Origin of the sequence: Paenibacillus cellulosilyticus (assembly GCF_003182255.1) — a bacterium.
GTDB classification, from domain to species: Bacteria; Bacillota; Bacilli; order Paenibacillales; family Paenibacillaceae; genus Paenibacillus_T; species Paenibacillus_T cellulosilyticus.
In genome coordinates this window covers 57,672-173,014 of sequence record NZ_QGTQ01000011.1, presented here as the reverse complement: position 1 = coordinate 173,014, position 115,343 = coordinate 57,672, and the positions used below count along the sequence as shown (strand labels likewise).

Here is a 115,343-nt window from a genome sequence, read left to right as displayed (position 1 = left end):
TCCAATTGTTGATCATCTAAGTAGGCGGATGGTTCAGCGCACGCACAGCACGATACAGAAGGTGCTCCATCACATTCAACAACATTACGATACGGACTTGTCTCAGCCGCAGCTTGCCGCACTGGTCTCCATGCCGGTGTCCCAATTCAGTCATTTGTTCAAAGGCGAGACGGGCATGACCTTCTCGGATTATATGATTGCGTTTCGTATGGAGAAGGCGAAGCAGCTGCTCGAGACGACCGATACGAAGATAGCCGATATTGCGGAGATGCTTCGGTACAATAACTCTCAAAACTTCATCCGCGTCTTTAAGAAAATGCATGGCCTCACACCTGGAGAATACCGGCTTCGCTGTACGAAAGGCCAGCTGGCAGTGGTACAGCAGTAATGCCTAGTAATCATCTGATGTGATTATTTTCCAAAGCGACCTACAGGTGATACGTTTAGCACCGTCAGCAGCATGAGCTTGCTGGAGCGACTAAAGTGTCTAAATAGGGGAGGATTATGCAAGATGAAGAACAAAGTTTTGCCGGTTGTAATGACGACCTTCTTGGCTGCGGGTTTGATCGCTGGATGTTCGGACAAAGACAGCGGCAGCGGCAGCGGAACATCAACGAACGCAAGCACGACGGAAGCGGGTGGTAAGACGGATACGGCAGGAGGCGAGGAAGCAGCGCTGACTTCGATTCCGCTGCCGATTACGACAGAGCCGATCACGATTGATTATTGGCGTGCGAACGATGCGAAGCTGACGGCTTCTCTGCAAAACTTCGGCGAGATGGCAGCTTACAAGAAGAAGGAAGAACTGACCGGTATAAAGGTCAATTGGACACATCCGCCGCTCGGTCAGCAGGGTGACCAATTCAATCTGCTCGTATCGACGAACGATATGCCGGATGTCATTTATTATAACTGGGCATCTGCCGTTGGCGGACCAGAGAAGATGCTGGCGGACGGACGAATCATTCGGCTGAACGAATACATCGATAAGTATGCGCCTAACCTGAAGAAGCTTATTGATTCCGATCCGGATATTAAGAAGCAGATATCGTTGGATGACGGGACGATCTATATGTTCCCTTACATTCGTTCCGATGCCAGGAAGCTGAACGGAACTTCAGGACTTGTGCTCCGCAAGGATTGGCTGGATAAGCTGAACCTGTCGGTACCGAAGACGATTGACGATTGGTATAACGTGTTGAAGGCATTCCGGGAGAAGGATCCGAACGGCAACGGGAAGAAGGATGAGCTGCCACTGACGGGCAAGGATGGTGCGGGCACATTGAACCGGTTGAATGATTTTGCTCCGGCATTCGGTGTTCTCGGAGGCTTCCAATTTAAAGACGGCGCAATCGTGTACGGTCCGCTTCAGCCCGAGTATAAGCAGTTCATCGAAACGATGACCAAATGGTACGCGGAAGAGCTGGTTGATCCCGAAATTATAACCAACGATGGCAAAGCGTTCGATTATAAAATAACGAGCAACCTCGTTGGTGCATATAGCGGCGGCGTGTTCAGCGGGATGGGCAAATATTACAACCTGATGAAGGAAGCGAATCCGTCTTTTAGTCTCGCGGGTGCAGCTTGGCCGATTGGACCTGCAGGGAAGTCGTATGCGACCTTCAATCTGGGCGGCAAGGTGCTTACTTATGGAGAGGCGATTACCTCATCCGCCGATAAGGATAAAATCAAATATATCGTGCAGTGGATGGACTTCAACTATAGTCCGCAAGGGCATGATTTGTTCAACTTCGGCATTGAAGGGGAGAGTTATACGAAGGAAGGCGATACGATCAAATTCACGGATCAAATTATGAACAATCCGAAATTGACGTATGACCAAGCGCTTGCCGCTTATGCGCTCTCCATTATGGACGGTCCGATGGATCAAGATAGCCGCTATCTGGATGCGCTGCTTGCTTATCCGGAACAGAAGGAAGCGAATACGATCTGGATGGGGGCGGACGACTCGCTTACGCTGCCGGGTCTGCGATTCACGGAGGACGAGTCCAGGCTGAATGCTTCTGTCATGACGCCGATCAGCACCTATGTATCCGAGATGGTTACGAAATTCATTACGGGCAAAACGCCGATCACGGAGTACGATAAATTCACGAAGACGATTCAATCGATGGGGATCGACCAAATTACGAAAATCTATGAGGATTCCTATAAACGTTATCAATCCCGCTAAACCTATTCCAAAGGAAGCTGCGCATTCATGCGCAGCTTTTTTCTTTGATTTAACGGTGATAATCATATCATTTGATTATTTTCCAGCCTATTTTCGGGGTGTTAATCTGGGTCCAGCAAGACGTGGAGTCCATATGACGGTAGTAGGAGGCTTGAACGGTGGAATTAATAAGACAAGAACGGGCTGCGGACAGCGCTGCGGTCCCGAGGGGGAGAATCACCTTTCTCAGGCGAGAATTGGTTCGGAACAAGTATTTGTATCTCATGCTGGTGCCGGTGTTAGCGTACTATTTGATCTTTCATTACGGACCGATGTACGGACTTATGATGGCGTTCCAGAAAAGCTACAGCCCGGTGAAAGGGATCTTCGCCGGCACTTGGGTAGGGCTCGATAACTTTACGACGTTTTTCAACAGCTATTATTTCTGGCGGCTGCTGCGCAATACGCTGGTGCTTAGCTTCTATAGTATTGTTCTCGGTTTCCCGGCGCCGATCATTCTAGCTTTACTTCTGCATGAGGTGCGGAGCAAAGCATTCAAGCGGACGGTGCAGACGGTCAGCTATCTGCCGCACTTTATTTCGGTCGTCGTCATCGTTGGCATGCTCAGTACGTTCTCGGCGCTTGATGGCGGCTTGTTCAACGTTATCCGTTCCTTATTCGGATATGAACCGATGATGTTCTTCACGGAACAGAATATGTTCCGGCCGATGTACATTTTATCGAATATTTGGCAGGGAGCGGGCTGGTCCTCGATTATTTTCTTGGCGGCGCTGGCCAACATCGATTCCCAGCTGTATGAGGCAGCGAAGATCGATGGCGCAGGCAGGTGGAAGCAGCTTCTGCACGTTACGCTTCCAGGTATTATGCCTACGATGATCGTCATGCTCATTCTGCGTCTCGGCGCTGTGATGAATGCGGATGTTCAGAAAATACTGCTCATGCAGACCGCCTCGACCTATGAGGTATCGGATGTGATATCAACGTTCGTCTACCGCTCCGGCGTACTGGAGGCGAACTATACGTATTCAACAGCGATCGGCTTATTAAACGGCGTTGTTAACTTTACGTTACTGGTCGTTGCCAACGCGATCAGCCGCAAAGCCAACTCGTCGAGTTTGTGGTAGGAGTGAGAACATGAAACAGTCATTTGGTGAACGTCTATTCGATGGGATGAACTACTTATTTTTGTCGCTCGTTATTGTCGTATCCGCTTATCCAATGCTATATATTTTCAATTCATCTGTCAGTGACCCTAACGAGCTGCTGCATAGCAGATCATTTATGTTCTGGCCAGAAGGCTTCCAGCTGGATGCTTATAAGCAGGTATTCCACAATCCTAAGATTTACTCCGGTTACATGAACACCTTGTTCTACGTCGTCTTCGGAACAGCGTTCAATCTGCTCATGACGGCGCTTGCGGCTTATGCTTTGTCGAGGAGCGATTTATATGGCCGTAGATTCATGATGAAGCTGATTACCTTTACGATGTTTTTTGGTGGAGGCATGATTCCTACGTTCCTGCTGGTGCAGAATCTGGGACTAGTCAACAACCGACTAGCCTTAATTTTGCCGGCAGCGATTAGCACCTTTTATTTCATTATCATGAAGACGAATTTCGAAAGCATCCCCGGCGAGATGCTCGAATCCGCCAAGTTGGACGGCGCTAATGATTTCATTATTCTGTTCCGTATTGTACTGCCTGTCTCGAAGGCGATCTTAGCTGTCATGACGCTGTATTATGCGGTTGATCATTGGAACGACTATATGGGCCCTCTCTTGTATTTGCGTCATCAGGATTTATACCCGATTCAAATTATCCTCAGGGATATCCTGCTCAGTAACAGTATGGAGGCGATGGGGCCAGGTGCGGATACGGGCTTTGCGATCGGGGAGAACATCAAATATGCGACAATCATCATCTCGACGATTCCGATCATGCTGGTATACCCGTTCATCCAGAAGTATTTTGTGCAAGGCGCGCTTATTGGAGCCGTGAAGCAGTAGTTGTGCCGCACTTATCAATACTGTCAGTCTCTATCAAAAATGATCATCTGAACGGCATTCGCATAATCATTTCAGCTGATTATGTTGGAGCAGAAGCGGGGCGTGATAGTCTGAACTAGAAATCAAGCGACAGGGAGTTCCGCTAGCAACATCAAGTCCAGGGTGATTGATTGCCTTGGAAGGATAACGCCTAGGTGGAGAGACGCCTCGCTGGGAAGGGAGGACATGCGTAAGGCTTTTTGTACATGATTGCGTTACTTCATGTCATTTCGAACGAAATCGCATCTAGAGATGAGGGAGCTTATACAGCAGGATTAGCCGAAGAGGGTCAGGATTGGACGATTTAAAGTACGTGTTCAACCTTTTAAAGGGAGTGAGTGTATTGGGTACAAGAGCGGTATCCCGAAGCAAATCGATTGTCGCATTTGTGATGTCATTCATGCTGGTGTTTTCACTACTCGTCTTTCCATCTCCAGGGCGCGCGCAGGCATCTGACGATGTGCAGCTGCGTCAGGCAGAATATCTTAACCGCGGCTTAGTTGCGATTCTAGTTGATAACGGCGTATTTCTGAGCTGGCGTTATTTAAATATGGATCCAAATGAAATCGCTTTCAACGTATATAAGAACGGCTATAAGGTAAACGCACAGCCGATCAGCGATGTGACTAACTATACGGACACGACAGGCGCTGATAGTTCGGAGTATCAGATTTCCACCATTATCGCTGGCAAGGAAGAGATGCAGCCGGAGGCTGTCTCGGTCTGGCATAACAATTATTTGCCTATACCGTTGGATAAACCGGCAGACGGCAGAACGAAGGACGGCGGCACCTACTCCTACATTGCTAGCGATGCTTCTGTAGGCGATGTGGATGGCGACGGCGAGTATGAAATTGTGTTTCTATGGAATCCAAGCAATATGAAGGACAATTCCGCTAGCGGCTATACCGGCAATGTCTATCTCGATGCCATTGAACTGGACGGCAGCAAACTATGGCGAATTGATCTAGGCAAAAACATCCGAGCCGGCGCGCATTATACGCCATTTATGGTGTATGACATGGATGGCAACGGCAAAGCAGAAGTGGTCGTTAAGACTGCGGATGGAACGGTAGACGGCAAAGGCATCGTAATCGGCGATGGCACGAAGGATTATCGCAACGAAAGCGGATATATCCTGTCGGGGCCGGAATTTCTGACGTTGTTTGACGGCGCGACAGGCGCAGCCGTATCCACCGTTGATTACGATCCCCCAAGAGGCAATGTGGGTGATTGGGGCGATACATACGGCAACCGTGTGGACCGCTTCTTGGCAACGATTGCTTACTTGGATGGCGTAACACCAAGCGTTATTATGGCCCGCGGCTACTATACGCGCACGGTATTGGCCGCTTACGACTATGTTGGAGGCCAGTTGGTGAAACGTTGGACGTTCGACACGAATGTGGCTGGCAGTCAGTACGAGGGACAAGGGAATCACGGGCTGAGCGTACTCGATGCCGATGGTGACGGCAAAGACGAGATTATGTACGGTGCGCTGGCGATTGACGATGATGGAAGCGTGTTGTACAGCACGGGGCTTGGCCATGGCGACGCCATGCACGCAGGCAAGCTGGATCCGACACGTGATGGCTACCAAGTTGTAGGCGTACATGAACATACAGGCGCTGATTATGGTTTGGAGATGCACGATGCTGCAACTGGCGAGATCATCTGGGGAGAGCATACCGGCATCGATACAGGACGCGGCATGTCGGCCGACATCGACCCGAATTATCCAGGCTACGAATCGTGGGCAACTACGATTGTCGATGGGATGATGGTACCGGTAACGAGCACACATGCGGCCAATGGCGATGTCATTTATGACGTGGATGAAACGCCGAAGAGCGCCGACTTCTCGATTCAATGGGATGGCGACCTTCAAAGCGAGCTGTTCGACCATATTTGGGATAACAGCTCGGGCAAAGGGATTCCGGTCATTTATGATTGGGATTACACGAACAAGAAATTGAATGAAATCTTCCGAGGAACAGGCACGCTGACTAACAACTCCACCAAAGGCAATCCGTCCCTCCAAGCGGATATTCTGGGGGACTGGCGGGAGGAGCTGCTGCTGCGCAGCGAAGACAGCACGGAATTTAGATTGTACAGCACAACGATTCCTACTTCGTATCGGATTACAACGTTGATGCAGGACCCTGTATACCGTTTAGGTGTGGCTTGGCAGAATGCAGGCTACAATCAGCCGCCTCATACGGGATTCTATATTGGCTCGGAAGCGACGGAATTCCCGAAAGCAGACGTAAGGATCGTAGGTGGACCGCAAGCGACTGAGTCGGTCTATCACTTTGATTTTGGTACAGAGCCGGAGGCAGGTACAACCGCTGTGCAGGATACACCGTACACGGCTGATCAAGGCTATGGGTTCGAGTCGACAAGCGGCATTGCCGTAGGAACGAATCAGGTTACCCTGCCGGAAAATGCGAAGTTCGCGGTCGATCTGCCGAATGCAAACTATAAGGTAACGCTTAAGCTTGGCGACGATGCGCAGGATTCGAACGTCGGCGTGAAATCCGAGTATGTTCAGAAGCTGGCTGTCACCAATGTGAAGCAAGGCGAGCCATTAACCTATTCCTATGACATCGCACTGGTAGACGGTCAGCTGGAATTCAACTTCACTGGCAGTGCGATTCACGTACAGGAAATCATTATTGAGAAGTACCCTGCGCAGACAGCAGGTGCTTCCACGACGATCTATATGGCTGGCGATTCGACCATGCAGTCTTACAGTGCCGCACAAGCACCGCAAGAAGGCTGGGGACAAGAGTTCGGCCGCTACTTCTCGCAGGGAGTAGTCGTAGACAACCACTCGATCGGCGGCAGAAGCAGTAAGTCGTTCCTCGTAGACGGTCGTCTCGATACGATTCTGCGCGAGATCAAGCCAGGGGATTTCTTCTTTATCTCCTTCGGTCATAATGATGCAAGCGTTGGTATTCCAGAACGCTATGCGTCTCCGGCAGATTACAAAATGTATCTGACCCGTTATGTGAACGGTGCTCGGCAGCGCGGCGCGACGCCAGTACTGCTGACGCCAGTAGGGCGCAGAGATTTCAATACGATCACCCAAGAGTTTAACGTAAGCTTCCCAGAATACGTTCAAGCGGCCAAAGAAGTGGCGCAAGAGCTTGACGTGCAGTTGATTGATTTGAGCCAATTAAGCATCGCTAAGTACAATCAGGTTGGCTTGGCCGCTACGGAGAAAATATTCCTGTATGCGAATCCAGGCGAATATCCGAAATATCCGGACGGAGTAGGCGATAATACGCACTTCAGCACCTATGGCGCGCAAGTCATTGCTGGCTTGGTTGCTGGAGCTGTTAAGGACATGAGTTTAAGCATCTCGCCGTTCGTTATTGACCCAGACATTGCTGAACCAGAGCCAGAGCCGGAAATTCAACGATATTTTGAAGACTTCGAAGGCGATCCTGCTGACGTTCAATATGCGATGGTTAACTCCACTGGTATAGCAGGGACGCTGACTGGATCTGTGGTGGAGCAGAATGGCAGCAATGTGCTGTCCGTTACGGGCGGTGGGTCCGGTAACCGTGCCAAGACGTTCCGTTTGTTCGATGCGGTGAACGGGGATATCGTGCATGTGAACTTCGATTGGCATTCAGGCAATGTGACGGCGAGTCCTTCGGAAGGACATCTGTCGCTGCAAGATGCTAACGAGAATTTGATTCTAACGTTATTTACGAATACGAGCAGCACGAACAAGTCTATTGGTTATTATGCAGGGCAGTATACGCCTGACTACGGTACTGGTACCACGACGATACCGGATGGCGGCCAATTAACAACGATTGCAAGGAACCAGTGGGTGAATGTGGATGTTACGATTAACTTCGCTGATAAGCTGATCGATCTGACATTGACGAGCCTGACGGACCCAACGGTTACGCAGACCATTGAGGATATTCCGATGAGCGCAGGTACGAGCTATGCCGATAACGTTAGAGCGATTCGCTTCCTTGGTACGAGAAAAGGCGGCGGCGGTACGTTGAGCTGGACGACTATGATTGACAACGTGCTGATCGAAGGCACGGAGCTTCCTCCGGCAGCTGGTGATCAGACCGCATTGATTGCGCTGCTTGCAGAGGTCAAAGCGATAGATCTGTCGGGCTATACCGATCCATCCATAGCGGTATTGAACACAGCTGTAGCAGCTGCTGAAGCAATCATTGGAACGGAGGCAACGCAAGCGCAAGTGGACCATATCGTGAATATGCTCACGGTCGCGAGAGATTCCTTAACCCGTGAGCCAGCAGGCGATATCAGTAAATATCAATTCGACTTCGGCTCCGGCAGCACAGCCGAAGGTTATCTGAAAGTAGACAGCAAGCGTGCCTACGTGGAAGGTAACGGATACGGCTTCGCGGATACGAATCTTGTCGTGGACGAGAACCGTAACACGGGCGATGCGCTGACGGAAGATTTCACCCGCGTCAACGGCACCTCCTTCTTAGTCGAGATGAAGCCGGCGAATTATCGCGTCACGATGACGATCGGCGATTCAGAGGAATCGACTAACGGCGGCGTTACGATGGAGCAAATGCCGAAGCTGCCGGTTACAACGGTAAACAAAGGCGAATTCCAGCAATTCACGTACGACATTGCGCTGATCGACGGCGTATTCAACTTCGACTTCGCAGGCAACACGCCGAAAATTAACGCACTGACGATTGAGCGTCTGCCGGATAACGGCACGGGCGAGAAACCGGTTATTTATTTGGCGAGTGATTCCACGGTAGCGAATTACGCAGAAAGCTATCGTCCGCAAGCGGGATGGGGCGAACCGCTCGGCAACTATTTTGACCAGGATCAGATCAGCATTGATAACCGTGCAGTGGGTGGATTGAGCAGTAAAACGTTCTTGGTGGGCGGCTATCTGAATGACCTTCTGCTGGACATTCATGAAGGCGACTATCTGTTCATGCAATGGTCGCATAACGATTCCACGCCATCACGCCCAGAACGTTATCTGACGCCTGAGCAATTCAAGGTTTACCTGAAGGAATACATCGATGGTGCTCGTCAGAGAGGGGCAACGCCGGTGCTGGTTACGCCAGTGAATAGACGTGACTTCACAGGTGAGACATTGAATAAGAGCTTCCCGGAATACGTACAGGCGATGAAAGAAACAGCAGAAGAAACCGGAACGTTGTTAATTGACCTGAACCAGGCCAGCTGGGAGTACTTCCAAGAGCTTGGCCCAGAAGGCACCAAAGATATCTTCTTGTGGGTCAACACAACGGAGGACAACACGCACTTACAGATGAACGGCGCGATTAAAGTAGCCGAGATGGTAGCAAGACTGGTGAAGGAATTAGACATTCCGCTGTCTGCGCTTGTTACAGTGGACGGAGAATTAAGTGCTTCCTTGTCCGGCAGTCCAGATACGGTAGTGGGCGGCTCCGCGTTCTCGATGGATTATAAGATTCGTAATGTCGAGGAAGGCATCTATGCACAGGATATTATCGTGAGCTATGATGCGGACAAACTTGAGTTTGTCTCGGCGGAATCATTGGTGGAAGGCTTCCAGCTGTTGAGTGTGAATACAGACACGCCAGGCAGCGTGCATATTATTGCGGCATCCGCAGGGGAAGCCAATGTAATTGATGAGGATACGACGCTCTTCAGACTGAACTGGAAGGCGAAGGTGCTGGGAGAGACGGCATCAACTGCGATCTCGGTTACGAACACAGCAGCCACGGGTACTGGTGCAGAAATGCAAGTTGGTGCAGCAACCAAAGCGGTTCAGATTTGGGTCGAAGCGGATAAAACAGCACTCGCTTCGCTGCTCGCTAGCGCGCAAGCACAATACGATTCGGCGAAGGTCGGCGTTAAACCTGGCCAGTATGCGCAGCAAGACAAGGATGCATTCGGTGCGGCGATTGCGACAGCTTCGGCGGTGGCAGCAGACGAATCGGCTACGACGGCGCAAGTTGCACAAGCTGTTGAAGATCTGACTGCAGCGATGAATGCCTTCGCAGCTTCGGTCATTGTTGCTCAGCCAGGCGATACGAATGGAGACGGCGCATATACGATTGGCGACCTTGGTATTGTCGCTGCAGCATATGGCAAAACATCCGACGATCCACAGTGGAACACCGTTTACAAAAATTATGACTTTAACGGCGACAATGTCATTGGTCTGGAAGACCTTGTTGTTGTGGCTCAAGGAATTCTATCGACGAAATAATGATTGCACCAGGAATGCAGTAAGTTGAGGTTCTACTAAAGGCAGCAAGTGTATGTTGATGAGGAGGGGGCTGCAAGGCCTCCTCCTTCTTCTCAAATTTGGACAATGGAAAGGGGCGTCCTGCTGCATGTTCAGCATCAAATACAGATACGGCCAAGTAGGTTTGATCGGAATCGTACTTCTCCTATTGTTGACTATAACGATGAATCCATTGACAGCGATGGCAGCACAGCCCTCTTTTTCTCTAAAAGTAAGTTCGCAGACATCCCCAGAGGGGCAGCAGGTAAGTGTGACAGTCATCGGCACGAATCTGACGGATGTATATGGATACGAATTACAGCTGACATTCGATAATAAGCTTTTGAGCTATGTGAAGACTGTTAGCGCCATATCCGGCTTCTCCATTCCCCCGAAGGATACAACGGGTGGCAAGCTCTTGTTCGCTCATACCAAGATTGGGGATACGGATGGTTTAAGCGGAACAGTGGAGCTGGCGACCATTACCTTTATAGCGTCTAGCGATTCGTCCGGCAATGCGAATATTACGCTCAACAATGTGAAGCTCGTTACAAGCGATCGGAAGACGGAGGAAGCAGCGCCTGAGGTGAATGTAAGCATTCCGGTTGCTCCTATTGATGAAGTGAAACCAATAACTTTCTCGGATCTAGACGGGCATTGGGCCAAGGATGCGATTGAGCGGGCCGCAGCACTCGGTATCGTAAGCGGTTATCCGGATGGAACGTTCCGTCCTAAAAATAACGTGACCCGTGCTGAGTTCACAACGATGATCACCCGCACCTTTGCATTACAATCGGCAACAGGCGTAACGCCTGACTTCGCTGACGCGGCGAAGCTGCCGAACTGGGCGAAGACAGCAATTGCTGAAGCAGCTGCGGCGGGTGTTGTTACGGGCTATGCGGATGGAACGTTCCGTCCGAACCAACTCATTACGAGGACGGAGATGACGGCTATTCTCGTACGCGTGCTTGGCCTGCAGCTGAACGCGCAAGAGAAGCCAACCTTCGCTGATACGGACCAAATCGCAGCATGGGCACAACCTTCGATCGCGGCCGCTGTAAACGCGGGTATCGTTAAAGGGAGCGGCGGCAACAAATTCTCGCCGGCGAGCAACGCGAGTCGGGCAGAGTCCGTAACGATTATTATGACTGCGTTGGACTATAAGCTGGGGCATAAGAGCATGAATTAAGCAATGACAATATGTCTCCTGGCGAGCGGCGACCGTGCGTGCTAGATCATGAAAAGTACTCTGCCGACCGCGTAAGCGGTCAGGAGATAAAGTTTGGACAAGAGCGAAGACAGCGGTATAATAATGCCGCTGTCTTTGTTATGTTTCTACTGATCATCCAATAAGAAAGGATTGTGATAGCGATGACAACTTATACAATCGGCGTGCTGCATGGAGACGGCATTGGTCCTGAGATAACGAAAGCAACAATTGAAGTATTGGAAGCGGCCGCTGCACGTGCTGGCGGTGTAAATTTCGAATTCGTGAAGCTTCCGATGGGATGGGAAGCCATTGATCAATATAACGATCCTATTCCGCAAGTCACGAAGGATGCGTTGAAAGATATGCACGGCTGGATTATGGGGCCTCACGACTCTGCGGCATACCCGGAACAACATAAGGAGAACCGTAATCCTAGCGGAGAGCTGCGTCACAGCTTTGATCTGTACGCGAACGTTCGTCCTGCCAAGACGATGGAAGGGATCAAAAGCGTTGTAGGCCAAGCGAATCTCGTTATTTATCGCGAGAATACGGAGGGCTACTACTGCGACCGAAATATGTATATTGGCGTAGGTGAATGGCAGATCACGCCGGATGTCGTGGTATCCGCAGGCGTATTCACTAGGCGAGCCGTTGAACGTATTGCACATGCCGCTTTCCAGATGGCGATGCAGCGCCGCAAGAAAGTAACGATCGTACATAAAGCGAATGTTATCAAGCTTGGATCAGGTCTCTTCCTCAAGGTGTGCCGTGAAGTAGGCGAGCATTATCCTGAGGTGGAAGTGGATGATTTCCATATTGACGAAATGACCGCGCATCTGGTGCGCCGCGCTCATTTCTTCGATGTCATCGTAACCGAGAATATGTTTGGCGATATCCTATCTGATCTAGCCGGTGAACTGGTAGGCAGCCTGGGATTGGCCCCTTCGATTAATACGAACGAGAATCAAGCGATGGCACAAGCTGCTCATGGCTCGGCACCTGATATTGCAGGGCAAAACATTGCAAACCCAGTTGGTCTGATGCTCTCAACTGTCATGTTCCTTGAATGGCTCGCCAGTCGTCATAGCGATGAGAGCTTGCTGAGTGTAGCTCGCACGATGGAATCCGGAATTACCGCAACCATCTCATCCGGTGTTACAACGAAGGATCTGGGCGGCAGCGTATCAACGACAGCATTCACGGCAGCGATTGTGGAACATATTGCTCGCTAGTTAGCATACTGGAAGGAAAACCGTTTGGCTATGCCGAACATCGTCTGCGAGAGATTAGACTTTAAGCAGCTTCAGAATAGAGAGGAGCACATCACTATGAAGCCATCTATATGTATCGATTCCGTCTGCAGAGACATGGAACTGACGGAGGCGCTGTCATTAGTAAAATCGAGCGGTTATGACGCATTCGAGTTTTGGAATTGGAGTAACAAGGACATCCAGCTGATGGAGAACGCAATGAAGCGGCTGGGTCTGTCTGTCGCGACATTCTGTACGCAAGGCGGCAGCTTGGTGGATAGCGAGACACATCAAGCCTTCCTGGATGGTCTGTCGGAAACGGTCAAGGTTGCGCAGCGCCTAGGCTGCGGCACGTTGATTGTAACTGCGGGGAACGAGCTTCCTGAGGTATCCCGCGAAGCTCAGATCGAGAATATCGTAATTGGACTTCGTTCTGCGGTTCCGATTCTAGAAGCTACAGGCATCACGCTGACGCTGGAGCCGCTGAATACGGCCGTCGATCATCCGGGATATATTCTAGCACGCTCGGATGAGGCATTCGACATTATCGATCAAGTCGGCAGCGAGCATGTAAAGGTGTTATACGATATCTATCACCAGCAGATTACCGAAGGCAATCTAATGGCTACGATGCTGGGTCGCCTCTCAAGCATTGGTCATACCCATGCGGCCGGCTGTCCGGGTCGTCATGAGCTGCATACGGGTGAGATCCATTATGCGAACGTGTTTCATGCATTGCAGTCGGCGGGTTACGCCCATTACGTCGGATTGGAGTATTTCCCTTCCCAGGATGTCGTCAGCGGATTGGAGAAGACGAGGGAATTGTTTAATAGATAAGAAGAAGGCCCTCGGTTCACGTTCTACCTCTCATTTGTTCATTGTTCGTTGAATTGTTCACTATTTTTCCCGTTGGCGGTGTGATATACCTATTGTCGAAAGGGCAAGCAGTCAGCAGAACTTAGTCTCGTTCAGACGAAGGTTGAGGGAGGAACTGAGCAATGGATTATCGATTTGGTGAACAACCTCGCTTGCAAGGATGCAGGCAGGAGGATTCTTTTATCCGATTCAACGAAGAAGGCGGCGGACTTTATTATCCTTTGGAAGGCAAGCAGTTGGAAGGATACTCATACCTGCTAGTTGATGTAGAGAACAAGGAAGATTATGCGGTTTGTTTGAATATGAGCTTCTGGGAAGACCATGTGGATAAGAACTGCGACTTATTCGTTGCAGTTGGCGTGCTGCCGCGGTTTACGACGACCATCTGCGTGCCTTTGCAGTTTCTGGATGGACAAACGTTGTTTGGTCCCCGTCAGCCGGGCATCCTGAAGACGGTGGTCAAGGGCAACCGAATCAATCCGGACCGCCTGACGGCCTTTGGCATTGTGCTGCCTCCTTCTCATGCGCAAACCGCTCTTGTCGTAAGCAATGTCCGTCTCTCTCAGGAGAAGCCGGAGCTGAATATGGAATTGGACTCCCACGTTGATGAGCTTGGACAGTACACCGGTAGAGACTGGCTGGGCAAAACAGCAAGTGCGGAGGCGAGCAACCGCTACCTGGCGGAATTGAGAGAGGAGGCCCTGCAGTTTCTGGATAGCCATGCGGACGGCTATTATGGAGCGCCGGATATGAAGTTCGAAGCCACTGGTTATTTTCGGTTGGAGCAGGAGGGGGAGCGGCATTGGCTGGTCACCCCTGACGGACACGGCTTCTTCAGCAGCGGACTCGACTGTGTGAATCCCCACTCAACGGAACCGGTGGATCATGCTGGGGTCAGACGTGATTTTCCGGTCGATAATATGAAGCGGGCTTTCGGCGAGGAATGGCGTGACGCTTGGAACGAAATCACCAAGTACCGTCTGATCCAATGGGGGATTAATACGATTGCCGCCTGGAGCGATATGGAATTCGCGCGCAGCTCGAACATTCCTTATGTAGCGATGCTGAGGGATTATCCAACGACGACAGCGACTATTTACCGCGATTTCCCCGACGTGTTCTCGGAAGAATATGCGCAGCGGTCGCGTGAATTCGCCCAGCAGCTGCTTGCTTATCAGGACGATAGCTATCTGATTGGTTATTTTATGTCCAATGAGCCGAACTGGGCTTTTGTAGACCGCTTGAATTTGGGCTATGAGCTGCTGCGTTGTCCGGGGGAATTGGCATCCAAGCAGGCGTTGATCGAATTCCTGAAGGAGCGTTACTCCGATTTGACAGCGCTTAACCACAGCTGGGAAACGGCGGCAGCCTCATATGAAGAGCTGTTCAAACTGGGGGATTTCCCGAAAGTGTCCGAAGTGGCAATGGCCGATCTGGCGGCCTTCTCACGCGTGTTGATCAGCGAATATATCCGAGTTCCTGCGCAAGCGCTGAAGGAAGCCGATCCGCATCATTTGAATCTCGGTATCCGCTATGCCTATATTTCAAGCCCGGATCTGTACAGCGGCAGCGAGTACTTTGATATTTTCTCTATCAACTGTTATGAGAAAGTATGCAATGCTGCGGTAGAAGAGGTGTACGCCAATGTGCGCATGCCAGTGATGGTGGGTGAGTTCCACTTCGGTTCCATTGATCGAGGACTGCCGGCTACCGGCATCCGGGGTGCGAGAGACCAAGAAAACCGCGGCAAGGCTGTTCGCCATTACGTGGAACAAGCTGCAGCGCTGCCTTATTGCTTGGGCGTTCATCATTTCCAGTTGAACGATCAGCCCTATTTGGGGCGGTTCGATGGCGAGAATTACAACATCGGCCTGGTTGATGTCTGTAATCGAGAATATGTGGAGGTCACTGGACCTCTGGCTGAGGCTAATAAGCGGCTTTACTTGCTTCGGCAGGGAGTTGAGAAGCCAATCTCAGAGGCAATTGATTATATTCCGGCTATCTTCTATTAAATAGGACGAAGAGGGCGGTTCCCCGCCCTCTTCGTCATTCGAATACGGAGTCAGAATTGCAAGGACCCCTTCTGATCTTCAATCGGCATCGACACTGGTTTGTCAGAACCATGGAGCCGTTCATCCTCGCCTTGTGCACGTCTTACGTATTTGCGCTGCTTCCAGCGAATGAACACGAGTATTCCGCGCGTGTATTCGTCAGCGATCATGCAGCAGTAGATAGCCGTAAGTCCCCACCCGTAATGCACCCCCAGCACATACGACAAGCCCGTCGCGATCAGCCACATGGAGAAAATAGAAGTCACCATCGAATAGCGAGTATCGCCGACCCCGTTGAGCGCTGCGTTAAAGCCCATATTGAGCATTTTGCCAGGCTGTAGAATCATGTTGAGCACGAGCAAGGCAATTCCGATCTGCTGGATTTCGGGATCATCGGTGAAGAACGATAAGAAATGTTTCCCGAAGACGGCTAGAATGGTTGCATTCACCAATACGATCGCAAGTCCGATATAGAGAGCTCTGTAGGCGCTCGAATAGGCTTGTTTAAATTGTTTCGCTCCGAATTGATGGGCGATTTGAATTTGTACGCTTAGGGCGATCGAATACCCAAGAACGAAGCAATACGACTCCAAGGTGCTTAGATAAGTTCGCGCGGCGAGATCCTTGGCACCAAGCATGGCTAAGAACATGAAGATCACCATTTGCGATAGAGACCAACAAGAGCTGTTCACGCCAAGCGGCCAACCGATTCGAAGGATCTCTCTGAATAGCTTGCGATCCCGAATGCGAAGATCCCGCAATCCGATTCTGCGTTCGAATGAGCCAACAAACATAATGGCTAAGATGATGAACTGTACAATTCGTGAGAGCAGATTGGACACGGCAACCCCGGTAAGCCCCCACTCCGGAAAACCAAATGCTCCGAAGATAAAGGCGTAATTAAGCGCAACATGCAGAACGTTGATGCTGACCGCAGTAACCATGGGTCCCTTCGTATTGCCGCTGCTGCGAATGGCCGTACTGAAGGCAGAGGACATGGCATTGAAAGCAAGTCCGCCGCCAACAATCGCAAGGTAGTCTCTCGATAAGGGAATTAATGAAGCAGGCATCTGGATAATTCTAGCGATTGGTTCAGGGAACAGGTACAAAACGATGCCCAATAAGATCCCGATCAAGCCGGTTACTTTCATTGTAATGATGGCAACAGTTCGCGCCTCCTCATTCAGCCGGGCGCCTAGCTTCTGAGCGATGATAATGCCGGCTCCCCCTGTGAGGACGGAGAAGACCGTGCTTACGGATCCAAACAGTTGATTCGATAATCCAGTTACTGCGACGGCATCGTCCGAGATTCGGCTGACCATTAACGTATCTACCGTTCCAAGCATGATCATTAACATCAGCTCGATAAAGATCGGCCACGCGAGTGACCATAAAGAAAATGACCGTTCCTTCGTATTGTCGGACAAGCTTGCTTTCATTCCGCTAGTAACCTCCTGGGGGTCGAAAGGTGCATCATTGTAAGCACTTCGACGGATGTTATCCCAGATTATAGACGGATTTAACGAACCTATGTATGATGTAAGCAACTAAAACTTTCAAAATCTAAACCTGTAGATAGCCGCGAAGAAAGGGGGGCGACAATGAGCGTATTGCAATTTACGATTCCGCCGCTGCCTCATTATATGATGGGGGGAATGTCCCGTCTTGATCCAGGCGGCAAGCATGTAAGCAGGCAAAATATCGGGGTTTTCGATTTGCTGTTCGTACGAGAGGGCTGTCTCTATATTGGAGAGGAAGAGCGTCATTACGAAGTGAGGCAGGGTGATGCGTTAATTCTAAGACCGGACAGCTACCATTATGCCATCCAAGAATGCGACGCGATGACTTCGTATTATTGGCTGCATTTTCAGACGACCGGCAGTTGGTCCACTTACGATGCGAAGCTTCCGGCTCTTGCTTCGGAACAGCAGCCGGAAGCGAACCCTTACGCGGTATGGTCTTATTCGACGTACACCAGCCAAATTCTTATTCCATCCTTCATTCGGGTCTTTGACCGCAATCGAACGGAGGAGTTATTCGACCAGCTCGTGAAGTTAAATGAGAGCTTCTATTCAAGCGGAGCCAATTGGCAGCAGCAGCTGATTTTTCAACAAATATTGCGTGAGCTTTCGACCTCCATTGAGAAGGAGGAATCCACCTCACCGGTGCTTACATGCGCGAATCGCGCAGCCGCTTATATTCGCATGAACTACAAGGAAAGAATTACATTGCAGACACTTGGCGAGGAGCTGAACTTTCATCCCGTGTATATCGCCAGATGCATGCGCAAAGTGTTTGGGGTTACGCCGATGGAATACGTATTATCGCAGCGAATCGAGCAAGCGAAGCTATTGCTTCTTCAGACCGATTATACGGTCGCGCGGATTGCGGAGGATGTCGGGTTTAATCAAGCCGCTTATTTCACGGCTTGTTTCTCTCGGGCGGAGGGGATATCGCCTCGCAATTACCGGCTTCGTTATGCTTTTGGATAATGGACCGAAATCGCTCTTTTGTTCAGTGATGCTCGAATCGTTCACTGTTCTGCTGGCACGCAGCAATTTACAATGAGGAAGATGCACTATACATTCAGGATGACACCGCACAGGAGGAACGCATATGAGAAGCAGTAGAAAGAAAGGGATAGGGCTCTTACTTGCAATCGTGATGATGTTATCCCTCCTTTCCGCATGCAGCAATAGCAATGGAGGAACCAATAAGAGCGATACGGCAGACACTAATCTTGCAGAAGGCTCTTCGAAACCGACCGAAATCCAGTTCTATATGCTCGGGAATGCGCCGAAGGATCTGCCGACCATTGAAGCTGAGATCAATAAGATGGCACTGGAAGATTTGAACGTAAAGGTCAAGTTCAATTACACGACGTGGACGGACTGGGACCAGAAGTACAAGCTGCTGTTATCGACGGGCAGGGCGGTCGATTTGATCTTTACAGCGGACTGGGTACAATATCAGCAATATGCCAAGAAAGGCGCATTTACTGCGCTCGATGAGCTGCTGCCACTGGCGGCGCCGGAGCTGCAATCGTTTGTACCTCAAGAGATGTGGGATGCCGTTCGAGTCGATGGCAAAATCTATACGATACCTTCAACATATAAAGAGTATGTAACGGGCGGGTTTGTGTGGCGAGAGGATCTGCGCAAGAAGTACGATCTGCCGACGCCAGTCGATATTCCGACGTTCGAAGCGTATCTCGCGGGAATTAAGCAGCACGAGCCTACTATTCAACCGGTTGCTTTTGGCGCTAGCGTCGAGAATTCCATCCAGTATGCCTATTTGGAGTTCCAGCGTAAGGAAGTAGGGGCGATGCCGTATGGTATGTTCGCTTCCTATGCTAATCCGCGCGCCATCGTATCGTATTGGGGTTCGGCTGAACATCTGGAGGATCTGAAGAAATATAGGAGCTGGGCAGAACTAGGTTACTTCTCCAAGAATGAGTTGAATGACCCGGAGTCCATACAGGAACGAATCATTAACGGCTCGGCGGCGTCGCTGCTAAGCGATAATCCAACGCGTTATAATGCAATGTTGAGCAGCATGCAGTCGCAGCATCCGGATTGGGATCTTGGTTACACGCCGTTCGGCCGAACGAACGGATATGCGACGCCGGTTCATCCGATTCATAACGGATTCGCCATTCCAGCGGGAAGCCAACACCCTGAGCAGGCACTTGCATTCTATGAGAAGCTGGTTACGGACAAACGTTATAATCTGCTGACCCAATATGGCATTGAAGGCGTCAATTATACGGTTGAGAACGGCTACTACAAACAGGTCGGCGACGTGAGCTCCAACGGATTTCCCCGGGAAGCGATGAGCGGATGGGCGTGGCGTAATCCGGCGTACATGCTGTTCGAACCAACCTATGATCGCGTGCAGCAGATTTTCAATGAACTGGACAAGGTTCAGAAGCCTGATATTTATACCGGCTTTATCGAGGATTATTCCGAATACCAAGCGGAACGGGCAGCGCTCGAGCAAGTCGTGAAGCAGTATTTGTACCCACTATTAGCAGGCCAGATCGATGACGTGCAAGCCGGACTCTCGCTCTTCATGGAGAAGGCGCAGCAGGCAGGGCTTGATAAAATTCAACAGTCTTACAAGAAGCAGTGGGTAGCATATCTTGAGAAAAAAGGAATTCAGTAAGCAAAATGACGAACGCAGTCGGCGAATTCAGCAGCCGGCTGCGTTTTTTTGCGCTGCTATCGAGGTGAACGAAACTGCGGTCTATGAACGATTGAAGCAATCGACACGAAATTAGGGCAATCTGCGCGAGTTGAGCGTACGAGACTAGCTTCATAGTAGGACATAAGGGCTGCAATTCAATCGAATTGCAGCCCTTTCTAGTGGAAATTCAGCAGATCACTCGTTATGAAGCTGCTGCTATAAGTGCTCCAGAGGGACATAATTGGGCCGAAATGCTTCTTTTATGTAGAAAAGTCACAATCGTTCACTGTCCAAACGCTGGTTTTGTCAGGAGTGATCGATCATTTCACTATTCGACAAGATTGGCATCCCCTATAGTTGGACACATCAGCTATTCCACTATAGTCGGACTCATCCCCGGGAAGAACACAATCCAATCAACTACAAATTTAAAGGAGGGAGACGAAACGTGCTCAAGAAAAAAGGTATCCTGCGCGAGCTTTACACGAACAAAATTTTGTTCTTCATGTTACTGCCGACCATGCTGTACTTCTTTATTAACAACTACTTGCCGATGGTCGGAATCTATTACGCGTTCGTCGAGTTTGACTTCAATAAGAGTTTGTTCCATATGAATTTCGTCGGACTGAAAAATTTCGAGTTTCTATGGAAGTCGGGCAAGCTTGTTGAGCTTACGTTAAACACGATCGGCTACAATGTCGTCTTCATTCTGCTGGGCAATGTGCTCTCGATAACGGTAGCGATCTTGATCAGCGAGATCAAAGGCAAGGTGTTCAAGAAGGTTACGCAATCGATTCTGTTCCTGCCTTACTTCGTTTCCTTCGTTATTCTGAGCGTTATTGTCTTCAATCTATTCAACTATGAGCAAGGCGTATTGAACTCGGTATTGCAGCAGCTGGGCTTTGATCCGGTGGACGTATACAGCAAGCCGAAGCTGTGGATCTTCTTCATTATTATATTTTACCTATGGAAGAACTTCGGCTACAGCATGGTTATCTATTTGGCTGCGATCACAGGCATTGGCGAGGATTATTACGAGGCTGCCAAGATCGACGGGGCTAACGCCTTTCAGCGGGCATGGCATATTACGGTTCCGATGCTGAAGAATACGTTCGTCATTCTGCTCTTGTTCGCGCTTGGCAGCATTATGAAGGGACAATTCGATCTCTTCTATCAAATGGTAGGCAACAACGGTCTCCTGTACAGCACGACAGACATTCTCGACACGTATGTATACCGCTCGCTGCGCGTTACGTTCGACATGGGGATGGCAACGGCGGCCGGTGTGTATCAATCGCTGTTCGGCTTCACGCTCATTATGGTGGTCAACGCGATTATTCGAAAAATCAACAAGGACTATGCGCTGTTCTAGAGGAGGGTCAATCGCTTGAAAATTAAAGAAGACAGCTCGACGAAATGGTTTCGATTGATCGCTTATATCGTGGTCCTTGCTGGAAGTATCATGTGCCTCTTGCCCTTCCTATTAATTCTGTCGGCGTCATTGTCCAGCAATGCGTCCATTATGACGGATGGTTATCGATTAATTCCGAAGGAATTCTCGCTCGAAGGCTACAAGGTTATTTTTCAAATTCCGGACGAAGTGCTGCGGGCGTACGGCGTTACGGCGTTCGTAACCGTGGTCGGAACGTTGATCGGCTTGCTGTTCATGACGATGGCCGGCTACGTACTCCAACGCAAAGATTTCAAATACCGCAATTTCTTCGCTTTCGTGATCTACTTCACGACACTGTTCGGCGGCGGCTTGGTTCCATACTACATGCTGATCAATAACTATCTGAAGTTCTCCAATTCGATGTACGCCCTCATCTGGCCGGGGCTGATGACGCCGTTCCTTATCATTCTGATGAGAAGCTTCATCACTTCTGCGGTGCCCGATGAGGTTGTCGAGTCCTCGAAGATCGATGGAGCTAACGACTTCGTTATCTATTATCGGATTGTGCTTCCGCTGGCAGTGCCCGGGCTTGCGACGATCGGTCTATTCCTGGCGCTTCATTACTGGAATGACTGGTTCTCATCGGCGATGTACATCTCGGACGCGTCCAAATACCAGCTTCAATTCTATTTGTACAACATCATCAACACCTCTAATTTCTTGAACAGCATCGGTGCTGGGGCTGGCGTCACGCTGTCGGAGGGCGTTCCTTCCGAGACGATGAAGATGTCGATGGCCATCGTTGTAACCGGTCCGATCCTGCTGCTTTATCCGTTCATTCAGCGCTACTTCGTTAAAGGGCTGACTGTCGGAGCCGTTAAAGGTTAGAACTGGAATATCCAGCTAACATATAGAGTTTTAGATAAAAAGGGAGGATTCACATGGTAAGCAAAAAATCGAAAGCGGTTGGCCTACTCCTCACTACAGCGATGACAATGTCGCTCGTCTCAGCATGCGGCAGCAGCAATGACACAAGCACTGCAGGAAATACGAGCACGGATACGAAAACGAACAACGAAACGGCTTCTAACGAAGGAACAGAGACGACAGGCATTGATACGTCCAAGAAAGTCGAGCTTCAATTCTACATGCTCGGCAATGCGCCGAAGGATCTGTCCAAGGTCGAAGCCGAAATTAATAAAATGGCGTTGGAAGACTTAAATGCGACGGTCAAGTTCAATTATACGACTTGGACGGACTGGGATCAGAAGTACAAGCTGCTGCTCTCCACCGGACAAAACGTCGACCTGATCTTCACAGCAGACTGGACGCAGTATCAGCAATACGCGAAGAAAGGCGCATTCCTGGCGCTGGACGACCTGCTGCCGAAGGCAGCGCCTACGCTGCAAGCTTATGTGCCGCAGGATATGTGGGACGCGGTTAAGATCGACGGCAAAATCTACACCGTACCATCCACGTATAAGGAATACGTAACGAACGGATTCGTATGGCGTGAAGACCTGCGCAAGAAGTACGATCTGCCGACGCCTGTCGACATGAAGACGTTCGAAGCGTATCTGGAAGGCATTAAACAAAATGAGCCGAAGCTGCAGCCGGTGTCGTTCGGACCGGATATTCTGAACAGCCTCGTCGGCACTTATCTCGACGTTCAGAGGAAGAATGTCGGCGCGCTGCCATATGGCTTGTATGCTTCTTATGATAAGCCAAGCGAAATGACATCGTACTGGGGCTCTGCGGATCAGCTTGCGGACCTGAAGCTGTTCAAGAGCTGGGTGGACAAAGGCTACTTCTCCAAGAACGAGCTGAACGAAACGGAATCGATGCAGGACAAGATTGCTAACGGTACGGCCGCTGCGATACTTGGCGACAACCCGACGCGTTATAACGCTACGGCAAGCAAAATGAAGTCGCTGCATCCGGATTGGGAGCTTGGCTACACGCCATTCGGCGTAACGAACGGTTATGCAACGCCTGTTCACCCGATTCACAACGGCTTCGCTATCCCGAACAGCAGCAAGCACGCTGATCGCGCCCTGGCGTTCTATGAGAAATTGGTTACGGACAAACGTTATAACCTTCTGACGGAGTACGGTATCGAGGGCGTGAACTACACGGTAGAGGATGGTTACTACAAAATGCTCGGCGACGCGAACACGAACGGCTTCGCGCGTGAAGCGATGAACGGCTGGGCTTGGAGAAACCCTGAGTTCATGCTGTTTGAGCCAAGCTATGACGGCGTGAAGGCCATCTTCGACGAGCTGGACAAAATCCAGAAGCCGGACATCTTCACTGGTTTCGCAGAGGACTACACGGAATATCAATCGGAGCGGGCGGCGCTTGAGCAAGTGGTGAAGCAGTACCTGCAGCCTATCGTTGCAGGCCAAGTCGATGATCTGGAAGGTCAACTCCAGAAATTCATGGATAAGGCGAACCAAGCGGGCCTTCAGAAGATCCAAGAGGCCTACAAGAAACAATGGCTCGCATATTTGTCGGAGAAAGGCATTCAATAAAGCCAGAACGCAATAAGGAATTGACAACGGGAAAAGGAAGGGAGACGGAGCTGGGCTTCGTCTCCCTTCAGTCATGAAGACAAGCAAAGAGCTGCATAATCGGCTTCTGACAGGGAGAAGCCGATTATGCAGCTATTCTTCATTTGACCAATCCTTGGTTTGCTTTCCGGAACTCCGAAGGGGTAACGCCTATTATTTTCTTGAAGATGCGATGGAAGTACGAGCTGTTCGTGTAGCCTGTCCGCTCTGCAATTTCTGTGACGGACAGCTCTGTTGCGACTAGCAGTTCTTTGGACTTCTCAATGCGTACCGCGTTGATCGTATCGACGATCGTGGTCATGGTCTGCTGACGATATACCCGGCTGATATGATACGAGGACATCTTAAGTTCGTCGGCCACGTAGTTGAGGCTTAAGCTCGCATTGTCGAACTGGGACGTAATGATTTCGTTGATCTTACGGATTAGATCATCTTGTTTGCTGCTGCGCTTCTCGACGAATTTGGATTTCAGAAGATCAAAGAACTGATGGAACGCATTCGTCATCTCTTCCAGCGTTTCATATTGCTCGATACGCGGAATGATCAACTCTGTACCAAGGCAAAGCTGAATGGAGCCGTTCCGTTCGATCTCCATGAGCATATTGTCGAGCGTAACGGAGATATGGGTCGCCGCAGCGTGCGCAACGGAATAAGAATAGCCGACGGTTTCCTGCATGATCGTGTCGAATAGAGCTTTGGCTTCTTCGATCTTGCCTGCAGCCAATGCTTCGATCAATCGTTTCTCTTTGCCGATCGGGAACGAGTATTTGTTGTGCGATTGAAGCGGACCGGCTTCAATAATGGCTCCTCTTCCGGCAAAGAACCGTTGGTTGGACGCCTCCTTGGCAAGCTTGTACATCGCTTGAAGCTCGCGAGGACTCTTGGAAACAGGCGTCAATGCAATCGTAAGTCCGATTCGAATATATTCCATGCATGCATTCTGGATGTCCTTCAGCATGAGCTCGAGATCTTCCCAGATTTCATGCTGATCCTCGAACGTGTTGATCAGCATGACCAAGCTGTCATCATCCAGATCAATGGAGTCGACCGTATACTGTCTGGAGCAAATCTCCGTCGCAATATTCATGATGGCGAATTTGTACGTTAACAGATCTTTATGATTCTCCTGTTTGAGCAAATCGAATTGATCGATGCGCACATAAGCCAACCGATAAGGGTTCATGAAGTCGAAGGTGATTCCCATCTTCTTCAGCTTCTCCGCTTGCATCTCGGCATTGAAATCGTGAATATGGAGCAGCTTGCGCATCGTATTCTGTCGAAGCGTATAGCTGCTGTTCCGTTTCTCCGATTCGAGCGCTCTCATCTGATTCTCGATTTTATGGATCGGGACATATAAGAACTTGGAAACCAGCCAAGCCAGGAATACGCCGACGGCAAGCACGACGGATGCAATGAGAAGCGTTCGTAAGCGAATGCTGCTCAGCTTCTTCGTAATTTCGCTATAAGGCGTGATGCGAACATATTGCCAGTTATAGGGGTCAGGCGCCGTATACGTAATCAGTGATTTGGCGCCTTCGAATGATGCGACTCGGTAACCGGACTCCTTGAACTGCAGAAGATGTTCAATCGCTTGATAGTCCACGTCGCTGAGCGTGACCGGACTTAAATCGTTTGCGTTCAGAACCGAATTGCGATCGTCGATATAGAGCGTTTGATCGTTGCCGCCCAGCTGTTGGTTAAGATCCTGATTAATCCAGGAAGCCGATATATTGACGATGACAGCGGAGTTGATTCGTTGATTCACGCCGACCGCGTCATAACAGAGATAAGTATAGACGCTCGTGCCATCCTCGCTTTGTTCATTCATCGAGATGAGGCGGGGGATGGGCGTGAACGGCTGATAGTCCTTATAGTGGTCTAGAATCTGTGTAATGCTCTGATCCATGAGCTGGTCTTCGGGAATGATCCCTTTCTGACCGTTCTGGCTCGTAATATAGTAGCGACCCGACAGCGGATTATAGACATAGATCGAATGAATGTAGGGCATCGTCACCAAATAGTTATTCAAATCGATCATCGCGGCCTGCGTATCGAACGGATTCGGATTGTTGTAATAGAGCAGCTTGGAGATCGTGCTGTTCCGATAAATTTGAAAGGCGACCGTTTGCGCGCTGTCCGTCATTTTGGCAACGGTCTTCCCGGTTTGCTGCAGATTCGCCAGGTTGGATTCGAACGCTTCATTCTGAAGAATCCGCGCGAACGTGAAGTAATAAATAGAAGAGCAGATGAATACCGCAATGACAATACTTAGCGTAATACCGATGAGCAGCTTCACATACAGTCGATCATTTCGTCTGATTTTATTCAAGCGCAAATCCGATAGCCCCCCTTGCTGTTTACGAAAAAGGTTGTCTAGTGTCCTTCATTATAGCCTGTGTTGTGTGAACCTTAACAGAGGCAGGTTCTTCGTTTGGTGAATTATCGAGACATTCGGGAGTGAACAAACGAGGGATTACCGTACAAAACTGCTATCAGCAGCGCATGAAGGCGCATTGGAGAGGCATGTGGACTCCCGCATCGACCGGATGACAGAGCGCAAAATCATTCACAGCGATACGTGCGCTTTGTTCACTAACGGCAGGATGTTGCTATAGCAGGGTGTCGCGGCATGCGACTAAACTAAATCAAGTGAACGATCATGCAAGGATGTGCAATGGAGGGATAGGATGAGTTATCAGAGCGAATTGCCCCTGGATTGGTCCAAGGAGGCATGGAATCGAATAAGCGACAAGGTTGCGCGGACGAGTCAGCGTATCCGAGATCGGTTTCCGCATGCCAGTGTTAACGGTCAATATCAGTTGGAGCCGGCATCCTGGTGGACAGCCGGATTCTGGCCGGGGCTGCTGTGGTTGGTTTATCGGGATACGAACAATCAGCAGTTAGGTTCGCTTGCTGCATCCTGCGAGGAACAGCTGGACCAGGTCATCTTGGATTATGATCGACTCGATCATGATATTGGGTTTATGTGGACGCTCACCAGCGTAGCCCGTTACAAAATATTAGGGGAACCCTCAGCCAAGCGTCGTGGCCTGCTCGCGGCGAATTTGCTGGCGGGTCGTTATAATTCGCGAGGCCGTTTCATACGAGCTTGGAATCCATGGAAACCAGGCGATGACAATGCAGGCTGGGCGATTATCGATTGCATGATGAATTTGCCTCTGCTGCACTGGGCTTCCGAGGTAACCGGCGATCCTAGGTACAAACAAATTGCGATCCAGCATTCCGATACGGTACTGGCGCATTTTATTCGCCCGGACGGGTCCGTCAATCATATCGTGGTGTTCGACCCAGAGACGGGAGAAAAGGTCGACACCTTGGGCGGACAAGGCTTCGCGCCTGCATCGGGCTGGTCCCGTGGAACGGCGTGGGCTTTGTACGGCATGTCGTTAGCTTATCAGTATACCGGGGAAGAGCGTTATCTGCAGGCGGCGAAGCGGGTGGCCCATTATTTCATCGCGAATTTGCCGGAGGACCATGTGCCTCACTGGGATTTCCGACTGCCGCCGGATATCGTCAAGCATCGCGACTCCTCTGCAGGCGCTTGCGGCGCATCGGCGCTGCTGCTGTTGTCACGACTCGTCGCAGACGAGGAACGTTCGCTGTATGCGCAAGCAGGGGAACGGATTCTAAGGTCGCTGTACGAGAATTACGGCGCTTGGGATCGTGAAGACGAGGAAGGCCTGATCACGCACGGGACGAGTCATTACCCAGAGGGCAGAAATATCGATGTGCCGCTCATCTACGGCGATTATTACTTCGCCGAAGGAATCGCGCAGCTCGTCGGTTACGAGGATTTATTCTGGTAGGAAGGATAGCGATGGCATTGCATGCGCTCTGCGTGCGCTATGCGATAAGTAGTCCGACAACAAGCGGCCATCGCCTGATGGCCGCTTGTTGTATAGCAAGAATGGTTAATATCTAATTTGTTCACTAGATAACCGCTCGAAACTATAGAGTTGCCCTGTTTGTTCACTAGAATTATGAGGGACAAGCCCCTTATATTCAGAATTGTAAACGCTACCATCTATTAAGGGAGGCTAATGACAATGAGCATAAACGGAAGGAGAATTGCAATGAGTGCAAGACGACGGATGAATTGGCGCCAAGCGATGCGTAAGCCGTTGTTAATGCTGCTGGCCGTTATCGTAGGTTCGAGCGCGTGGCTGCCGAATGGTTACGTCAACGCAGCCGATGCAATCAACTCATCGAGCTTAGTCGCTTATTACCCGCTGAACAGCACGTATAAGGAGCAGAACAAGCTGAATCCGGCGCAGGCTTTATCCAGCAGCTCAGCGGTCTGGCAAACGGATTACGTTACGCTAGTCAATCCGGGGAATGCCAACAATGGACATATCGCAGGCACGAATCCGGCAGAAGCTGTAACGGGAGATAAAATCTCGTTCTCCTTGGATATCAAACTGAACGGCACGCAGACGCGTACCACCAGTGCGGCAAATACGCTGCTATCTTACGGAGCCGATAATAATCAGAATCTTACGCTTCGGCCTTATTACGGCAGCGGTGTTTCCGCCGTTGTGCTGAAGCAGAGCGGTGTGGACGTCGTCGTGGCTTCCTTCCCGGCTCCGGCGGCCGATATGTGGCATAATTATACGATTTCGCTGGACGGCACAGCCGGCACGGGCAAGCTAGTCGTTTATGTGGATGGGGTGAAAGCGGCGGAGGCCGCTTCCAACGGGATTGGCGCGGATGAGATCGGCAACGGGCAGTTCCGGCTCAATCGAACGATCAGCACATACTCCAATTTAGACTCGCACTACCGCGACGTTCGCGTCTTTAAGGATGCGCTAAATGCGGAGGCTGCGCTTGAATTGGCGAATGAAATTACCGGATTCGCATGGAACGACTTGCTCGCCACTGTTCCACTGACGGATGGCTTGGTCGTACGCAACAATCTCACCTTGTTTCGCGATGCCAATATTCAATGGGCGTCGAGCGATAACAATGTGATTAATGCCAGCACCGGGGCGGTCACTCGACCAGCCAAAGGCACAACCGCCAAGACGGTGACCTTGACCATGAGCTGGTCGGGCTTCAGTAAGGGTTATACGGTGACGGTTCCTCCGATCGATGCTGGCGATTATCTCATCGCCGATTTCGATTTCGATGATTCCGTCAGCGGTATTGTCAGTGAAGGAGCGAAAGCTTCCGTTCAAGGCACGGCCAGCTATGTCGATTCCTTCGAAGGCAGCGGGAAGGCAGCGAACATCAGCAGCAGCTTCTGGTTGAATGTGACCAAGAGCAATGGAACGACGCCGCTGCTGGCTGGTCTCACCGAGTTCACGCTCTCCTATGACAGCAAGCCGAGCGGAGGCAGCGGCTGGACCTTTTTTGCCGCTCCAAACACGACTGCGCAAACGTATTTGAAGGAGCGTTATATCGGCGTCATCGATGTTACGAATGCCGTAACCGTTGAACGCTACAACAACAATGGCACGCGTGCCGAAAGCGCGAAGGCGAGCAGCGGAACGGAATGGAAGCATGTGGATGTGGTCGTTTCGGCTGCGGATACGAAGCTTTATATGAATGGCGAGCTGCAATCGACCGTGGCCAGCGGCTATGCGCTGGCTGATATTCTGACGGCATCGGGAGGGATTCTCCAGATTGGCAAAGGAAACTGGGGATCCGGCGAGTATTATGTTGGCTTGCTTGATAACGTCGAGATTTTCGATAGGGCGCTCTCGCTGGACGATTTGAACGAATATCGCGTCACGAACATTGCTCCGACGCTCTCGCCAGCCGCTGGGCAAATCTACACGCCGGTCACCATTACGCATCCGACGGGCAATAAGTATCTCTATTACACGACGGACGGCACCGATCCGACCTTGGCGAGCACGCCATATACAGGGCCGTTCGAGGTCGCTAGCGGAACGACGGTCAAAGCGGCAGCCATTACGCCAAACGGGAGTCGAAGCGAGATCGTCAGCGCCGATTATTATGGCAGCGAGTGGGCGGCAACCGCGAATGAATTCCGGTTGAACGGCCAAGACACGGTCAATAACGCGAAGATTTCCTGGCCTGTCATCGCGGGCGCCGAATACTACGAGGTATATCGCGGAGACGTCTTGATCGGCAGGACGGCCGGCGATACGTTGGACGAGTACGGGCTTGAGACAGATAAGGATTATACGTATGCGGTTAAGGCGATCAAGGGCGGAACGCCGATTGCGGCTGCCGCAACGAATACGGTGCACACCTTCGCTTACGATCCTTCTACCGTCACGAAGAAGAAGGACAATTATACGGGCGCTGATCTTCTCGGGTCGGACAACACCTACGGCGTTCAAGCAGGAGGCACCTGGTACCACTATTATTACAAAGGGGTCGCGAATGCCGATACGGGCATTGTGACGACGAGCATTTACGAGCAGACCGGGAACGACGGACGTACGTATGGCAGCGACCGACTGCTAGGCTCCTTTGAAGATATGCGTGTTGAAAGCGCCGGGTATACCTTCAATCCTCATACCGGCAAAGTCGTCTTCACCGCGCATGAAGAGGCCAGCGGCGGCTATACGCGGGCAGCGATTTTCATTGGCTCCGTCACGCCTGGCGGGAATGATTTTGCAGCGACGTTCAGAGGCCGGCCGTACGATAAGGATTCGCGCGACATGTTGTTATTCGTGGATGATGACGGCAAGGCATACATCCTTTTCGCTACTCGCAATAACAGCGATATTGTAATACTTGGGCTGGATGCCAGCTGGGAGCAGCCTGCAGCGATTGTGAATACGGTCTTTGTAGACAAGCATAAAGAGTCGCCGGTTATTCTGAAACACGAAGGGCGCTATTATTTCTTCGGTTCGACGGCGAACGGCTGGTATCCGAGCCAAGCAGAGTATGCGTCGGCTGTCTCGCTTGACGGTCAATGGACGCCGCTGAGACCAATCGGTAATGGCTCCTCCTTCGCGACCCAAGCTAACGGCACGGCCCAATGGACAGGGACGAACGGGCGCGTGACGTTCGCCGAGAACGGCTTCCACTGGGGAGCGCAGTATGTGGACAACTATAAGGATCCGATGGGGACGTACGCACGGTTATTCCCGATGGTCTTCCATAATGGAGTCGCTACGGCCGATTGGTTCTATAAGCTGGATTTGGATCCCGTCTACGGAATGATTCCCGTCCAGTCAGGTCTGAATCTCTCCTTAGGGAAGAAGGCGACCGATTCCCAGGGGCTGGATGCGTCGGCTGTGACAGATGGAGCGGATCTGGCATCCTCGCCAAAGGTTCAGCATAGCTCATTAGGCTATAATATCGTCGTTGATCTGGAGCAATCGGCTCAATTGTCCGAGATTAATTTGACCACCCGCGTAGTGTTGGGTTCGGATGCCGTGTATCGCTATAAGCTGGAAGGCAGCGTGGATAACCAGAATTGGACGGAGCTAGTGGATGGTTCGGCGAATAATGTCGTAGGTTTTGTGACGAACCCAATCGCAGACACCGGCCACTATCGCTATGTACGCTTAACGGTCAACAATATGATCAATGTGCACACGGGACAAGGCGCCGCTTGGGCAGACGGGATCATTGAGCTGGCCGTGCTCGGGACGCCATATGTCGATAAAGCGGCACTTCAAGCCAAGTACGATGAGATGAAGGATGCCCAGCGCGGGGCGTATACGAATGCAACATGGAAGACGATCACGGAAGCATTGGATAACGCGAAGGCGAAATTGGATAATGAATCGGCTACGCAATGGGAAGTTGACCGGGCGGTGCTGCAGATCGAGGAAGCATTCCAATGGGCGCTCACCGTACATCCAGACAAAGTGGTGGACTATACTTCCGCAGGCGTGCCTGTCGGGGAAACCTGGTACGACACCGAGGGGAATCCGATCCAAGCGCATGGCGGTGGTTTCCTGCAGCAGACGGCGGATGACGGCAAGCCTATCTATTACTGGGTAGGGGAGAACAAGATCCACAATGGAGCGGCTTTCCATGCGGTAACGTTGTACTCATCACGGGATTTGATTAACTGGACGTACGAGGGCGACATCTTGAATTCGTTCTCCCAGACGGTGAAAGGCGCAGAATACGGACTGCTCGATAATAAGTGGGAACGTCCGAAGCTTCTGTACAATGAGAAAACGAAAAAATATGTGCTCTATGGTCACTGGGAGACGGCGAACAGTTACGCGACCAGTCAGATTGCAGTGGCGACAGCCGATCAGCCGGCCGGCCCGTATACGTTCCTCGGACATTGGCGTCCGGGCGGCACGCTGCATAACTGGCGGAGCGACAACGGAATTTTCCTTGACTCGGAATTTTATAAGAGCAGCGGGATCAAAGGAACGGTTTCTGCCGACGTGCAGGCCGATGTGTCGCAGATGGGCTATACGTCGCGCGACTTCACCGTATTCGCCGACGATGACGGAACAGCTTATTTGATATCGGCAGAGGGGCATTCGATGCGGGTTCATCGACTGAACGATGACTATACGGATGTGGATTTTACCACCTATTCATATAGTGACCCTGCGACGAAAGCAGCTGATTTCGAATCATACAGCTTCTACGACGACGTTGGCCGCGAAGCGCCTGCGGTCGTGCGCGCTGACGACGGCTACTACATGGCTTCCTCCGGACAATCGGGCTGGCTGCCGAATCAAGGCACCATCAGTTATAATGCCGATCTTACGGATCCTGCCGGCTGGACGCCAGTGAAAGACAATGGCTTGATTGTGGAGCAGTATGCTTTCGGGAATAACAGCACCTACTACAGTCAGCCGACGAACATCATGAAGCTGACCAATGCGGACGGCACCAAATCCTATGTGTACATGGGCGATCGGTGGAAGCCGAGTCAGCTCGGCGATTCGCGTTACGTGTGGCTGCCGATTACGTTCAATACGGCAGCGCATAACGCCTCCATGTCCTATACGACGGGATGGAAGCTGAATGCGGCGAACGGGCAGGTGCAGCTGCCTCAGGTTAGCCTTGTATCCCAAGGCAAGAGCGCAACGATTACGAATAATGACACGGTAACGGGGATCGAGAAAGCGAATGACGGCTATGCCTTCAATTTGCGGACGTCCGGCGACAGCACCTCTTTCTTCGGCGGTTTGGTCGGGCCGTATGCATATACGATTGATTTGGGCGATGTCTATGACTTGGCGCGAATCGATGTGGCCTATCGGCTGTATAACGGCTCAGAAATGTATCATGCCTATCAGATTTTCGGCTCGACCGACAATGTGAATTGGACGGAGCTGGTCAACAACAATGCGAATACATGGGCGGGCTTTAATTCCGACAAGCTGAGCGGACAGTACCGCTACGTCAAGCTTAAAGTCAATGAGGTAAGACGCGTCGATAACAATGCGCTTAGCAACAGCTGGGGAAGCGGGCTCGTCGAGGTACAGGTTTACGCGGCAGCAGCGGCGAGCGAAGCGGGCGATACGGTGCCGCCTACGACAACAGCCGATATCCCTGTTGGCTGGTCGAATGCGGACGTCACGGCTACGCTGCATGCAGAAGATGCCGAGTCCGGAGTGGCAGCAACCTATTACTCCGTCGATGGCGGCCCAGCCCAAACCGGCGAAACGATACTTCTGACGGAGGAAGGCATCCATACGATCACGTATTGGAGCGTGGATGCATCGGGCAATACGGAAGAGCCGCATGCCGTTCAAGTGAAGATTGACCGTACAGCATCCGTAACGTCAGCTGTACAGGAGCCAGCAGTACCGGATGGCAGCAATGGCTGGTATGTGCACCCGGTAACGGTTGCCTTAAGCTCGACAGACAGTGCCTCTGGCGTTGATTCCATCTATTACAGCTTGGATGACGGCGCTTCTTGGCAGATGTATGCGGAGCCTATCATCGTAAACCAAGATGGAATGACGAATATCACTTACTATGCGGTCGATCAGGCGGGCAATAAGGAGCAGTCGCAGCTGCTGACAGTTCAACTTGATCAAGCTGCGCCTGTCGTCCTTGTCCAAGGATTAGCTGGCGGAAGCTATACGGACGATCAATCTGTGACCTTTGCGTTCACCGTATCTGATAGTCTGTCCGGCGTTGATGCGAATGCCGTCGCTGCCACATTGGACGGCCAGCCGATAACCAATGGTGCCGATATTCTGTTCTATGCTCTACCGCTCGGCGAGCATGTTGTCACTATAAGCGCGGTGGACCAAGCCGGGAATGCTGTGGTGGAAACCGTATCGTTCCAGACGACCACGAGCTTGGCGTCATTGACGCGGCTTGTCAGTCTGTTTGAAGCAAACGGATCCATTGACAATCAAGGAATCGCCAACAGCCTTCAGAAGAAGCTGGAGAAGAACAATCTCGAGAGCTTCATGAACGAAGTGAATGCCCAAAGCGGCAAGCACATTGCAAGCGAAGCGGCAGCTTACTTGCTCAGAGATGCACAATATCTCTCGAATCTCTCATCTTAATCTCATGACCAAGAAGGCCGGGCATCTCTAGGATGTCCGGCTTTCCTTGTAGGTTAAGGCTGTTATAGGTGCTGCACGAATGCTGCAGGGTGCATTGCTGCTGCGGGCGCCGCTTAGTCCAAAGATGCAAAAAAAGTGCAAGGCCATTCTCTATCCCAATGCGAAAAAGTGCTATTGTAGGCAAATTGGAACTCGACTAAAGTGAGAGCAGAGCTGCAAGTACATTTCAAAGCGTAGAAGGGATGGGCTGCTAATGGAGTTTGGTTATTCGTTTATTCCCGATGACAATTGCCAATACGATATGGAACAAGGATATGGCTTCGCTTTGCCGCCGATGCGATCGAGAACCGAGGACTTGAGAGATTCATGGCCGGGCGACTATTTCGTCCCCATGATCCCGTCGTTATTGATGGATGTTCCGTACGGCAATTACAACGTGACGTTGACGCTTGGTTCGCCCGATCGTCCGACGGAGACGACGGTGAAGGAAGGACTAGGCCGATTACGGCTGTTCGAGGTTAAGACGGAAGCCGGTCGCTTCGTAACGAAATCATTCGCCGTACATGTGAGCGACGGTCAGTTGAAGCTCGCTTTCGGCGGGACTGCGCCGTTGGTGCAGAAGGTCGAAGTGAAGCGGATCGCGAGCATTCCTACCATTCATCTGGCGGGCGATTCGACCGTCACGGACCAGCCGTCAGCGAATTACCCGTACACAGGCTGGGGGCAGATGTTCGGCGTGTTTGTGGATAGCGGCGTCGCGATCGCGAATTATGCGTTCTCCGGCAGAAGCAGCAAGAGCTTCGTCACGGAGGGACGACTGAATCGGGTTGACAAAAGGCTTCGCCAAGGCGACTATCTTCTCGTTCAGTTCGCGCATAACGACGAGAAGGACAACGATGGCGGAACGGAGCCTTTTACAACCTATCAGGCGTATCTCCAGCAATATATCGATGTCGCTCGCAAGCATGGGGCTTATCCGGTGCTGATCGCGCCGATGCATCGGCGTTTCTATGAGGAGGATGGCACGATTCGCAATACGCACGGCGATTATATCGAAGCGATGCGGCAGCTTGCGCGGAAGGAGGAAGTGCCTTTCGTTGACTTGGCCGCGCTGAGCAAAGCGTATTTCGAAGAGCTGGGAGAGGAGCGCTCCAAGCAGGTGTTTCTATGGACGGAGCCAGGACAATATGAGTTTCTGCCGGAAGGCTCGCAGGATAATACGCATTTCTCCGAATTCGGCGGAATTCAGATCGCTAGACTGGTCGCGCAAGGAATACGAGATGCAAGAATAGAGCCGCTGGCGCGCCATCTGAAAGAGAGGGAACTGCAATAGGGTAGCGGATTAAGGTGCCATGCCGCCATGTCGGGGAGATGCATAACATCTCACCCGACGCCAGACAATAGACGGGCTGCATGCTGCAATAAGCAGGGGAGAACCACGCTTATGCTGCTGCCTACACATGCCGCTTCCGATACTGATACGGCGTAATGCCCATATGGGTTTTAAACAATTTGCAGAAATACGAGTTGTTCGTTAAGCCAATCTCTTCGGCAATCCAAGAGATTGGCTTATTCGTCGTGGTGAGCAGCAGGATGGCCTGGTGAATTCGCCGCGTAATGAGATACTCGGTGATGCTGACGCCGGTAGCCTCTTTGAACAGGTGAGACAGATGATGGGGAGAGAGATGCATGGCTCCCGCCATATCATCGAGTCGGAACGGCTGCTTGTAATTGGCCTCGATCCAGCTGAGGATATGCTCCACCTGATAGTTTCGTCGGCGGCTGTGGTCGGCAGAAGGCTGTTCGTCAAGCTTGCCCCATGCCTGCTTCATCGCACGGAATAGGTCAATCAGAAATAACGAGATTTGTTCACGACGGTCTGACTCCGACAGCGTTGGCCATTGCTCATGCATGCTCCGGAAAATCCGATCAAGCTGATCCGTATCGTCAAGTCCATAGATGCAAGGATAAGGAAGCTTCCCGACGTTGATATAGGTATAGAAAGCATGCAGCGAAGGCCATTGTTCAAAATACGCTTCGTACATCGTAGGCTCGAAGATCGCAAGCGATCGTTCAAAGCATTGGTCCTCGTCGTACTCGAGCTGAAGATGATGAAGCTGGTACGGCTGGAAGATGCACAGCATTCCCGGCTTAATGTCGTAGCTGTTGTTATTGACGATCATCGTTCCGCGGCCTTGATGGATATACAGAAGCTCGATCCCGAGGTGGGAATGGAACGTTTCCTTATGCTCGTAATTCACGCTCTTGCGTTTATAGGCAAAATGTAATGGCGTATGGATAAGGCCGTGCGTAACTAGTGACAACAACGCTTCCTCCCTCTGCTCAGCCTGCCGTTCGTTCATACATCCGAATTTATTCTCACTATATCGAAACGCTTCCAAAACCGCAACAGAGCGTTATTTTCTCCGCTACGGAAGATCACTATGAACGGCCGGATCGGGCTATTATCATAGTATAACTAGCAGCGCAATGGAGGGGACGCTAACATGTTGAAGGTAGCAATCATCGGCGCAGGGGCAATCTCGTCGGCTCATATTCAAGGCTACTTGCAGTTCAAGGAACGTTGTCAGATAGTTGCTCTATGCGACCTATATCCGGAGAAGGCAGAAGAGAAGAAGCAGCAGTTCGGCCTAGATGGTGCGAAGGTTGTAAAGGACTACAAGGCGCTGCTGCAAGATGGCATTGATATCGTATCGGTCTGCATGCCGCCTTACTTCCATGCTCCGGTCTCCATCGATTTCTTGAACGCAGGCAGTCACGTCCTCGTCGAGAAGCCGATGGCAGCCTCGCTCGAGGAATGCGACGCGATGATCGAGGCAGCGGAGAAGAACGGGAAGATCTTGTCCGTCGTTGCGCAGAACCGATTCACCAATCCGCTCATGAAATTGAAGTCCGTCCTGGACAGTGAGCTGGCGGGCCGAATCCTGCACGCACAGGTCAATTCCTTCTGGTGGCGCGGTCACTGCTACTACGATCTGTGGTGGCGCGGGACGTGGGAGAAGGAAGGCGGCGGCTGCACGCTCAACCATGCGGTTCACCATATCGACGCGCTGCTCTGGATGATGGGCCGGCCGACGCAGGTGCAAGCATTCATGAGCAACGTCGCGCATGATAACGCGGAGGTTGAAGATCTGTCGATTGCGATGCTCAAATTCCCGAACGGCGCATTGGGCCAGATTACGAGCTCGGTCGTGCATCACGGGGAAGAGCAGCTGATGATTTTCCAAGGGCAGAACGCTCGCGTCTCGGCTCCTTGGAAGGTAACCGCTTCTACGTCCTTGCAGAACGGATTCCCGAAGAAGGACGAAGAGCTGGAGCAGCAGATTGAGCAGCTGTACAGCGAGCTCGCGGATCTCCAATATACGGGTCATGCGGCTCAAATCGACAATGTGCTTGGCGCAATCGAGACGGGCGGGCCTGTCCTCATTGACGGCGTCAGCGGACGCAGTACACTGGAGTTAATTACGAGCATCTATAAATCGGCTTCGACCGGGGAGCTTGTCCAGCTTCCGCTGGCGAAGGATGATCCTTTCTATACGCAAGCAGGCTTGAAGCAGAATGTAACGCATTTTTACGAAAAAAGCAGCCACGTCGAAAACTTCGCCACGCAGCAGATTACGATCGGAACGAGCTTGGAGACCAAATAAACGGATAACCGATAATGGGAGGACTATATCGATGTCATCGAACGACGGAATGAATTACGCACCGAAGGGCAAGCCGAATCCGGTTGTAGAGCCAGGACAATTCGTTATCGCGGCTGTCGCGCTTGATCATGGTCACATCTATGGAATGGTGAACGGCCTGCTGGAAGCGGGCGCAACGATCAAGTGGGTGTACGATCAAGAGCGTGCAAGAGCAGAAGCGTTCGCGAGCAAATACCCGGGGGTGCGAATCGCAGACTCGGAGGAAGAAGTGCTTCAAGATGCAGAGGTGCAGCTCGTTGCTGGCGCTGCGATTACGTCCGAGCGGTGCGCGCTTGGCCTGCGCGTCATGGACGCGGGCAAGGATTATTTTACAGATAAGGCGCCGTTCACGACCTTGGAGCAATTGGAGTCCGCTCGTGCGAAGGTGCGCGAGACGGGCAAGAAGTATATGGTCTATTACAGCGAGCGTCTGCACGTGGAGTCGGCAGTGTATGCGGGACAGCTCATCGAGCAGGGAGCGATCGGACGCGTCATTCAAGTGACGGGTTTTGGTCCGCACCGACTGAATGCGCCAGCTCGTCCAGATTGGTTTTTCCAGAAGGAACGTTATGGCGGCATTATTTGCGATATCGGCAGCCATCAGATCGAGCAGTTTCTGTTCTATGCCGGCTGTAAGAAGGGCGAGGTGCTGCATAGCAAAATAGCCAACTACAACAACCCGCAGTATCCGGAGCTCGACGATTTCGGCGACGCGACGCTGCTTGGCGATAACGGCGCAACGGGCTACTTCCGCGTGGACTGGTTTACACCGGACGGGTTAGGCGTATGGGGAGATGGTCGTACGCTCATTCTCGGAACGGAAGGCTATATTGAGCTGCGGAAGTACATCGATATTGGCAGAGAGCGCACGGGCAACCATGTCTATCTGGCGAATCAAGAGGGCGAGTTCCACTTCAATGTCAGCGGACAAGTCGGCTATCCGTTCTTCGGGCAGCTCATTCTGGATTGCTTGAACCGTACGGAAAATGCAATGACACAAGAGCATGCGTTCATGGCCGCGGAGCTGTGCCTCAGAGCGCAGGTAGAGGCTGTGAAGATTCAATAGGAGGAAGGCACAAGAACACAGCCGGGCATCCGATCGAGGATGTGCCGGCTTATTTATGCTTACGAGCACTTGAGTGCTGTTAGGCGAAAACCGCCCGGGCTGCGTGAACAGCCGCCGGGCGTTGTACGTTATATTAGATAATGGCGCGAAGAACAATGACCAGCAGGATGAAAAGTACGAGAATTACACCGATAGATGAAAATCCACCAATACAGCTGCAACTACAGCTACAGCTGCCTACACCACCTAAATATCCTCCCATTTTGTTTTCCTCCCTTCTTGCTTCAGAAGCATTGTATGAGTTCAAGCTGATCGTGGACCGGGCACACATGAAATTGGGTGAACGTAAGGGATTATTCGTTGTGACAAGCTGCCAGTTAACCAATTCCTACTAAGCATCACTTCACTCACTCACGTAATGAGACAAAGAGGGGCGTCATAGCTTAACTTCATAAGCGTGTCACGCAAGGGACGGAGGTTAACGGATGTTTTCTCAAGGTGAAGGGGTGCTTGCGGTTGGCTCCGGGGCAATCTTGGTCGCGCTTGTGCAGGCATGGTATGAATCGGGTTTATCCAAGCTCACCGTGCTTGTAACGAACACGCAGCCTACAGACATAGAGGAGCTCAAGACCGCTCTGGAACAAACGCTGCTCAGCGATTCGGAGGCCGTTCTGAATATCCTTGAAGCAGCAAAAGACAACGAAGTGGATTGGGAGGCTGCGGTTCGACCTTATTTCTTTATTGCGTATGTTGCTCAGCAGGGTGACCTAGAAGAGCTCCAGAAGCTTCAGGTCGCTTGCCTAGCACAAAAGAAGCTGCTGCTCTCCGCTATGATTTTAAGAGGAAGGGGGATGGTTGGTCCGCTGCTGGATCCGGAAGGAGACGGCCGCTTTGCATCTGCATGGAGGCGTGTGCATTCGACCGTTTTTCCTGAGAACTGGGAATCACAGCCTTTCTCTGCTGCGGCCTCAACCCTATTATCGAATCTCATCGTGAATGAATGGCATAAACGTCTGGGCGGAGAACCCAATTGCAGAAATCAATGCTATCTCTTAAATCCCCTCACGTTAGAAGGAAGTTGGCATCCGATACTTCCTCATCCGTTCTTATCTAGACTTGAACCCGTCCGCGCAGTGCTGGATCCCGAGCTTTACCTCGAAACGGAGCATGAGCCTAATGCAGAGGAATGGTTTTCTTGGTTCAGCAGCCTAACCTCAGAGGTGTCGGGCATTTTCCACGTTTGGGAGGAAGGGACATTGAACCAGCTCCCGCTGGCACAGTGTCTCGTTCAACCTGCCGACCCGCTGTCTGAAGGGCCTTCGAGGCTTCTTCCGACGATCGTCAGCAGCGCTCTGACGCATGCAGAGGCGCGGCGGGAGTCGGCGCTTGCAGGACTTGAATCTTACACGGCACGCATGGCTCCGCAGCTAGTTCCTGAATCGCTCTTACTTCAGCAGGAACAGATCCATATCGGAGCGGGGCTCACCTTCGCCGAAGCCGTTAGGCGCGGGCTGAGTACTTATTTATCCAGAGCGTTGGGCAATCGGACCATTCATCAAGCACTGATTCTCAAGCACGGCATGGAATGTACCCGAATGGAAGACGTGCAGTGTCAGTTTTATTGGCAAGCCTTAAATATTCTAGAAGGCGAACCTCTAATCACAACCGGAGAGTCGCTGCTCGGCTTTCCAGTCGTATGGGTTCATTCGGGTGATTGTTGGTATGGCGGCGTTAGCCTTAGTGTGACGCTTGCGCTTCGCCAATCGCTGAAGAATGCCTTGATGAAAACGGAGGCGGCCTCCGTTTCTTCTGTGATTTGGAATAATCCCAAGCAACAGAGCGTTACCATTCCCTCCGGTGATCCAATCGATCATGCGCTATGGGTGCGATCTGCCGTTCAGATTTTGAAGCAGCAGCATACACGGCTGGAGGTCTTCGATCTGAGGTGGGAGTCTTTTCTGAGAGAGGGGCCGGTTGAAGTAGTTGGCATCATGCTAAGTGAGGAGGTTTCCTCATGAAAACGGTAGCGGTTATTGGAGAGGGGACGCTTGCGGATACGGTGTGCAAGCATTTGGCGGGAATCCACGTCGTGCGCAGACCGGATTTCAATGAAGCTTTGCCACCTGCTGGATTGGTGTTGGTGCTGGGAGGGAATGCCTCCGTTCATCAAGAAGCAGAAGGGATTCTGCAGCCGCTTGGTATCCCTTGGCTATGCTGCTACGTGTACCAAGGAGAAGGAATGGTAGGGCCGCTAATCCGTCCGGGGCAACCAGGTTGTTCCCAATGTGCGGACATAAGGCGCTCCAGGGCGGGACGCGACCGTGAGGAGATGGACGATGAGCTGATGAGTTTGGTCTTTCCTGATCTTTCTCCTCCTCCTCTGGAAGAGTTGTCCCCTTCGGGATTGCGACATTTAGCATATATTCTCGCTGCGGAAGTGGCTAAGGTACTTCGTGGTGAAGAGGCTCATGCAGAAGGCAGCATCTATTTCGTTAATCTTAGTACGTTGAGAACGACCATTCACTACGTCTTACCGGAGTCCAATTGTCCGGTTTGCAGCCAATTGCCGGATGATTCGATGGAGGCGGCTAAGATAACCTTAAGACCGTGCATGAAGCTTAGCCGAGACCATTACCGCAGTCGGTCGATACGTGATCTGCAGAAGGTTCTTCGTAGAGATTATTGGGACAGTCGGACCGGACTGTTAAACGACAAGCAGTTAGATTTACTATCTGTTTTTGCTAGCAGCGTTGCGAACCTTCCTACGAGCATGTTCAACGAGGTGACGGGAGGTCATTCTCATTGTTACGCAGATAGCGAGCTTGCTGCCATCCTGGAGGGATTGGAACGATATTGCGGCTTCGCTCCCCGGGGCAAACGAACGGTTGTATACGACAGTTATTCCAATTTGAAAAATACAGCAATGGATCTGTCGCGGATTGGGTTCCATTCACAGGAGCAGATCGAGCGGCCGGGTTTTCTCCTCGTGCCTTTTGACCCTTCCGCCGAGATGCCATGGGTCTGGGGATATTCATTTCTACAGGAACGTCCGATTCTAGTGCCCGAGCGGCTGGGCTATTACAGCTTTGGCTATGAAGGAGGTTTTGTTTATGAGACCTCTAACGGCTGCGCGATTGGGGGGAGTCTGGAGGAAGCGATCTTGTACGGCCTATTAGAAGTGGTGGAGCGGGATTCGTTCTTGATGACTTGGTACGCTAGACTGACTGTGCCTCGGCTCGATTATCGCTCATCGGAAGACAAGGAACTCGTGCTGATGATCGAACGTGTAAGAGCAGTAACTGGATACGAGGTGCAGCTGTATAACACGACGATGGAACACGGCATTCCAAGGATCTGGGCTGTTGCGAAAGGAGGAGCGGATCAGAAATTGAACCTTGTCTGTGCTGCGGGAGCTCATCTAGACCCGATCCGTGCCGCCAAGAGCGCTGTCCATGAGCTGGACGTCACGATTACAAGAATGGAGGGACGTTGGGAAGCGCGCCAAATGGAAGCAGAGGCTATGTTTCATGATTCTTCCCTTGTACAGGACATGGAGGATCATGCCCTGCTATATAGCCTGCCGCAATCGGAGGAGAGGCTCGGGTTTTTGTTGAACGAACAACGTCCTCTTCGGACTTTCCAAGAACAATTCGTTCCCGTCTTGAAGCATGACGATTTGACGGATGACCTGAAGCAAGTGCTGCAGGTGTTTCGCAACTTGAATCTGGAAGTCATTGTCATCGACCAATCATCGAGCGAGACGCTCCGCAACGGTCTGTACTGCGTAAAAGTGCTAATACCGGGAATGATTCCGATGACGTTCGGACACCAGTTTACCCGATTAATAGGACTCGACAGAGTATTAGAAGTACCGATGGAACTAGGATACACCAATCGCCGACTGTCACCTGAGGAGCTTAATCCTTATCCGCATCCGTTTCCGTAGTTCGTGTTAATAGTTGTCGGGGATAGAGCTGAGAATGTGTTATAGTAGGGGAAAAAGTCGCGATGCGAGGAAAAGGTGAAGCAACTCTGAGAGCGAATCGGATGGAAGCCTTCAGTGATGGCGTACTGGCGATCATCATTACGATCATGGTATTGGAATTTAAAGTGCCAGAAGGCGATGACTGGAACTCATTGATCGAACTGGGGCCTAAGATACTTAGCTACATATTCAGTTTCGTTTATATCGGCATCTACTGGAACAATCATCATCATCTATTGCACATGGTTCGAACAATGAACGGGCGGTTGATGTGGCTTAACCTGCTGCTTCTCTTTTGGTTGTCCCTTATACCGTTCACAACAGCTTGGATGGGAGACAGCCATTTTGCCGCCACTCCAACAGCGTTGTATGGCATTATTCTACTTCTCGCGGCATCTGCGTATTGGCTGCTTCAGCGCGGGATCTTCAATCAGCATTCCCACGATCCTCATTTCGTCAAATTGATAGGGAAAGACTGGAAGGGGAAGCTATCTCCGCTGCTTTACTTGACCGCGGTCCTGACTGCGTATGTGAGTTCGTGGATATCCGGCTTCTTCTTCGTTCTTGTTGCCGTGGTCTGGTTCGTGCCAGATAAGCGAATCGAGCAAGCCCTGCACAATAAAGAGAACTAAACAAACAAGGAAAGAGCTGCCGCGGGCAGCTCTTTCCTTGTTTTTCTTGCCGCATAACAATTTATAAGTTTTCGAGTTTTTCGAAAATACCAATTCTTATTGGCGATATCTTTTTTAATGATGTCTATTGACCGGACACCATTTGGTGTCTTATAATCAATTCGACACCAAATGGTGTCTTATTGAAAGCGATTATTTCGCCATTATAAAAACATTGAGCTTGGAGGAGAAAACGCATGCGTACAATGAATGTTACCGCAAACGCCGTCAGATCCGGAACGCAGTCTCGCGTACAAACGATTGCCTATTGGACCGTCACCTTACTGCTCGCAATATCGATTACGTTAAGTGGCATTGGACAGTTGATGCGATTGGGGGGCAATGACGAGTTAGTGACGGATATCGGTTTCCCGTTGTACATCACGAACATTCTCGGGACTTGGAAATTGCTTGGCGTCCTAGCCATCATTGCACCAGGTTTTCCACGGCTCAAAGAATGGGCGCACGCCGGCATTTTCTTTCTGATGACAGGTGCGGCTTTCTCCCATGCACTCGCTGACGACTATGGAGATTACGGGTTCAATCTGATCCTTCCGCTTTTCTATGCCGCATTGAATATTGCCTCGTGGGCGCTGCGTCCGAAGAATCGTAAATTTTAAATTATAAGAGGAGAGATAAACAATGTCCTATATCGTAGATTTCAAGAATGTGTCCACAGTCGGTTTAGAAACCTCGCCAGCAGCAGAAGCGCTTGCTGGTCTGCGCGCCAATGAAGCCCGTTATTTCATGAACAAATACAAGCATGAATTTGCGGTTGTACCGGCGAGCGAGAGCCAAGAGACGCTGGATTACGTGAACCGGGTGCTGAAAGAAGAACGCAATATCGAGTTTGCGGCCAAACCGTTGGAAACGTCTATTTTTCAAGTGGACAATATTAGATGGGCGTTCGTCTTCTACGAGGATGGGCTTGGCATCAACGTATTGTATACCGTCGATGATCCGAAGAAGCGGGCCGTCGGCTTCAAACTTTCCGAGGGGATGGAAGTGCCAGCGGAGCTAGGGAAGTTCAAGTTTGCAAGGCAGAAGTCTAAGCTGGCCGGAACGATTCGGGGTTCGTTCTTCGTAATTAAAGGAGAATATGAAGTAGGATAAACAGGGGGAATAGGAAGAGCCGCGTCTTTGAACGAGATGCGGCTTTTTTCCTCAATCCAGCACCAATCACCGTTCATAAAATACCGCGTCATACGGGAACTCCAGCTTTTTCATCCGATACTCCTTCGGCGTCATGTTCATGTACGTTCGGAATACTTTGCCGAAGTAGCTGGGGCTGTCGAAGCCGCACTGCTGTCCGATCTCGTGTACAGGCAAATCCGTCTTTCGAAGCATGCCAAGAGCGGCTTCAACTCTTCGGTCCCGCAGGTAGGCGAGAGGAGAGGTGTGCTCCGACTTCTGGAACAATCGGCAGAAATAATGCTTGTTAACCCCGCAATGATCAGCGATGAGGTCCAGCGTTAACGGCTCGGCGTAATGCTCCAACATGAAACGTTTGGCTTTCTCCATCATTGTAATGGAATTGGCACTCATCTCTCTGCCGAGCTCGCGGCTCGTCCGAACGAGCGTAAGCATCCACTCATACGCCAAGGCGGACAGCTGATATTTATCCGTCACCTTCTCTTTGGTTATGGCTCGCATGATCTTCCAGAATCCCTCAATAACAGGAGAGTCGAGCTCTCGGCTCAGAATCGGACCTTCTTGACCGATAACGAGATCCCAGATCCGTTCCGCTTCATCTCCACGCAGATTGAGCCAAATGATCTCCCACGGCTCATCTTGCTCGGCCTTGTAATAGCGATGCTTGCTCGGCACCTTCACCAGAAAGCCGGTTCCCTTCGGCAGTAGAAAACGCTGCTGATCGATCTCGATCCAGCCCTGACCGCTAATGGTATATTGAAAAATAACATGACCGACGTCCGGACGTTCGAGGCCATCATGGCTGTACGTCGAGCTGCGAATGTTCTGCCAGCCAATCGAATCGATCGTCAATATGGAACGATCTTCGGTACGGAATGCATAGGATGAAGGCGATAGCATGCGATATACCTCCTCGCTGTGAAGTCAATTTTGTTATAGTATATAGCACAACATTAAGATTGTCGCCCTTATCCGCTCACTGTAAGCTGGGTGTAGATAAGGAGTGATAGTCAATGAACGAAGTCATTATCGAGCTATTATCGGAAGAGTATTGGTGGGGCGGACGAGCCGCGGATGGCCGAAGCATGCCGTATGGCGGTATGTCGCTGCACAGCGTGGATTTGACGAGCAATTTTAATGGAAACCAGGCTTGTCCTTTTCTAGTGTCGAGTAAGGGCAGATATATTTGGAGCGAGGAGCCGTTTGCGTTTCAATTCGATCAGGGGACGCTTAGCGTCAGCAGTGAAGCAGGGGCTATCGATTTGAGCGAAGGGCATGGCACGTTGCGGGGAGCGTACCTTCATGCGTCGAAGGCTTATTTTCCGCCGGTTCCGGCCATCCCGGAGGAGCTGTTATTCACAGCGCCGCAATATAATCTGTGGATCGAGCTGCTCTATGAACCGACGCAGGAGAAGGTGCTGCAATATGCACGGGATGTGCTGGCGAATGGGATGCCTCCGGGCGTTATTATGATCGATGACAATTGGCACGAGCCATATGGTACGTGGGAGTTCCATTCTGGCCGATTCCCGAATCCGAAGGAGATGGTCGATGAGCTGCATGCGATGGGCTTCCAAGTCATGCTTTGGTTATGTCCGTTCATCAGCCCAGATTCGCTAACGTTCCGCAAACTTAACCCAACAGGTATCTTGCTCAAGGATCGCGAGGGCAGAACGGCCCTTCGCAAATGGTGGAACGGCTGCAGTGCGGTGCTCGATTGCACGAATCCGGCAGCCGTCGAGTGGATTCATGCGCAGATGGATGCGCTGCAACAGCGATATGGGATCGATGGGTTCAAGCTGGATGCGGGTGATCCTGAGTTCTATGAAGCGGATGATCAGAGCTATATGCCAGGCGCATCACGTAATGCACATTGTGAAGCTTGGTCGAGAGTCGGACTGAAGTATCCGCTCAACGAATACCGTGCGTGCTGGAAGCTGGCAGGCCAGCCGCTCGTCCAGCGGTTGAAGGATAAGGGACATGAATGGGAAGGCAACGGACTTGATGCGTTGATTCCCGACGGTTTGGCACAAGGGCTGCTCGGCTATGCGTATATTTGCCCGGATATGATCGGCGGCGGGGAATATATGAATGTGACGTCGGCACGCTTTGACTCGGAGTTGTTCGTTCGTTATGCGCAGTGCTCGGCCTTGTTCCCGATGATGCAATTCTCTGCAGCACCCTGGCGGGTGTTGGACGAGGAGCATCTGGGGTACTGTGTCGAGGCGGCGAAGCTGCATGCACAGCTTGGACCTGAGATTTTAGAGCTGGCCAAGCAATCCGCTATAACAGGTGAGCCGATCCTTCGGCATATGGCGTATGCGTTCCCAGAGGCGGGGATGGAGGCGGTCATCGACCAGTTCATGCTCGGCAGCAACTTGCTAGTAGCTCCTGTAGTGAAGAAGGGGGCTCGAACGCGGGAGGTTACGTTCCCGTCTGGCACATGGGTCGGCGATGATGGCAGCGTTGTGGAAGGGCCGGGAGTGGTGCTTGTTGAAGTGCCGCTGAGCAGGCTGCCTTGGTATAGGAAGGGCTAGTGTGCAAGAAAGAACGGGCAGGTCATTAGGGCGGCGTTAGGCTTTCGAGCACCGCGCCGGGAGTCGCGCGCGGTGCAGATTAAGCGTAGTAGAACCACACTTAATCGAGCGTAAACCTCGCTCAGCAACCGATAAGTGTGGCGCAACCACACTTATCACCGCTCCGGCGCTCGAATAAGGAGCTGCATACTGGATTAAGCGTGGTAACGCCACGCTTAATCGTGCGTAAACCACACTCTGAAGGGATTAAGTACGGTTTAGCCACACTTAATGCTTCGCCAAACCTTCAGGAGCATCGAAGTAAAGGTGGACAATTAAATCTTGGGTGGGCATGGTTTCCCTTCGAAGGGAGGTGAGGCCATGAAAGTAGAGGCAGCATTGACGATTATGTTCTTATTCGGATCGTTTATCCTTGCACTACTTACTTACATCTCGAATAACTACAAGAAGAAATAAAGAACCCACCCCAAGGTTGACCGCCGAAGGTGGGTTCTTATTCGTCTAGTGACACTAGAAGGGGATAACCCCATCCAAGCCGATTGTCAGGCCGAGTGTTAGCGCACTCGGCTTCTTTACAAGTATGATAACACAATTGGAAAAAGAAGTGAACTATCTGCGAACAAGGAGTAAGAGTGTCGGTTTCAATACGAATAACACGCTAAGGATAGATCTTCTCGCCCTTCTCCAGCATCTCCACGAACTGCGCAATTTTCTTCTTACGCGTTTCTTCCTTCTTCACGTTATGAATGCGGAACAGGATTGCATATTTATTTTGCCGATTCAACGTTTCGTAAAATGCTTTCGCCTTCTCGTTACGCTCCAATTCGGCCGCGAAATCTTCAGGCATTGTGGCATTGCTTTGCGACTCGTAAGCCTTGTCCCATAGTCCATTCTGCTTGGCCTTCTCAATGGCTTCGAGGCCAGCGGGCTTCATCCGGCCATTGGCAATAAGCAGCTCGACCTTATCTACATTCACCTTCGACCAGATGCTCTTCGGCCCGCGCGGCGTGAACCGCTGCAGCCACGACTTGTCATCGAGCTTTTCCTTCTGGCTGTCAATCCATCCGTAACATAACGCAACATCGAGCGCTTCCGCATAATTCACGGATTGAATGCCAGAATCCTTCTTCGCAATTTGCAGCCGGAAGCCTGGGGACGTAGCGTGGTTTGCCGCGAGCCACTCTTCAAGCGCTTGCGGGTCCTCGAACAACATAACCGGTAGTTCACTCGCCTTCGCTTTCATCGCCATTCACCCTCCTCATTCAAGTTATTGTCCGCCGCTGCGTTTCTCATTCCGATAAACCATCGGCGTCGCACCATACTGCTCGGCGAAGATACGATAGAAGAAGCCGAGACTGCTGTAGCCGACCGACGCCGCAATATCCTCGATCGCGCGATTCGTATTCGCGAGCAGGTCGGCCGCTTGGATGAGCCGTTGTGTCTTAACCAGCTCGATGAACGTTTTGCCAGTCCGCTTTTTCAGCAAATTCCCCAGATAGTTGGAATTAAAATTAAACGAACGAGACAACGAAGTCAACGTGCAGTCCCGGTAGTTTCTCTCGATATAGTTCAGCACTTGAATCAGATCCGCCCGCGACTCCGCCTGGTCTCCAGCACGATTCGTACGAACCGTGTACACGCGCATGAGCTCGGTGAAGATCAGCATGATGTAGTTATAGATCATTTCCTTCGCATAAGCACGATCTCCGAACGCCTCGCACATCAGGCTTCGCATGAACCAATGCAGCTCCCCGTGCTCCCCGCACTCGAACACAATATAGCGGTTATGATTCGTGTTCTCCGTGATCGCATTGGCGAGGAAATCAGAGACGATCCCCTGCGAGCTGAATCGGCTCAAGAACGAGGTGGTGAACGTTTCTTTCTTCATAATGATATTGATCAGAATATCGCCTTCGCCCATCGTCTCAATCCCGTGCACCACATCCGAATCAAGCAGACAGACCTGCCCTTCGCGAAGCACGACGTCCTCGCCGTTGATCGACTGCCTGCATGTACCCGAGTAGATGTAATTCAGCTCGATAAAATCGTGATAATGGAGCGGCATCGGCGCGAAACGGTTATGTTTGCGAATATGGATAGGCCCGTTGGTGAAAAATGGCGAGTCCGGCATGCGGAAGGGGCCTTCCTCATGCCGACGCGGTGCAGATGCAATATCATTGACGTTCTGCTTCAGCGCGAGCTGCTTCGCTTCTGTCTCATTGTTCGCTCTCAGATACCGATCAAGCTCGCTGTGATTCATGGAGGTGCTCCTTTCCGCATGATCTGTAAATCGGAGAATGATAGCCGTAAATACAGAATTGTTACGACGTGAAGAAAGCGTTTTAATAAGGATATCGCAGTTCTTGTACAACATGCAATCGGATAATGATGCAGAGAGGATGAGCAGACGATGAAGCCTTGGATGAATAGATTGCTCGACACGGAGCAGAGAGTGAAGGAGCTGCTCGCAGCGATGTCGCTCGATGACAAGCTCGCGCTAATGAATGGCGGAACGCCAGATGAGAAGCTGAGCATTCCTATATTGAAGCTGAACGACGGACCCGGCGGCGTTACAGGTCCACACGAGCAGGTGGGCACGCAGCTTCCGGCGCCGATCGCGCTTGGCGCTGCTTTCAACCAAGAAGCGGCCCGCATTTATGGCGAGGTTGTAGGCAAGGATGCGCAAGAGCGGGGAACCTCGCTGCTGCTCGGCCCGACCGTCAACATTGCCCGCACGCCGCTCAATGGCCGGACCTTCGAAGGTTATGGCGAAGATCCGCTGCTGTCGGCAGCAACGGGAACAGCGGTCATTCAGGGCATTCAGGAGCAAGGCGTCATGGCCTGCGTAAAGCATTATGCAGCGAATAATCAGGAGTTCGACCGCTTCACCCAGAACAGCATCATCGATGAGCGGACGTTAAGAGAAATCTATCTCCCGGCGTTCGAAGCCGCTGTCCGTGAAGGGAAGGCCGCTTCCATCATGGCGTCCTACAATCGGATCAACGGAACGCACGGAGCGGAGAATATGTACCTGCTGCAGCAGGTGCTGAAGGACAATTGGCAGTTCGACGGCTTCGTCGTTTCTGACTTTCTAGCGACTCAGAGTACGGTCCCATCCCTATACGCAGGACTCGACTATGAGCTGACGATTCCGCACAAGCGGTTCTATGGCGAGCCATTAAAGCAGGCTGTCGCAGATGGCCAAGTGTCGATGGCGATGATTGACGACAGCGCTGGCCGCATTCTCCGCCAAATGTTCAGCTTCGGCTTGTTCGACCGGGAGCAGGTAGACTCACCAGCATCAACACCAACACCAACACCAACACCAACACCAACACCAACAGCATCTAGCCCATACATCCAGCATGATGAAGAATCGCTGTACCTAGCTGAACAATCAATCGTCCTGCTGCAAAATAACAATAATGTTCTGCCGCTAACATCAACTGGTTCGATCGCCGTCATCGGACAAGCTGCCGTCAACCTTATCGCATCCGGCGGCGGCAGCGCTCATGTACCGAACGTCAGCGTTATGACGCCGCTTGCGGCAATGGAGCGCCGTGCCGGCGCGAACCTGCAAGTGACCTATGCGCCAGGAACGGCGCCCGTTCCGATGGGACCTTCGTTCGTTTATCCATCGCCGAATGTGAATTTGACGATTCCTCCGGATCGGTTCGATGGTGGTCTGATCATGACATCCTATGCTTCGTATGATTTGAGCGGCGAACCGCTCCATACGCAAGCGATGCCGAACCTTCGCTTGAACTGGCAGTTCGACGGTGTGCCGTATACCTCTTCCGCGAAGTGGACCGGTACGCTGACGCCGAAGGAAAGCGCAGATTACACGTTTTATCTTCCAGCCTCCGGCGGGGCGCGACTCTACCTAGATGGGGAGCTCATCATCGACAATTGGGCGTTCCAGACGCTCTATTCAATCGGAAGGAAGAGGATGGAATCCGGTATAAGCGTACAAGTCGAAGTGCATTATAAGGCTGTCATAGGGGAACATGCATCGCTGCCGTCAATCGCATTGGAATGGTATGCGGGAACGGATCATCCATTAATAGAGGAAGCTGTTCGGACTGCAAGCACTGCTGATACGGCAATTGTATTCGTGAACGATTATATGACCGAGCACTTCGACAAGCCGTCGCTGTCGCTGCCTGGTATGCAGGACGAGCTTATTGCCGCCGTTGCGGCAGCAAATCCGAACACGATTGTCGTGCTCAATACCGGCGGACCGGTTGCAATGCCGTGGCTGGACCAAGTCGCAGCAGTAGTTGAAGCGTGGTATCCGGGACAGCTGGGCGGAGAAGCGATTGCGAAAGTATTGTTCGGCGATACGAATCCGTCAGGCCGTCTGCCAATGACATTCCCGAAATCGCTTGAGCAAGGGCCGCTGAGCAGCACGGGACAATACCCTGGCATCGGGCTAGATACGGTCTATTCCGAGAAGTTGAAAATCGGCTACCGTTGGTTCACGGCTGAAGAGGAGGAGCTGCTGTTCCCGTTCGGACACGGTTTATCCTATACTTCGTTCCGTTACGACGCAATCGAGATCAAGCAGGTGGAGAACGACGGACTCCCTCGCTTACAGGTTTCATTCGACATCTCGAATGTCGGAGAGCACGACGGTCAAGCAGTGCCGCAGCTGTATGTTCGTTACCCAAGCGCAGCCGGCGAGCCGGCGCTCCAATTGAAGAACTATGCGAAGCTCGAAATACGAGCTGGCGGCACCACCCGAGCGGTAATGCTGCTCACGCCGCGTTCGTTCAGCACGTGGAGCACCAAGCGCAATAGGTGGGAAGTGTCCGAAGGAGCTTTCACCATTCTGATAGGCGAATCTTCCGAGCGTATCGTACTAGAAGCGGCAGTCGTGCCGTCCCGCGAGTTTGCAGCTGCAGTCGAGCAATGCGAGAGCGTGCTGCATGGCTTGGCGAATCCGTCACATCGTAATTAGCATAGGATCGAAGGGAGCTGTCCCAGATGCATGTAAGATGCACTGGCGACAGCTTTACTTGTTCTAATGAAGCGGTTGCTCAAGCCGGCATAACGGTCATCCTTTTCGATAAATGACGCGCGATCACTTGTGTAATCCTGCAAAAGATGCAGGTAATTCTAGTCTAAATCACGGGATAAGGAGAAATGGTCGGAAATTGATGCAGTAAATGCAAGCTTTCCACATCGTGAGTAATAGGAAGCCTTAAAACCTGCATGAATGGCGGTTTCCATCAACGGAGCACATGTATCTCACCCAAAAAAACCAGACATCCCACCTAAAAAAAGTGCGCTGTGATAATCCTCATGTATTCGTTTACAATGGATGAAACAACCTTACTATGGGCCGAATCGGCCACAGGAGCTCGAGTCGGATGCGTGGATTTTCTCTACTTACGTTTCTTAAGCAATTTCGTCCTCGCCGGCTTCGGACCAGAATACTGCTCGCTGTTGTGCTGTTGTCCGTCCCGCCGCTCATTATTCTTGGCGCGATTTCGGTCAACATTTCGAAGGATACGATCGTGCATAACCATTTGGACAACAACGAGCATAACTTGAAGACGGCCAGCGAGGTTGCCGACCTATTATTTCGCAACGTCATTAATATGCATCGATTAATATTGGCGAACGACCAGCTTCGCGAGGAGCTGAAGGCAAGCGCACAACCTGACGGGCATGTGCTTGATCTACGGACGGCTAATCGTCTGCAAAATTTAGTCGTACGCAATTTGATCGACACGCGCCATATCGATTCCATTTGTTTATTCGATCGAGGGTACCACTCGGTCTGTTACGGCAGCACCGATGCCAATGCTGGCATCTATGCGGATGAGCCAAGCCGCTCGATGATCGGTCAGACGGACTGGTACAAGCGGGCTGCAGCCGCGAACGGCAAAGAGGTTTTCTTCAGCTATAACGTGCTTCAATCTGGTTCATCGCGCAATCCGAGCGGCTCCTTCTCCAGTGTGAAGCTGCTTCGCGATCCGGCGAACTTCCGTCCGATTGGACTGCTGGTCATTAACCTGAAGAGCACGATTTTCGAGCAGGCAATGAACGACGAAGAGGACAGCGGATTTATTGTGCTCGATACGACGAGCAATGTGACGCGCAGCGTCTACGCGCAGAACACCTCGATCTCGAATCTGATCAACTGGGACGATAACGAAGCGGCGGTGCTTCACAATTTGCATGAACACGGCTATCTGACGGTCGGCTACCGCAATGCGACGACGGATTGGACGTTCCTCCACATCGTCAAAGCGAAGGTGCTGCTGCAGGATTCCAATCGGATCACGACCGTCACGATGCTGATCGCCGCGATTATCGCGCTTGTTGCCATCGTATTGTCGCTGTTCGTCTCCGGCAGCATTACAAGGCCGCTTCTGCAATTGAAGAAAATGATGGTAGACTGGTCGAAAGGCTCCGGCACATCGATGCAAGGAACCTCCTTCGAGGAAGACGAGGTTGGGGCAATCGGCGAGACCTTCCGGAAGATCTCGTCTGAGAATCAGCTGCTTAACGAGCGGCTGATCCATTCGCAGCTGAAGGAGCGGGAGGCGGAGCTTCGAACGCTGCAGGCGCAGATTAAGCCGCATTTTCTATACAACACGCTGGATTCGATCTATTGGATGGCTATTTTGCAAAATAACACCGATATCGCGAAGATGACCGTCGCTTTGTCCGAAAGCTTCAAAATCAGCTTGAACAAAGGCAAGGAAACGATTCCTGTGTTCCGCGAGCTGGAGCATATCGAGCATTACATGACGATTCAGAACCTGCGTTATAAGTCTCGGTTCCGTTATATCGTGGATGTTGAACAGGAGCTGATGAGCCTGGAAATCTTGAAGCTCATTCTTCAGCCGCTCGTCGAGAACGCCATCTATCACGGCTTGGAGCCGAAGATCGGCGAAGGCATGATCCGCTTAACAGGCAGGATGGAGGACGGCACCGCTGTCTTCACTGTTGAGGATGACGGCGTCGGCATGGCGGATACGAGCGTAACGGAGAAGGGATACGGTCTGACGAATGTGAAGGAGCGCATTATGCTCTATTATGGACATCGAAGCTCGCTTCGCGTAAGCAGTGAACCCGGCAGAGGGACAACCGTCGAGATTCGTTTCCGGCCAAATGAAATCAGAGAGGTTTGAGGGACATGCTAAGAGCCGTTATATTCGACGATGAATATATTGTGACGCAAGGTCTTCAAATGATGGTGGATTGGTCCAAATACGGCATCCAGCTTGTCGGCACCGCGGAGGACGGCCTGGCGGCCAGACAGATGGTGCGGGAGCTGCGGCCGGATATCGTCATGACGGACATCCGGATGCCTGGCATAACCGGACTTGAGCTGATCGAACAGATTACGAAGGAGCAGCCGGATACGGCGTGCATCGTCTTCAGCGGCTTCAACGAATTCGAATATATCCGCACGGCGCTCAAGCTCGGCGTCATCGATTACCTAGACAAGCCGATTACGCTGGAGAAAATCGACGAAGCGCTCCGGCGGACGATCGCGCGGATCGGCCGCCAGCAGGAGCATGTCCAGATGCGCACGCAGCTGGAGGCGAATAAGGATGCGCTGCTGGAGAAGGCGGCGCTTGATTTGCTGCTGCTTGGGGAAGAGGCTGTTCCCGCTTGGCGTGCAGCCTTCGGCGAAGCTAATGCAGGGCGGGCAGTTGGTGTTACCGTGCTCGCTGCGACAGGTAAGGGGGAGCGGCTGGACGAGCATCCCTCGTACAAAACGATCTCTTTTCCTTACGGCAAAGAGTGGATCACGGTCGTTGTTCATTTCGAGCTGCCTGCAGATGAATTGTGGGAGCATCTGACGCTTCTCTCCTTGCAGACGCAGGTGACGATTGGTTCGGGGCAGACGTATCCGAATGCTGCCGAAGCGGGTCTGAGCTACAAGGAAGCGATTCGTGCGCTGCGCTATGCGGTCTTCCTCGAAGAGAAGGGCTGGACCCGATTCGAGCCGGTCGAAGAGCATCTGCCAAGCGGATTAACCGACAGGGAAGAAGAGATCGTCTTCTGCATGCGGACGGGCAACAAGGATGGGCTGCTGAAGCAGTTAGATCAGTACAAGCATGAGATGGAGATTCAGCGGCTGAGTCCAGAGCAGGTCGAGCGGGAGGTGCTGAAGCTCGCTTACATCGGCTATCAGGTGGCGAAGGAGTCCGGCTGGGATTCCAAGCAGCAGGCGAATGTATCGTACCGCGAGCTTGGCGAGATGTCGTCGCGGGACCGGATGTTTGAATGGCTGCAGGGGCAGATGGAGATGCTGCACAATTTTATGCGGGAAGATAAACATGCGACGAGTCACAATGCGGTCGAGAAGGCGCTTGCCTTCATCGATCAGAACTACTCGCAGTCCTGCACGCTGCAGGAGCTGGCGGAGCATGTGGGCATGAACGCGACTTATCTAAGCCTGCTGTTCAAGGAGAAGGTCGGCATCTCCTATATCAAATACGTGACCAAGCTGCGCATGGAGCAAGCGAAGATGCTGCTGCTTAAAGGTATGCTGGTCAACGACGTGAGCAAGAAGGTCGGGTATTTCAACTATCGGCATTTTACGGAGCAGTTCAAGAAATATACGGGCGTCACGCCAAGCCAATATCGCGAGGGGCATGTCGCCACGAAGGTTAGCGAGGAATAGGAGGTGGTCCGCCATGTTGAAGCCCGCTGCGGCATTGTGCCTCATTGCGGCCTGCTGTCTGCTTCTCGCGTCCTGCGGAGGCAGCAGCTCTTATATGTCGGACGAGCAGAACACGATTTCTGATCCGGTTCGAACGATTCATTTTGTCTCATCGGACCTGGAGGAGCAGCAGCCGAGAATTATTAGCGAGCAGGCGCGCGCGTATGAGAAGCTGCATCCAACGGTGAAATATGAGTTCGAGAACGTGAATACATCGGATTTGGTGCAAAAAATGCAGCTGTTAGCCGCTAGCAATGATCTACCGGAAATCTTCTCCTACGAATCGGGAAGACCGCTTGAGCAGTTGGCCGATAACGGCCTTATTCTCGATATTGAGAAGCTGTTCAACGAGATTGGGCTTCAGAACGAGCTGAATCCGGCTGCTGTGAAGCTGCTGAAGTCGATGGTGCGCAACAAGGGCGTATACGCGCTGCCGCTCGAGATTAACATCGAAGGCTTTTGGTACAACAAGGACCTGTTTGCCAAATACGGACTATCCGAGCCCGAGACCTGGGATGATCTGATGCACGCCGCTGAAGTGTTCCAGGCGAATGGCATTCAGCCGTTCGCGCTGTCGGGTGCGCAGAAGTGGCCGATTACGCGCCTCATTAACGGTTACGTCATCCGCAAATATGGCTACGATGTGATGCAGAAGGTCGATCGCAAGGAGCTGAAGGTGACCGATCCGGGCTTTATTGAAGCGGCTGCGATTGTGCAGCGAATGTCGCTGCAAGGTTATTTCGGCAAGAATGTGAATCGGACCGAGATGGATGAAGCGTCGGCATTGTTCCTGAAAGGGAATGCAGCAATGTTCTACACCGGCAGCTGGAGTCTAAGGGACTTCAACAACCCGGACAAGAACCATATCGGCACCGATGCGATTGGTTTGTTCAACATTCCGCTCGTTCCCGGCGGTAAGGGAACGAAGGACGATTGGTCCATGAACGCAGGGCTGACGACATCGTTATCGTCTGCTGCGTACGACAATACGATGAAGGATTGGCTCAAGGCCGTGTTCACCGGCTATGGCGATAAAGCGATGGCGGCGAACGGCGTCATCTCCGGCTTTAATGTGCAGCATATGCCTTCCGATGTGCCGGAGCTGACACGAATGGCGCAGTCGAAGATCGATAACGTCCGCAACGGCGCGTTATGGTTCGAAGCCTTGTTCGATCCAGAGTCGCAGGCTGCCGCTTGGAATAATGCGCAGCTGCTCATCTCCAGCGGCGATTACACGCCGCAGATGTATATGCAGGATTTGCAGGCGATGCTGGATAAACAGCAGTAATAGAAGATTCCGCTGAAGTCCCGTCTCGATATGAGGCGGGATTTTTTGCTGTCTGAAGATTGCATCCCTTTGTACGCTGCGGCTCGTCTAGAGCCACACAGGACATATTTTTCTCAAAAAAAATTTGCTCTCGTGAAAAATAATGGTGCGCCCAGTTGTATTGAAGGTGAAAGGAGGTGCTGAGGTGTACAATTCATTCGAGCTCAATGAATCTGTGCGACGGGCCTTGGATCTTTATTCGCCAAGCTTGATCAGGATTGCGTTCGCGTACCTGAAGAATACAGCGGACGCGGAGGAAGTGGCGCAGGACGTGTTTCTCGCCTATTTGCAGAAGCGCCCCGTATTCGATAACGGCGAACACGAGAAAGCTTGGCTAATCCGAGCGACAATGAATAGAAGCAAAAATATGCTGAAGGCCGGGTGGTTCCGCAGCCGCAACCCGGTTCCCGAAGACCTGAGCTACCTTCCCAAGGAAGAGAGCGACGTTCTGCAGGCCGTGTTGGCCTTGGACAAGAAATATCGGATTCCGATCCATTTGCACTATTACGAAGGTTATTCCATTCAGGAGATCGCAACGATCCTTGAGGCCAAACCAGCCACGGTGGGGACATGGATGGCGAGAGGGCGCGCAATTCTCAAGGAGAAGATTGGAGGCATCGAGGATGAAGAAGTCTGTTTATAAGTCCGCAATGTCCCATTTGAAGACGAGCGAGAATTTTCAAGAAGCAACCTATAACAAATTGATGAAGCATAAGGAGACGATGAACATGGAATTATCCAAGAAGAGAAAAGTAATCGGCTGGACGGTTGGCATCGCGGCGTGCGCAGCGCTCGCGGTGGGCATTATTACGCTCAATCAGGACGCTCCGGCGTCGACGCCTTCGTCTCAGCCTACGACTAGCGTAATGACGAAGCCGCCGACCATGGGCAAGATGGCCGTCAACATTGACGGCATCATCTCCGAAGTGTGTGAGGACGGCAAGAGCTTCAAGGTTGGCGAGCTGTGGGTGGACGTCACGGATCAAACGAAGCTGGGCAGCAGCGAGCCGACGGCAGCGAAGCCTTCCGATGAGCTGCTGCAGAAGAAGTTCGAAGTTGGCGACATCGTGTCTGGCTATACCTCTCAGGACGTCAGCACGGGCAAAGTGACGGCGGACGTGATCTACAACCTTATCGCACCAGAGAAGGAAGACGAGGCGCAGGACAGCGAAGCGAAGCCAGCGGTTCAGGGCAAGGTCGCTGTCAACATCGATGGCGTCATCTCCGAAGTAAGTGAGGACGGCAACAGCTTCAAGGTCGGCGATCTGTGGGTTACCGTGACGCAAGAGACGAAGATGGGCATCGACGGTCCGACGACCGCCGCACCATCCGAAGAGCTGCTGCAGAAGGAATTCAAGGTTGGGAACATCGTGTCCGGCTTCACGACCGATGATGTCAGCACAGGCAAGGTCAACGCGACGAACATCTACAATAACATGGCTCCGCAGCAATAAGAGCGGGTCACGGGACTCTCGGAAGTGAACACACACCGTGAGACCAATCAAACACCTTCAGGTGTGCTTCCATATCGTAGGATGTGGAGGACAACTTGGAGGTGTTTTTGTATGGGCAACAAGAATGAGCTGCCCAGCTCCTTGTAAGTTAGCCGTACTTCTAGCTCTTTTTAATAGAATGCTTTTTACATTCTAGGAATAGGTGAAAAGTCCCAGCATTTAGGGGGGGCTTAACCCCGGAATAGGCGGAATAACCATGTTTGTCGGACGCGTTATTTGGTCGGATTTGGAAGTGTACGGTGGAAATCAGTCGAAAATAGCGGGATTTTGTTTATTTTTCGTTTATTCTTCTATATTATAATGACTGGGTTAATAGACCTATATATAACTGGGTCGAAAGGTCTGTCTGTGTTTGCGTGAGACTCGCACGTTCTTAGCAAGAAGGCAGCCTTGTTATAAACAGGCAGGGAGGTACAGGATCGTCTGCAATAGGCGTCATTAATCATTTATTTCAACGGGGAGGAAGGCATATGAACTTGAGGAACAAGCGAATGAACCAGATTTGCGCGTGGCTTATAATTGCCACAATGCTGATTGGTATGCTGCCAACAAGTGTGTCGGCTGGTGCGCCAGCAGCGCAAGTGACCGGGCTTAACAACTATGTCGTGGAGTTTAGCTCTGATCCGTCCACAGCTGCAAGGCCATCTACCTTCGGCACAGCGTCCGATGACGGCCGCGTTTGGGCGGACAAGTCTATTTCCGTGAACGGAACGCAATTCGACGTAACGCTGTCGGCGTTAGCCCAGGAATACGTCCGCACATCTTCCACTGAGGTACGGGCACAAGCGGCCGCGGACGTAGCGATGGTTCTGGATATGTCGGGCAGTATGACTGCGGAACGTGTTACCAAAATGAAAGATGCCGTAAACAAGGGCATCGAAACGATTATGGCTGCCAATCCGAGGAACCGTATCGGTATCTATTATTTTGGTCTTGCTACGGGAAGCAACGTGGGCACATTGTTCCCTCTGGCGTCCTATTCTACGTCTGCAACTGGTGATCAATCCGACGCTGCGGATCGTTATTTAACCAGCAGTGGTCAGAAAATAACCCGGAAGGCAGGATTGACCCAGACAATACTTGGCGGAGCAACGACGACAACAACAGCCCTAGAAGTATCTACATCTCAAGGTACTGCCACACAAACAGGGCTATACACAGCCATTAATGCTTTAAAAGCAGACGTTGCAGGTCGAATCAATAGCAGCGAAGATACGGAAAGGGTTCCGTATGTTCTGCTTTTTACCGATGGTGATGCCAACAGAGCGTATCCCAACTGGTATAACAGTCCGCCGAACGGAACAGAAACATCGACCTCCACCACAAGCGGGAATGCGACTATTTCGGCGCTGACCATCTTGACAGCGGCAAAGTTGAAGGATGAGCTGAAGCAGGCGTACAGCGTACTTAGCGGCGGTAAAGATGTTATTTGGTTCAATATTGCCTTTGGTCTGGATGAAGGTGATAATCTGGCCACGGCGATGTTAAAGCCGAATACACTGGCGTCAGCTGCAACAAGCCAAACCACTTTGAAAAGCGTATATACCGCGCTGACCACACTTACAAACAACGCGGGCACGGATTATAAGAAGTATGGTGTAGGCGGTACCCCTGGCTACGTGTACGCAGATGATTATATTTATTTTGTATCTGCGAGTAATCTATCCAAGGTTGATGATGCGATGGGGGCTCTGGGGGCATTGGTAGAGGCGGCTACCCAGGAAAAAATCATCCCGTTCGAACAGACAAGCGCGTCCGGCGAACCATTGAATCTCGTAGTCACTGATGTGTTAGGCAATGAAATGGAGTTAAAAACAGTTCCCCAAATGGGTACAGCAACAGCAACGGTGAAATCGTCATTAGGGTCCGTTACTACATACGGGTTTACAGATTTGGACACGACCGTCGAGTATGATAGTGCTACCAGGGAATTGAAATGGATAATCCCTCCGAAGGAATTGCCGCTGATTACGTTCAGCGACCGCAAAGCTCCAACGCCGGGCCAATATTCAAATCCTGATCTACTCCCTGTGCAGCTTACTTATACGGTGGGATTAAGAGATGCCTATGCGTCCGACACTTCTTTGTACAGCAGCAAATATGAGGGTGATGGCGTCGCAACGGCAACTACGCGCTTCATACCGGTAGAAGATAATCCGTATTATTATAAAGACATTACCAAAGAAGGCAGCGAGGTTGTAAGTAACCGTAAAGAGATCGGCGCAGACATAGAGGCTTCCGTGTCGAAGATCAGTAATATCACCGATACTGCCTCCGATTCCGATGCCTATGAATGGGATGTTACAGGTACTGACAGCGCCTTTATCACCAAGCTGGGCAATAACGGTAAAATTACGCCGAAGTTGAAAATTGAAATGACTCCGGCTTCCAGTTCGGTGGCTGCCGGTGAGAATGTAGCTTACCAAATAACGATTACGAATCTGAGCAGCAGTACGATTTCTAATGTCATCGTTAACGATGCTTTACCAAGCGGCTTGACGTTGGTTAGCGGCAGTATGACAGAGGGCAGTGACTCTAAGCCGACCGCGACATTCCCTTATACGATAAGCTCCGTTCCCGCTAACGGCAGTGTTGAATTGACCTTTAAGGCGGAGGTAGAATCCAACGAAACGGTAGGGACGGAATATATCAACAATGCTACGATCACTTCGGTTGCAGGTACAGTATTGAATACACCAGCATCCGTTAGCAGTGATAAGGTGACCGTAGCCGATACGTTCTCTCCGAGTGTAACGCTAAAGCTTGACGGAGTAGACTATGCCGGCCAAAGTGTGGAGCTTTGGAAAGACGGCGAGAGCAAATATTCCCTTACAGCAAGCGGGGCTATACATTCGGCTAGCGGCGTAACGCCTGGTACCTATGACATCTATGTCAACGGCGAGAGCACCGGGGCACAGCTTTCTGGTTCTGACGCGAGCAAGGTAATCCATTATTACAGCGTATCCTTCTATGATGGGGCGCAGAAGTATGATACGCCCGCCGCGCAAACGATCCTTTCTGGCGGGGCAGCTGTCTTACCGACAGCCCCGACGAAAGTGGGCTATACATTTGACCAATGGGTAACGACAAACGGCGGCACCACGGCATTTGACTTTACTACAGCAATCACATCGACTACTAATATCTACGCCAAATGGACGACAAGCGCCAATACAGCGTACACGGTCAACCATTATCAGGAAGCGGTAGACGGCACTTATTCCGCGGCCCCGACGGTTGAAACCTTGACCGGAACGACTGGGGACACCACAAGTGCAGTGGCACAGACGTTCACTGGCTTCACCGCCGAGGCGATCACGCAGGGAACGATCGCGGCGGACGGCAGCACGGTTGTGAATGTCTACTATAAGAGAAACCTGTATGACATTACCTATGTGATCGACCCGAGCAAGGGAACGACCACTGACGAAACGACGCCGAAGGTTCGCTACGAGGCAGCACCGACAGAACCGAACATCATTGACCAGCCGGGGTATACGTTCACAGGCTGGGATAAGACGATCGAACCTGCAACCGACAACGAAACCTATACGGCACAATTCGACCTGACGGACTTCACGATTACTTACAATCTGAACGGCGGCAGCGTTGAAGATGCAAACCCTGATACCTACACAGTAGAAAGCGCGGACATTACGCTGAACAACCCGACAAGACCAGGTTACATCTTCGACGGTTGGACGGGCACTGGCCTGACCGAACCGACAACTACGGTCACCATTACGCAGGGTTCAACAGACGTAAGAAACTATGCAGCGAACTGGTCGCCAAGCAATACGACAGCATACACGGTCAACCATTATCAAGAAGCGGTAGACGGCAGTACTCCTGCAGCTCCGGCGCTGGTTGAAACGCTAAACGGAACGACCGGTGACACGACAAGTGCTGTGGCACAGACGGTCAACGGCTTCACCGCCGAGACAATTACGCAAGGAACGATCGCAGGGGACGGCAGCACGGTTGTGAATGTCTACTATAAGAGAAACCTGTATGACATCAGTTTTGTGATCGACCCGACGAAGGGGACGACCACAGACGAAACCGCGCCGATGGTTCGCTACGAAGCAATACCGACAGAACCGGTCATCATCGACGAGCCGGGGTATGCGTTCACTGGCTGGAATAAGACGATCGAGCCTGCAACCGGCAATGAGACCTATACGGCACAGTTCGACCTGACTGACTTCTCGATCACTTACAATCTGGACGGCGGCAGCGTTGTAAATGCAAACCCTGATACCTACACGGTAGAAAGCGTGGACATTACGCTGAACAACCCAACAAGACCGGGTTACACCTTCGACGGTTGGACGGGTACCGACCTGACCGACGAACCGACAACTACGGTCACCATTGCGCAGGGTTCAACAGGCGACAGAAACTATGCAGCTAACTGGATAGCAAACACCGGTATAGCGTACACGGTCAATCATTATCAAGAAGCAGTAGACGGCAGTACTCCTGCAGACCCGGCGCTGGTTGAAACCTTGAACGGAACGACCGGTGACACGACAAGCGCAGTGGCACAGACGTTCACTGGTTTCACCGCCGAGGCGATCACGCAGGAAACGATCGCGGCGGACGGCAGCACGGTCGTTAATGTCTACTATAAGAGAAACCTGTATGACATTAGCTTTGTGATTGACCCGATCAAAGGAACGGCCATAGGCGATACGATGCCGAAGGTTCGCTACGAAGCGACGCCGACAGCGCCGTTCATCACCACCGTACCGGGGTATACGTTCACGGACTGGGATAAGACGCTCGAACCAGCAACCAGCAACGAGACCTATACGGCACAGTTCGACCTGACCGACTTCTCGATCACGTATGATCTGGATCACGGAACGGTCAATCCATCGAACCCGGGGACCTTTACAATCGAGGATGAAGGCTTTACCTTGACCAACCCGACGAGACCAGGGTATACCTTTGCGGGATGGACGGGAACAGGGCTGTCAGAACCTACCTTCACTGTAGCGGTAAGCAAAGGTTCTACAGACGATCGCATCTACACCGCGACATGGATAGCAAATAGTTCAATTGTGATGCTGGACGACAACGGCGGAAGCGGCGGCAGTGGCAGTGTGACCGCAATTTATGATCAGCCTATGCCGACAGCAGAAGCGCCGAGTCAGGCGGGATATACATTCGTCGGATATTTTGACCAACCAAGCGACGGAACGAAGTATTACGATGCTGACATGAACAGTGTGAAGGACTGGGATAAAACCGATTTATCCGTAACTCTTTATGCCGTGTGGACGGAGATCGGCAAAGTAACGATCGAATATGCAGCCAATCAGACTACTGGTGGCACAGTCAGTTCGACTTATGAATCATTGAACCCCGAAACGGGTACAGCAGTGGGTTCAGCAGCAACGGCAAACCCAGGCTATCGCTTTGTGGAATGGCAGGACGCAAACGGGGATACGGTCAGCACGAGCGCTGTGTTTGTTCCACAGAAGGATTCGGACAGCTACGCGGCAGCTACCTATACGGCTGTCTTTGAAGCTGAAGTATACACGATCACGTATAATCTTGACGGCGGAACGACTGCTTCATCCAACCCGACAACCTTTACTGTTGCGGATGATGCCTTTACTTTAACCAACCCGACAAAACTTGGTTATACCTTTGCGGGATGGACGGGAACGGGGCTGTCAGAACCAACCCTTACTGTTACGGTAGACAAAGGTTCTACAGGCGATCGCGTCTACAACGCGACATGGCAAGTCGTATCGGCAACTGGCAATTATATTGTAATCGGCACCGTAATTGACGACGAGACGCCTTCCAATAACCTTTCGGGAGCAACCGTTGAGCTTGTGAAAGGCAATACGCAATACGGAGAGACGGCGCTTACTGATGCCGACGGTAAATTCACGATCCATGATGTACCGGCAGGCGTTTACGACCTGAAAATAACGCTGGAGGAGAAAACTGCAATTATTGCGGTTACAATCGGAGGGGCAACACAGGTCGTAGATCTTGGAACTCTCGTATTCCCGTATAACGCTAGCAGCGCATTGAAGTTGAAAGGCAGCGACACGCCGCCAATCGTAATCGATAATTTGCAGCCTGAGGCAGTAGACTACCTGTTGAATGACTACAATAATACAGGCTTCGCCAAGGTTGAAATGACAGTCGAAAAAATCGACGAATCATCGAACGATACCGATCAATTAGCAGCGATGAGCAAAATCAAATCGAGTGCGCAGAACAATAATCTTACAATTGGGCTCTACTTGGATATGCTCATCGAAAAGTTTTATCGGGTTACTGAAGTTGTTAATTGGAATTCTGAGGGACTTATCACACGAACGAATGGGCTAATTAAAGTCATCGTTCCTATTCCTGCAGAAGTGCAAGGAAAGTCCGGTTATACGGTTTATCGCTATCACGGAAGCGCTGTGAATGTGATCAGCGCGGTTCCGAATGCAGACGGAGAGTATCTCACTCTTGATCAATCGGATTGGACGCTGACACTCTATGTTAAAAACTTCTCAGTCTATGCGATAGCTTATAACAGTCCGCAAGTGCAGACCCCTTCAACTCCTTCAGTCATTGTTGGAACGACTAATTATGCGATAACCTTTAACGGAGACGGGGGCACCCCATCATCAACTACGCAATCTGCAGCCGCGGGTGATCTGTTAACAAAGCCCGCAGATCCAGTAAGAACCGGTTACATTTTTGCAGGTTGGTATAAAGCCGATGGCAGCGAGTGGAACTTCAGCACGGATACGGTGTATTCCGATCTTACGCTGACTGCCAAATGGACAGTTGCCGATACGAATACGAATACGAATATACCTGCGCTTGATAAGGTAAACCATTTTGCTTATATGCAAGGATATCCTGACAAAACCTTCGGTTCCCAAAAGAATATGACAAGAGCGGAAGTTACCGTCATGTTCGCGCGTCTGTTGGTAGAGAAAATGGATGTAGACAAAACGTATGCATCCCAATTCACAGATGTTAATCCTGCAAGATGGTATGCCAATGCCATCGGATATATGGAGCAATTCGGCATCATTACAGGTTACGCAGACGGAACCTTTAGACCGGATGCGCAGATTACTCGAGCGGAGTTTGCAGCAATTGCATCTCGGTTTGATGAACTGATCACAGGCGAGCCTGTTACGTTCACAGACGTTGCCGATAATGACTGGGCAAGAGATTACATTTCGTTTGCGGCTTCCAAAGGATGGATTAAAGGTTATCCAGACGGAACCTTCAGACCTGGGAACAACATCACGCGTGCTGAAGTAGTAAGTTTGGTAAACCGTATGCTTGAGAGATACGCCGACACAAGTTATGTAGACAACAATCAAGATCTGCTCAATCAATATGTAGATCTGACAAGTACACATTGGGCTTACTACGATATCATGGAAGCCACCAATAGCCATGATTATGACAAAACTTCAGACAGTGAAACTTGGAAAAGCAATACGAAGTAGTTGGAGATCGTTAATGAAGAGCAAAAAAGACAGCGAACAAACGCTGTCTTTTTTTGTTTTGTACTAGAGTTTATATCTGTTCCAACAGTTCAATTGTATTGTTCTAACGGTTAGGTTTTATTTTTTGCTAAAGAATCGAAGTAGCCGGATACATTGTTACATAAGGTTTTTCGATAATGGAAAGGATACAGTTGCGGGTTCCATTAATTGGAGAAAGGGATGATTTCAGATGAACAATAACGAAACGACGGATCCAAAACAAAATGTTAACCAAGGTAAGGAGAATAATGCTCCGGAGTTAAATGCTCAAGAGTTAAATGAATCAGGAATCGACTACATCTGGGGCAGCGATCAAGATGAATACGTTCGGAAAGAGGAGAAGGAGGAGTAATCCCTGTATTAACAGGGTACGCTGCAATACAAAAAAAGCGATGGAACCAATCCATCGCTTTTTTGCATTGCACGCCGTATTGCGCTGGCTGGGCAGAGTGAATGCGTTTATATATAACGACGGAGAACAAATTTGCTGTAGGAACAATGACTTTATTACGATAATAGATGAGAAAGGGGAGAGGGAGCATTTATGAATAGTGAATTAAGTAAAATTAATGGCTATCTTGAGGCCTTGAGTAATTTAAGCACCTTTCTTGGCAATTGTTATGGTCATCAATACAAGCTAGTTGAACTAAACGTAAACATTACCGAGGCTGTGCAGGAGTTTAATAAGAATAGCGATCTTTCGAATCATAAATATGTTGAAATTCTGGGTTTAAAAGAATTGAACTCATGGGAAGATAGCCTATTTGCAGTCTGCACACATTGGTTTTTCTCGATGTTCAAGATGAGAGACATTGATTTAGGTGAGATATACTACACAGATGGTCAAGTAGTGTCAATGGAGGATGACAAAGAACATAATAGAGTTTCAAATCAACTAATAACGATGCTGAATACACTTTTTATAGGTGCAAAGCCCAAGGTATATCAGCTGATTACGAATCCGTCTAAAGGTGAAGATGAATTTGAGTGGGAGCAGATTTATTTTGACGTCGGCGCTAAAGTTTTTGTTTTAGATTTTTATCAGTGGGGATAAACAGTAATACGTTAAGCTATTAACAAATCAATCGCCAATCGATTATAGAAACTCGTTTCATTAAAGCTTCGTTAAGCTTTTCTAATTGAAGGTTACGGCAATTCGCGTTTGTCTACCCACTCAAACTGACAAATCTCCTCGAATCATTATGTAAGTGCTTTCAAACAGCAACGATAAAAGCAGAGGAGATCTTAGATGAAACCGACTAGAAAGCTGAACAAGGTGATGTTGAACGGCGTGCTGTCCTGCGTGCTCGCGATGGGTATTGGAACAACGACGGCTTACGCAGATGGGAACGACGCTTCCGGCATAACGCCTACGCCTGCAACTACGGATAACGTCGCAGTACAGACCGTTTCGGACAATGAACAGACGCTTACATGGACGGCGAATGCGCCCGAGGGTCTGATCAAGGCTCTCATTTCACTGGCGGAGAAAATCAAGATTGTCATTACAGTAGACGGCACGGAGAGAGCGAAACTGCTGGACTCGCTCACTCAAGACAAGATTGAGGAAGCGAACGACCAGCTGGAAGCAGGCGAAACCGATCTTGCGGCAAACACGCTGAACAATGCCATCGGGGACCAATCGCTGGCGATCCTGCTCACGGCGCTAATCACCCCTAAAACGGATGACGAAGCAGATAAGGCAGATAAAGCAGACATAGCTGATAAATCTGATAAAGCAGACTCTGTGGACAAGGACGAAGCGAAGAAGAAAGAAGTCATTGCCAAACAAATTCGCCATAACATCGAGAAATTGATGCAAGCGATGAACAAGGTGCACAATGCCAATGCGAAAGCAGAAACGGAACAAAAGCTCGTAGATAGATTGGACGAGTTGTCTCAGAAGCTTGATGCATTGGAAGCATCAATTGATCAGCAGTCTCCAGTTCAAGTGGCGGTGACTCAGTCCACCGCAACCGTAAAACCCGAGGCCAAGCCAGCTCAAACCAAACTTGAAGCGAACAATGATAAAGACGATGAAGACGAAGACGACGACGCAGACGAAAACGATAACGATAACGATAACGAAAACGATAATAAACAAGAGGCTCACAAGAAGCAAATGGAACGATTGAAAGCGGAGCACGAGAAGCAAAAAGCAATCTTGAAAGCGGAGCGCCAGCAGCTGAAGGCTGATAAGAAAGCAGCCCAAGCGGAATGGAAAGCGAATAAGAAACAACAGGGACAAAACAATCAAGGTAACAATGACGACGATGATGATCATGAGGAGGATCACGATGAATAAGTTGAGCTAACTCAGACGATAGCTCGATGTGAACAGTCTGCCGTTACGAACGGCAGACTGTTTAGCTATGGGCGGATAACGTGATTTTACAGTGACGAATGGGATATTTGTATTGAGCAAATATGGTTTGGTAATAATAACCCCGGATAAAGAAAAATATGGGGTCGGAAGCTGCCTATGAATATAGAAAAAATATTACTTCTTTTCGCAATAGCGATTTCAACCGTGGGCACCATCTGGATTATTGCAAAAGATTGGAGACGATACGGACTCCTGTTTCTCATAAGCGCTATTGTAGGAGAAACGATTTGCTACATTTTTGTTAAGTTTGGCTTTTATTCGTTTCCTCTTCGTCTCCTTCCCAACCTTTCTCCCATGCCGTTTTTCGCGATTTTGACCGTATTTCCGTTTTACGTAATGCTTGGCGTGCGTTACAGCCCCGTCAAGTGGCAGTGGAAAATTCCTTTTTATTGGGTTTTTGTGCATATAGGCATGACGCTGGAAGTTCTAGCCCTGAATTTCACCAGCATCATTCGTTACAACCGATTTTGGGATGTGTGGGATTCTTACACATGGTGGTGGATTTACCTGCTCCTTTTCGAATACATTGGAGGCCTTATCGTTCCAGGTACCAAGAGAAAGCCAATCAACATCGAACATTTAAATTACGGACGGCTTGGTTGGTTATTGCTGCACTTCGTGCTTATCGCAACCGTGTTTCTCGGAGGCTTCTACCTCGGTCGAGTAACGCACACTCAATGAAATGACCTCTAGAGCTCATCGCTTAGCTGAAGCACGAAAGCAGTTGGTCAATAAGCAAATGGAACTATTGAAAGAGGAGCGCCAGAAGCTGAGGGTTGATAAGAAAGCAGCCCAAGCAGAATGGAAAGCGAAAAAGAAACAACAGGGATAAAACAATCAAGGTGACGATGACGATAACGATGACTAAGTTGAGCTAACGAGGGGGACGTTAGCTCAGAACCATTAAGGAGCAGTTTGCCACCGCGGCAGCTGCTCTTTCTGTCATTAAGCTATTGGGCTGATTAACGACATGTCAAATAACCTGAATATGAATGGAAAACCGTGATAACTACTAGACACCTTCCAACCGATAAACAAGGTATGCGAGATTATCATCATTCACTATGAGGAAGGTGTGTCAGATGGTTAGAAAGCTTATTGGTATGTTGATTGTCTTCTGCTTGGTCGTAACTACCCCGCTTGTAGCGGGAGCTGCTTCTGTTAGTAAACCGATTAAACTGTTAGTAAATAATAAACAGATTGCTGGCATCGAACCGATCGTACAATCGGGTGTTATATACGTGCCGTATCGCAAGTTTTTTGATGCTATGGGTTATAAGGTGACCTATGATCCTGATACCAAACAAATTTCAGGGGTCATCAACGGCACTGACATTAAATTCTGGGCCGGCGAAGATGTTATTGAGTATAACGATGTTAGTTACTATTTAGACGATGTAATTCCTGTCGTTAACGGGCAGGTTTATATCCCTCTTCGCCAATTTGGAGTCTTTGCGAAGTACTCGGTTTATTTTGATCAATCAAAGCTGACTGTGAGTTTAACGCCATACGGGTATGGCCAGGAGGCCGCTGTGAAAGAGCTCGTTACGAAGTATTACGAAACATTTAATCCTAAATTACTGACTTCTGACAATCCGACATTGAGATATATGAATCTAGAATACGACTACGAAGCGAATCAAACAGTCAGCGAAATCCCAGTTCGAGACTTCAAGGTCACCATCGATCGGATTGAATATACTTCCAATAATGAAGCGACGCTTCAAGTAACTTATTCCAAGCAAACGGAAGAATTGAATCGTGAAGATGTGTACGCCTATAACATTCGCTATGAGTGAGGACAATGGAGGATCGCGCACGAAAGCTGGTTATTTAATAACATGGAACTTCCGGAGGACATCGACCAAAAAGCTGCAGTTATTATAAAGGATCATTTTAGCGAGCAGAAAGTAGTATTGTCGAATCTAAGCACCTACTACACAGCGTATAACGCAGAAGACCTCGATCGACTGCTTCAATATACGGCCCCCTCATTTATAGAATATTGGGAAGATTATGTCCTGGGATCAGAAACATGGGAAGACCATCTGAAAGAGAGTTTTTCCTATACCGATGAGAAATACAAGTTATCTGATGAACGAGTCATTTTCCTTGGGAACAAGGAGGCCGTCGTCCAAGGGACGCTTAGTTGGAGCGATGCGACACAGGATATTGCAGAAGGCGATTATGTATACGAAGCCCTTATTTATATGGAGTATGCAAACGGTCATTGGACGTATAGTGACTATATTAGTCTTGATCAGGACTTCGATAATCGCGGAAAGATCGAAGTGTTCAAGTGATTATTCATTAATATTCAATTTCATCAATAAATCGGTTAGGGTAGTAGTAAAATGTAGGGCGACAAGAACATATATCGATTTACATAATTGGAGAACTCCAAGAACTTAGACAAAAAAATAATCGACTAGTGCCAATAAATTAACGAGGAACCCTAGTTCAAGCTAACCATAGCAACAAAAGGTCGCCATAGTGGCGGCCTTTTGTTGTTATATAGAGGGCACAACTATAATTTCCTTGCTTTGATTACAAAAGTTACAGGAAGCATCTTTGCTTTCTTGGCAAAGTCGCTATCCTTCAATTGCATGATATCATCATCCGATTCCTCGATCAGCTGCTCAATGACAAATCCCGCTTTGTAGAGCGCATTCACATAGGTTGATAGTTTGCGATCCGATAAGGCGAGTGTGCTTTCGCCAAGCGATACGGAATACCACGATTCATCGAAATAATTTTTTTTGAAAACAAGCCGATTATCTTCTGCAGCAACGCATTTGTGGATCGGGTGAGACCAACTGAAAATAAATACGCCGTCTTTTTTGAGGTAAGAAGCGATCCGGCCGAAAGTGCCGTCAAGGTCGGTTGTCCAGCCGATGGCATAAACCGAATAAACAAAGTCGAAATAATTGTCCGGTATGCCGCATTCATCTTCCATAGGAGAACAGATCAAATTAGCCGACAGACCGCACGCCGTCAAATGCTGCCTTGTCTTTTCGATTTGGTTCTCGGATAAATCCATACCCCATAGTTCAGCCGCATGGCGCTCCCCTTGATACTGCAAGGAATGCCCGCTTCCACAGCCGATCTCCAGCAGCTTTTTCCCTGAGACATCGCCAAAGAGCTGGCATTTTTCTTCAGAGACAAATGCTCCATACAAAGGAAGTGAAGTAGCTCCTAACACATCGTTTCCTGTTGTATCCCAAAATAAGCTGTTTGTTTTATGTATATCATGCTGATCCATGTCAACTGTGATGGCGCCAACCTCGCCACCGCCTATAACGTTTGTTCTCTTGTCCATGCAGACAACCTCCCAATATCAATCATGCATTTCAAATACGAACGTTTGTGCGGTTAACCAAGAAATAATATAACGTTTTTCTATGAGTACGTCTACCTAGCAAAAAGTAAGAAAAGGAATTATTCGAAATACGTGGAACTAGAGTTTAGATGAATTTGTGGTAAGTGCATAGGGGAGCGAATATATTGAATTCAGACATCAGAAGAGCTATTAGAGAATTTATTGAAATTGTTTTAACTGGAGTCGGTATTTTAGGTGGAATATTAGTAGTCTATGGTATTTTGTCCGAAAGCATTTCTGATTTTAATTGGGTATTTCTTGATAAGCATGGTTTAATTATCGCAAATTGGTTGACAGTAATCGGTGTAATCTTAACTGCATTAGGAATTTATATAAAACCAATCAATAATCCAGGGGAAGTATGGCCGCTAAGTAAATATATTACCGCACCTTTGGTGATAATATTTTCTGTTGTTGTTGCCTATCTTATGAGTCAAGGTAAACATGTGCCTGATTTTGTAGTAAATGGCCTAGCGCTTTTGGCGATTAGTGGAACGCTTATTAGATTATTCAAATCATCGAGTGTTTGGAATTACTTAAACTAGTAAAATTGATTGTGGATTTTATACATAATATTCAGCGAGAATACCATTTTCCAATTGATAGGTAGGGCCGTCAGGAGACTCAACTCTAACGGAGATCGTTAGTTCAACCATTCAAACCAAGAAGAGGTCGCCACTGTGGCGACCTCTTTTTTGTATTTCGGTACTTATGTTGTTTCTAGCCCTTCACAGCGCCGGCTGTCATGCCAGCCACGATCCGTTTGTTGAAGAAGATGAATAGAATAAGCGGTGGAATCGAGATCAGAATAATATCAGCGAACAACAGGTTCCAGGACGTGTTGTACATGCTTGTGAAGTTGTACAGCGTAAGCTGAATCGTTGCATTCTTCGCGCCTGGGAAGAAGTAGAGCGGATTGACGAAGTCGTTGTAAATGCCGACGGACGACAGGACAACAACGGTTGACGTAACCGGCATGAGCAGCGGGAAGATGATTTGGAAGAACATCCGCAGGCTGCCACAGCCGTCGACGACAGCGGCCTCGTCGATCTCTCTTGGAATCGTCGCCATGAAGCTGCGGAACAGCATGACGGCGAAGGAAATGCCGAGCGCAACCTCGACGAGCACGATGCCGGTCATTGTTTTGAACAGATGGATCGAATCCAATACCCAAATCGTAGGCACGACGGCAGGCGGAATCATCAGACCGGCCATGACGAGAAACTGAATGATGCCTGACCAGCGGTCATTGCGGCGCTGCAGCACGTAGCCGGTCATTGCGCTAACGATAATGAGCACGACGATGGACAGCAGCGTGATGAGCGTACTGTTAATGAACGACCGGATCACCATATGATCCTGTGCCGTAAGAACTTCCGTATAGTTCGACCACTGAATCGAGGATGGCCAGCTTAGGTCCAGCAGGGCTGCATCCGTCTTGTTCTTCAGCGAGTTCAGAATAACGAAGAAGAAGGGGACCCAAAATATAACGATCGATAAGATGACAGCTATCGTCTCGAGGGTAATCCGTTTGGTTCCTTTCAGTCTCATTACAGATCAACCTCTCTTTTGGATAGAAGCTTAAGCAGTGGGAATGCCAGCAGCGATACGCCGATGAACAGGATAACGTTGCCCGCCGTCGAGAGGCCGTAGAAGCCGCCTTGATATTGCTTGTAGATGATGGATGCGATCAAGTCCGTGCTGAAGCCCGGTCCGCCCTTGGTCATCGCCCATACGAGGTCGAACGAACGAAGGCCGCCGATGAAGGACAAGATAATAACGGAGTTCATAGCAGGCGCTACGAGCGGATTCGTAATATGCCAGAACCGATCCCATGCGTTGCCGCCGTCGATCTGAAGCGCTTCGTAATAGTCTTCGGGAATGGACATAATGCCCGCGATAAAAATAACGGTAGCCATGCCGACGCCTTTCCACACATCAACGAAAGCGACGGACAGAAGCGCGATGCTCGTGTCGCCGAGCCAGTCAGGGCCGACAATGCCGGCCAGAGCCAAGCTTTTATTAATTAAGCCTTGCGATGGGTGCATCATGCTGCTGAATGCAATACCAACCGCAATCGTAGATAGCAAAGTTGGGAAGAACACGACGGAACGCAAGTAGCCTTTGATTCGGAGGCCGGACGTGAGCGCGACCCCAAGCAGCAAGCCAAGAATAACTTTGAGACCACAAGTTACTACAGCGTAAATAAGCGTATTGCGGAAGCCGATATTGAGCGATGATTCCGAGAAGAACGTCTTATAGTTGTCGAAGCCGATGAAGTCCCATTCCACCAGATCCCATCTCGTCATACTGAAGAAGAAGGACATAATGGTCGGCAGCAGGAACAACACGAAATAGATGATGCCTGCGGGCAGCAGAAACTTGTACGTATACAATCGTTTGGAAGCCTTTGTTAGGGAAGCCTTCTGCATGATGAATCTCTCCCATCCTACTATCTTTAACAAGCTGGCCCTGTCCCGCCTTGGATGAAGCAGGGCAGGGCTCGCTTAATTGTTACTGTCGGCTGAGTTGAGCTTACCAGCCCTCAATGCCTAATTGTTTCGCTTGTTTCTCGACGTCCTTGTCATAAGCCTTCGCGTTGTCCTCAGCCGATTTCATGCCTGCGCCAACTTCAACCGTCAACTGCGGCAGGTTTGGTCCCTTCAGCGGGGACAGGAACTCGAGCGCTGGAGCATTGTTGCCGTTATCGAAGTAAGGCAGCATTTCTTTAACTCCTGCGTATGCATCGTCCGGCAGCTGTGCACCTTTGATCACATAAGGACCTTCCGGTTTCGCCTTCGTTGCTTGGATCGCCATGCCTTCAGGAGATGCGAAGAAATTGAGCCATTTTTTCGCTGCTTCTACGTTTTTGCCGTCCTTGTAGATCGAGATCGCCGCTGGCATCCATACCGTCAGAGCGGTCTTGTCTGCGCTGTCAGCAGGCTGAGCGAAAACGCCGATATTGTCGATCGCGTCTGGGTATGTCGCATAGATGTTGGACAGTGCGAACGTCAGCATCGGATACTGAACGCCTGTGCCATCCACGAGCATCTTCAACGCTTGGTCGTACGTCGTTGCGAGGTAATCTTTGTTCATGTAAGGCTGCATCTCGCTAAGCTTCTGGAAGCTGCGGAGCGCTGCCGGCGTGTCGGCGAATTTCGCTTTATTGTTCGTAAAATCATCCGCAAACGTCGGCGCTTCCGCCTGTACGTTCGCATAGTCCGCGAGCACGATCAGCTGGGACGTCCAGCTGTCCTTGTAGGAGCCGATGACAGCTGTTTTGCCAGCCGCTTTGATCTTCTCGTTGTTGGCCTTCAGCTCGTCCCAAGTTTTCGGTACGGACAGGCCGAGGTCTGCGTACACCTTCTTGTTGTAGAGCCAAGCGCCTGCTTGAGAAGCGCCGCTTGGTGCAGCGTATACCTTGCCGTCTACGCTGACCGTAGGCAGGAAGGAATCCATTACATTTTGCATAAACGGCTCATTCGTCACATCAAGGAAATACTTCTCGGGCTTGAGCGCCTTGAACAGCGAGCCGGAGTTATAGAAGCTCAGGTCATCCATGTCGCCTGTCGCGAGTCTCGTCTTCACGAGGTTGTCGCCTTCGTCGCCGCCTGGACGCAGATCGAATTCGGTCTTAATGTTGTAGCGTTTCTCGATTTCGTCCGCAACCGCTTTGATGCCTTCGGTCGACGTTTGGTTATCGATCATCAGCTTTAATGTAACGGGTTCCGCGTAACGTTCTGAAGTTGTGCCGTCCGTTGCAGTCGTCGACGTTTCCGTCGTAGTTGTCGTCTTCGTGTCTTCCTCTTTGCTGCTGCCGCATGCCGTCAGGGCAGAAGTAACAAGCAATGCACCGGTCAGTGCGAGAATCGTGCGTTTTGTTTTCTTTGTCTGTTGAGCCATTGATATAACCCTCCTTATGATGTTCGAGCGTAATCAAAGCCTGCGTGTCGTTCGATTGTCAGTAGGGGTCCGGAGCCCTGTGGTCCTCAGTGTAAGGGTTTTCATAGCGAGCTGATAAGCGCTGCTTTTTTTGGCTGTGTCTGATTTTTTTGGACACCCCAGTAACGGCGCGGGGTTTCGCAGACCGATCCAAAATAATCGTACGTAAAGTCCAAAAATTGCTGACGTACCTCGAATCGCCATCTAAAAAAAGCGGATATGCACCTAAAAAACGAGACCTTGTATGTGCAGTTGAAAACGCATACAGTCAATATAGAGGCATAATTAGAAAGGGGATTTCACATGTTAATCGATCAAACGATGGTCCAGAAGGCGGAAAGCTTAATCCCTGAATTAATGACATCACCCGCGCAGCCGAAGGCGGTTATTGAGATAGCAGCAGACGACAAGGCGTTTCAAGGCTGGCGTATAGATCAGTCGGAGGATCAAAATTGGAAGGAGCGGGTGCTTGGCAAAGGCGACAGCTTCATGCTTGACTTCGAGGATCATATGGTCGGTTTTCTTAGCTTGAAAATTAAGCCGGTCGGCAGTCCGCCGGATGCCCCGCTGAAGCTGAAGCTGACCTTCGGCGAGATGCCGTGCGAGATCGCCGAATCATTCGAAAGCTATAAGGGATGGCTCAGCAGCTCGTGGCTGCAGGAGGAGTTAATGTTCGTTGATGTGCTGCCAGCGGAGATCAAGCTTCCTCGGCGCTACACGTTCCGCTTCCTCAAGGTTGAGGTGCTGGATACGTCGGTGAAATATAAGGTATCGTTCGATGAGGTTATTTGTACGACGGTCACATCGGGTGATGTGAGCAAGGTGAAGCCGCTGCCGAGTGAAGTGTCTGGGGAGTTGGCTGAGATGGACCGGATCGCGATTAAGACGCTGCAGGATTGCATGCAGACGGTGTTTGAGGATGGTCCGAAGCGTGACCGCCGGCTGTGGATCGGCGATCTGAGGCTGCAAGCGCAGGCGAACTACCTAACCTTCAACAATCATGGTCTGGTGCGTCGCTGTCTGTACCTATTCGGCGGCATGCGATTACCGGACGGTGCGGTAGGGGCATGTGTCTTCGAGAAGCCGCACGCTCATGTCGACGACACGCGTCTGTATGATTACGCGCTTTTCTTCGTCTCATGTTTGCACGATTACTATGAGGCTTCTCGCGATCGTGACACGCTGCTGGAGCTGTGGCCGATTGCGATGCAGCAGATCGAGATCGCTGTGCAACGACTCGATGAGCAGGGCATTGTGACCGATGACGAGACGTGGTGGAGCTTCATCGACTGGCATGCGGACCTTAACAAGCAAGCGCCGACGCAAGGTGTGCTCATCTACTGCCTGAGACAGGGATTGGAGCTGGCACGAACGATTGGCGATGCGGATCAGGTGAAGTATATTGAGGGCCAGATCGAGCGGGCGGTAAGCGGAGCAATTGAGCAGCTGTGGGACGATCAGCAAGGGTTCTTCGTGAGTGGGACGGACAAGCAGATTTCGTGGGCATCGCAAGTATGGATGGTGCTTGCGGAAGTGCTTCCGGCGGAGCAGAGCGGTGCACTGCTGGATCACTTGTTCGAAGCGCCGCCTGCAATCGGCATGACGACGCCTTATATGTACCACCATCTGATCGAAGCGCTGTTCTCCGTTGGTAAGCAGGAGAAGGCTGTTGAGCAGATGAAAGCGTACTGGGGCGAGATGATCAAGGACGGGGCGGATACGTTCTGGGAGCTGTACAACCCGGAGGACAAGAAGCTGTCGCCATACGGCAGCAACCTCATCAACAGCTACTGCCACGCATGGAGCTGCACCCCGACGTATTTTATACGGAAGTATTTGATTTAGGAGTCGCTAGGCGTAGGTGCAAAAATGCACCTACGCAGACTCGGTCGGCCAGTCTCGCGGCCTGAAGGTGCAAAAATGCACCTACGCAGACTCGGTCGGCCAGTCTCGCGGCCTGAAGGTGCAAAAATGCACCTACGCAGCCTCGGTCGGCCAGACTCGCGGCCTGAAGGTGCAAAAATGCACCTACGCAGCCTCGGTCGGCCAGACTCGCGGCCTGAAGGTGCAAAAATGCACCTACGCAGCCTCGGTCGGCCAGTCTCGCGGTCCTGAAGGTGCAAAAATGCACCTACGCAGACTCGGTCGGCCAGACTCGCGGCCTGAAGGTGCAAAAATGCACCTACGCAGACTCGAACGGCCAGACTCGCGGCCTGAAGGTGCAAAAATGCACCTACGCCGACTCGGTCGGCCAGTCTCGCGGCCTGAAGGTGCAAAAATGCACCTACGCAGTCCCGAACGGCCAGTCTCGCGGCCTGAAGGTGCAAAAATGCACCTACGCAGTCCCGATTGGCCAGACTCGCGGCCTGAAGGTGCAAAAATGCACCTAGTCTCTACAGGCACAGGCATCCCCAGTGGCAGTTCACCTGCTTGCAATCTTTGAACACGAAGAGCCGACATAGCGTCATGCATCATGACGTGGAGTCGGCTTTTTTTTATCCATACAAACGAACATCTACTCAACCCTGTTTCCCATCCCTCGGAGACTTGCCCGTCATTTTACGATACGAGCGGTAGAAGTTCGAATAGCTGTTGAAGCCGGCCAGGAAGCATGCCTTCGTCATCGGACAGCCCTGGCGCATGAGCTCGTCTGCTTTATGGACCCTTTTGTACGTAATATATTGGTTAATTGAGAACCCCGTCGCCTCTCGGAAAATGCGGCATAGATGGTACTTCGTCACATAGAAGCGGTGCGACAGCTCATCCAGCCCGAGCGGTTGATCGAGGTTGGCGTTAATATATTCGATCATGTCGTGGATTTTCGTCGTCTTTGTCGATGAATCGGTTAGCTCGATTTTGCTCTCGGCTAAGGTGTTGATCGTGTGGAGCATTTGGACCATCACGCATTTGGCGACAAATTCATTCTCTGCGCTTGGCTGCCTAAGCAGCTCCATCAGCTTGTTCATCAGATCGAGCAGGCCGCTGCTGCGGACTTGATCGGTTGGAATCTGATTGTTCTGCCCGAGCTTGCGATATTTAAACGAACGGAACAGGTCAACGCCGCTCAGCATAACTGGAGGCATGATGCTCTCGTTGAACGACAGGACGATGCGCTCGTAGGGCAGGTTCAAATCGATGTTGAGCGCATGCAGCTCATTCGGATTAATCATGAGGATCGAGTAGGGCTCCAGTTCGTAGAGATTGCCCTCGATGGAGAAGCTGCCTGCTCCGCTGATGAACATATAGAGCTCAAAGCCTTGTTCATAATGCAGGAAGAAATGCTGCGGATTCGGCTGTTCATCCCTCGAGTGGTGCAGCCGGAACGACTGATCTTTGGCATGATAGCTGAGACTCAAACGGATCAACTCCTCGTTCTTAACATACAGCAAGATATGCAAACTAACAAGCACAATAGGTAAGGAATATGGACAATATTAATGTTACATTGAGGATGATTCTTATCAAATATAGGCGGTGTTGGATTTGTCCCAATTTATCCTGTCAGGCTTCGCAGATGAGATTGATGCAGATTTCAAAACGCAGCTAAGCGGACTTAACGAGCTGGGGATTGGATACATCGAAGTACGAGGCGTGAACGGCAGCAACATCTCGACGCTCTCGGCAGAACAGATCATTGAGGTGAAGCATCAGCTGGAGGCGCACAACGTGAAGGTCTCCTCCATCGGTTCACCCGTTGGCAAAATTCAGATCACGGACGATTTTAATCCACATCTCGATATGTTCAAACGGATTCTGGATACGGCGCATACGCTCAGCAGTCCGTACATCCGAGTGTTCAGCTTTTATATGCCGGAAGGTGAGGATCCTTCCCTCTATCGGGATGAGGTCATGGACCGGATGGGGGCCATCGTGGAGACGGCGAAGGGCAGCGGCATTACGCTTGTCCATGAGAATGAAAAGCATATTTACGGCGATACGGCAGAGCGCTGCCTCGACCTGATGACGACGCTGAAGGCGGATCATTGGGTGAGCGCATTCGACCCGGCGAACTTCATCCAATGCGAGGAAGAAGTGTTTCCGAAGGCGTTCGACCTGTTGAAGCCTTTTATCAAATACGTACACATCAAGGACGCGTTGGCAGATGGTCAAGTCGTACCGGCTGGTTACGGAATCGGTCGAGTAGAGGACGTGCTTCGTACGCTGAAGGCAGATGGCTACGCGGGATTCTTGTCACTGGAGCCCCATCTGGGCAGCTTCAAAGGTCTCGCTCAACTGGAGCATACCGATTGGGTCGACTCGTTAGAACAAGGCGGCTTGCATACGTTCCGCATTGCGCATCGTGCGCTGCTGGACATTTTGAACCGAATCTAAGGGAGGAATAGTGAGATGGAACAAGTGAGAATGGGCGTTATCGGTCTTGGTAACATGGGTTCTTCGCATGCCGTGAATATTCATGGTGGCAAAATCCCTGGCATGGTGCTTGGTGCAGTCTGCGACGTAAGCGAGGCGCGCCGGGAGTGGGCACGTGAACAAGTCCCGGGTGTCGCGGTATTCGATAGCGTCGACGCGATGTACAAGAGCGGAACGATCGATGCGGTGCTTATCGCCGGTCTTCACTATGACCACCCCGAACAGGCGATCGAAGCGTTCGCGCATGATCTGCACGTACTCGTCGAGAAGCCAGCTGGCGTCTACACGAAGCAGGTGCTGGAGATGAACGAGGCGGCGGCGAAATCGGGCAAGGTGTTCGGCATTATGTACAACCAGCGCACGAATCCGGTGTATCAGAAGGTGCGCGAGCTGGTTCAGAGCGGGGAATTGGGCAGCTTGAAGCGGGTCGTCTGGGTCGTCACCGACTGGTATCGTCCGCAGGCGTATCATGACTCGGGTTCATGGCGTTCGACTTGGAAGGGCGAAGGCGGCGGAACGCTTATTAACCAGAATCCGCATAACCTCGATCTGCTGCAGTGGATTCTCGGCATGCCGACGCGTATCCGTTCGTTCTGCAGCTTCGGCAAGTATTACAACATTGAGGTGGAGGATGACGTAACCGCTTACCTCGAATACGCTAACGGCGCGACTGGCGTCTATATCACGTCGACTGGCGAAGCGCCGGGAACGAACCGTCTCGAGATTTCGGGCGACATGGGCAAGCTGACGATCGAACACAACAAGCTGACGTTCCTGCGCAATCGGATCTCGGAGCGGGAGCATAACCGCGTGAATACGCAGCCTTTTGCCAAGCCAGAGTGCTGGCAATGCGACATTCCGGTGTCGTCGAGCGGCGGCGAGCAGCATAATGGGATTTTGAAAAATTTTGCGCAAGCCGTGTTGAACGGTACGCCGCTGCTGGCACCGGGCGAAGAGGGCATCAACGGTTTGTTGATTTCCAATGCCATCCACTATTCGTCTTGGATTGACGGCTGGGCCGATCTGGACCAGTTCAATCACGAGCATTTCTACGAACTGCTGCAGGAGCGTATCAACGGTTCGACGGTGGAGAAGCAGCAGGTGGAGTCGAAGGTCGCGGATTTAACGGGTACGCATTAGGAATGTGTAGTAGGCAAGGGCAGCGTAGGACTCCACGAATGATAATAGCTTTATCTCCGTATAGGCCGCATCATGCGGCCTTTTTTGTATTACATCTGTTGACTAAGACAGCGAACCGTGCTTGAAATGGCATTTGCTCACTCACAGCAGGTCGGTGCCCGAAAGCCGTGTGTACCGTCGCCAATCGATACAACTTCATTTTCAAGATCGTTTAAATCGTTTAGAGACAACAAACTGCTACACAATTCTTTCTAGCAATTCATGATTCCTTTCTTCGGATGGATCCAGCTCGTCATTGAACGCTTCGATAATAAATTTAAGAAATAGACTACGAAAGGAAGGGGCCCCTTTACTCGCCAGCATTGTCGTTTTTGTGAGCACCTCGGAATATGTCATCGCCGGCATTTTGGACAACATAGCGCAATGGGCTCATGTATCGGTTGCAGCGGCTGGACAATTGATAACTGTATTTGCCGTAGCTAACGCCATCGGGTCACCGCTATTCGTAATGGCAACAGCGAAAATGGACCGTCGAAAGCTTATGATCGTGTCGCTCTGGATCGTCGTGCTAGGAAGCGTCTTAACGATCACACTGCCGGGTTTTGGCTTTCTAATCGTATCACGAATCGTTCTGGCCATTGGCGCCGGCGTTTTTGTGATTGTGGCAAAAACGATAGCTGCGAAACTCGCGTCCCCTGGCAAACAAGCTGAAGCGATCGGCACAGTAATCATCGGATTCAGCGCTGCATTAATCGTTGGTGTGCCGATTGGTCGGGTCATTGCGAGTTCATTCGATTGGAAATATATTTTCGTCGGTATCGGCCTCCTAAGCTTGTTTGCAATTGTAGCAGTGTATCGAATGATCCCTTCCACGGAGGGTGAAGCGCCTGCACCGCTTGGCAAGCAGATCGCCCTTGTGAAGAATCCGATGATATGGACTGGTTTTGGGATCACTTTTTTCTGGCAATTGGGATACGCCGTGCTTTATGCATATATTGTCCCTTTCCTGCTCGAAGTAACGTCGATAGGAAAGCATCAAATTAGTTTGGCACTATTCATCTTCGGTATCGCGACTTTAGTTGGCTCGAAGTTTGGCGGGTTCCTGACGGATCGGATTGGAATTCCACGATCCCTATTGGGGGGAATGGCCGTTCATGTCGTTGCACTTGTTCTGCTTTCCACGATGGCTGAATCCACTGTGGTCACCATTACGTTGCTTATGCTATGGGGCTTATCCGCTTGGTCGTCAGGACCAGGGCTTCAGTTTAACTTAGTCGCGCTGGCACCTGAGGCTTCTGGAATGATGCTAAGTTTATACGGATCTATCTTGCAGATAAGCATTGCGGCTGCAGGTGGAATAGGTGGACTTGCAGCCAGTAGGTACTCCGTACATGCGGTCAGCTGGACCGCGGCGGTATCCGTTGGGATAGCTGTTGCATTAGGTGTCATTTCCTTTCGTCAAAAACATTACAAGGAGGCGTACTCATGAACCAAGTCTTCAACGAAACTTACAAATTATCCAATGGTGTAGTCATCCCGAAATTAGGTCTTGGCACCTGGCTACTTGACGATGATCAGGCAGAGCAGGCTGTGCGTAATGCGTTATCTATCGGATATCGCCATAAAGGCAATCGGTCTGTCTAACTTCCTTCGGGACGATGTGGACAATATTATTGCGAGCTGCGAGATCAAACCTATGGTCAATCAGATATTGGCACATGTGAGCAATACGCCACTGGCATTAATTGAGTATTGCCAGACAAATGGCATTCTGGTCGAAGCGTATTCGCCAATCGCACACGGTGCGATTCTCGATCATATAGCAATTAAGGCAATCGCTGATAAGTATAGCGTGTCGGTTGCTCAGCTTTGCCTAAGATATGATATTCAACTTGGTCTTGTTGTCATTCCTAAGACGGCCAATCCTGATCACATGAGAATCAATGCGTCGCTTGATTTTATTATCAGCGATACTGATATGGAGACTTTGAAGAATGTTGAGGCCATTCAGAATTATGGTGAACACAGCTTCTTCCCAGTCTTTGGGGGAAAATTAAAGTAAAAGAACAGATGGGGTTTATGGTTTGCTTTATTATAGATTACAGTTCTAGTGCGCTAATAAAAGAAGCTGTCTCCAGCGGCATCATCAATGTCCACCGGAGACAGCTTCTTCGTTCATCTATTCGATATAGCCATACGTCGCAAAAGCGGCAGCCTGGCCGCGGTAAACGCCCTGCTCGTCGATCAGGTTCCAGACGATGCCGCGCTCGATCGCGATGCGGCGGCCGCTGGACGAGATGCGAATGCCGTTGAAGTCGTCATCGTAGCCCTGCTCGGCGACCTTCTTCAGGAACTGATCGCGCTCGGCGCGTTCCATCGGCTCGGCCGTCAACCGCGACGGAATCGATGTGAAGTCGGCCCACTCGCGCTCCCATAGCGCCTGCGCAGCTGCATTGCCATAGTTCAGCACAGGGTCGTCCTCGGTGCCGTGCGACAGCACGACGATTGGCGCATCATACAGCTTGTCCCGGACCGACTCGCCTTCGTTGACCTCGACCAGCGCTCGCCCGAGCAGCCGCTGGAAGCTCCCCGTAATCAACCGTGCATGCGCCTCGGTTGTGCCAATACCAGCTATCGTTTCCCATTTCGCCATCCTCATTGTCCTCTCCCTCGTAAGCTCGTTCGTATCGCCATTGTAGCATATCCATCATAGAAAAATGTTCCGTTTCTGATGAGCCATAATGCAGGTAGCACCTCCTCTCGTGAAGCGCTTGGTACAAGCACTAGGGAAATCTCGATGTGTCCTCCTATTAATTGACAAAGAGGCCCAGCATCCATATAATCTAACTGTGCTTAATTTTCAACGGTTTCGTGTTGAAAAGCGGGGGAACCAAGTCAATTGGGGCGAATCGTTCGATTATCGAATGTAGGGTACCATCTTATCCGAGTCCGTCAGCTAACCTCGTCAGCAGTAGATGGGTCTTCGCTATCTTTCTATTTGCATTCTGAGACCCTTTGTACGCGAAGGGTCTTTTTGTGTGCTTTTTTAGACCCTGCTGGCGGTAACTGTGTAGCTTTCCAGACATTACGGCTCCCTTGCAACCCCATTCTGAGGCGGAGGAGAGAGGTACATGCAGAAAGTCAGGTACATCACGGATCTAAGTAAGGTCGATGGATTGTCGGAGCACGAGCGTCAGGTTTTGAAACCGATTACAGACAAGTTTGTTTTTCGCGTGAATGATTATTACTTGAATTTGATTGACTGGGATGATCCGCATGATCCGATTCGAAAGCTAGTCATACCGAATGAAGGGGAACTTGCGGAGTATGGGCGCTGGGATGCGTCGGATGAGGATACGAACTACGTCGTGCCGGGCTGTCAGCACAAATATGGAACGACCGCGCTGCTGATTGTCTCGGAGGTGTGCGGCTCGTACTGTCGTTACTGCTTCCGCAAGCGGCTGTTCCGCAACGATGTGAAGGAAGCGATGTCCGACGTGTCGCCAGGTATTCAGTACATTGCGCAGACGCCGAGCATTAACAATGTGCTGCTGACGGGCGGGGACAGCTTGATTCTCGCCACGGCGAAGCTGCGGCTCATCATTGAACAGCTGCGGGAGATCGAGCATGTGAAGATCATTCGACTCGGCTCGAAGATCCCCGTGTTTAATCCGATGCGCATCTATGAGGATCAGGCGCTGCTCGATTTGATCAGGGAGTATTCGAACGAGGAGCGCAGAATTTATGTGATGGCGCATATTAACCACCCTCGGGAGATTACGCCGGAGGCGAAGAAGGCATTCAAGGCGCTGCATGACGCTGGCGCAATTGTCGTGAACCAGACGCCTGTGCTGCGCGGCATTAATGATGACGCTGACGTGCTTGCGGAGCTGCTCGACAAGCTGTCATGGGCGGGCGTTACGCCGTACTATTTCTTCATCAATCGTCCCGTTGCAGGCAATAGCGAATTCGTCCTGCCGCTGGAGCGTGTGTACCGCATCGTCGAGGAGGCGAAGGCGAGAACGTCCGGTCTTGGCAAAAGAGTTCGTCTCTCCATGAGCCACACATCGGGCAAAATCGAAATACTAGCGATCGACAAAGGCAAAGCGTGTTTGAAATATCACCAATCCCGCGATAATCAGTACGGCAAGTTCATGATGCTCGACTGCCCGCCGGATGCGGCATGGTTTGATGATCTGCCCGGCAATGAGCAGCATTGGAATCGGCCGAACAAGAAGAACCACAGCATCGTGTCGGTCAATGAGATGGTGGAGCAGGTATAATGAAAGACATATCAGCGTTCTGACGGGTCAACGAGGGGAGAACTTCGTGGACCGTCGGGACGTTTTTTTTATGATTTCAGCGACTGTGCTGCTTCTAACTCTTCTCTAATGAGCTGCAGCAATAGCTGACGCGATGAAGAGAGAGGATCGCTGTGTTTGCGGGCTTGCAGCAGGCCGACTCCGATTGGAGGAAGCTCCAGTGCAGCGTTGATGGCGGCAACCTCTGGAATGAGCGGTGTGGACGACAGTACGACGCCGACCGTTAGCGTATCCTTTACGAAATGCGGGATGGACGAAATCTGGCTCACCGTATGCAGCAGCGTTGGCGTCTCCTTGTATCGGGCCAGGTGCTTGTTGAATTGCAGCGCGTACAAGCAGGTGCTTCCTCCTGCAACGATTGGGTAGTGGAACAACGCCTCGAAGGGCACCTTACTCCCTGCGCACAATGGATGGCTGCGATCGGCGATTAGGACAGTCTCCTCTTCATACAAGGGTTCAAAATAAAACCGCGATGCCTCGCTCGGCTCTCCGCAGATGGCGAAATCGAGCTTTTCGTTGAGCATGGCTTCTGCCAGCGTGTCTGTATTACCCGTTGTGATCTGCCACGCTATACGCGGCTTCACTTGATTGAATCGCCGCAAGGCGCTTGGCAGTGCACCTTCCATCATGGCCTCAATCGTGCCGATGCGAAGCGTGCCGACCTCCTCCTGCTCCAGCGACCGGGCAAGCCCGGCAACCTCGTTCCAATGCTGGATCAGCCGATCGACCTCAGCGGCGAATAACCGACCGGCTGCTGTCAGCTGTGCGTCCCAGCCGCGATTGAACAGCTGAATGCCGATCTCCTTCTCCAACCGCTGAATCTGGTTCGTAATCGTCGATTGTGCGTAGTTCAGCTTCTCTGCGGCACGCGAGAACGTGCCTTCCTGCACGATGGTTTGGAAAGTGACAAGCTCCTTCAAGTCCATGGTGGCCGCCCCTTTATCGATATTATCGATTGAGATATTGGTTTTATTCTATTATATAAATCAAGACCGCAAGCGTACAATAGGGTCATCATCATTCAAGACAGGGAAAGGGATGATCCGAGATGCCATTCATTCGAGTTAGTTATATAGAGCAGCAGTATGAGGCCGAGCAGCTGGCCGTTATGCGCGATACGATTATGAGCGCGCTCATTCAACATTTTAACGTCCCGGCGGACGACCTGTTTCAAGTGTTTCATGCGCACAAGCGCGAAGCGTTCTTTTACGACAATCAATACTTGGGTGTGAAACGCAGCGATGGGCTCGTCTACATTCAGATCACCTGTAAGTCTGGGAGAACCATCGAGCAGAAGAAGGGGCTCTATGGGATGCTGGCGAGGCAGCTCGCAGCAGCCGTGCCAATGCGGGAGGAAGATGTGTTCGTCGTAGTTGTAGAGACGGAGTTCGAGGATTGGTCGTTCGGCCGTGGGGAGGCGCAGATGCTGCCAAGGGCTGTCACTGATGAGGGGCAGGAATCGGCGGTCCAGCAGGCCGCTCAGCCGGCGAAAGTGTCACCGTCGGTACGGACGGCACAGGTGACAGAGTTGGCTGAAACGGCACAGCGAGAACAAGGGTCTCAGATCGGAGAACCCTCCCCAAATCGTGAGATCCAGTCGAGCGCAAGAGAATCCTATGGCGACATTGCTCCCGCATTCGTACGCTATTCAGAAGACGTGTTGTTCGGCGATGTATGGCGGAGAGGACAGCTGTCTCTGCGCGATCGCAGCTTGATTACGGTCGCTGCGCTCATGGCAGGCGGCATGATTGAGCAGCTGCCCTACCATCTCCGGTTAGCCGTAGATAACGGATTAACCATAGAAGAGCTGACAGAGGCAATCACGCATCTAGCCTTCTATGCAGGGTGGCCCCGCGCCGCCTCTGCGCTTACGGTATTGAAGGAAGCTGCAGGTAGATAACGAGAAGAAGCAGAGCCGCGAAGGAGCGGGCTGCTTCTTTTTACATAGTAGTCTAGCAATGAAATTAACCACAGCAATCGCTGAAGTAGTGCTATTATCCTTTATTTCTAGTTATATTATCATAAATACTTTAACGAAAATTTATGGTAATGGAAATTATAGGTATTGAAACGATAGATTAGTCCTGCGTATACTGTCTTCTTAGGTATGAGAAATTATGCCGATTTTTGTATGATTTTGTAGAGAGGGGTTTGGGTTGTGAAGAAGTCTATGAAAAAAAGCGTTTCACTGTTAGTAGCAGTTCTAGTCATGATGATGACAGTCGCTGCGCCTGTGTCGGCAATGACTTTCCAAGATTCGAATAGTCATTGGGCACAAGCAGCAATTGATAAGTGGAGCGAATATGGGGTTGTACAAGGCTCGAACGGAAGTTTCCGTCCTAATGATCAGATTACAAGAGCCGAGTTCGCGACGATGGTGAACAACATCATGAAGTATACGGACAAAGGCGATAATCCTTTCTCCGATGTGAAGTCCGATGCTTGGTACGCGGATGCGTTAATCAAGCTGAATACGGCTGGCGTTATGAACGGTGTTGGCGGCAAGGCGCTGCCTAACGACGAGATTACGCGTCAAGAAGCGGCAGTTATGCTGTACAATGCTTTTCATGTAAGTGCCGGCTCGACTACTGCAGCATTCACGGATAGTGGTGCTATCGCAGCTTGGGCTAAGGACGCGGTAGCTTCACTCTCCAGTCAGAAAGTGATCAACGGCATGCCGGATGGCAGCTTTAAGCCGCAGGCGCATTTGACGAGAGCAGAAGCGGTTACGATTTTTAATAATCTCATTCAAGAACTGGTTAACACTTCGAGTGAGCACACTGGCGATGTTCAGGGGAACGTTGTCGTTAATACCGCTGGTGCGGAATTAAAGGATATGAAGATTTCCGGCAATCTTTACATTACGGAAGGCGTTGGCGAAGGCGAAGTGACGCTGAGCAATGTTCAGATTGAAGGCTCCGTATTCGTAGAAGGCGGCGGCGAGCACTCCGTTATTTTCAACAGTGTAGATGTGAATGGTGCGCTTGTCGTCAATAAATACAATGGCAAAGTGCGTATTCTAGCTACCGGCAGCACGTCGGTTTCGGTTACGCGTCTGGAGAGCGGTGCCCTGCTCGTAACGAAAGAGCTGACAGGCGGCGGTTTCGAGACGGTTGAAATTCCAGCTGATGTGGCTGCAGGACAAGAGATCGTGCTGGACGGCACGTTTAATAAAGTAGTCAATCAGTCCGCATCTGCGGAAATTACAGCTAACGGTTCGATCAAAGAGCTGGTTGCTGAGGCGAACACGAGCATCAAGGGCGATGTGAAGGTTGAGAAGGTGACGAGCGAGAATGGATTTAACGCTTCGGTCAACGATCAGCCTGTAACGAATTCGACGGATACCGGCAATAACACGAGCGGAAGCACGTCATCCACAGGTACCCCTTCGACGGGTGGCTCCACGGGTGGCAGCACAGGCGGCTCTAGTGGGGGTACGGGCAGTACTTCTGTTGCAGTAGAAGGCGTCTCGATTACAGAACAGAATGTTCAGCTGTCTGTTGGTGATACGAAGCAGCTGACGGCGACAGTTACGCCAAGCAATGCAACGAATAAAAATGTAACGTGGTCGGTACTCGATGATTCTGACGTTGTGACGGTTGATCAGAGCGGCCTTGTGACTGCTAAGAAAGCAGGCACCGCAACGGTAAAAGTTGTGACGGTAAACGGCGCGAAGTCCGCTCAAACGACGATTACAGTCAGCGAAGAAGTATTCACTGACATTCTCGATGCGATTGACGCGTACTATCTGGCAGACAATGCGGATGCTAGCAATATTATTACGAATCTGAATCTGATGACTTCTTTGGCGGCGTTCCCGGATGCAGTCATTACTTGGTCTTCGGATAATGAGACGTCTATTTCGAACAGTGGTGTTGTCACTAGAGACAGCCAGAACGATCAATTCGTTCACCTTACGGTATCCGTCACTGGCGCGATCACAGCAACGAAGACGTATGAGCTCATCGTTCGTCGGGATGGCTCGGACAACGTAAGCACGGGTAATTATGTCGATTCCTATTTTGCAGAAGGCTATCCGCAGGCGTATGTGAAGGACGGAGAGGTTTGGGTTCGGTACAAGCTGAATGCTCCTGCTGAAGTGTATATGGTTGTGAATCAGATGAACGGTTATTGGGAATCCGATGTGAAGGCTGTGCTAGAAGGACATGCAGGCACGGGCAATGATATCATTTATGTTGATGAGTGGCCGTATTTCAATGTCGATAGCACGAAAGTGAATACGGTTCAGGAATTTAATACGAATGTGCGACTGGAGAGCTATCAAGCAGCGGCCCGCGTTGAGTTCGTTATCAAAGATGCGAGCCAAGACTATGTATCGAGTCAAGTAACGTCGATTGTTTTTGATTCGGAAGTTGTAGGTGCGCTGGATACGTACTCGCCTAACTTGTATCAAATTTATATGAATGATGCATTAGACGCTATTTATCTCTACTATAGTGAGCATCTTGACTCTTCAAGCGTGCCGGCAACGACTGAGTTTACGCTCACGCATGGTCAAATCGATAAAGTGGATCTCGTCAACTCTGCGCAACAATACGGTGTGGTAGGGTCATACTTGAAACTGACTGTTAGCGGAATTACATCTGACGATCTGTCTACCTTGAGGTTAGCTTACACGGGGACATCCATTCAAGATGAGTCAGATGCACGCAATAAGGCAGAGGCCTTCCAGAATCGTGAAGTTAATGGCATCGATGAGTTGATTCAACTTGCTGTTATCAGCTCTGACCGTCAACAGATGCAAATCGAAATCGAGCCAGGTCTGAATCCTTACGATAATGAGTCGATCGTATTTATGGATCCTTCTCGGTACACCATTCGCGTGAATGGACAAGACTATCATCCTAGTAATGTGAACTACGGTTATTCGATTAGCTCTATGAATTACTACCTGAGCTTTGCTAATCCTATACCTGCAGGTGACTTGACCGTTAGCATCAATATGCAGGGTGTTAAGGGCTGGGCAATGGATATGTATCCAGATAGCCTTGACACGAATGTTGTCAAACAAATAGCAGCACCAGGCATTCCGACAGCTAGTTATGCGGATGGATCGCTGCGACTCCAATTCGCTGATGGATTCGAGCAAGGCTACCAGTCATCCGCTGCTGGTCTTGTGGTTCGAGTAGATGGCGTTGAATATGCATTGCGCGGCTTTATTGTTCGTCCGGACTGGAGTACACCAGAACAAAACGATTATACAATCTATCTGCTCGACGAATACGCTGCTCATATCATGGAGGCGATCGAGGCGGGTCAGGTTGTTGAGATCAAGTATGCTAAAACCAATGGTGACGACGACGCCCAGATGTCCGAATCGTCAGGATTGCTGATCCCAGATTTCGATTATGTTACGGTTACCAAATAATTTGTTTGAAACTGGTAGCACCCCTTAATTCAGACAAGAAAGCGAAGTCCAATTGGGCTTCGCTTTCTTGTTTATTGAAGGTGATTTAGTATAGGTGGATATGGGCTGTTCGGCATGGTATTGCTAGAGGGCCTAATGGTCCAATGACCTTTACATTTCTGTTATGGTATTATATGGATGTTAACGATTGGGGGTGAGAATGGGCCGATTTGCGTGTTGGTTAGGGAGCAAGCGAAGGTTTCTCTACAGCATGATGGGCTTGTACGAATGATTTTGTAAGCGATTACAAACTAATGAGAGAAGAGGGTGTACGTAATGAATTCGACTGCTGGCAGTCAAACTTATTTTGAACAACGTTGGTTATCGGGGAAGCGGCTATTTATGCTTATGTTATCGCTTGTAACGGCGCTGGTCTGTTTCGTTCCAAGCCCGTCCGCGTTCGCGGCGACGGTGTATGTGACCGATAATGGGTCAACCGTTGTCGTCGACACAGGGGCAGGACTTGTGTACACGATTAACAAAAGCAACGGTGACATGACCTCGGCGAAGTTGAACGGAACAGAGCTTATCGGCTCCACGAAGCCATCGCATATTGGTTCGGGTCTAGGTAGTGCTACAGTCACATGGAGCAAGTCGCCTTCCGGCTCCACCGTAAACATCACAGTTGCGACGAGCACATTGACTCACTATTACGCTTCGCGTGGGGGAGAGAACATTATTTATATGGCGACCTATGTGACGGCTGAGCCGTCGGTAGGTGAGCTGAGGTATATTTTCCGCGGGAACAGCAGTGTACTGACGAATGTGCCGACGGCATCCAAAACGCTCAATAACACGGGCGCGATCGAAAGCTCCGACGTGTTCGGCTTCTCGAACGGCCAAACCGCGTCGAAATATTATGGCAACAGCCAAGCGAAGGACCTGAGCATCGCAGGCGTAACGGGCAGCGGCGTTGGCGTCTTCATGGCGTACGGCAATCGCGAGTCGAGCTCGGGCGGTCCGTTCTTCCGCGACATTCAGTTCCAATCGGGCGGAGATACGGAAGTGTACAACTACATGAACTCCGGCCATGAACAGACGGAATCATACCGGATGGGATTGCATGGTCCGTATGCGCTTGTATTCACGACGGGTTCAACGCCGAGCGTACCGGATTTCAGCTGGATGTCGGGTCTCAATCTGACAGGGTGGGTATCCTCGCGTGGTGCTGTCGTCTTGAACGGCCTCTCCGGCATGGATTCGAGTTACACGTATACGATCGGCTTCGCGAACAGCACGGCGCAGTATTGGAGTACAGCTTCCTCGTCGGGAGCGGCAGGGACGTACAACATGAAGCCGGGAACGTATACGATGACGGTCTATAAGGGAGAGCTTGGTGTTTATTCCGAAAGCGTTACGGTCAGCGCAGGCAGCACAACGACGCTCAACACGCGCACGATCAGCAATGATCCAAGCAGCACGTCGACGATTTGGCGCATCGGCAATTGGGACGGCACGCCAAACGAATTGTTAAATGGACAGACGATTGTACTTCGCCATCCATCCGATAGCCGTAATTCGAGCTGGGGACCGGTCACCTACGCTGTAGGTAGTGCAACGAACAAGTTCCCGGCTATACAGTTCCGTGGAGCGAACACGCCGACGACCGTTACGTTCTCGCTAAGCTCGACGCAGGCAGCAGCTGCGCATACGCTGAAGATCGGTATCACAGCGGCGTATAACAACGGACGGCCAAGCGTTACGATCAATGGCAATACACTATCGAATCCAAGTGCCTCGTCGCAGCCTGACTCACGGAGCTTTACGATCGGGACGTATCGCGGCAACAATACGACGTTCTCGTGGAGTATACCGGCGTCCTACTTCGTGAGCGGTACGAACACGCTGACCATCTCGCCGATCAGCGGCTCCTCCGACCTCGGCACTTGGCTGAGCGCAGGTTGGGTGTACGATTGCGTGGAGCTGGGAAGCTAGGATAAGGAAGCCCGGAAGCCCGGGAGTGATAGTTTCGAACAGTCGAGCATGATTGCTCGACTGTTTTGTTATTTGGCTGGCGATTGGTGGCTTATGCGCTCGCGAGACGACCGCTTGTGCGATTAAGTGTGGAAGAACCACACTTAATCACGTAGAATCTTCGCTCAGAAGTCAGTAAGAGTGGGAGTGGTAACACCACACCTATCGTCTCGCTAACTGTGTGTAAACGAGCCGAATGTTGATTTTAGCGTGGTAGAATCACACTTAACCACACAAAAACGCCGCTCGGATGTCAGTAAGTGTAGTATTACCACACTTACTGTCTCGCCAACTGTGCGCTAACGAGCCGAATGTTGATTTAAGCGTGGTAGAGCCTCGCTTAAACACGCAAAAACGTCGCTCGGATGTCAGTAAGTGTAGTATTACCACACTTAGCGTCTCCCCCAAGGGCTGAATGGTCGTATGTGACAATCCTATTGCATAATGTGACTTGCGACTCAGTCAGTCTGGCGGTCGCTTGGCCGCGCCCCGCGTACCCAGACACGGAAAAGTCAAATTTGACGATCCCGTTACTTTCCTACTAGCTATCCCAATCAAGGGGTATAATGTTGTAGCACAGAAATGTTGGAAGGACGGATGGCAATGAAATCGACACGTTGGTTAACGGTGGCAGTTATTTTATTACTTGTAGTGGCATTGGTCGGGTGCAGTACGGCAGCGACGGATGGAGAAGTCGATCCGAAGGACGTAACCGTGGATCTGGCAAGCGATCCTGTCGTCATGAAGGCTAATGAGCAGGGGAAATTGATCGTGCAGACGACAGGTCTGAGCAGCGATATAACACCGGATATTCAGATCGATATTCGCAAGCCGGACAATAAAGGGCTGCCTGAATATGTGAAGACCACTTCCATAGGCAACGGTCAATATGCTGCGGAATATACTTTTGCAGCAGCAGGAAGTTATACGATCTATCTTCACGTCATGCAGGGCGAGCTTCATATCACGAAGAAAAAAAAGCTGGATGTTCAGTAACTCCAGTGACTGAATTGTGTGACAACAGGCGCAAGCGCGAGAAAAAGACAGCTCTAGCTTAAATAATCGACAAGACGTACCGTAGCAAGCGTTTACATTCTTGCAATACAATCTTTCTTATCTTTTTTGCCCCAAAACGCGATTTTACAGTAATAGGTGATGGAGTTATGATTAGCGCATCACATATTCGCTGAATTTCTGAAAGGAAAACGGGGGAACCAACGGCGCTCATGCAGCATGCTGCGCCAGGGGTGAATCGGTGTTCACACATCGTAGGGCGACTTCAACCGCCCGAATCCGACAGCTAACCTCGTAAGCGTTGTTGAGGGGGGACACGACTTCGGTTATTCAAAACCGCGAGGAGAAGCCTTGCGGTTTTTTGCTGCGCAAAAATAGAGAAAAAGTGACAGAAATACCGAGTCTAGGGGGATTGGATCGTGATTGCAAGTTTAAAACGCGTCATCATTGGACGTCCGTTGAAGTCGACTGAGCTTGGCGAGCAACGGTTGAACAAAACGAAGGCACTGGCTATTTTGTCATCAGACGCGTTGTCGTCGGTCGCCTATGGTCCTGAGCAAATCTTAATTGCACTTGTTGCAGTTAGTATGACCGCATTTTGGTATTCGATTCCGATCGGGATCGGCGTACTCGTGCTGCTGACGGCACTTATTTTATCTTATCGGCAAATTATTTTCGCTTATCCGCATGGTGGCGGCGCTTATGTGGTATCGAAGCAAAATCTCGGCAAATACCCAGGACTGGTAGCGGGTGTATCGTTGCTGGTCGATTATATTCTGACCGTAGCGGTAAGTGTCTCGGCCGGAACAGATGCGATTACATCGGCGTTTCCGAGCTTGCACGAACACACCGTTATAATAGCCGTCATATTCGTCTTGCTTATTACGCTGCTGAATCTTCGCGGTGTGACAGAATCCGCGTCGATCCTAGCTTATCCAGTATATTTGTTCGTGCTTGCACTGTTCATTCTGATCGGAGCTGGCTTGTATAATATCGCTACAGGCGGCGTTTCCCCTGAGCTTCACACGCCAATGGGAACACATGTGGCAGGTATCAGCTTGTTCCTGCTGCTGAAGGCATTCGCATCCGGCAGCTCGGCGCTGACGGGGGTTGAGGCGATCTCGAACGCCATTCCGAACTTCAAGTCGCCTGAGCCGAACAACGCGGCTAAGACACTGTCGGCGATGGGTGTGCTGCTTGCGATATTGTTCGCTGGTATCGTCTTCCTTGCTTATTACTACGGCATTTCGCCGAAAGCAGAAGTAACGGTCGTATCGCAAATTGCAGAGGAAACGTTCGGTCGGAATTTTATGTACTTCTTCATCCAAGGGACAACGGCACTCATTCTAGTGCTCGCAGCGAATACGGGCTATTCCGCATTTCCGCTGCTAGCGGTTAACTTGGCCAAAGATAAGTTCATCCCGCGTATGTTCACGGCTCGTGGCGACCGCCTTGGTTACTCGAACGGCATCATTAGTTTAGCGGTGCTGTCGATTCTGTTGATCATTTTGTTCAAAGGGCAGACAGATCAATTGATTCCGCTCTACGCGGTTGGCGTATTCATCCCGTTCACCCTGTCGCAGACGGGGATGATGGTGAAGTGGATTCGCGAGAAGCCGAAGGGCTGGGTTCTGAAGCTGACGATTAATGGGGTTGGCGCACTCATCAGCTTTACGGTCTCGATTATTTTCTTCCTGACGAAGTTCTCGCATGTATGGCCGGTGTTAATCTTCCTGCCTGTGCTCATCTTCGTCCTGCATCGCATTAACAAGCACTATGAGTCGATTGGTGAGCAGCTGAATCGTGCGACGTGTGAGCCGGTTCTGCCGATTGAAGGAAATGTAATCATTTTGCCGGTGTCGGGCATTACGCATGTTGTGGAGCAGTCGCTCGCTTATGCAAAATCGCTTGGTGCAGCGCAGATTATCGCGGTCTACATTCCGTTCGAGCGTGATGAGGAAGCGACCTTCGAGCGCAAATGGGAACAATTCATGCCTGACGTCCGACTCGTCACGCTTCACTCGCCGTATCGCAGTATCGTTCAGCCGCTGCTCAAGTTCGTGGACACGGTCGAGCGCAAAGCGAAAGAGTCGAATCACCAAGTCACCGTCATCATTCCGCAGTTCATACCGAAGAAAGGCTGGCATAACATCCTGCATAACCAGACCAGCTTCTATCTTCGTACACGGCTTCTGTACCACTCAAGCGTTGTGTTGACGACAGTGCCTTATCATTTGAAAAAATAACAGGTACGACCGGGTTTGTGGCGCAGCGTGCGAACGAGATGTCATCGACCCCATCATAACCAAGGCCATCCTTTACTGAGGGATGGCCTTGCTGCGTTCCGCAGGCAGGCAGCCTATTTTGTCAACGATAGGGATGGAACTTGTTGACAGTCATTTTGCTGCGTGCTACTATATCGATGCACGATATATCGACTATGGATACATCATTGATCAATACATCGACATGCGATCTAATAAATAGATGAGCGATGCATGGTTTTTACGAACAGAGGTGAGGACATGAAGGATTCGGTGCAGGATTTGCTGCCGTTGACGGAGGCTTATTTTTATATACTCGTGACTTTGTACCGCGGAGATGCACACGGCTATGCCATGATGCAGGATGTCGAGCAGATGAGCAGAGGACGCGTTCGGATTGGAGCGGGGACGCTGTATACGGCGCTAAGTACGCTGCAGAAGAAGGGACTCATTGATTTTGCGCAAGGGGCGGATAGTACGGATTCGAGAAGGAAGTTGTATGCGATAACCGACAAAGGCCGGGAAGTGCTGAAGGGCGAGATGGTTCGGCTGGAGGAACTGCTGCACAATGCTAGGCAGGCGATCGAACAGACGTTAGGGGGAGGGGCATAAGCAATGACACATGTTGATCAATTTGTTGCGCGGACTCGGGTGTCGTTCGTATGGAACTACGAGAGGGATGAGGAGTGGCTGACGAGCTTGTCCGCGCAAGGGCAGCACTTAGTGAAGCCAGGGACTTTCCGCTATCGCTTCGAGCAAGACGCGTCGGTACGATATGTGTATCGGTTGGATTACCACCAGATCAAAGAGAAGGGCCAGCTGGACGCTTATTACGCTTTGTTCGAGGATATGGGCTGGGAGCATGTTGGGTCGAATATGGGCTGGCACTATTTCCGCAAACCTTGCGTTGAAGGGGAGACCTCCACACCAATCTATACGGATCGAAGCTCACTAATCCAATTGCTTAAGAGAGTCCAACTGATGCTCATCGTACTTGCGTTCGCCAATGTGCCCATCATGTTCGTGAACATCTTCAATGTGTGGAATTGGAACGATCGTTCGCAGACGATCAGCGGTGTGATCACCTCGGTCGTAGTACTCCAAGTGCTAGTCGTTATTCTCCTATCGTATGGATCGGTGTGCTTCCAGCGTAAGATTCGAAGACTAGCCGGACACTAGCGTTGTAAAATGGATCGCCGGATTCGCCGTGAGCGCGATATGGTGCAGAAATGCACCACATGCGAGCAAGCGGGCCGCCGCGAGCGCGATATGGTGCAGAAATGCACCACATGCGAGCAAGCGGGCCGCCGTGAGCGCGATATGGTGCAGAAATGCACCATATGAGAGCAAACGGGCCGCCGCGAGCGCGATATGGTGCAGAAATGCACCACATGCGAGCAAGCGGGCCGCCGCGAGCGCGATATGGTGCAGAAATGCACCACATGCGAGCAAGCGGGCCGCCGTGAGCGCGATATGGTGAAGAAGTGCACCACATGCGAGCAAGCGGGCCGCCATGAGCGTGATATGGTGCAGAAATGCACCATATGAGAGCAAACGGGCCGCCGCGAGCGCGATATGGTGCAGAAATGCACCATATGAGAGCAAACGGGCCGCCGCGAGCGCCAGTAGGTGCAGAAATGCACCTAAGCAAAGCGAAAGCGCCGCGGCGAACGCCGGTAGGTGCAGAAATGCACCTGCGTATAGCGAAACCGCCTCGGCGAGCGCCAGTAGGTGCAGAAATGCACCTACGTAAAGCGAAAGCGCCGCGGCGAGCGCCAGTAAGTGCAAAAATGCACCATAAGCGAAGCCTGCGCTATGTCGGCCGAGTACGCTAGCCCACTACCGGATAAAAGAAAGACCCTCTGCCATATCAATTGGCAGAGGGTCTTTCTTTAAATACAAGTAACAAACTCAAAAAGTAAGCTTTGCCCCGCAGGGGCTCGCGATTCCCACCGCTCAAGTACGAGAACGCGCGTCTCTTTCTATCCCACGTTTCCCCTTCCGGGGTCCCGGGGTTGGGAAACCCCGGGGGTCCTCCCTAGCAGGGAGGACTTAGGTGGGTAGAAATCATTAGGTGGGTAGAATTCTTTAGACTGGTAGAATCTAATCCCTTCAAAGGGGTCCAAGGGGCATAGCCCCTTATACCGGTTTCACCGTAAACCGCAAACTATACGTGCGGTTCGCCGGCAGCGTGTACTCGACGTGCGTCGGAGCGCCCCAGCTGTCGTCGCCGCCAACGCCCATTTGCTTGTCGTTGACGCGGATGATCGTCTGCTGCGATACCGGCAGCTTGTAGCCGTGATCAGCTTCATCCAGCTCATTCGGCGTCCATGGGAGCGCGCTCCATTCCATGAGGCCAGCGCTTTCGAAGTGCAGGCCGGCGCCGTTCGCGCCTTCCGTCACGGAAGCGAAGCGGACGTCCGTCTTGTTGCCGCACTCCTGCGGCTTCAAGTATGGTACATACTGCCCCGCAACTGTTCCCGCGAAGCGACCAAGGCGTGCGCTCTTCTTGCGGTCCCAATGGTTCTCATGCGGTCCGCGGCCATACCATTCGATCGAATCCAAGCCGCCGTCCAGCACGAACAGCATACCGAACTCAGGGAGGTCAGGCAGTTTGTCGCTGCCAGGCACGAGATCCTGCTGAATCGTAACAGCGCCATCAGGGTTGATTTCATACTGCAAGGTTACTGTCGATGCCGGTACGGTTGCTGCCGACAATACAACCGTTACGATGCAGCGTCCGCCGTCCATTTGCCAAGCAAAATCAACAAGCTGTTGCGAAACGGAAGCTTCTTTCCATACCGCACAGCGCTCATGCATTTTGTTGCCGCGGTCGTTGTCTGTCGGTGCACGCCAGAAGTTCGGACGAGCAGGCGCGAGCAGACGCTCTTGACCTGATGCCGAGCGATACGAAACGAGCTGACCCGTTGTGCGATTGAACGCAACGGACGCCTGATCGCCAGCCACAGTCAGCAGATCGCCATCTTCCACTACGCGAAGCGTTTCTTTTTCACTTTCCGTACTTCCAGCACTTGCCGCGCTTCCAGCAGCAACAGTCCCACGAACCGAACGAGGCGCCAGTACGAACTGCTCCCAAGCCATTTCATGTCCAGCTTCAGCCCAAGCCGTCGCGCTGCGAAGCACGAGCGATACGCTCAGTACCGCTTCACGACCAGCACGCTCTGCAGCATCGATAGCTGTATACGGCACAACTACCTCAACCACTTCACCCGGCGCAGCCGACACAACGAACTGTCCCTTCTGCACGACCAAGCCTTCCAGCTCTACCTGCCACGTCAGATCGTACTCGCCGAGATCGATGAACAGGTTTTTGTTCTTCACTTGAATACGGCCCGAAGTCAGATCAACTGCCGTGAAGTCTACGTTCTGGTAGCAGCTCTTCACTTCAAGCAGCTTAGGCGTTACCGTGCGGTCGCCGAACAGAAGACCGTTACCGCTGAAGTTGCCGTCATGCGGCGATTCGCCGAAGTCGCCGCCATAAGCGAGGTACTCGATGCCGTCTGCTGTTTTCGTCCGAATCGCTTGGTCGACCCAGTCCCAAATGAAGCCGCCTTGGATGATCGGATATTTGTCGAACAGCTCTGCGTATTTATGCAGTCCACCGCACGAGTTGCCCATCGCATGGGAGTACTCGCACAGAATGTATGGCTTTTGCGGATTGCTGAGCGCGTACTTCTCGACGTCATTCGGCCTAATATACATCGTCGACTCGATATCCGATGCCGCTTCCGACGGACGGTAGTGGAAGACACCCTCATAGTGCACGAGACGAGTTGGATCAACCTCACGCAAATAATCATGCATCGCGATAAAATTGTCCCCGCCAAACGATTCGTTCCCAAGCGACCAGATAATGATCGACGGGTGGTTCTTGTCCCGCTGGAACATCGAGTTGCAGCGATCCAATACGTTCTCGCGCCATTCTGGGTGGCCAGCCGGCACAGTGTGAGACGGGAGATCCTGTTGACCATATGCCCAGGAGCCGTGTGTCTCTATGTTCGCTTCATCGATCACATACAAGCCGTACTCGTCGCACAGCTCGTACCAGACCGGCTGGTTCGGATAGTGTGACGTCCGGACAGCGTTGATGTTGTGGCTCTTCATCAGCTTAATGTCACGGATCATGTCCTCGACACCAAGCGCACGGCCTGTCTCGCAGCTGAATTCGTGACGATTCGTACCTTTGAACACGATCCGTTTACCGTTGATATGCATAATGCCGTCTTTGAGCTCGAACGTGCGGAAGCCAACGCGGCAGCTAACCGTCTCGACCAGCTCGCCTGTAGCATCGCGCAACGAAATAACGAACGTATACAAATTAGGCTTCTCCGCACTCCACTTCAGCGGATTCACAACTACAGTCGAGAGCTTAAGCTCAATCTCACCAGCATCACCTACAGCAGCCGCAGCCGTAACAGGCGCTGATAACACCGGTTGACCAGCTGCATCATACAGCTGTGCTTCCAGCTGGAAGTCACCTGCCGTATTGTCCCAATAGCGCTCAACGCGAACGTCCAGCTCCAGATTAGCGTCCTGGTACGCTGCATCCAGCTCCGTACGAACGAAGAAGTCGGCAACATGCAGCTTCGGCGTCGAATACAGATACACATCGCGGAAAATACCGCTCAGACGCCAGAAGTCCTGATCCTCCAGCCAGCTCGCGTCGCACCAGCGGTACACTTCGACGGCCAGCTTGTTCTCGCCCTCGATCAAGTACGGCGTAAGATCGAACGCTGCCGGTGTGAACGTATCCTCGCTGTAACCGACGAGCTCGCCGTTCAGCCAGACGTAGAAGGCGGATTCAACACCTTGGAAGTTGATGAACACAGGTTGTCCAGCCCATGCCGTCGGCACCGTGAACGTCCGTATGTAAGAACCAACTGGATTGTATAACGTCGGGGCAAAAGGAGGCTTCAGGTCTGGCTCGCGCTCCGCCCATGGATAACGTACGTTCGTGTATTGCGGATAGTCGTAGCCTTGGAACTGCCAATGCGATGGCACTGGCATATCTGCCCAGCCGCTGTAATCGAAATCTGCTTCATAGAAATTCGCAATACGCTGTGCTGGCGTTTCGGCGAACGCGAACTTCCACACACCGTTGAGCGACTGATAGTATGGGGAGCTTGTATGTTTACCTTCCAGCGCTTGTTCGAGCGACGGGAACGGCATTAGCGACGCATGCGCTTTCAAGCGGTTCAGTTCGAAAATTTCCGGGTTGTTATTCCATTCGGGGTAGCCATTTGCAGGTGGTTCATATACCCATTTTGAACGCAAGTTAGATCTCTCCTTGTATGCTGTTTGTTTAATGTTTAATACATACCTTTATTATATGTCGTAGCTATTGACGCGAATATAGAAGAATTAAGTGGTTTTCTATCAAAATATGAAAGAAAGCGGCACTCGAGGCACCGCTTCATCGATTATCGCTTCGTGACAAGCCGCTCCCGACGAGGGGCGATGACCGACACGTTATTGTCCTGCTGGTTAACGGTGTACAGCTTGCTGCTCCGCATGTTCACAACGCCTGCAATGACACCTTGGCCCGGCGACACCGTGTTGATGACGCTGTTCGTCCGTCCATTAATCGCGGTCACAGTGGTCGGTACGGCGTCCGAACCAAGCGTTGAAGAGAAGATCCGATTCTTCCTGCTATTAATGAAAATCAGAATCGGGAAAATACCATTCGTAATCCGCGCGATCACCTCATTCGTCTTCGTACTAATGACATTCACAATGCGAGATGTATCATCTGGCGCGTACAGCGTGCTTGTACGCGGATTAATGCCGAATGTACCGACCTCGCCTATGCCCGTTATTGTGGTAATGACGCTATGCGTTGCCCCATTGATGACGACCAAGCCCCTGCTCGTGGAGACATAGATGCGATTCGTTCGGCTATTCAGCTTAACCACGGTTGGGAAATCGCCGACGGTAAGGGTCGTGATCACGCGGTTCTTTGCACCGCTAATGACCGAAATCGTCTGGCCCCCCGTATTGAGCACGTAGATCCGATTCGTCCGCTCGTTGACCGCAATCGTGTTGCCGCCGCCGAAATTCGGATTTTGCGCGCCAACCGGAATGGTCGCAATGACACGAGCCTTGGCGCCGCTAATAACGGAGATCGTATTACTGCCATGATTCAGCACATAGATGCGGTTCGTCCGCCGATTGACTGCCACACCAACCGGGTTCTGTCCGACTTTCACCAGCGCGACGACTGATTTCCATGCTCCATGAATGACAGCGACTTGGTTTGTAAAAGAGGTCACATAGATCATATTCGTGCGCGAATTGACCGCTGCATGAGCGGAGCCATCTGGAACCTTGATTGTTCGGATGACGCGATCGGTTGCACTGTTAATGACTGAAACGGAGCTGCGAATGGTTTGCGTTCCATTATTCACGACATAGATGCGTCTCGTCCGTACATTGAAGACAGCGTCTGTCGGATTGCTTCCGACGCGTATTTTTTTAATGACACGGTATACTTCAGCTGTTTGTTTCGCTGTTATCGTTTTCATCGTATCGAGTTCTGCACGCTCCTTCGCACAAGGTACACGACACTATATTCGCAGGAGATTGGACAATGAGACGGCGCGTCCGCCTATTTCGCATTCCAGCGTAACCTATTAGCTGCCGTATACGTCTAAGAGACGAGGTGATGACGAATGAGAATAACGAGATATTGGGCGGGGATCAGCTTGCTGCTCCTGCTCTCTTGTATGGTTTGGCTTACTGCTTGTGGCGATAAAAAAAGTTCAAACGCTGACAGCTCCCAAGCGTCAGCTAACCAGACAGAGGACACAGCACCATTAGCCCAAGAAGTGAAGGAAGGCGATTTCGTCTACCGGCTTGTCGCCGAGACGGCGGAGGATCATTCTGCGGATAGCGTGAAGCTGTACGCAGAGCTTGAATATGCAGGGGACCAGGACGAGGTGACGATTACGCACGCGATGTCGCCGTTTTATTTTCCGATGAAAGAAACGACAAGAGGCTATGATATCAGCTACATGATGGATCAGCCGCTGATCACGACGACACTGAGGAAGGGAGAACCGCTTCGGGAACAATATCGCGCATCAGGCGGGTACTCCGCAGACCAAGATCCGAAGGACTATATCGAGTTCATCAAGGACTTCACAGCCAATGGCTTTCTCCCGGGACGTTATGAGGTGAACGGCTTTGCAGATTTCAACCTGCTCGTTGGTGACAAAAGTGAACCGTACAAGCTGAGCGCCACAGTCGTATTCACGGTCAAATAGCAGTTGACGCGCGGCGCGCAATTCGCTAATGTTATCTCAATTGATATATCGCGACAACAGCGCTGACCAAGGCCAGTCGTTCAGGCGATCGTAAGTCCAGAGAGGAAGCTCACCGGCTGCAAGGCTTCCCGTCCACGATCGAACGATTTTCCTACCTTGCGAGCTGCAGCACCGGCTTAAGTACGCCGAACCCGCTGCCGGCATTTTGCCGTTATGGAAGGAAGGACTGTAGAGACGAGCCGTGTTGATTCGCTCACAGTTGGAATAAGGGTGGTACCACGACGCATTCGTCCCTGACGGATGCGTCTTTTTTGTTGTTCGACGATCAAGCCAATTACGAAGAGGAGTGACTCGATATGCGCCAAAATCAATTAATGCTCTCTACCCTGCGCGAATCGCCAGGAGATGCAGAGGCGATCAGCCACCAGCTGATGCTGCGTGCAGGCTATATTCGTCAGGTAGCTGCGGGGATTTACACGTACATGCCGCTTGGCAGACGCGTGCTGCGTAAGGTCGAGGAGATCGTCCGCGAGGAGATGGATCGGGCGGGCGCGCAAGAGCTGCTCATGCCTGCGCTTCAGCCTGCGGAGCTGTGGAAGGAATCGGGCCGTTACGGCGTATATGGTCCGGAGCTGATGCGGCTGCAGGACCGACATGAGCGTGAGTTCGCGCTCGGGCCGACGCACGAGGAGGTCATTACGACGCTCGTTCGCAACGAAATTAGCAGCTACCGCCGTCTGCCAGTGACGCTGTATCAGATTCAGACGAAGTTCCGCGACGAGCGTCGTCCTCGGTTTGGTCTGCTGCGCGGACGCGAATTCCTCATGAAGGACGCCTACTCGTTCGACACGGATTGGGAAGGACTCGATGCCTCCTATCAGCGGATGTATAAGGCATATCATCGCATCTTCGAACGGTGCGGGTTAAACTTCCGCGCAGTGGAGGCCGATGCTGGCGCGATCGGCGGCGAGGGCGGCACGCACGAATTCATGGCGCTCGCCGACATCGGCGAGGATACGATTGCTGCATGTACGTGCTGCGGCTATGCAGCGAACTTGGAGAAGGCGACATCTCGTGCGGCGGCAAGCGAGAGCGTAGGCAGCCATACTGCAGGACCTTCGCATTCAGCCTCCGTTCCGGCAATAGAGAAGTTCCACACACCAGGCATCCGCACGATTGATCAGCTGGTGCAATCGGTTGGCGCTGCGGCATCGGATATGCTGAAGACGGTCGTATTCGTTGCAGACGAGCAGGTTGTAGCGGTCGTCGTTCGAGGCGACCATGAAATCAACGAGCTGAAAGTGAAGCATTACCTCGGGGCTGAAGATATTGCCATTGCGGATGCCGAGACGGTGCTGCGCCTGACGGGCGTACCAACGGGCTTCATCGGGCCAGTTGGTCTGACGCTGCCGGTACTGGTTGATTACGCTGCTGCTGAATTGACTCACGGCATTGCCGGTGCGAATGAAGGGGACTATCATTACCGCAATGTCCAGCCGGGCCGGGACTTCGAGCTGTCGCGAACAGGCGACTTCCGCAACGCGGCAGAGGGCGATGGCTGCCCAAGCTGCGCGGAAGGAACGCTGCAATTTTATCGCGGGATCGAGGTTGGCCATGTGTTCAAGCTCGGCACCAAATACAGCGAGAAGCTGGGTGCGCAGTTCCTAGATAGCTCGGGCAAATCGCAGACGATGATTATGGGCTGCTACGGCATCGGCGTTTCGCGTGTGCTGTCGGCTGTCGTTGAGCAGCATTACGATGCGAACGGAATCATTTGGCCAATCGGAATCGCGCCTTATCAGGTGCATCTCATCCCGATTGCGGTGAAGGACGAGGCACAGATGCAGGCGGCACAGCAGTTATATGATCGCCTGCTTGCTGAAGGCGTTGAGGTGCTGCTCGACGATCGCGACGAGCGCGCGGGCGTGAAGTTCAAGGACGCCGACCTGATTGGCATTCCGCTTCGAATCGTTGTCGGCCGCGACATCGCATCGGGTCAGGTTGAATATATGGAGCGCCGAGCGGGCGAGAAGCAAGCGATCGGGACGGAAGAGGCACTCGAGCGCGTCCTAGCAGCTGTTAGAGGTCGGTAAGAGATAGATTAATGGAAGCGTGCGCGCATGTTGGATTCCATTTTTGGGAAAAATGGTTCCGAAACTTCTTCCATGTTTATCGGCAGATGTTTACAGCAGATCGCGACAACGGTATCATTTGGTACATCGGAGAGCAGAGCGACGTTGAGCTCCACTCAAAGATACCAATGTAAGGAGGTTCACCATGAGATCGCGATATTTGGCTATTATGTCGCTTGCCGTCATGGCATGCGGATTCATCCTCACACTGCTGCTGAAGGAAACCACGCTTGTTAAAATATTGCAGGGCGGCTTCGAGGCAGGTCTTGTTGGTGGACTTGCGGACTGGTTCGCGGTCACGGCATTGTTCCGACATCCGATGGGCATTCCGATTCCGCATACGTCGCTGCTGCTGCGCAATCGGGACAAAATCATCCGCTCGCTCATCTCTGCGCTAGAGAACGAGCTGCTCAACAAGGCGAGCATCGAGAACCGTCTTCGCAAGCTGAAGCTGCTGCAGATGGGCGGTCGGCTGCTGACGAGGCTGTTCGCTAGACGTAAGGTGCGGACGATGATCATCGAGGAGATGATCCCGATGGTTCAGCAGCTGCCGCTTGAGAAAGCGGCGGAGCTGGCGCAGTCCGCTGTCGCGTCTGTCGTACGCAACATCGATATGAAGCTGACGGCTGACCGATTGCTGACGAAGGCGATGGAAGCAGGCTACGATGAGCTGGCGCTCGATTATGTGCTGAAGGAAGCGCACAATTGGGCGAAGCGTCCGACGACGAAGGTGATGCTGGGCAAGCTGGCTGCCGACAAGCTTGCCGAGGTGAAGATGGGCGGCTTGATGGGCTTTGCGGTCCAAGCGTTCGCCGGCTTCATGGACGAGGATAAGATGGGCGGCATGCTTCAAGGAATGGTCGTTTCCGGCATCGCCGGTTTGCAGGATCGGGATAATGAGCACCGCGACACCATCATGCGCGAAATTCGCGTTCGCCTGTTCCAGTGGGCGGAGGATGAAGAGAGTCTCGACCGCGTGAAGGGCCGCGTGCTTGGCATGATCGAAGGCGGAGAGGGCAAGCTGTTCATGCAAGCTCGACTTGAGGAGCTGCGCTCGTTGACACTTAAGAAGCTCGAAGAGCAGCGCCAGACAGGCGGTCGTGTCCTGTTCACGCTGTATGCCAGCATTGTGCGCAGTCTCAATCGCGATCCAGAGCGGATTACGAATTGGGAGAACAAGCTGCTTGCTTACGCGATTCATCTCGTCGAGACGAACCACTACCGGATCGGTCAGCTGGTGAAGGAAAACCTCGACCAGATGGACGACGCCGCGCTTGTCAGCATGCTGGAGGAGAAGGTCGGCAGCGACCTGCAGTGGATTCGCGTCAACGGCGCGTTGTGCGGCTTCCTGGTCGGCATCGTGCTGTCGCTGTTCCAGTTGTAGGATGGAATAATGGCATGGGTTTGATTTTATTTAGGAGGTAAGGAATCGATATGACGAACGAACAAGTAGATTACAACGTAGATGAGCTTATTGCGCATCTGGCTGAGAAAACAAAGGTAGCTGCGGGTACGATCAAGCTCGTGCTGAAGCACGAGCAGACGTTCATCGATAAGGCGAAACCAAACGCACAAGGCGAATACGATATCGACAGCGATGAGCTGGTCGATTACATTTTGGCTCAGAAGGACGTTAAGCTGGACGAGCTGACGCTTGAGACGATTCTCGACGCGGAGATGCAGTATTTGCTCGAGAACGGTTATGCGGATTACGAGGACTAGTTTTTTCTCGGATACGATTGCGCAATAAGCAAACAAAGCATTCGCTTGAACAGAAGCGGATGCTTTGTTTGTTTATTAGAGGCCGCCGAGCTCGTTCGGAACATTTGACAATGCTGTACATTCACGGAACGCGAAATGCTTGCAGCCCTTGCACGTATGGCCGTCAAGTCGAGCTATGGCATAATCGATGGCATCTCCCGTATGTTCGAAGAAGTGCTGCTCTCCGATAACGGAATGTAGTGCGGTCCTCTTGAATACTTCCAGAGACTGTGGTTGAATGCCTGAGATTAGGACGGTTCCGCCTGTTTTCTTGATATCGTTGATAAATCGGGCCAGCTTGGACTCGCCCGTCATATCCACATAAGGTACTTTAGTCATACGCAAAATGACAAAATGAAGTCCGGGTCGAAGCACGGTGCTCATTGATTTTTCGAAAATATTAGCAGTGCCGAAGAACAAAGGGCCTTCAAGGTTGAAAATGCTGATTTGAGGACAATCATGGGCTTCGCTAACCATATAAGCCTTCACCTTGGCGCGTTTATCGGCGGAGTCGGGTAGAACTTTGGTTACCTTTAATAATTCGCTCATTCGTTTAACGAACAGAAGGACGGATAAGACTAAGCCGACTTCGACAGCTGTTGGCAGGCTCGTGAGTACGGTTAGCGTGAAGGTAATCAGCAGCACGATCGAATCGCTTGTTCTCGTCTTGAGGATATGCACAAACTCCTTACGCTCACTCATATTCCACGCAACCAGCATTAGAATGGGAGCCATACTGGCAAGTGGGATATTCGCAGCGAATGGAGCGAACAGCATGAGTATGAGGAAAACGACAATCCCATGTACGATGCCGGAAATCGGCGATGCAGCTCCGTTTTTAATATTGGTTGCCGTCCGTGCAATAGCGCCGGTCGCGGGAATTCCTCCAAAGAGAGGCGTTACGATGTTTGCGATGCCTTGCCCAATCAGCTCGCGATTGCTGTTATGGCGAGTGCCGGTCATGCCGTCGGCTACAACAGCCGATAACAAGGATTCAATGCCGCCCAGCATAGCGATAATGAAAGCAGGCTGAAGCAGCATCCGCACTCGATCCCATGTTATGTCCGGCAACCGAAACTGCGGCAGCTCGCTCGGGATCGCTCCGAATGAGGAACCGATCGTTGCTACGTGCCCATCGAAGAACAAGGCTGAGACAACGCTTGAGGCGATGAGTCCCGTTAAAGAGCCAGGAATTCTAGGCAGTACTTTCGGCGTTAGGAGAGCCGCAGCGAAACAGATCGCTGCCGTGACGACGCTGTAGATATTAACGGTGGATAGATGTACTGCGATTTCTGTCATGTTCGGAATAAAATATTCGTGTTTCTTCATGCCGCTCAGACCTAATAAGTTCTGGACCTGACCGCTGAAGATGATGACTGCGATCCCGGCTGTAAAGCCGATCGTTACAGGGCGAGGGATGAATTTAATCAGTGCCCCCAGCCTGAACAAGCCCATCAATACAAGCATAACTCCTGCCATAAGTCCGGCAAGCAGTAGGTTGTCATACCCGTACTGCAGGACGATTGCGAATAAAATGGGGATGAAAGCGCCGGTCGGACCGCCGATCTGAAATCTTGAGCCTCCGAGCAAAGAGATCAATATGCCGGCAATGATGGTGGTATAGATCCCGTATTCGGGCTTGACCCCAGACGCAATAGCAAACGCCATCCCTAATGGAATGGCGATAATGCCGACGATGAGCCCTGAGATGATATCCCTGCGAAAGGCGGCTGCATGATAGCCTTCGAATCTACTCGTCCATTTCATCTGTTCGCCTTCTATTCTTATATATTTGATTATTTGAATATATAGAGAATGTAACGTTGACCGCTGACAAAGTCAAACGTTAGAATTCGAATGGTTTTCCCGAAAATGGATAGTTAAAAGCAAAAAACAAGGTGCTCCTTGAAATAGCTCATGGATGCCCTTGTTTTATTGAAAATCCAGGCTTAAGCCTGGATTTCTCCGGAATGAAACACGCTGCGCCATTAAAGGAAGGTGACAGCCGTTTCACCTTGTTATTGCTCATTTCGAATGACCTCAAGCAGTGAAATGGCGTCAACGAGATGATTGTCAAAAATCTGCTTGGCGACGGCTAGCAGGTCTTTAATCAGCGGATCTCGCAATGAGTAAATGACGGATGTTCCATCTTTTATGCCGCTCACTACGTTTTTATTGCGCAGCACGGACAGCTGCTGCGAAACAGCAGAGCCTTCCGAACCTAGAATGCTTTGTAATTCATTAACGTTTCTATCGCCTTCGCTTAGAACTTCAAGTATTCGTATTCGCATGGGATGAGCTAATGCTTTAAAGAAGTCGGCTTTAAAGTGATGAATATTGTGATGCTGATTCATAGCACATGCTCCTTAACACCAGAACTTAAGAATATATAGCTATAATAGCACATTTTCAAATCATGCTTTATTGATAACGGATCTGCATCAATTGTTATTTGGATGGTTGTGCATTATAATGCTTATTACATTCATACTTTTGAATATTTGATTTTTTGACGAAGGGCGGGGAACGATGCCGAGCTTTATTGCTAGCGAACAATCGAAGTCCGGTTCGCACGCCCAACCCATGCGCATGAGCAGACAAGCGGTCATTGAGATTGGCGTTAACGCGCTGAACGAGGTCGGTTCCGAATCGATCTGTAGGGTCTGCATCAAGTATGGGGGCTCTTGCTGTAACGGTTGTCACCATCTTGTGAATGGTATTGGGTGTACAGCACGCAATACGAGCTGTACAGCATGGTTGTGCGGAAATTTAAAATATTTGTTATACGCAACAGGTTATCTGGAGGAATGGAATGCGTTCTGGAGACAGGTACCGGGACAAAGCTTTCGCGAAGATCATACGCCAGATATTTTTGCTGCGGAAAAGCCGTTGCACCTGCCCGCCATTCGTCAGCTTGGTGAAGCATTAGCTGCTGATCTACAGGAGTTGGCGACGAAGCACCCAGCGGTGGGATTCATTCATACGCTCAGAGATAAAATGGATAAAAACATTGACCAATTGAATCATTGCAAGAATGATCCCAAAAGGCGGAAGCGAATGGAAAAGAACATCAAAGCACTGACAAGTCCGTTTCATCGTTTCCAGTCCGAATTACAAGAATACCATCTGAGGTTAGGAGAGAGTGAATGATGTCGGAAATCCCGAATTGTCCGGAATGCAGCTCGACGTATACATACGAGGACGGAATGCTATTGATTTGCCCGGAATGCAGTCACGAGTGGCCCAAAGAATCGGAAGCGAGCAATAATGATGACAACGAGCAAGTTAAAGATTCTAACGGCAATGTATTAAACGACGGTGACACGGTAGCTATCATCAAAGATCTTAAAGTTAAAGGAAGCTCGTCTGTTCTGAAAATCGGCACGAAGGTCAAAAATATCCGCCTCGTCGATGGCGATCATAATATTGATTGCAAAATCGATGGTTTCGGTGCGATGAAATTAAAGTCCGAGTTCGTAAAGAAAGTATAGACTTGTTTGTTTTGAGGGTAAGATTATTCTACAACGACGAAGGCACCTGACTAGGTGTCTTTTTTCTTTATGCAGCGGATTATGTCTTGTATAAAAGTGGTAATGGTTCTTAGGTGAAAACATTAGATAACGTGAGGTGAGACGATGAATCTTGCGAACAAAATAACGGTTATCCGAATCGCAATGATTCCGCTGTTCATGCTCGTATTCCAGCATTATCCGACGTGGCTGGAGGATCGGCTGGCCATCTTCCGCTATATCAATCAGTATGGCTTGTACTGGGCGGTTGGATTGTTTGTTCTTGCATCGGCAACGGATAAGCTGGACGGCTACATCGCACGCAAATACAACATGATTACGAATCTGGGTAAACTGTTAGATCCGCTTGCTGACAAGCTGCTTGTCTCGGTAGCTCTCATCATGATGGTCCAGCAGACGATGATTCCGTCATGGATCGCGGTCGTTATCATCGGGCGGGAAGTGATGGTGTCCGGTCTTCGCATATTGGCGGCAGAGAAGGGCGTCGCACTTGCTGCGGACAGGCATGGCAAGCTCAAGCTGGTGCTTCAGGTCGTTGCGATCACCGCCGTGCTGCTAGGCAACTATCCATTCCAGTATGTAATCGACTTTCCGATTGATCTATCGATCATGCTGGCAGCGGTTGCGCTGACGGTCTACTCGGGTTATCAGTACGTGAAGAACAATTATCGCGAGCTGCAGCTGGAGTGGTAAGGAAACATAATTAGTCAGTTGGTGTTGATGAGGCGGGTTTGACAAACAAGAGCTGTCCCCCCATGCACACGGATGTGCTTAGAGGACAGCTCTTCTGCTTTTCTACAACATATTAACGGCTCAGTGGGACACGATAGGAATTCGTTTGGTTGTTGTCCGCCTGTGCCTTCTTCTTCGGCTTAGCTGGCAGTTGACCGAACAATGCCGATGCGAATGGCAGCCAGCGAGCGCATGATCCAACGATGATCCAAGTACCGAATAGCGCAAGTGTAAAGCCACCTGCATACCACAGATGAACGAGCATCGAATTTCCTGTATTCAGCGGGAAATGGCGATAGGCGAGCAGCAGCAACGGGTGGAGCAAATAGATGCCGAACGACAATGCGCCTAGCCGCGTTAATACGCGAACCAACCATTGCGGTCCAAACCGTACGCCCAGCGCTGCTAAACCAAGCAGTACCAACGCGCTTGTGATGCTGTAAGCATTCCACAGGCCCTCATAAAGCAGCGAGTTATACTGTGTATGGTACAGTCGAGCTTCATACCAGATCCATACATGCGCAAGGCCTGCAGCCAGCCAAGCACCAGCTAATGAACCAACCGCCTGCAACGTGAGCTTGCTCGTATTATTGCGCTGATTCGACAGCCACTGCTTGATGCGTGGGTATTGAATGCCGATGAACGCTCCTAACATATAATAAGAAAAGTAGGATGGAGACCAGCTGCCTTTATTGGCGATTTGCATGCCGTATTTGTTCATCAGAACGAATCCCCACTGAATCGCCAGACCGATCGGAATAGACCAGGCAATCAGACGCGGACGCTTCTGGAACAGCCACAAGACCAACGGGAACAGGATATAGAACTGCGCATTAATGAATACGAAGTACAAATGGGTGTAAGCTTTGCCTGTCAGCAATTTGACTATGAAGCTGTGCAGTGATTCGCCAAGCGATTGGTCCGAATAGTACAGCACATGCGTCACGATGGAATACAGAATGGAGAAGAGCAGGTACGGGAGAAGAATGCCGACCGCTCTTTTGCGATAAAACGACTTCATCATCCCCGCCCCGATCGGACGGTCGATATAGTTATAGAACAGCACGAAGCTGCTTAGAAAAATAAATGTTGGTGTCCCGAATTTTGCCATAATGTTGATGAAATTATACAGCCAATAAATGCCTGAGTTCGTCATTTCGACCGTTGCGTTAGACGTAGAATGCACGCATAGTACGCCGACAATGGCAATTGCACGTACGAGTTGAATCTCGGGCAGTCGATCCCTCTGACCGAGCTGAACGGCAGTTTTCGCAGGTTGTGCGGACATTGTTAAGCTCCTTTACTTATGCTGCGTAATCGTGCAGCGGATTGGAACGTCTTGTCATTCTTAAGACAGACCCTAGTCTGAACCACAAATCTGAATTGCCGCTGAGTGTTGTCTGAACGTATACGGAAATGTCGGATTTTTTCAAAATTGTTTGCACGATTGTACGGGCGGAACGTATAATTACGCTAATGACTTAGGCGCAGGACAGTGCGCTTTAAATCGGCATGGGCAACGCGGTGTCGATATATGTAGGAGGGAAATTTATATGCAGTACATGAGCACAAGAGGCAATGTTAGTGGAGTAGGCTTTATTGATGCTTTTCTTATGGGATTGGCGACTGACGGCGGTCTGCTCGTTCCGCAGCAAATTCCGACTGTATCTGCAGAGACGCTGAAGGCGTGGTCGAAGCTGTCTTACCAAGAGCTGACGCTGGCGATTCTTGATCTGTATACGAATAATGAAATTCCAGCGGACGATCTGAAGAAGCTCGTAGCAGACAGCTACTCGACGTTCCGCCATCCGGAAGTAACACCGGTAACGAAGCTGAAGGACAAGCTGTACCTGTTGGAGCTGTTCCACGGTCCAACGTTTGCCTTCAAAGATATCGCGCTTCAATTCATGGGCCAGCTGTACACGTATGTTGCGCGTACGCGGAACCTTAAGATCAATATCCTCGGCGCAACGTCGGGCGACACGGGCGCGTCGTCCATCGAGGGCGTACGCGGCAAAGAAGGCATCAATATCTGTATCCTTCACCCGCATGGCAAAGTAAGTAAAGTGCAAGAGCTGCAAATGACGACAGTCACAGAGGACAACGTCCTGAACCTGTCCGTTCATGGCAACTTCGACGATTGCCAACGTATCATTAAAGACCTGTTCGCAGATCTGGACTTTAAATCGAAAAACAACCTGTGCGCGATCAACTCGATCAACATCGTACGGATCATCGCACAGACGGTGTACTACTTCTATGCGTACTTCCGCGTTCAAGAGCAAGAGGCTGGCGGCGCAGAGCAAGTAAGCTTCAGCGTTCCTTCGGGCAACTTCGGCGATATCTTCGCTGGCTACCTGGCGAAGCGCATGGGCTTGCCGGTTGACCGTCTCATCGTTGCGACGAATGCAAACAATATCTTGGAGCGCTTCGTGGATACGGGCGTTTACAAGCCGGATAACTTCCGCATGACGCACAGCCCGTCGATGGACATTCAAGTTGCGAGCAACTTCGAGCGCTACCTGTACTATGTACTGGGCGAAGATACGGCAGCGATTGAAACGCTCATGAACGCATTCCGCAGTGAAGGCAACCTGTCCGTGAACGAGGAGACGTTGGCGAAGGTTCGTTCTGAGTTCGGCGCTTATGGCGTTGACAACGACGAGTGCCTCGACACGATCAAACGTTTCGAGTCGGCTAACGGCTACATCCTTGATCCGCACTCGGCTTGCGGCGTTGCAGCAGCAGAGCAGCGCGGTACGGGCGGCGTTATCGTCTCGCTCGCAACAGCCCATCCAGCGAAGTTCGACGAAGCGGTGCAGCTGACGGGCATCAAGCAGACGTTCCCGGCACAGATCGAAGCGCTGTTCAACAAGCCGCAAAGCTTCAAAATCGTCGCCGGCGAAACGTCGATCATCGCCAGCGAGCTGGTGGAGTTTTTCGGCAGCCGCGGTTAATGATTAGCTCTATACAAGAAGATGACCTCTGAAATTTATCAGGGGTCATCTTTTTTTGTTCGTTTCTCTCCGATATTACGTTAAGGATAATAT

General features: G+C 51.0%; 82 protein-coding genes, 1 pseudogene and 2 riboswitches (1 of these 85 only partly in view). Of the genes and pseudogenes, 63 read left to right on the top strand and 20 right to left on the bottom strand.

Annotated features, from left to right (window positions below):
* The 9 genes from DFQ01_RS15845 to DFQ01_RS15805 form a co-directional block, all read left to right on the top strand.
* Positions 1 to 388: the 3' end of a helix-turn-helix domain-containing protein gene (locus DFQ01_RS15845; RefSeq protein ID WP_110044861.1), read on the top strand. Its footprint begins 1,937 nt before the window's first position; only the last 388 of its 2,325 coding nucleotides appear in the window; the start codon falls outside the window, past its left edge; the stop codon is at positions 386 to 388.
* A gap of 123 nt (positions 389 to 511) precedes the next feature.
* Positions 512 to 2,194: a type 2 periplasmic-binding domain-containing protein gene (locus DFQ01_RS15840; protein WP_110044860.1), complete on the top strand. Its 1,683-nt coding sequence runs from the start codon at positions 512 to 514 to the stop codon at positions 2,192 to 2,194.
* A gap of 215 nt (positions 2,195 to 2,409) precedes the next feature.
* Positions 2,410 to 3,318, top strand: coding sequence for an ABC transporter permease (locus DFQ01_RS15835; protein ID WP_425452410.1), 909 nt, complete (start codon positions 2,410 to 2,412; stop codon positions 3,316 to 3,318).
* 10 nt (positions 3,319 to 3,328) lie between these two features.
* Positions 3,329 to 4,198 (top strand): carbohydrate ABC transporter permease, encoded by an 870-nt coding sequence (locus DFQ01_RS15830; RefSeq protein ID WP_110044859.1) that lies wholly within the window; start codon positions 3,329 to 3,331, stop codon positions 4,196 to 4,198.
* A gap of 430 nt (positions 4,199 to 4,628) precedes the next feature.
* The gene (locus DFQ01_RS15825; protein WP_245946730.1) at positions 4,629 to 10,463 is read left to right on the top strand and encodes a rhamnogalacturonan lyase family protein; all 5,835 of its coding nucleotides are present in this window, start codon (positions 4,629 to 4,631) and stop codon (positions 10,461 to 10,463) included.
* Between the two features lie 127 nt (positions 10,464 to 10,590).
* The gene (locus DFQ01_RS15820; protein ID WP_245946715.1) at positions 10,591 to 11,670 is read left to right on the top strand and encodes an S-layer homology domain-containing protein; all 1,080 of its coding nucleotides are present in this window, start codon (positions 10,591 to 10,593) and stop codon (positions 11,668 to 11,670) included.
* A 182-nt stretch (positions 11,671 to 11,852) separates the two neighbouring features.
* Positions 11,853 to 12,923: an isocitrate/isopropylmalate dehydrogenase family protein gene (locus DFQ01_RS15815; RefSeq protein ID WP_110044858.1), complete on the top strand. Its 1,071-nt coding sequence runs from the start codon at positions 11,853 to 11,855 to the stop codon at positions 12,921 to 12,923.
* 96 nt (positions 12,924 to 13,019) lie between these two features.
* Positions 13,020 to 13,778, top strand: coding sequence for a hydroxypyruvate isomerase family protein (locus tag DFQ01_RS15810; RefSeq protein ID WP_174812848.1), 759 nt, complete (start codon positions 13,020 to 13,022; stop codon positions 13,776 to 13,778).
* Positions 13,779 to 13,939: 161 nt separating this feature from the next.
* Positions 13,940 to 15,829: a beta-galactosidase gene (locus DFQ01_RS15805; RefSeq protein WP_110044856.1), complete on the top strand. Its 1,890-nt coding sequence runs from the start codon at positions 13,940 to 13,942 to the stop codon at positions 15,827 to 15,829.
* A gap of 50 nt (positions 15,830 to 15,879) precedes the next feature.
* Here the strand turns inward: DFQ01_RS15805 and DFQ01_RS15800 are convergent, their stop codons facing one another.
* Positions 15,880 to 17,307, bottom strand: coding sequence for an MATE family efflux transporter (locus DFQ01_RS15800; protein ID WP_110044855.1), 1,428 nt, complete (start codon positions 17,305 to 17,307; stop codon positions 15,880 to 15,882).
* A 162-nt stretch (positions 17,308 to 17,469) separates the two neighbouring features.
* Here DFQ01_RS15800 and DFQ01_RS15795 point away from each other — a divergent pair, with 162 nt between their 5' ends.
* The 5 genes from DFQ01_RS15795 (at position 17,470) to DFQ01_RS15775 (ending at position 23,977) form a co-directional block, all read left to right on the top strand.
* The gene (locus DFQ01_RS15795) at positions 17,470 to 18,360 is read left to right on the top strand and encodes a helix-turn-helix transcriptional regulator (RefSeq protein ID WP_110044854.1); all 891 of its coding nucleotides are present in this window, start codon (positions 17,470 to 17,472) and stop codon (positions 18,358 to 18,360) included.
* Between the two features lie 124 nt (positions 18,361 to 18,484).
* Positions 18,485 to 20,032: an extracellular solute-binding protein gene (locus DFQ01_RS15790; RefSeq protein WP_110044853.1), complete on the top strand. Its 1,548-nt coding sequence runs from the start codon at positions 18,485 to 18,487 to the stop codon at positions 20,030 to 20,032.
* A gap of 526 nt (positions 20,033 to 20,558) precedes the next feature.
* On the top strand, positions 20,559 to 21,425 hold the full coding sequence (locus DFQ01_RS15785) for an ABC transporter permease (RefSeq protein ID WP_110044876.1): 867 nt from the start codon (positions 20,559 to 20,561) through the stop codon (positions 21,423 to 21,425).
* Positions 21,426 to 21,440: 15 nt separating this feature from the next.
* Positions 21,441 to 22,334, top strand: a complete 894-nt coding sequence (locus DFQ01_RS15780) for a carbohydrate ABC transporter permease (RefSeq protein WP_110044852.1) — start codon at positions 21,441 to 21,443, stop codon at positions 22,332 to 22,334.
* A 47-nt stretch (positions 22,335 to 22,381) separates the two neighbouring features.
* Entirely contained in the window at positions 22,382 to 23,977 is a 1,596-nt protein-coding gene (locus DFQ01_RS15775) for an extracellular solute-binding protein (RefSeq protein ID WP_425452409.1), read from the top strand.
* Positions 23,978 to 24,116: 139 nt separating this feature from the next.
* On the opposite strand, the gene DFQ01_RS15770 is transcribed toward DFQ01_RS15775, so the two are convergent.
* Positions 24,117 to 26,351 (bottom strand): AraC family transcriptional regulator, encoded by a 2,235-nt coding sequence (locus DFQ01_RS15770; protein WP_110044850.1) that lies wholly within the window; start codon positions 26,349 to 26,351, stop codon positions 24,117 to 24,119.
* 352 nt (positions 26,352 to 26,703) lie between these two features.
* Here DFQ01_RS15770 and DFQ01_RS15765 point away from each other — a divergent pair, with 352 nt between their 5' ends.
* The 3 genes from DFQ01_RS15765 (at position 26,704) to DFQ01_RS15755 (ending at position 35,794) form a co-directional block, all read left to right on the top strand.
* The gene (locus DFQ01_RS15765; protein ID WP_110044849.1) at positions 26,704 to 27,843 is read left to right on the top strand and encodes a glycoside hydrolase family 88 protein; all 1,140 of its coding nucleotides are present in this window, start codon (positions 26,704 to 26,706) and stop codon (positions 27,841 to 27,843) included.
* 267 nt (positions 27,844 to 28,110) lie between these two features.
* On the top strand, positions 28,111 to 34,461 hold the full coding sequence (locus DFQ01_RS15760) for an OmpL47-type beta-barrel domain-containing protein (RefSeq protein WP_110044848.1): 6,351 nt from the start codon (positions 28,111 to 28,113) through the stop codon (positions 34,459 to 34,461).
* 253 nt (positions 34,462 to 34,714) lie between these two features.
* Positions 34,715 to 35,794: a rhamnogalacturonan acetylesterase gene (locus tag DFQ01_RS15755; protein ID WP_110044847.1), complete on the top strand. Its 1,080-nt coding sequence runs from the start codon at positions 34,715 to 34,717 to the stop codon at positions 35,792 to 35,794.
* 121 nt (positions 35,795 to 35,915) lie between these two features.
* Here the strand turns inward: DFQ01_RS15755 and DFQ01_RS15750 are convergent, their stop codons facing one another.
* Positions 35,916 to 36,785, bottom strand: a complete 870-nt coding sequence (locus DFQ01_RS15750; RefSeq protein ID WP_245946713.1) for a helix-turn-helix domain-containing protein — start codon at positions 36,783 to 36,785, stop codon at positions 35,916 to 35,918.
* 183 nt (positions 36,786 to 36,968) lie between these two features.
* Between DFQ01_RS15750 and DFQ01_RS15745 the strand changes: the two genes are divergently transcribed.
* Positions 36,969 to 38,129 (top strand): Gfo/Idh/MocA family protein, encoded by a 1,161-nt coding sequence (locus DFQ01_RS15745; protein WP_110044845.1) that lies wholly within the window; start codon positions 36,969 to 36,971, stop codon positions 38,127 to 38,129.
* A gap of 31 nt (positions 38,130 to 38,160) precedes the next feature.
* Positions 38,161 to 39,234: a Gfo/Idh/MocA family protein gene (locus DFQ01_RS15740; RefSeq protein ID WP_110044844.1), complete on the top strand. Its 1,074-nt coding sequence runs from the start codon at positions 38,161 to 38,163 to the stop codon at positions 39,232 to 39,234.
* Positions 39,235 to 39,367: 133 nt separating this feature from the next.
* Here the strand turns inward: DFQ01_RS15740 and DFQ01_RS32195 are convergent, their stop codons facing one another.
* Positions 39,368 to 39,496: a YjcZ family sporulation protein gene (locus DFQ01_RS32195; RefSeq protein ID WP_425452406.1), complete on the bottom strand. Its 129-nt coding sequence runs from the start codon at positions 39,494 to 39,496 to the stop codon at positions 39,368 to 39,370.
* Between the two features lie 223 nt (positions 39,497 to 39,719).
* Between DFQ01_RS32195 and DFQ01_RS15735 the strand changes: the two genes are divergently transcribed.
* From DFQ01_RS15735 to DFQ01_RS15715, 5 genes are all read left to right on the top strand, one after another.
* A complete protein-coding gene (locus tag DFQ01_RS15735) occupies positions 39,720 to 41,252 on the top strand; it encodes a hypothetical protein (RefSeq protein WP_110044843.1) in 1,533 nt (510 codons plus the stop codon).
* A complete protein-coding gene (locus DFQ01_RS15730; RefSeq protein WP_110044842.1) occupies positions 41,249 to 43,180 on the top strand; it encodes a TOMM precursor leader peptide-binding protein in 1,932 nt (643 codons plus the stop codon). Before DFQ01_RS15735 ends, DFQ01_RS15730 begins: the two co-directional genes overlap by 4 nt.
* Before the next feature lie 86 nt (positions 43,181 to 43,266).
* Positions 43,267 to 43,851 carry a TMEM175 family protein gene (locus DFQ01_RS15725; protein WP_110044875.1) on the top strand — a complete coding sequence of 195 codons (585 nt, stop codon included), beginning with the start codon at positions 43,267 to 43,269 and terminating at the stop codon, positions 43,849 to 43,851.
* Positions 43,852 to 44,096: 245 nt separating this feature from the next.
* Positions 44,097 to 44,510 (top strand): DoxX family protein, encoded by a 414-nt coding sequence (locus DFQ01_RS15720; protein WP_110044874.1) that lies wholly within the window; start codon positions 44,097 to 44,099, stop codon positions 44,508 to 44,510.
* A gap of 22 nt (positions 44,511 to 44,532) precedes the next feature.
* Positions 44,533 to 45,003: a phage tail protein gene (locus DFQ01_RS15715; RefSeq protein ID WP_110044841.1), complete on the top strand. Its 471-nt coding sequence runs from the start codon at positions 44,533 to 44,535 to the stop codon at positions 45,001 to 45,003.
* A gap of 66 nt (positions 45,004 to 45,069) precedes the next feature.
* Here DFQ01_RS15715 and DFQ01_RS15710 read toward each other — a convergent pair whose 3' ends face one another.
* Positions 45,070 to 45,942: a helix-turn-helix transcriptional regulator gene (locus tag DFQ01_RS15710; RefSeq protein WP_110044840.1), complete on the bottom strand. Its 873-nt coding sequence runs from the start codon at positions 45,940 to 45,942 to the stop codon at positions 45,070 to 45,072.
* A 113-nt stretch (positions 45,943 to 46,055) separates the two neighbouring features.
* On the opposite strand from DFQ01_RS15710, the gene DFQ01_RS15705 reads away from it, so the two are divergent.
* Positions 46,056 to 47,579 carry a glycoside hydrolase family 31 protein gene (locus DFQ01_RS15705; RefSeq protein ID WP_110044839.1) on the top strand — a complete coding sequence of 508 codons (1,524 nt, stop codon included), beginning with the start codon at positions 46,056 to 46,058 and terminating at the stop codon, positions 47,577 to 47,579.
* A 360-nt stretch (positions 47,580 to 47,939) separates the two neighbouring features.
* The gene (locus tag DFQ01_RS31395; protein WP_219993704.1) at positions 47,940 to 48,035 is read left to right on the top strand and encodes a putative holin-like toxin; all 96 of its coding nucleotides are present in this window, start codon (positions 47,940 to 47,942) and stop codon (positions 48,033 to 48,035) included.
* Positions 48,036 to 48,237: 202 nt separating this feature from the next.
* Here DFQ01_RS31395 and DFQ01_RS15700 read toward each other — a convergent pair whose 3' ends face one another.
* On the bottom strand, positions 48,238 to 48,822 hold the full coding sequence (locus DFQ01_RS15700; RefSeq protein ID WP_110044838.1) for a YdeI/OmpD-associated family protein: 585 nt from the start codon (positions 48,820 to 48,822) through the stop codon (positions 48,238 to 48,240).
* Between the two features lie 24 nt (positions 48,823 to 48,846).
* Entirely contained in the window at positions 48,847 to 49,839 is a 993-nt protein-coding gene (locus DFQ01_RS15695; RefSeq protein ID WP_174812847.1) for an AraC family transcriptional regulator, read from the bottom strand.
* A gap of 150 nt (positions 49,840 to 49,989) precedes the next feature.
* Between DFQ01_RS15695 and DFQ01_RS15690 the strand changes: the two genes are divergently transcribed.
* The 13 genes from DFQ01_RS15690 (at position 49,990) to DFQ01_RS15635 (ending at position 71,324) form a co-directional block, all read left to right on the top strand.
* Complete coding sequence (locus DFQ01_RS15690; RefSeq protein ID WP_110044836.1) at positions 49,990 to 52,539, top strand: beta-glucosidase; 2,550 nt, start codon at positions 49,990 to 49,992, stop codon at positions 52,537 to 52,539.
* 412 nt (positions 52,540 to 52,951) lie between these two features.
* Entirely contained in the window at positions 52,952 to 54,724 is a 1,773-nt protein-coding gene (locus DFQ01_RS15685; protein WP_110044835.1) for a sensor histidine kinase, read from the top strand.
* A 5-nt stretch (positions 54,725 to 54,729) separates the two neighbouring features.
* Positions 54,730 to 56,229, top strand: a complete 1,500-nt coding sequence (locus tag DFQ01_RS15680; RefSeq protein ID WP_110044834.1) for a response regulator transcription factor — start codon at positions 54,730 to 54,732, stop codon at positions 56,227 to 56,229.
* A gap of 13 nt (positions 56,230 to 56,242) precedes the next feature.
* Positions 56,243 to 57,556 (top strand): ABC transporter substrate-binding protein, encoded by a 1,314-nt coding sequence (locus DFQ01_RS15675; RefSeq protein ID WP_110044833.1) that lies wholly within the window; start codon positions 56,243 to 56,245, stop codon positions 57,554 to 57,556.
* A 184-nt stretch (positions 57,557 to 57,740) separates the two neighbouring features.
* Positions 57,741 to 58,238, top strand: a complete 498-nt coding sequence (locus DFQ01_RS15670; RefSeq protein ID WP_110044832.1) for an RNA polymerase sigma factor — start codon at positions 57,741 to 57,743, stop codon at positions 58,236 to 58,238.
* Positions 58,219 to 59,049: a hypothetical protein gene (locus DFQ01_RS15665; protein WP_110044831.1), complete on the top strand. Its 831-nt coding sequence runs from the start codon at positions 58,219 to 58,221 to the stop codon at positions 59,047 to 59,049. The genes DFQ01_RS15670 and DFQ01_RS15665 overlap by 20 nt, the downstream gene beginning before the upstream one ends.
* A gap of 530 nt (positions 59,050 to 59,579) precedes the next feature.
* Positions 59,580 to 66,596, top strand: coding sequence for an InlB B-repeat-containing protein (locus tag DFQ01_RS15660; RefSeq protein WP_110044830.1), 7,017 nt, complete (start codon positions 59,580 to 59,582; stop codon positions 66,594 to 66,596).
* 229 nt (positions 66,597 to 66,825) lie between these two features.
* A complete protein-coding gene (locus DFQ01_RS31140) occupies positions 66,826 to 66,987 on the top strand; it encodes a hypothetical protein (RefSeq protein ID WP_174812846.1) in 162 nt (53 codons plus the stop codon).
* A 192-nt stretch (positions 66,988 to 67,179) separates the two neighbouring features.
* Positions 67,180 to 67,689, top strand: a complete 510-nt coding sequence (locus DFQ01_RS15655) for a hypothetical protein (protein ID WP_110044829.1) — start codon at positions 67,180 to 67,182, stop codon at positions 67,687 to 67,689.
* Positions 67,690 to 67,884: 195 nt separating this feature from the next.
* Positions 67,885 to 68,940 (top strand): hypothetical protein, encoded by a 1,056-nt coding sequence (locus DFQ01_RS15650; RefSeq protein ID WP_110044828.1) that lies wholly within the window; start codon positions 67,885 to 67,887, stop codon positions 68,938 to 68,940.
* Positions 68,941 to 69,117: 177 nt separating this feature from the next.
* Entirely contained in the window at positions 69,118 to 69,702 is a 585-nt protein-coding gene (locus DFQ01_RS15645; RefSeq protein ID WP_110044827.1) for a CBO0543 family protein, read from the top strand.
* Between the two features lie 401 nt (positions 69,703 to 70,103).
* Positions 70,104 to 70,820 (top strand): copper amine oxidase N-terminal domain-containing protein, encoded by a 717-nt coding sequence (locus DFQ01_RS15640; protein ID WP_174812845.1) that lies wholly within the window; start codon positions 70,104 to 70,106, stop codon positions 70,818 to 70,820.
* 42 nt (positions 70,821 to 70,862) lie between these two features.
* Complete coding sequence (locus DFQ01_RS15635; RefSeq protein ID WP_110044825.1) at positions 70,863 to 71,324, top strand: DUF4440 domain-containing protein; 462 nt, start codon at positions 70,863 to 70,865, stop codon at positions 71,322 to 71,324.
* A 224-nt stretch (positions 71,325 to 71,548) separates the two neighbouring features.
* Here the strand turns inward: DFQ01_RS15635 and DFQ01_RS15630 are convergent, their stop codons facing one another.
* Positions 71,549 to 72,340, bottom strand: coding sequence for a class I SAM-dependent methyltransferase (locus DFQ01_RS15630; protein WP_110044824.1), 792 nt, complete (start codon positions 72,338 to 72,340; stop codon positions 71,549 to 71,551).
* A 185-nt stretch (positions 72,341 to 72,525) separates the two neighbouring features.
* Here DFQ01_RS15630 and DFQ01_RS15625 point away from each other — a divergent pair, with 185 nt between their 5' ends.
* Positions 72,526 to 72,945, top strand: a complete 420-nt coding sequence (locus tag DFQ01_RS15625; RefSeq protein WP_110044823.1) for a hypothetical protein — start codon at positions 72,526 to 72,528, stop codon at positions 72,943 to 72,945.
* A gap of 175 nt (positions 72,946 to 73,120) precedes the next feature.
* Here DFQ01_RS15625 and DFQ01_RS15620 read toward each other — a convergent pair whose 3' ends face one another.
* The 3 genes from DFQ01_RS15620 to DFQ01_RS15610 all read right to left on the bottom strand — a co-directional run bounded on the left by DFQ01_RS15620 (position 73,121) and on the right by DFQ01_RS15610 (position 76,303).
* On the bottom strand, positions 73,121 to 73,951 hold the full coding sequence (locus DFQ01_RS15620; protein WP_110044822.1) for a carbohydrate ABC transporter permease: 831 nt from the start codon (positions 73,949 to 73,951) through the stop codon (positions 73,121 to 73,123).
* Positions 73,951 to 74,832, bottom strand: coding sequence for a carbohydrate ABC transporter permease (locus tag DFQ01_RS15615; RefSeq protein WP_110044821.1), 882 nt, complete (start codon positions 74,830 to 74,832; stop codon positions 73,951 to 73,953). The genes DFQ01_RS15620 and DFQ01_RS15615 overlap by 1 nt, the downstream gene beginning before the upstream one ends.
* A 103-nt stretch (positions 74,833 to 74,935) precedes the next feature.
* Positions 74,936 to 76,303, bottom strand: a complete 1,368-nt coding sequence (locus DFQ01_RS15610) for an ABC transporter substrate-binding protein (protein WP_110044820.1) — start codon at positions 76,301 to 76,303, stop codon at positions 74,936 to 74,938.
* Positions 76,304 to 76,645: 342 nt separating this feature from the next.
* Between DFQ01_RS15610 and DFQ01_RS15605 the strand changes: the two genes are divergently transcribed.
* Entirely contained in the window at positions 76,646 to 78,187 is a 1,542-nt protein-coding gene (locus DFQ01_RS15605; RefSeq protein ID WP_110044819.1) for an alpha-L-rhamnosidase-related protein, read from the top strand.
* Between the two features lie 674 nt (positions 78,188 to 78,861).
* On the opposite strand, the gene DFQ01_RS15595 is transcribed toward DFQ01_RS15605, so the two are convergent.
* Entirely contained in the window at positions 78,862 to 79,698 is an 837-nt protein-coding gene (locus DFQ01_RS15595; RefSeq protein WP_245946711.1) for an AraC family transcriptional regulator, read from the bottom strand.
* Positions 79,699 to 79,825: 127 nt separating this feature from the next.
* Between DFQ01_RS15595 and DFQ01_RS15590 the strand changes: the two genes are divergently transcribed.
* From DFQ01_RS15590 to DFQ01_RS15575, 5 genes are all read left to right on the top strand, one after another.
* Positions 79,826 to 80,674: a sugar phosphate isomerase/epimerase family protein gene (locus DFQ01_RS15590; RefSeq protein WP_110044817.1), complete on the top strand. Its 849-nt coding sequence runs from the start codon at positions 79,826 to 79,828 to the stop codon at positions 80,672 to 80,674.
* Positions 80,675 to 80,689: 15 nt separating this feature from the next.
* A complete protein-coding gene (locus tag DFQ01_RS15585; protein ID WP_110044816.1) occupies positions 80,690 to 81,853 on the top strand; it encodes a Gfo/Idh/MocA family protein in 1,164 nt (387 codons plus the stop codon).
* A gap of 295 nt (positions 81,854 to 82,148) precedes the next feature.
* On the top strand, positions 82,149 to 83,342 hold the full coding sequence (locus tag DFQ01_RS15580; protein WP_281272012.1) for an MFS transporter: 1,194 nt from the start codon (positions 82,149 to 82,151) through the stop codon (positions 83,340 to 83,342).
* Positions 83,339 to 83,497, top strand: coding sequence for a hypothetical protein (locus DFQ01_RS31665; RefSeq protein WP_245946708.1), 159 nt, complete (start codon positions 83,339 to 83,341; stop codon positions 83,495 to 83,497). Before DFQ01_RS15580 ends, DFQ01_RS31665 begins: the two co-directional genes overlap by 4 nt.
* Complete coding sequence (locus tag DFQ01_RS15575; RefSeq protein WP_245946707.1) at positions 83,451 to 83,915, top strand: aldo/keto reductase; 465 nt, start codon at positions 83,451 to 83,453, stop codon at positions 83,913 to 83,915. The genes DFQ01_RS31665 and DFQ01_RS15575 overlap by 47 nt, the downstream gene beginning before the upstream one ends.
* Positions 83,916 to 84,032: 117 nt before the next feature.
* Here the strand turns inward: DFQ01_RS15575 and DFQ01_RS15570 are convergent, their stop codons facing one another.
* Positions 84,033 to 84,506 carry an MEKHLA domain-containing protein gene (locus DFQ01_RS15570; protein WP_110044815.1) on the bottom strand — a complete coding sequence of 158 codons (474 nt, stop codon included), beginning with the start codon at positions 84,504 to 84,506 and terminating at the stop codon, positions 84,033 to 84,035.
* A 187-nt stretch (positions 84,507 to 84,693) separates the two neighbouring features.
* Positions 84,694 to 84,837: riboswitch (cyclic di-AMP (ydaO/yuaA leader) on the top strand.
* A 147-nt stretch (positions 84,838 to 84,984) separates the two neighbouring features.
* On the opposite strand from DFQ01_RS15570, the gene DFQ01_RS15565 reads away from it, so the two are divergent.
* On the top strand, positions 84,985 to 86,136 hold the full coding sequence (locus DFQ01_RS15565; RefSeq protein ID WP_110044814.1) for a KamA family radical SAM protein: 1,152 nt from the start codon (positions 84,985 to 84,987) through the stop codon (positions 86,134 to 86,136).
* Between the two features lie 68 nt (positions 86,137 to 86,204).
* Here DFQ01_RS15565 and DFQ01_RS15560 read toward each other — a convergent pair whose 3' ends face one another.
* A complete protein-coding gene (locus tag DFQ01_RS15560) occupies positions 86,205 to 87,101 on the bottom strand; it encodes a LysR family transcriptional regulator (protein ID WP_110044813.1) in 897 nt (298 codons plus the stop codon).
* A gap of 122 nt (positions 87,102 to 87,223) precedes the next feature.
* On the opposite strand from DFQ01_RS15560, the pseudogene DFQ01_RS31135 reads away from it, so the two are divergent.
* The 8 genes and pseudogenes from DFQ01_RS31135 to DFQ01_RS15525 all read left to right on the top strand — a co-directional run.
* A pseudogene (locus DFQ01_RS31135) lies at positions 87,224 to 87,571 on the top strand (tautomerase family protein); the annotation flags it as partial.
* 195 nt (positions 87,572 to 87,766) lie between these two features.
* Positions 87,767 to 88,075 (top strand): carboxymuconolactone decarboxylase family protein, encoded by a 309-nt coding sequence (locus tag DFQ01_RS15555; RefSeq protein WP_425452408.1) that lies wholly within the window; start codon positions 87,767 to 87,769, stop codon positions 88,073 to 88,075.
* 258 nt (positions 88,076 to 88,333) lie between these two features.
* Positions 88,334 to 91,564 (top strand): S-layer homology domain-containing protein, encoded by a 3,231-nt coding sequence (locus tag DFQ01_RS15550; RefSeq protein WP_110044812.1) that lies wholly within the window; start codon positions 88,334 to 88,336, stop codon positions 91,562 to 91,564.
* Positions 91,565 to 91,879: 315 nt separating this feature from the next.
* Positions 91,880 to 93,538: a rhamnogalacturonan lyase B N-terminal domain-containing protein gene (locus DFQ01_RS15545; protein ID WP_219993703.1), complete on the top strand. Its 1,659-nt coding sequence runs from the start codon at positions 91,880 to 91,882 to the stop codon at positions 93,536 to 93,538.
* Between the two features lie 642 nt (positions 93,539 to 94,180).
* On the top strand, positions 94,181 to 94,573 hold the full coding sequence (locus tag DFQ01_RS15540; RefSeq protein ID WP_174812844.1) for a FixH family protein: 393 nt from the start codon (positions 94,181 to 94,183) through the stop codon (positions 94,571 to 94,573).
* Positions 94,574 to 94,751: 178 nt separating this feature from the next.
* Positions 94,752 to 94,907: riboswitch (cyclic di-AMP (ydaO/yuaA leader) on the top strand.
* A 103-nt stretch (positions 94,908 to 95,010) separates the two neighbouring features.
* Positions 95,011 to 96,837, top strand: a complete 1,827-nt coding sequence (locus DFQ01_RS15535) for an APC family permease (protein WP_110044810.1) — start codon at positions 95,011 to 95,013, stop codon at positions 96,835 to 96,837.
* A gap of 279 nt (positions 96,838 to 97,116) precedes the next feature.
* Positions 97,117 to 97,467 carry a PadR family transcriptional regulator gene (locus DFQ01_RS15530; RefSeq protein WP_110044809.1) on the top strand — a complete coding sequence of 117 codons (351 nt, stop codon included), beginning with the start codon at positions 97,117 to 97,119 and terminating at the stop codon, positions 97,465 to 97,467.
* Between the two features lie 3 nt (positions 97,468 to 97,470).
* A complete protein-coding gene (locus tag DFQ01_RS15525; RefSeq protein ID WP_110044808.1) occupies positions 97,471 to 98,034 on the top strand; it encodes a DUF2812 domain-containing protein in 564 nt (187 codons plus the stop codon).
* Here the strand turns inward: DFQ01_RS15525 and DFQ01_RS15520 are convergent.
* The 3 genes from DFQ01_RS15520 to DFQ01_RS15510 all read right to left on the bottom strand — a co-directional run bounded on the left by DFQ01_RS15520 (position 98,020) and on the right by DFQ01_RS15510 (position 103,397).
* Complete coding sequence (locus DFQ01_RS15520) at positions 98,020 to 98,643, bottom strand: hypothetical protein (protein WP_110044807.1); 624 nt, start codon at positions 98,641 to 98,643, stop codon at positions 98,020 to 98,022. The two genes, DFQ01_RS15525 and DFQ01_RS15520, sit on opposite strands and share 15 nt — an antisense overlap.
* 351 nt (positions 98,644 to 98,994) lie before the next feature.
* The gene (lacZ, locus tag DFQ01_RS15515; protein WP_174812843.1) at positions 98,995 to 102,150 is read right to left on the bottom strand and encodes a beta-galactosidase, LacZ type; all 3,156 of its coding nucleotides are present in this window, start codon (positions 102,148 to 102,150) and stop codon (positions 98,995 to 98,997) included.
* A 146-nt stretch (positions 102,151 to 102,296) separates the two neighbouring features.
* A complete protein-coding gene (locus DFQ01_RS15510) occupies positions 102,297 to 103,397 on the bottom strand; it encodes a YncE family protein (protein WP_110044806.1) in 1,101 nt (366 codons plus the stop codon).
* Positions 103,398 to 103,544: 147 nt separating this feature from the next.
* On the opposite strand from DFQ01_RS15510, the gene DFQ01_RS15505 reads away from it, so the two are divergent.
* The 4 genes from DFQ01_RS15505 (at position 103,545) to DFQ01_RS15490 (ending at position 107,992) form a co-directional block, all read left to right on the top strand.
* The gene (locus DFQ01_RS15505; protein ID WP_174812842.1) at positions 103,545 to 104,138 is read left to right on the top strand and encodes a hypothetical protein; all 594 of its coding nucleotides are present in this window, start codon (positions 103,545 to 103,547) and stop codon (positions 104,136 to 104,138) included.
* Between the two features lie 356 nt (positions 104,139 to 104,494).
* Positions 104,495 to 106,231: a proline--tRNA ligase gene (locus DFQ01_RS15500; protein ID WP_110044805.1), complete on the top strand. Its 1,737-nt coding sequence runs from the start codon at positions 104,495 to 104,497 to the stop codon at positions 106,229 to 106,231.
* A 184-nt stretch (positions 106,232 to 106,415) separates the two neighbouring features.
* Positions 106,416 to 107,654, top strand: a complete 1,239-nt coding sequence (locus DFQ01_RS15495; RefSeq protein WP_110044804.1) for a DUF445 domain-containing protein — start codon at positions 106,416 to 106,418, stop codon at positions 107,652 to 107,654.
* A 50-nt stretch (positions 107,655 to 107,704) separates the two neighbouring features.
* On the top strand, positions 107,705 to 107,992 hold the full coding sequence (locus DFQ01_RS15490) for a hypothetical protein (RefSeq protein WP_110044803.1): 288 nt from the start codon (positions 107,705 to 107,707) through the stop codon (positions 107,990 to 107,992).
* Positions 107,993 to 108,067: 75 nt separating this feature from the next.
* Here DFQ01_RS15490 and DFQ01_RS15485 read toward each other — a convergent pair whose 3' ends face one another.
* On the bottom strand, positions 108,068 to 109,798 hold the full coding sequence (locus DFQ01_RS15485; protein WP_110044802.1) for a SulP family inorganic anion transporter: 1,731 nt from the start codon (positions 109,796 to 109,798) through the stop codon (positions 108,068 to 108,070).
* A 251-nt stretch (positions 109,799 to 110,049) separates the two neighbouring features.
* Positions 110,050 to 110,385 carry an ArsR/SmtB family transcription factor gene (locus tag DFQ01_RS15480; RefSeq protein WP_110044801.1) on the bottom strand — a complete coding sequence of 112 codons (336 nt, stop codon included), beginning with the start codon at positions 110,383 to 110,385 and terminating at the stop codon, positions 110,050 to 110,052.
* Between the two features lie 175 nt (positions 110,386 to 110,560).
* On the opposite strand from DFQ01_RS15480, the gene DFQ01_RS15475 reads away from it, so the two are divergent.
* The 3 genes from DFQ01_RS15475 to pgsA all read left to right on the top strand — a co-directional run bounded on the left by DFQ01_RS15475 (position 110,561) and on the right by pgsA (position 112,254).
* The gene (locus DFQ01_RS15475; protein WP_110044800.1) at positions 110,561 to 111,181 is read left to right on the top strand and encodes a hypothetical protein; all 621 of its coding nucleotides are present in this window, start codon (positions 110,561 to 110,563) and stop codon (positions 111,179 to 111,181) included.
* Positions 111,181 to 111,522, top strand: coding sequence for a zinc ribbon domain-containing protein YjdM (locus tag DFQ01_RS15470; protein WP_110044799.1), 342 nt, complete (start codon positions 111,181 to 111,183; stop codon positions 111,520 to 111,522). The genes DFQ01_RS15475 and DFQ01_RS15470 overlap by 1 nt, the downstream gene beginning before the upstream one ends.
* 144 nt (positions 111,523 to 111,666) lie before the next feature.
* Positions 111,667 to 112,254, top strand: coding sequence for a CDP-diacylglycerol--glycerol-3-phosphate 3-phosphatidyltransferase (gene pgsA, locus DFQ01_RS15465; protein WP_110044798.1), 588 nt, complete (start codon positions 111,667 to 111,669; stop codon positions 112,252 to 112,254).
* Positions 112,255 to 112,366: 112 nt separating this feature from the next.
* On the opposite strand, the gene DFQ01_RS15460 is transcribed toward pgsA, so the two are convergent.
* Positions 112,367 to 113,581: an acyltransferase gene (locus tag DFQ01_RS15460; RefSeq protein WP_110044797.1), complete on the bottom strand. Its 1,215-nt coding sequence runs from the start codon at positions 113,579 to 113,581 to the stop codon at positions 112,367 to 112,369.
* Positions 113,582 to 113,846: 265 nt separating this feature from the next.
* On the opposite strand from DFQ01_RS15460, the gene thrC reads away from it, so the two are divergent.
* Entirely contained in the window at positions 113,847 to 115,250 is a 1,404-nt protein-coding gene (gene thrC, locus DFQ01_RS15455) for a threonine synthase (protein WP_110044796.1), read from the top strand.
* Positions 115,251 to 115,343 lie beyond the last annotated feature (93 nt).

Bases quoted from the DNA above. Each gene is read 5' to 3' on its own strand.
- DFQ01_RS15840 (WP_110044860.1), top strand. From the start codon at position 512: ATGAAGAACAAAGTTTTGCCGGTTGTAATGACGACCTTCTTGGCTGCG.
- DFQ01_RS15830 (WP_110044859.1), top strand. From the start codon at position 3,329: ATGAAACAGTCATTTGGTGAACGTCTATTCGATGGGATGAACTACTTA.
- DFQ01_RS15825 (WP_245946730.1), top strand. From the start codon at position 4,629: ATGTCATTCATGCTGGTGTTTTCACTACTCGTCTTTCCATCTCCAGGG.
- DFQ01_RS15820 (WP_245946715.1), top strand. From the start codon at position 10,591: ATGTTCAGCATCAAATACAGATACGGCCAAGTAGGTTTGATCGGAATC.
- DFQ01_RS15815 (WP_110044858.1), top strand. From the start codon at position 11,853: ATGACAACTTATACAATCGGCGTGCTGCATGGAGACGGCATTGGTCCT.
- DFQ01_RS15810 (WP_174812848.1), top strand. From the start codon at position 13,020: ATGAAGCCATCTATATGTATCGATTCCGTCTGCAGAGACATGGAACTG.
- DFQ01_RS15805 (WP_110044856.1), top strand. From the start codon at position 13,940: ATGGATTATCGATTTGGTGAACAACCTCGCTTGCAAGGATGCAGGCAG.
- DFQ01_RS15800 (WP_110044855.1), bottom strand. From the start codon at position 17,307: ATGAAAGCAAGCTTGTCCGACAATACGAAGGAACGGTCATTTTCTTTA.
- DFQ01_RS15795 (WP_110044854.1), top strand. From the start codon at position 17,470: ATGAGCGTATTGCAATTTACGATTCCGCCGCTGCCTCATTATATGATG.
- DFQ01_RS15790 (WP_110044853.1), top strand. From the start codon at position 18,485: ATGAGAAGCAGTAGAAAGAAAGGGATAGGGCTCTTACTTGCAATCGTG.
- DFQ01_RS15785 (WP_110044876.1), top strand. From the start codon at position 20,559: ATGTTACTGCCGACCATGCTGTACTTCTTTATTAACAACTACTTGCCG.
- DFQ01_RS15765 (WP_110044849.1), top strand. From the start codon at position 26,704: ATGAGTTATCAGAGCGAATTGCCCCTGGATTGGTCCAAGGAGGCATGG.
- DFQ01_RS15760 (WP_110044848.1), top strand. From the start codon at position 28,111: ATGAGTGCAAGACGACGGATGAATTGGCGCCAAGCGATGCGTAAGCCG.
- DFQ01_RS15755 (WP_110044847.1), top strand. From the start codon at position 34,715: ATGGAGTTTGGTTATTCGTTTATTCCCGATGACAATTGCCAATACGAT.
- DFQ01_RS15745 (WP_110044845.1), top strand. From the start codon at position 36,969: ATGTTGAAGGTAGCAATCATCGGCGCAGGGGCAATCTCGTCGGCTCAT.
- DFQ01_RS15740 (WP_110044844.1), top strand. From the start codon at position 38,161: ATGTCATCGAACGACGGAATGAATTACGCACCGAAGGGCAAGCCGAAT.
- DFQ01_RS32195 (WP_425452406.1), bottom strand. From the start codon at position 39,496: ATGGGAGGATATTTAGGTGGTGTAGGCAGCTGTAGCTGTAGTTGCAGC.
- DFQ01_RS15735 (WP_110044843.1), top strand. From the start codon at position 39,720: ATGTTTTCTCAAGGTGAAGGGGTGCTTGCGGTTGGCTCCGGGGCAATC.
- DFQ01_RS15730 (WP_110044842.1), top strand. From the start codon at position 41,249: ATGAAAACGGTAGCGGTTATTGGAGAGGGGACGCTTGCGGATACGGTG.
- DFQ01_RS15720 (WP_110044874.1), top strand. From the start codon at position 44,097: ATGAATGTTACCGCAAACGCCGTCAGATCCGGAACGCAGTCTCGCGTA.
- DFQ01_RS15715 (WP_110044841.1), top strand. From the start codon at position 44,533: ATGTCCTATATCGTAGATTTCAAGAATGTGTCCACAGTCGGTTTAGAA.
- DFQ01_RS15710 (WP_110044840.1), bottom strand. From the start codon at position 45,942: ATGCTATCGCCTTCATCCTATGCATTCCGTACCGAAGATCGTTCCATA.
- DFQ01_RS15705 (WP_110044839.1), top strand. From the start codon at position 46,056: ATGAACGAAGTCATTATCGAGCTATTATCGGAAGAGTATTGGTGGGGC.
- DFQ01_RS31395 (WP_219993704.1), top strand. From the start codon at position 47,940: ATGAAAGTAGAGGCAGCATTGACGATTATGTTCTTATTCGGATCGTTT.
- DFQ01_RS15700 (WP_110044838.1), bottom strand. From the start codon at position 48,822: ATGAAAGCGAAGGCGAGTGAACTACCGGTTATGTTGTTCGAGGACCCG.
- DFQ01_RS15695 (WP_174812847.1), bottom strand. From the start codon at position 49,839: ATGAATCACAGCGAGCTTGATCGGTATCTGAGAGCGAACAATGAGACA.
- DFQ01_RS15690 (WP_110044836.1), top strand. From the start codon at position 49,990: ATGAAGCCTTGGATGAATAGATTGCTCGACACGGAGCAGAGAGTGAAG.
- DFQ01_RS15685 (WP_110044835.1), top strand. From the start codon at position 52,952: ATGCGTGGATTTTCTCTACTTACGTTTCTTAAGCAATTTCGTCCTCGC.
- DFQ01_RS15680 (WP_110044834.1), top strand. From the start codon at position 54,730: ATGCTAAGAGCCGTTATATTCGACGATGAATATATTGTGACGCAAGGT.
- DFQ01_RS15675 (WP_110044833.1), top strand. From the start codon at position 56,243: ATGTTGAAGCCCGCTGCGGCATTGTGCCTCATTGCGGCCTGCTGTCTG.
- DFQ01_RS15665 (WP_110044831.1), top strand. From the start codon at position 58,219: ATGAAGAAGTCTGTTTATAAGTCCGCAATGTCCCATTTGAAGACGAGC.
- DFQ01_RS15660 (WP_110044830.1), top strand. From the start codon at position 59,580: ATGAACTTGAGGAACAAGCGAATGAACCAGATTTGCGCGTGGCTTATA.
- DFQ01_RS31140 (WP_174812846.1), top strand. From the start codon at position 66,826: ATGAACAATAACGAAACGACGGATCCAAAACAAAATGTTAACCAAGGT.
- DFQ01_RS15655 (WP_110044829.1), top strand. From the start codon at position 67,180: ATGAATAGTGAATTAAGTAAAATTAATGGCTATCTTGAGGCCTTGAGT.
- DFQ01_RS15650 (WP_110044828.1), top strand. From the start codon at position 67,885: ATGAAACCGACTAGAAAGCTGAACAAGGTGATGTTGAACGGCGTGCTG.
- DFQ01_RS15645 (WP_110044827.1), top strand. From the start codon at position 69,118: ATGAATATAGAAAAAATATTACTTCTTTTCGCAATAGCGATTTCAACC.
- DFQ01_RS15640 (WP_174812845.1), top strand. From the start codon at position 70,104: ATGGTTAGAAAGCTTATTGGTATGTTGATTGTCTTCTGCTTGGTCGTA.
- DFQ01_RS15635 (WP_110044825.1), top strand. From the start codon at position 70,863: ATGGAACTTCCGGAGGACATCGACCAAAAAGCTGCAGTTATTATAAAG.
- DFQ01_RS15630 (WP_110044824.1), bottom strand. From the start codon at position 72,340: ATGGACAAGAGAACAAACGTTATAGGCGGTGGCGAGGTTGGCGCCATC.
- DFQ01_RS15620 (WP_110044822.1), bottom strand. From the start codon at position 73,951: ATGAGACTGAAAGGAACCAAACGGATTACCCTCGAGACGATAGCTGTC.
- DFQ01_RS15615 (WP_110044821.1), bottom strand. From the start codon at position 74,832: ATGCAGAAGGCTTCCCTAACAAAGGCTTCCAAACGATTGTATACGTAC.
- DFQ01_RS15610 (WP_110044820.1), bottom strand. From the start codon at position 76,303: ATGGCTCAACAGACAAAGAAAACAAAACGCACGATTCTCGCACTGACC.
- DFQ01_RS15605 (WP_110044819.1), top strand. From the start codon at position 76,646: ATGTTAATCGATCAAACGATGGTCCAGAAGGCGGAAAGCTTAATCCCT.
- DFQ01_RS15585 (WP_110044816.1), top strand. From the start codon at position 80,690: ATGGAACAAGTGAGAATGGGCGTTATCGGTCTTGGTAACATGGGTTCT.
- DFQ01_RS31665 (WP_245946708.1), top strand. From the start codon at position 83,339: ATGAACCAAGTCTTCAACGAAACTTACAAATTATCCAATGGTGTAGTC.
- DFQ01_RS15575 (WP_245946707.1), top strand. From the start codon at position 83,451: ATGCGTTATCTATCGGATATCGCCATAAAGGCAATCGGTCTGTCTAAC.
- DFQ01_RS15570 (WP_110044815.1), bottom strand. From the start codon at position 84,506: ATGGCGAAATGGGAAACGATAGCTGGTATTGGCACAACCGAGGCGCAT.
- DFQ01_RS15565 (WP_110044814.1), top strand. From the start codon at position 84,985: ATGCAGAAAGTCAGGTACATCACGGATCTAAGTAAGGTCGATGGATTG.
- DFQ01_RS15560 (WP_110044813.1), bottom strand. From the start codon at position 87,101: ATGGACTTGAAGGAGCTTGTCACTTTCCAAACCATCGTGCAGGAAGGC.
- DFQ01_RS15545 (WP_219993703.1), top strand. From the start codon at position 91,880: ATGAATTCGACTGCTGGCAGTCAAACTTATTTTGAACAACGTTGGTTA.
- DFQ01_RS15540 (WP_174812844.1), top strand. From the start codon at position 94,181: ATGAAATCGACACGTTGGTTAACGGTGGCAGTTATTTTATTACTTGTA.
- DFQ01_RS15530 (WP_110044809.1), top strand. From the start codon at position 97,117: ATGAAGGATTCGGTGCAGGATTTGCTGCCGTTGACGGAGGCTTATTTT.
- DFQ01_RS15525 (WP_110044808.1), top strand. From the start codon at position 97,471: ATGACACATGTTGATCAATTTGTTGCGCGGACTCGGGTGTCGTTCGTA.
- DFQ01_RS15510 (WP_110044806.1), bottom strand. From the start codon at position 103,397: ATGAAAACGATAACAGCGAAACAAACAGCTGAAGTATACCGTGTCATT.
- DFQ01_RS15505 (WP_174812842.1), top strand. From the start codon at position 103,545: ATGAGAATAACGAGATATTGGGCGGGGATCAGCTTGCTGCTCCTGCTC.
- DFQ01_RS15500 (WP_110044805.1), top strand. From the start codon at position 104,495: ATGCGCCAAAATCAATTAATGCTCTCTACCCTGCGCGAATCGCCAGGA.
- DFQ01_RS15495 (WP_110044804.1), top strand. From the start codon at position 106,416: ATGAGATCGCGATATTTGGCTATTATGTCGCTTGCCGTCATGGCATGC.
- DFQ01_RS15490 (WP_110044803.1), top strand. From the start codon at position 107,705: ATGACGAACGAACAAGTAGATTACAACGTAGATGAGCTTATTGCGCAT.
- DFQ01_RS15485 (WP_110044802.1), bottom strand. From the start codon at position 109,798: ATGAAATGGACGAGTAGATTCGAAGGCTATCATGCAGCCGCCTTTCGC.
- DFQ01_RS15480 (WP_110044801.1), bottom strand. From the start codon at position 110,385: ATGAATCAGCATCACAATATTCATCACTTTAAAGCCGACTTCTTTAAA.
- DFQ01_RS15475 (WP_110044800.1), top strand. From the start codon at position 110,561: ATGCCGAGCTTTATTGCTAGCGAACAATCGAAGTCCGGTTCGCACGCC.
- DFQ01_RS15470 (WP_110044799.1), top strand. From the start codon at position 111,181: ATGTCGGAAATCCCGAATTGTCCGGAATGCAGCTCGACGTATACATAC.
- pgsA (WP_110044798.1), top strand. From the start codon at position 111,667: ATGAATCTTGCGAACAAAATAACGGTTATCCGAATCGCAATGATTCCG.
- DFQ01_RS15460 (WP_110044797.1), bottom strand. From the start codon at position 113,581: ATGTCCGCACAACCTGCGAAAACTGCCGTTCAGCTCGGTCAGAGGGAT.
- thrC (WP_110044796.1), top strand. From the start codon at position 113,847: ATGCAGTACATGAGCACAAGAGGCAATGTTAGTGGAGTAGGCTTTATT.